The sequence below is a fragment of the Mesorhizobium sp. P3_A8 genome (assembly GCF_056402995.1).
On record NZ_JBFUGI010000016.1, the window covers coordinates 1 to 113,706 of the forward strand.

Consider the following 113,706-nt stretch of genomic DNA (forward strand, 5'->3'; position numbering starts at 1 on the left):
CCCTACCCTATCTCGACACCGTTGCGACCGACCCGGCCGCGCAGCAGCCCGCCGAAGTCAGCTATGTCGAAGGCGGCGCCGCGCCCCTGGTTGCGGCAGCGGACCTTTCGGACGACCACGTCCAATCCTGCTTCAACCGCTATCGCTCCTACCGTCCCGAGGACAACAGCTACCAGCCCTATTCCGGCGGGCCGAGGCGCCAGTGCGAATAGGCTGCTGCTTGCCATCTCCGCCTCTCTGAAATCGCGGCGGTGCGACATCAGGAGATGGCGCTGCCTGCGGTAGAGACCAATTGCCGGTGAGGCCGCCGTGGGGACACCCGGACAGGATCTACCCCACCATGTGAAGGCACGGAACCTTTCGCCCGCACCAGAAGCCAATAGGACTAAGGAGCCTGGAATGAAAACTCTGGCCGATATTTTTGAGCACACCCTCCAGGACATGTATTTCGCGGAGAACGCGATTACCAGGGCCCTGACCAAGGTAGCTGCAGCCGTGAAGGACGCCAAGCTGAAGAAGGCGGCCGAGGACCATCTTGAGGAAACAAGGGGACAGATCAAGAAGCTCGAGCTGGTGTTCAAGTCGATAGGCAAGAAGGCGTCTGGCGAGAAATGCGACGCGATAGAGGGGCTCATCAAGGAAGCCAGCGGATTGATGGAGGAAGCGTCAGGGGCCGCCCTGGATTGCGGTCTGCTGGCAGCCTGTCAAGCAGTCGAGCACTATGAGATATCCCGGTACGGCTCGCTGCGGGAATGGGCAAAGGACCTCGGGCATGATCAGGCTCACAAGTTGCTGAGCGAGATCCTCGACCAGGAAAAAGCCACCAACAACAAGCTAACGAACCTTGCGGTTACGTCGATCAACAGGACAAATTGATCCCGGCATGTCCCGCTGCGAGCACCGATTTCTGGCTAAACGGGGCTCGGGAACGTCCGCCAGCGCCTCGTCCTGGTTCGATCTCCGCCGCGCTGTCCTGTGGGGCAAGCGCGAAGGCGAATGTAAATATGCACATGGGTGGCAACCAACCGCGCTGCCGCAAGTTGACCTACGCTGGTTGATCCCAGCACCACTCCAGACCTTGGCCCGCTGCTCTCCGTTCAGAGTGGCGGGCTTTTTGCCGTAATGGACCTCATACCACGCACTATACGCATCGCTGGCGGCGTCCCACTGCTGGCCCGAGGACCGCAATGCTCCGGCTGGCCCGCTTATCGCAGGCGGACTCACCGGGCCGCAGACCCACACACAGCCCGTTAAAGTGCGATCGCTCGGGGAAACTTTTTCCGACGAACGAAGTTGATGGAACAAGCTGCTATTTGAGCAGCCTTTAGCAGGAGGAATTATCCATGAATTTAAAGATGCTCACTATGGGTGCGATGCTCGCAATGAACACCGGTTGGGCGCTCGCAGGCGGCAGCACCGGGACGTCCGCGCTCGATGATTCGGCGAAAATGTCCCCATTCTTCACCGATGCCGGCATGAAGACCATGAAGTCCGAGGCGGAATTCAAGGCTGCCTGGATGGCCATGAAGGAAGAAGACCGTACAGCCATGATGAAGGAATGCGGCGACGAGGCTATCGCGAAGGCGCATGACAATTTCTGCAAGATGACCAAGCAGCTCGGCGGCGCAAACTAATAATTCGCTGCTTCAGTCGTAAACAAGGGCTCGCTGCCTCGCGCCAGCGGGCCCTTTTTCGTTCAGCCGGGACTGTGCCTGAAGCCGCAAAAGGTGACTTGCACTCGCTCCTCTGATGTTGCGGATGTTGGCAGGCCCGCACATCCCCCAGATTTTCCGCGCCACCCCCTGAAGGTGAGGCACATGACTAAAATCAGAGTAGGTACCTGCGCTTGGGATGCTGCCAGGAGGCTGCTCGCTGCGGACGGCTGGGGAACCGTTACGCCGCATGACGACGACGACATGACGCCGCGTCCGCCGGCGCCGCTATTGTCAAACAGTTGTCTAACGGGCTAACGGGACCGCACTGCGCCATTCAGTGCGTGTTCCAACCCCAACCATACCCGCTGAACAATGGCGGGCTTTGGTTGAAGATTGGGTAAAATTGACTCCGCTTAGGTGAGAGCTTGCAAGCCATCTTCACGAGAATGCTTTTATAAGGTGGGTCTAAAATGCTGCTCACAAGTTGCGCTTCTACAGTCATTATCGACTGTTAGGCAACGAAGGAGGCTCGCATGTATTCCCTCAATGAGAGCCCGGCTAAGACTTTGGCCGGCAGCGTTTTGATGATAGTATTGTGCTTCCCTGCTCACTCCGCAGGCGTCGGGGCCGGTGCGTCGGTCGGGGGTGGGGGCGGCATCAATGCCGGTGCAGGTGCCTCGATCGGTGGCGGCGGCGGCGTCAATGCTGGCGCCGGCGCTTCTATCGGCGGCGGCGGAGGCGTGAACGCCGGAGCCGGGGCAAGCGTCGGTGGCTCGAACGGCGTCAATGCAGGATTAGGTGCTTCTGTCGGCGGGGCCAACGGAGTCAATGCCGGCGCCGGAGCCAGCGTAGGTGGCACCAACGGCGTGAATGCGGGACTAGGCGCGACGGTTGGGGGAGCGAGTGGCGTTGGAGTTGGGGTCGGCGTCGATTCCGTGGATCCGTCCAAACCCTCATCTGCGGTGAGCTCAAGCAAGTCGCGCTTGCCAGGCGTCATCGCCCAGATGTCTGAAAGTCAAGTTGCGCGGATGAAGAAGCGCTGCGCCGATGTGCTCGCAAGTTCGGGCACATACGACCGTGACCTGCGCCAGCTTTGTCTGCTCATAGCTCGTCGTTAAGGCGCCTGAGCGCAAGCCCGCTGCCGAAAGGTGGCGGGCAGTTTTCGTCGTTCAGTGCGCGGATTAGGACAACCGGCTGTGATGCGACATGAGCGCCGGAGAAGCCCACCCAGTATACGTGGTCTATTACCCACCCGGCCTTCCGGTCCTGGCCGTTTGCGGCAATGGGACGAACACCGCAATGCCCTTTGACACCGCAAATCAAGCAGCCGCCTACAACAAGATGGCGGGTTAGAGGACCCCGGAGCGCTTCGCCACTACTTTCAGTAGGGCAAGTCTGCGTATTGGAAGGCGAACACTCGCCCGCTGGTCTCGTCGGTCACTTCAAGGAAGTAGTTTCCCGTCCGGTGGAGCGTCACCGGGCGTTTCGTTGCCTGCTCGGCAGCGCGGTAGGATGTCGGTGCCTCAGCGCGGTATTCGGCGATCATCCGCCCCGCGAGATATTCTCTGATTTGATATGGCATGGCGGATCACCACCGCGAATCATCTTTATATTAGTTATATCTAACATTTGCGTTTTTTGAAGCGGCCTCTAATTTAATCGGGAAGGGTCGATAACGCTAAACTGCCATGGTCGAAAAGCCTCCCGAAGGCGTCGACCGGATTCACGAGGTTAAGTTCTACGGCTATCGTTCGCAGCTCATCATCGACGAGGACGGCACCCGGATTTACACGCGCAACGGCCACGACTGGACAGCCAAGTATCGCGACCTGGTGAAAGAGGCGGCGAGCCTTAGCGCCGCGAGTGCGATCGTCGGCGGCGAAATCATTGTCCTGAACGCCGCCGGCCTGTCCGACTTCGGCGAACTGCGCAAGGCGATCACCCGCAGGCAGCATGACCTGTACTTTGTTGCGTTCGATCTGCCCCACCTCAATGGCCGCGACCTGCGCGATATGCCGCTGGAGGAGCGTCCCGAGATTCTGGCCAGCATGATCGAGCCCGGCGGCCGGATTCAGTACAGCGAGCCTCTGCGAAGGGGATCTATCATCTGCTCGACCAAGCCGGACTGGAGGGGGCGGTGTTGAAGCGGCGTGACAGCAAACACCGCAGCGGCACGTCGACCAGTTGGCTAAAGGCAAAATGCTACACTACTGACGAATTTAATTTGCGCGGCGTCGAGCGCGTGGCAGGCAAGCCAGCCTTTGCCTTAATGGCTGAGCGCGGTACCGGGCGCTATGTCGGGTCTGCCTTTCTCACCTTGAATAGGGAAATGCGGGAGCGGCTCTGGCAGCGTGTCCAGGACTACGCGGGGACGGCCCCAAATTGGATGATGCGACCGGCGACGCAATGGGTAAAGCCCGGGCTGATCGGGCGTGTCAAACACATGCGGGGCGAAGAGGATTTGCGGCACGCTTCACTGCGGGACTTCCGGGAAGAATGAGCAAGCGTGGCAGTGACTTTCTCTATCATTGGATATCGGACCATCTGGCGGACGAGCCGATCGTCGACCCGGTCCTGATGGTGATTGAGATGGTCGTGGACGCAAAACGGGCGGCTGAAGCGCAAGGCATTCCTGGCCGGGAGATTGATGAAGAGATTTGCCAAACCTACCAGTTCATCATGCAGGATTTGCGCTGACCACCTCTTGCGAGGAGGCAGGCGAGGAATATAATCCTCCTGTTGTGGCGATGGGTAGCGACCTTCGTTGAACGGATTGGTCAATACGGAAGGGTCAGATTATTCGCTGACGAATCCGACAAGCCGAGCGCGATAAACGGTGCGACGTCCTGCGACTTTTGAGAGAAGCAGGCATCCCCCAGGATCAAAGCCGCGGGCTAACCGCCGTCCTTGGCAAGCTCACAATTGGTCATCGCTTATACGGGAAGCTAGAATTCTGGCCGTTAAACCTTACGGATCTGTCGAGCCTGCCCATCCCTAGCGCCGTTAGCTAGAGTGTGACTTTCCGTCCCAACCGACTACAATTCCCGTGGTGGCTGCCGCGAAGGACGAGGGAAAATGGCATTTACTGTCATCTGGTATGGAAGACAGGGCATCGTCGACAAGGGATTGTTCGACGCGGAGAAACCGGCAAGGGATCATGCAATCTCGATGTTTCAGACCCGGAAGGGCGACGATGGGATCGTGTCCGTTGAAGTTCGTAAGGAAAACGGCACTGTCGTTTTTAGCCACGCGGAGAACTAGAGAAATTGCCGCCGTCGGCAAGGTGCTTTGAACGAAAGTAGCGATTGCTGGAACATTAGTCGCCTCTAAAGGTTTGTGACTGGCGGCAGGCGGTGCCCTCCATTGCCTGCCGAAGACCGGGCCTCCGACCGGCCCTCTATCCGCCACAAAGCGCGGGCTTTTCTAGGAGAATAGCAAGACATGTCCCAGTCTGTCGAACCACCGATCTTGCCAGAGGGAAGCCCCGATCGCGAGGCCAACTGTGAGGTCGCGTTGGAAGCCGCGTTCGCGGCCTTGGTTCTGGGATCAGTAGCTCAGGGGTGGACGCCCCAAGAAACGGCTACAGGTCTGCTTAAAATCGCAACGGAACATGCACAACAGGTCGCGGCCACTGCCGCAGATGCCGATCGGTCGGGGCCTTCTGATCAGGTGAAGAAATGACCGACAAGCCGGCCACAACCTACATCACAGCGTTTTCGAGAACTCGCAACCGCGCGGTCTTCGAAGGACAGGCAAAGGTTTTCGATACGACTAAGTAGATCGGCGACAAGGTTAGGGGTCGAGGAGATCACGCCGCGGCCGAAGAATCGCTAGAGGGCTCGGCGGATTCGACGACATATCCGGTGATAAAGGGGGTTGCGAGCAACGTCGCCGGCGTCGGCAGGTTCCCTACGGGGAAAATCGCCGACGCCAGCTGTGCGGCGCCGGCCAAGCGGACACTCAGGTCCGCGCGCACACATGGTCGATTCTGCAAAGACGGAGTGCGCGATCGCGCAAGGCGCTGCCGAAGATGTCCGGATAAACGTAAAAATAATTATCGGGTATTGTTAGATTGTATACTAGACCGAACGTAGAGTGATTTGATCTCGGATAGTTCACCGGGTCCCATACACCTGCAATCTTTGACCGGGGGCTGCGTGCTACATCTACAGAACACGATCCTCGAAATGATCGCCAGAGGCGAAACTCTCGAAGCGACGACCGACCGACTTTGCGCGCAGATTGAAAAAATGCTGCCCGGCATATGTTGCTCGGTCTTGCGTGTGGATCGCAGCGGCCTGTTGCATCCGATCGGCGGTTCCTTCCTGCTCAACGAGTATTCGGCCCAGTTGGACGGCCTCCTGACAGGCCCGCTTGTGGGCGCATGCGGTAGCGCTGCTTATCTGGGAAGAGCCGTTGCCACGGTCGATATCGCCACCGATCCGCGCTGGGCCGGATTCAGGGACCCTGTTCTCGCTTTGGGGCTCAAGGCCTGCTGGTCAAGTCCGATCTGCGACGCCGCTGGCATAGTGCTCGGGACTTTTGCGCTTTATTTTTACGAGTCGCGAGGGCCTAGCGTGCGAGAAGAGGAGGTCGTCGCTTCATGTACATCCCTCTGCGCAATAGCGCTTGAACGTTACCAGCGCGTGCTCGAAAGGGAGCGTGGAGCCTATATTGATGCCCTTACGGGTTTGCCAAACCGCGCGAGCCTGGACACAGCCATCGAGCGGTTGTCCTGTGCCCAGCCAGGTGCCTGGGCGGTGCTTCTCGTCGACCTCGACAATCTAAAGACCATCAATGATACCTTCGGCCACGCCGCTGGTGACGCCTTGCTGCAAGTCGTCGCCGCGCGTCTCGGCGCAAGCGTCGCGCCTGACCGTGTGTTCCGCATGGGTGGCGATGAGTTCTCGGTGATCCTCCAGAAGACCGGTGCCTCCGCCACCATTGAAAGCGCGGCGCAGAGTATTCTCGATACCTTGGCCATGCCCGCCGCCTGCGATGGACACATGATCCTGCCACGGGCAACCGTCGGCGGGGCGGTGCTTAGTGCGGATGACGTCGATGCAAAAACGGTGCACCAGCATGCCGATTTTGCGCTATACCATGCCAAAGAGACGTCGCCCGGCGGCTTCGTGCGGTACTGGCCGGGGATCGGCAGCGCCATCAAGACCCGTATCGAGGTGACCCGCGACGTCGACGCGGCCTTGCGCGAAGGCCGGATCGACGCTTTCTACCAACCGATCCTGCGTCTCGATACCCGTGCGATCGTCGGCATGGAGGCACTGTGCCGCCTTCGCAAACCCGACGGGGAGATTGTTTCGGCCGCTGCTTTCCACCATGCGACCTCCGATGTCAGCGTCGCCTCGCATCTTACCGAACGCATGATGGCCCTTGTTGCGGCCGACGCGCGCTCTTGGCTGGAGCAAGGCATTCCCCTGCAACATATCGGCATCAACATTTCTTCCGCTGACTTTCACAGCGGTACCCTTTACGGACGTCTTGAAGCCGCGTTCGGCCGAGAAAACGTGCCACTGAAGCATATCATCCTTGAAGTCACCGAGTCGGTTTATCTCGGCCAGCGTGATCCTATCGTGGCCCGGGAGATCAAGGCACTACGCGCTCATGGACTGCGCGTAGCGCTCGATGACTTCGGAACAGGATTTGCCTCGCTCACGCATTTGCTTACGATGCCTGTCGACGTCATCAAGATCGACAAATCCTTCATCGACCGCCTGGGGCAGGGGGACCCGAGCCTTGCAATCGTCGAGGGGTTAATTGATATCGCGCGCAAGCTCAACATCCGGGTCGTTGCCGAAGGCATCGAAAGCGAGCTGCAGGCCAGTTCGCTCTTGGACATCGGCTGCGTGCTTGGTCAGGGCTATCTATTTTCACAAGCGGTTTCGCGCCAGATCGCAACGGGACTTCTTGTGCGTTTCGGACAGACTCTCGGCGAACGGGCGGGGTCGCAGGTCCCGTTTTCGAGAGCAATCTAAAGCTCTGAGATGGGGAGCCGTAAATCTCGCGCCTCGGCCAAAGCGAAACGCTGCGCGTTAGTTTGCTAACGCGCCAGCTATGCCGGACAAGCGAACGGCGACCACCCAAACCGTTGGCGTAAATCCGACGAGAGCTTCGCAGCCTCCATCAATCTCGTCGCCGCCATAAACTCACATTGAAGCTCCACAATCCTTATGGGATCTCTGCTCACGCACAGGCTCACCAATAGCTAGCCCGAATAGCGCTAAGGCGGCTGACGCGGCAGCAGGGTTGTTGGGGCGCGACCTCTGTACAATCAGTGTGACCCGCCGTGCCACCATATGGCATTGGCGGGTCCGCCCAAACGGATCATTCTCGGTCGACTAGCAACTACTCGATTACCTGCACGATCTTGCGTGTATCAGGATCCACGAGCACCGCGTGATCGCCGACAACCGTGTACCTGTACCTGACGTTAGGGACGTCAATTGTGTGCAGCTCGACGGTATCGGGAAGGGCGGTGCCGACGTTAAGTTCGACGCCGAGCAGGCTGACTGAAGCGAGTTTTTGCTTGTGAATGTACTCACGCACAACGGTCTGCTGTTCAGGCTTTAGAACAAGCACGTCTTCCGCGAAGGAAGTGCCGGTTCCAGCGATAAGCAGCAAGGCGCCAGCTGCGCCGACGAGGTAATTTTTCATGAGGCGTCAGTTGGCGGGAGCAGGTGCCGCAGGCGCGGCCGGTGCTTCCACCTTCGGTGCTTCCACCTTCGGCGCTTCGACATTCGGCGCTTCGACCTTGACGTTGATGTCCTTGCCGCCGCTGCCACCATGGATGTTGATGACGCCGGTGAAAATCAGCAAGACAACGATTGCGACAAGTCCGAGAACAATAGCGACCGCAGTGCCGCCGCCACCTCCAGAGTTAACAACAGTTGGGCCGTCAGTCATAATTTCCTCTCCTAGTTTCAATTACTTACAAACGAGGAAACGATGACCGAAGCTTACCGTTCCAGGAGTGAGGCTTTGGTCTGGGGGTTGTCCGACTAAGGTCTTATGAGGGCAACGCAATCGCGGCAGCCGCGTTAAAGCCGCGCCCCGACCTCGTCGGATGGATACTCTGCGGAGCGTGAAACGAGTGACACTAATCCAGCGTCAAAAGGTCATCGAAGGCGCAGACCAGCCTGCGAATGACAACCGCAATCGGATTCTTGGTTCGACTCCGTTATCGGACGTCGACAACGAGGATGCGATCACGGCGCTTGTGAGGCGAACCGAGCGCACAGCTATTTTGGTAGTTTTAGGGATGGGCGGCTGGTTGATGTTAATCCCGGTTATCTACCTTGTAATGACCCACGGAATGTGAACAAAACAGCGGCGACCGCCTCATGGTATTGCTCCACCTCAGGACATTTCTGGTTTTGAAACTTGCGAGATGGATTCGCTTCACTGAGACATTGGTTTGAAGCGACGTCCTCATATGTTCTTCGAGGTTCGGGCCTACGACCACACGCGGAAAAAACTTCTTGGATCTGTGGCTCGCCAACAATGTTTCCCGAGACAACGAAGGCCGATGTCATATTGGTTGGCGAGCTGACCCACAAGTTTGCCGATACCCATAGGCATGAAACGGGAAGAGATCGACAAGGGGTTGTGACAGATGCTGTAACGGCAAAACGATCTCGTCGTCCTTGGCCGGCAGTAGGCCTGTTCGCCCTGGTAGGTGATATAGCAAGCCCTCGGCGATCAGGGCATCGGCCTGCGCGTTCGGGGACACTTGGTTATCTTCCGTCGTGCGGACTTTCTCGGACTTGTAGCCATCCACCTGCCCGACATTGAACCCACAGGTCAGACGGGCGCATGGGATTTGGCAGCCGTCTTCATTGGTGCCAGTTTCGTCGGCGTCTTGCGCTCGATCATCTTGAACCAGATGACCGGGAGTGGCCTTTCTAGCCCTTGCGGACGCTAGCGACCTTCGCCTTCCACTGCCTGTGAATGGGTGGCAATGCGGCTGGGATCGTCATCAGACGCTCCCGTGATCAGGCCGGGTCACAAGATGCCAAGAAGCCGGGGCTTAGATCGGACGACATCCGGATCATTCTCTTTCAACTTGACAGGCTCCCTGCGCTGCGAGCGAGGTAACTCGCGCCACCAAAGCTCCGTCATGCCAGAACTTTTACCGCGCTTTCCTTCCGGCGAGGACATTGGTCGCTGCCTCGCGGCCGGCTCACAAGGGGGCATGCAATTTCTTGCGTGTCCACAACCGCTGGGAACGAAACCATAACTCCGCCGTTCGCTTGAGCGTCGGGGGCGGAAAATATGCACGATCCTTTCTTTGAACAGCCAGTAGTCATCGAGACGAAAAAGCCAGGGGTCTATCGCGCTTTGGTGAGCGTCTCCGAGGCCGCTATTTTTATGATGGACAGCTGGCCCGAGGAACACGGCCCGCTCTACGCGGCGGCACTCCAGGCATGCACCGCTCGCCTCACCAAATCGCAGCAGGTCGAAGCCGCCCGCCAAGCTTTTCTCGCCGCCGCGGAGGAGGCCGGTTTGGTTATTCTGGATGCCGCGTCTGCGGTGAAGGCGACACCTCGCCCGGTAGGAGATGCAAAGCGCAAGAAACGGGCGCGGATGGAGGAAGAGCAAGAGTTTTTGGTCCGCTTCCTGGCACGCGAAACGGGCATCACCGAAACGCAGGCCCGCAACCTGATTATTATGCTGGGAACCGACCGGTCATCGTTGCTGCGTGAGGCCAGGATTCTGAAAGCCAACACTAGCCCCGACCTTTGCCCGCCCGATCGAACGCACACTTGAGGTTGGCCGGGCTATCCATCGCTGCCCTCAATGCCCAGGCCGGTTTAGACCACAAAGGGCACGCCCAAGCAGCTATTTCGCCGCCTCATTGCACTCGCTGTACGTTAGCCTGAATCCAAGATCGCAGCGGCAGTCGCGTGATCGTTGAGAATCAGGTTCACCTCGGAAGAAGACCTCGCCACCGCCACTGAGAACCCTGCTTCGCAAAGCGCTCACTCCAGGTCCAAGGCAATCGAGGCTTCGTGGTCAGCGACCAAGACCAATGGGTTTTGCACGCCGGTATATCCGCCCGCTTAGGGGTGGTAAAGACGAGCGGCGGCCGTGTGGACTGGCCGGGTGGGGAAGCCACCCCATACTACCGCGAAAGCCCGGACCGGTGTTCCGCACCTGAACTGAATCGCCTGCGTGTCCATTCTGCCGCGATCTCGGCGTCGGGCCAATGACGTTGGGGAAGAAAATTGGAACGGATTGCGAACGAGTCAACCGCTAACTGTCTAGCGAGTTCGCTGATGGCAATGGGATCTTCCCGGCACGATGGGCAAATGCTCGCATCCAATTGTTGAAAACTTCACGCCGCGAGGGCTCGTTCTGGCAAGCCCGGATCTGGTGCATGATGGCATCGACGATCTTCTAATAGAGGCCGTCCGGCACGTCGATCAGCAGTGCCACTGAGGCCTGACAGGGAGTCCTGCTTCCCGAGTCGATCCATTGGACGGCGTCGCGACTGCAACGCTAATTCGGCAAGCGCTTCGGCGACGTTGCGTACGCGACCGAAAAACTCCGAACTCGGACCCGCGTTCCTCTGACCGAAGCTGGTATCGAGGCCGACCCCGCGTTGACCACGCCACATACTTGGCTAGCTGGATCAAGCTCCTGAAGCATGACCGCAGGGCGTTCACTACGGCCGCCGGCAAGGCGTTAGAAGCCAGCGACTATTTGCTTGGGCTTTCCGCGCAACGACGAGGCGAACTGAGGCAATTCATCTCTCGCTGGCGGTGCCATGTGGGGGCTTACAGTGCCTTCCAAAATTTTTTCTAGCCGAGTCTTGAACCGATTTTGAGCCCGCCCTAACTCATCTGCCGTCGAGGCCGTATGGCTCGGCGAGACTGGCGGCGCCGCATGGGCGGCGTCCCTTGTACCCATGTTGCTTCAAGGAGAATGTGGCTATGAGAACCTTTGACTCACTGTATCGCACCACCGTTGGTTTCGACCGTCTGTTTGATATGCTCGACAGCGGCACGCGGACTGACTGGCCACCCTACAACATCGAGAAGGTAGGTGAGAACGACTATCGCATCGCCATGGCGATCGCGGGGTTCAGCCCGGACGAGGTTGAACTGACCCAGCATGGCCCGGAGCTGGTTGTCGTGGGCCAGAAGGCCGATGACCAGAGCGGACGCCAGTTGCTCCACCAGGGCTTGGCCTATCGCAGCTTCCGGCAGTCGTTCAGGCTGGCCGACCATATGAAGATCAAGGCAGCCAACCTCGAGAACGGCCTCCTCACCGTCGACATTGTCCGCGAAATTCCCGAGGAGCTGAAGCCGCGCCGCATCAGCATCGGGTCCGGCGATGCTGATGCGAGCAAGCAAATCTCGCAGGACACGGAACGCGCACGCCAAGCCGCCTGATCTTCTAAACTCATGAAGCTGCGGTCCGCCTCCCGGTCTCGACCGGGAGGCCCAATTGCGGAGAATGGAGATGCACACTCGCTATCAAATACCGGCACATTCCTCGCCAAGATCCGGCAAGCTCGAAGCCTTTCTGTGCCTGTTCGATGATCCGGCCAAGGTGGTCAACCATCCAGGTCTCAGCCGTGCCGAGAAACGGGCTCTGCTTGCCTCGTGGGCATCCGACAGTTATGCGGTGGAAAACGAGCCGACGATACGCCGGCTGGACGATGGGACGCTTGTCCCTGTCGAGCGCATTCTGAGCGCTTTGAACGCATTGGACGCGATGCCCGAGGCGGGAGAGGGAATTGCGGCCCGAGTGCTGCCTTGGCGGTCCTCTTCACGTCGTGGCGCGCCCTGGCGACGGAGCGGCAGGTTCTTCGGCCGCGATGACGACAATGACCCGCCACCGTGCCCGGCATCAATCGCGCCGCGCCCGCGCGCGCCAGGTGGAATGGGCGCAACGGCCAGCGTTAAACTCGCCCATGCCTGACTTTTTCCGCATACTCATTCATTCGGCTGCCTCGAAAGGGGCAGCCGATCTCAGTGCGCTCGCTGGAGAAGCAACGAAGTCACAGAAGCCGGAAAAACGGCAAAACGAGAGCTGATGACAATTCCCAAGCGTACCTACCGTCTCCAGATCATGCTGAATGCGGAAGAACTCGCAGTTCTCGACGCATGGCGCTACGACAGACGAATGCCGACCCGTTCTGACGCCGTGCGGGAGTTGCTTCGACTTGGCCAAATTGCACCTGGCAAGGGCGGGGATCGGCTTGCAAAGTCCGTGGATTTTGGGGTCATTGAGCCGCCGGTGGACTGAGCTGCACGCGGCTTGGTGGCGCTTACCGCACGCGCTGGCCGTATATCATTCGTTATTCGCGGAGCAGTGAGTTGCGCCCCATGCACGCGCCTGGCCTTGACGTGTCAACAATCAGGGTAGCGCCAAAAAAGCATCGTTCATGAGCAGTCTCGTCCGGATGGGCAAGGCGCACGAAGGAGGGTGGGTTTTGTTCCATGCCGGCGAGGTAGGCTGTCGAGAGCCCCTCGACGTTTTGCGCATTCCAAGCTTGGATAGGTAATTGAACAAAACGATGCTATAGAGCGACCGACCCTCCTATCTGAAAGGTGTGAAACCGGGCAAAGCGCCAAGGCGCAGTCTCACACTGCCGCATTCCCCCGAGCTCATCAATCGCCCCCACGCCACACGTCCAAGGCGTGCCTGAAAGCGAAGAAGGTATTCACATGGACGAAACCTACGCCGACGCGCGAGATCATTTTTTCGCGGCGATACGCACCCTTGCGGCATCGCCGGACAGCATCCAGACCCGCCTGATCGAGGCCACCCGAAGCATCCTGCAGGTCACCATCTCCGAATTCGAGGAGAACCGCGAACTCAGGATCAGGTTCGCCCGTATCCTCGACCTTCTGGCAGTCGATCAAGATGACTTGGAGACGACTGCGGTGGAAACCGCCGCGCATATGACGGATTTCGAGGCAGTTAAAGTTGCGGACTTGATCTGCGACTTCTTCACTGATCTCGAATGAATCGGGCGATATTGAACATCGAAGCCCGTTTCCTCCGTCGACGCCCATGCGAGTTTGAATGACAACCACCGCTGAACATCTCAAACCCCTTCTTTGGGAGCCCAAGAACTTGATCCGAGCTGTCGAAGCCGCGGGCGTGACCCTTTGGTCTTGGAACGTGGACAGCGATGCGTTGGCCATGGATGACCGCGCTTATGACCTTTGGGGCATCCCGCGAAGTGCAGAGGTCAAGTTTGAAGACCTGTCCGCGCACATCCATCCTGCCGACCGAGACCGGGTGCGGGCAGCCTTCACCGCCACGCGAGCGATTGTTGGCCCCTATGAGATCGACTTCCGGATCATGATCGGCGACGAACTCAAATGGATTTCCGCGCGTGGTCAAGGCGACGACGAAGGGATCGTTCAGCGCCTGATGTTCGGCATCTTCATTGATGTGACCGGCAGAAAGCAGGCCGAGGAGAGCCGTGAGCTTCTCGCCGGCGAAATGAGCCACCGCGTCAAGAACCTGCTGACCATAGCCTCCGGCCTTACGGCCATCAGCTCGCGTTCGACGACCACCACTGGTGACATGGCGCGCGAGCTTACCCAGCGGCTGACGGCCCTGGGGCGCGCCCATGATCTGGTGCGGCCGGTGCCCGGCCAGACCGAGGCCGCCTCGGCGCTGCTTGGCGACCTGATCACGGTCCTGCTTGCACCCTATGACGACCTGGGGGCGTTCAGCGGCCGCATCCGGGTGTCGGTACCAAGGATGAGCGTCGGTGAATCCTCGGCAACTATCCTGGCGCTGATCATCCATGAACTTGCCACCAATTCCCTCAAATATGGTGCCCTGTCGGCCGAGGCCGGGACGCTGGATGTTTCATGCTCGGCGCAGGACGAAGCAGTGACCATCGTCTGGACAGAAAGTGGGGGCCCTTTGGTTGAACCACCCACAGCTGCCCTAGGCTACGGGAGCAGGCTGGTTGAGCGCAGCGTCACAGGACATCTGCGTGGTTCGATCGACTATGATTGGTCAAAACAAGGCCTCATCGTCACGCTGAAAGTCCAACCAGAGCGCCTCGCGCAATAGCCAGTCACTCGCCGTACACGCTTGGGGCATCCCTGCGATTTTGGCTTGCGCAAACGACGGTGGCGGGCTCCCAATGTCTCGTTTAGAATAATATGTAGGACAATAGCCGGATCCACCGTGGTTATGCCGGTGAGGTGCCTGATCGGCCTGGCGCTCTGTCGCCAGCGTTTGATAGGGACGGGCGGCAAACAACCTATCTCAAACGGTATTCGACCAAAGAAATACGGTATCCGTTCCGGTCGACGGAGGTGCCCGGCCTAGTGTCCTCCGGTGAATTTACTGGACCGTAGGCGTTGCGGGCGGTAAAGCGGCCTGATAGGAGGCCCAGGCCCAATGGACCCCAAGAGGCTGGACCACAAGCTCGACTGTAAGGCATGCGGGACAGTCCAGTTGGACATCCCCGATCACGCCACTGACAGTACTCCCATCCATTGCAGCAACTGCGGCCGCTACCTTGGCGACTGGGGGGAACTGCAGGACGACTTCCACAGGCAAGCTGGCGATGCCCAAGCGTTCGACCTGAACCATGGGAACATCATCAAAAAGTAGCGCGAGAACGCACAGCCTCGGCGATCAATGCTGGTTCTCAGCGGCGGTGACCCGCGCCAATTCGAGGAGAGCGGCGAAGGGGCGGGTCATTGCGCGCACCAGCTCCACGGAGCTCCTACTCAGCCGCTATCCTCAATGGCATTGTTGCTCGGCAATACCGGATAGGCGCCCAGTTAGGCGATGGTCCGTGTGTCGCGGGGATTTCCTTTCAGTGCGATCACTCCTTCCTCCAGATTGCGGTGGTTGCTGATTTACCCCAACTACGCTGCCCTGCTTGGATAGTGTGAAGCATCTGGGGCTTGAGATGGGTATAACGCTCCAACATCTTCCAATCCGTGTGACCAGTTACAAGCGCTACCTTTTCAATCGTGAACCCAGCATCCAAGAGGCGACCTGTTCCTTTATGCCGCGAATCATGAAAATGAAGTAGTGAATGCTCAGGTCAGCGCACCCTCGACGAAAGGCGGTGCCGACTGACCTATGATTGAATGGGAAAATTCGGTCATCGTCACTGCTGGCGCGCTGCTCCTCAACAGTGGTCCACGCATCGTATCCGGTTGCTGCGAATCGCGGGATCGTGATCTGTGCAGCGCTCCTTGAGCGATGCGCCGGTGTGAGGACGAGAAGTGACGACAAATCAAGCCCGCCGAAATGCAGATCGGTGGACCGACTTACGGCTTAATGTGCAGCGGGTTGTGACGGCTGCACCCCTTGCTGGTCACCCCCTGTGCTGGCGTTGGATTCTTGTCCACCTTGGGATTTTGATCGATCGGCTGGCTGTCAGACTGAGATTGAACGGGATCAGTCGACGCCGGGTTTGGGCTGGTGACCGCAGGTGCCTGGCGGTCTTGCTGGTCTGTCGACGATCCTTTGATGACTACGCCATAGATTTCGGCGACACCCCAGGCGGCAATGGCCAGCAGCAGCGCGGCTATGAGCAACAACAAGGACGGGCCTGCCAAGAGGGCCTTGTCGAGCTTGGTTTTCGGGAATGTTGTTCGTCATAGGACACCTTGGATAGAGGGCTGGCCCGCGCCTAGGTCAAGGCCGCAGGGGCTGACCAAGAAGAGACATCTTGGTCAGCGGATCGTTTAGAACGTGATGGCTCGGCTTAACCTTGAACGGTCCCAAAGGTTCCGGCCGTCGAGGGAGAGTAGATCTCAAACGAGCAATGAAGCATTATTTCTGCGTTGCCACAGTTGCCTGGATCAGTGGAGGATGAAGCGCTTATAAACGAGCAAACTATGCCTACACTTTGGCAAGAGCCAAGTCTCGGCCTGCGCTGATCCTCAACTCTCTCAGCCGGACGGTCTTGGCATCTCTGGCCTGGCGTTCGGCATCGATCAGCTTGCGCACCTCGCGATCGGCTCGTTCAAATTTTTTGTTGTCGATTCGACGTTTCCCAAGGCAGCCTCCTGTTGTGCCGGCGTGTTGGAAACTTCGTCGTCTAGATCAATGCCGGACCTTTTTCCCATCGGCTCATCGAGCCCATTACCCTCGTAAAATCTGCGACTGCCAACCGCCGCCGTTGAGCGGCACCGTCGTTCTCGTCATGCCGTTTGACGCAGTGCTTGGCGAGTCAAATTTCGGATCAGCATGACTGGCCTTATCAGGACTGTCGGTAGTCATACCGAGCCTTGAACACCGCAACGAACCATGTCCACCTCCTTCGCTTGGGAGGCTAAAGATGACCCACACTTTTCATGCACTCACGGTTGAGAAGGCAGTTGAAGCTTTCGTAATGTCCAGGAGCAAGGGCCGGGTCATGTCGATGGCGCAGGCGATCCGCACCATCAGAACGCTAATGCCGTACTGTGTGGCAGCCAATCATGAGTTGGAACGACTGCTGGCGCAAAATGCGATGTGCACGGCGTGCCAATCTCGTTTGATGTAGCAAGGGCCTCGGGTTCAAGAGCCCTGCGCGATTAGAGCAGGAGGGTGCATTCGTGCCGGAGCAAAAGCCAAATACATCGCGGATCCGCCGGGCGATTGTGAGCTTTCTAATTGGCAATGTGGATTGTCCCTGTATTTCCATAGCCAACGTCTTCGACAGCCTAAGGAAGACGTCGCCGCTTGACCAACATACAGATCGGGAGCTTGAGGATCTCATCGCGCTGATTGCTGTCGATGCTGGATTTGCGATCGAATTCGATGGCTCGGCTCGCGCGTTAAAAGCCCTCCATCTGGATGTTCCGGAAACTGGATCCCGCTCGGCATCGAGCCGACCCGCCAGCGTCAGCGCCGTCAACCAAACTCCCGCAGGTCTTTCGCTTCTCGTTCGAGGATTGCCGCTACCTCCTCACGACCGAGGTGGGTAAGCATCACCGCGATGCAACATTCCAAATATGTGAGCGACGAGCGACGGAGAAAGTCGGCAGTGGCGCTTTCTGCCAACTGGTCGATCCGCTCAACCTCACAGCGACGAACCTCTTTCATCGCCTTACCTCTCAGCATTTCTCGATCCAGCCAATTCCTGGAACAGCAGGACAACTTCCGACGTGCCAAGAAGTGGCATTGCCGTTGGAATTGTTCTTTCAAAGGTGTGCCTTGCGGATCGCTCGTGCGCGCGGTCGGAAAAAATTCGACATTGAACCTTTTCCAATCCCGCAAATTAGACGGCTATGGCGAGATATTTCTTCGACGTACCGGATGCCGATATCGCTGATCCAAACGATCTTGTCGACGTGCATGACGCGCGTGAGGCAGGACTTCGGGCCCTCGCAGGGATCATGAGGGAATCACATCCGGACGGCACCAAACGCGCCTTCGAATTCAACGTTTGTGATGGAGCAGGCCGACACTATCTGCACCTCACCATCACGCTTGAATGGAGGGATGCACCGGGCCATCCTTCCATGGCAAGCCATTAACCCGGCGACCGCAAGGAAGTCATCTTGTCAGGCTGGTCGCGGCTTGATGCGTACACAGCATTGCTCGACGATCTTCTTTGCGGCCCTCCATGTGACCTGGAGCCCGGAAATGTTTCGCTTGACCCGTCGTGCGAGTGAGTGGTGGAGACTGATGCGGAATTTGCGGATGCCATATAGCATTGCGCACACGTTCAGATTGGGGCTTTCTGCTCATCGATCTCGATCCAGGCGGGCGCGTGATCGCTTGGTTTCTCCCATCCGCGTGTCTCCACATCAACGCCGGCACTGCACAAATGGGGAGAGAGGGAAGGGCTCACCAGGAGATGGTCCATTCGAAGTCCTGAACTCCGGTCGTATCCGCCTCGATAGGAGAAGTTCCAGTAGGTATAGATGGCGCTCTCTGGATGAGTGTGACGAACGGCATCGATCCATCCTTCAGCAAGCATCCGACTGTAGGCGTCCCTGCTTTCGGGGAAGTACACCGCGTCGCCGATCCATCGCCTCGGCAGGACCGCATCGAGTGCGGTCGGAACCACATTGTAATCGCCGCAGAGCACGGTTGGCCTGCCGGCTTCAAGCAAAGACTGACCGTAGCTGACAAGCCTTTCAAACCAGCCGAGCTTATAATCGAACTTGGGACCTGGCGCTGGATTGCCATTAGGCAGGTAGAGACAGCCGATCACAAGTCCATTTACGTCGGCCTCGATGTAGCGGCTGTGCGTATCGTCGGGATCGCCAGGCAAACCGCGTCGGCGTTCTACGGGATCCGTCCCGCGGGCAAGGATTGCAACGCCGTTATAGGACTTCTGGCCGTGCCAGATAGCGCCGTATCCAGCGTTGCTGATCGCATCCAACGGAAACTTTTCGTCAGATGTTTTGAGTTCCTGAAGGCAAACGATGTCGCACTTGGCTTCATCCAGCCATCTGAGTAGTACTGGCAGCCGACCGTTGACGCCGTTTACATTGAAAGTTGCAATACGGGTCATGCGGACCTCTTATTGCCCTGTTGCGTTCTGGATGGCGCGTTAATGATAAAGGCTGACAGCAAAAGGCAGACGCCGTTGGTTATGATTATGGGCCATTCCAGCTTCATCATGCCAAAAGCCAACCACAGGGCAAAACCCAAAACCGTGATTCCATACATCGGTGCGGAGATCCCGCCTGTGTCTCGGGTTTTGATGATCTTCCAAGCCTGCGGTGTAAAGCTGGTCATGGAGCAGACAGTTGCGAGGTAACCTATAAGCGTGACCGCGTTCATGCGTGCCGCCCTAATGAAGCTGGGTCTTCGGACATCCGTGCCAGCTGTGGCGCAAGCAGGCTACCGAGCTTCCCGCCTGGTGCAGACCATTCCGGGACTGCGGTCCGGTTACTTTTCCGCCTGTTCAATAACGTGAAACACGCTGGTTTTTCCCCCCGCAGCAGGTCTCACCCTAATCCACGGTTTTCCGGTTGTTTTCCCGGGCATCATTTGCTTAGGGATGGTCTTTACCACCGCATGCACATGGCTTTGAGCGGCGACTGAAAGGCTTCGCACGACCTTTTTTCCGTTCATCAATTCGACCCGAAAGCTTTCCATCAACTTGCCCCCCGCCCCGAGAGTGTAGCGAAAGTCCCAATAGAAAAAATTAACAAAAGGAAGGCCGCGAGGCGAGGATCCCTCACAAAGCCAATTTCGGGATCGCGATGCCAGACACGCGCCGCAACCAGCCGCTTGGGTTGCCAGAACAGGGACTGGCCAGTTCAAACACCTACCTCAGGCTCGGCCTCTCAGCGCCTGTGCTTCCCTTTCCAGTGTCTCACGGCTGTTGCCGTGCTTTGCAATGAGTTCCCTCACTTGCTGAGGGGTGATGCCTGTCTTGCTGGCGAAATATTCGACCTCGTAGTCCTCGTCAGCCGATACACGATCGCGGTCGCGAAAGTCTCGTTTGCTCTTATCATCAGTCATTTCGTTCCTCCACACAAAGCGATCGACCGAAACGTCATTCGAGACGATTTGTTTCAACTGATCTCATTGGTGGGCTGGCAAATTTTCTGACGTTGACTTGCATCCCGAATTCGTGAGGCCGGTATGGTATGAAATTCGCCGGGTCCTTGGGGCCACCATTTGTCGAGACGTGGAAGTGCGACGTACATCTGCAAAACCTCGTCGAGCCTGACAGACATATCCAGACGCTACAACGGGGCGAGGCGAAGGCGATTTTCCATCTTATCGACGGGGTTGGACTGACGCGGTTGCAACACGTTAAATCTCGTCAATCTTCGGGTTCAATGCTTCAGCTTCCCGCTTGAGTTGGGCCAGTCGTCGCCGTCCTTTTGAAGAAGCCTGCGTGCCTGGCTCGGTGTTATCGATCCGACCTGTATAGGATGGTCGATCTCAAACTCTTGGCATTACGACACGACTTGAATCGTTCGACTTGTTTATGCTCATTGAATTGAACCCGCCCAGCCACCGAACAGCAACGAACGTTAAGAAGCGCGGTTTCGATTGTCTGGGCGCCTGTCTTCAAAATCTGCCGAGATGGCCCGGCGGCGTGTTTGCAGCCGCTTTCGGCGCGTAAATTCCCGCTCCTGCTGATGAGCGGTCTGAGAGGAGCAAGGCGGCCTTGGCCGCCTTGCGAGTGTCGCATCAAAGATCGCGTCCACGTCTATCCCGCTGTAGGTCTTCTGCGCTGTAGTCGTCGGCGTCCGGGTCGAAACCGGTCCAGCCGCCAGCCTCGTATTCATTGCGTCTGCCAGCGACGTCGACCGAATTATATTGCTTGAGGATTTGTTCGGCATTCGGCGCAAGATTATCGTCGACCTTGGCCGTGACCATTGTCCCACCGCGACGAACGCCTTCGGCATAGACATGGGCGTCGTTTTCAGGGACGCCAGCGTTTGTCATGGCGCCGATGATGCCCCCGGCTGCACCACCGACCACAGCTCCGCCAACAGCGCCGACAGCAGTGGCCGCCAGCCACCCGGCTGCAACCACAGGTCCCACCCCAGGAATGGCCATCAGGCCGAGGCCTGTTGCCAGGCCGCCGGCGCCGCCAATGACGGCGCCCACGCCAGCGCCTGTGGCCGCATCCTCGCTGGCTTCGGTCTCCTCGTCCTTGTGCCAGCCGGCCGCATTGTTGGCCACAATGCTGATGTCATCGCGCGGGACGCCGGTGGCCACGAGTTCGCCTACGGCATCATTGGCATCGTCATAATTGTCGAACAGTCCGGTTACGGTTTTCATCTGAATCTCCTCGCTTTCTGATCACTTGGTGCCGGCAACAACGTTGCCTTGGTAATCGAGCGCGATCGGCGTCGACTTGCCGTCCTTGCTCGCCGTTCCGCGCCAGATGCCGTTGTCATCCTTTGTCAGGCCAGAGACGTCGGCATAACCAGCCTTTTCGATCGCGCTCTTGGCCTGGGCTTCGGTAAAACTGTTGGCGCCGGGAACTGGAGCTGCCGGATTGCTGGCGCCGCTGGTGACAGCCGGTGTGCTGCCGTCAGAAGCAGGCGCCGTGGTTGCAACCTTCTGAATCATGTCCTGATGCATCTTGAGTGTGGGCAGCGTGTCAGCCGCAAAGGATTTAAGGGCGGCGTTGTCGCCGTCCTTGGCGTAAGCCTCGAACAGGCCGACCGCGTCGGCATGAGCCGCTTTCTGCATTTCCGCATACGATGCGTCTACTGGCGCCGTACCCGCCTGCAGCTTGTCGACATCGCTCTTGTGTGCAGCATCGAGGTCGGCAGGCACCTTCAGCTTCTGTTCACCGGCGATGCTCTCAAGCTTAGCATTGGCGGCGCCATGATCGGAGATCATCTTCTGGGCAAAGTCTTTGAGCCCTTGGTCCTGCAGCTTGTCTTGGGCGGCCTTGCTTGACTGGACTTCGAACATTCCGCCGATCGTGGCCTTGGTGACGAACTCCTGGGCGGTCTCGACAGCGAGCGCTGGCCAAGCAAATATCATCGACGTTGCCAGCGATAGCGACGCCAGGCGAAGACTGTTTCTCATGATGTTATTCCTCAGTTGAGAGTGATGAACCCAAACCTGCTTGCGGCGGGTTTGTTCCCAGACGATGCGAACGCGATCACATGATTTGGCGCTGTCGGCGTTCACACGCACTGGAGCAGGCGACATCAATTCGGCGCCCGAATTGACGAGGAAGAACCCGATGGTCGCGATGGAGCGTATGAGGCCTTCTCGGTGTCGAATCAGCCCCCTCACAGGCTGACTTGGGGACTGGTCGCGTCTGTAGCGGACGCTTTCACCGGTTGCGGTGTGGATATTCGAACCGAGTGAAGGATGGCGCTGGATCAGGAACATTTTGTCGAGCGGCAGGTTAGCGAAGGCACAACCGACGGAGAATGACGATGAAGGCGCTCACCTGGCACGGCAAAAGTGACATACGTTGCGAGCAGGTGGATGACCCGATCATTGAGGACGACCGCGATATTATCATCAAGGTTACGGCGTGTGCGATCTGCGGGTCAGACCTTCATCTGATGGGAGGATTTGTCCCAGAAATGCACGCCCATGACGTGCTTGGGCACGAGACAATGGGCGAGGTCGTTGAAGTCGGGAAGGGTCACTCCAAGTTCAGGATGGGCGAGCGCGTCGTGGTGCCGTTCACGATCGCCTGTGGCGAGTGCCGGATGTGCAAGTGGCAGCTGTTTTCGCTCTGCGAGAGGTCGAATCCAGCCGGCGCCAAGCAAGCCGAGCAGATGGGGTATCCAACTGCTGGGCTGTTCGGTTATTCGCACATGTATGGCGGCTTCGCGGGTGGCCAGGCAGAATTCTTGCGCGTACCCTATGCCGACGTTGGCCCTATCAAGGTGCCAGATGGCCTGACAGACGAGCAGGTACTGTTTCTCTCCGATATTTTTCCCACCGGGTATCAGGCGGCGGAAAACTGCAACATTCAACCCGGTGATACAGTGCTGGTCTTCGGCTGCGGGCCAGTTGGCCAGTTCGCAATCAAGTCAGCCTTTCTCCTAGGCGCGGGCCGGGTCATCGCGCTGGACATCGTCCCCGAACGGCTGGCGCTTGCGCAAGCGTCGGGAGCGGAAACGCTGAGATATGACGACGAAGATCTGCAAAAGCAGATCCTAGGTATGACGGGCGGTAAAGGGCCGGATTCTGTCATCGAAGCGGTCGGCATGGAGAGCCACGGCCCCGGTGGCGTCATGGAGACCTTGCAAACGGACCTTACGGCGATGGAGAGGCCTTATGCGCTGCAACAGGCGCTGATGGCCTGCCGACCGGGCGGCACTGTCTCGTTGCCGGGGGTGTTCGTTGGAAGCGTTACTGTGCCCATGGGAATGTTCGTCGGCAAAGGGCTGACAATGAAAACGGGCCAAACACATGTCCAGCGCTATTTGGAGCCGTTGATGAAGCTCATTGAGGACGGAAAAATCGACCCGTCCTTTCTGATTACCCACCGTATTGGGCTCGAAGAAGGACCGGAGGCTTACAAGACCTTCCGCGACAAGAAGGATGGCTGCATCAAGGTCGTCATCAAACCGTAGGCTCAATCACCCGCCCGGCAATCGCCTTCATCGATGGAAACTTACTTTGATTGCGCAACGTTGAGGGCTGCGGCGGGGAATTCCATCTTGCATGGGTGCGAACCGCCCGAGGTGAAGCTTCCTGCCATGTTACGACATGCAGAAACTTTGTGTGTTCCTTTGCGCAGTAGACCGAACCGAACTGATGCCACGCCAGCTGATGTCAACCTTTGCGGCTTTGTCGCGTTCCGAGGCCGACGCAACTATTGGGCGGGAGATGACTTCTGCTGCGCGGCGACTGTTTTTCTAACCAGACTCTCAGCGGAACAAAGGGTTTCTCCTCGCGTTGCGGCAAGGTCAACGAGGATATGGAGGCTTCACGGTGAATGATCGTGCATTACTTCGGGATCCGCGTCAGGAGTATCCGGCGCCGCCTTTTCCAAAACAGCCGCAGCCCACTCCTGGCCTTGCCGGAAATATGGATCCGGTGCCGGATCACGGCGAGGAAAGCTATCGGGGCTCTGGTAAGCTAGCTGGGCGCAAGGCGCTCGTGACAGGGGGCGATTCCGGGATAGGGAGGGCCGTCGCTATAGCCTTTGCGCGGGAAGGAGCGGATGTAGCCATTTCTTACCTCGCGGAAGAGGAGGCGGATGCCAAGGAGGTCATCGACCTTATCGAAGCCGCGGGCAGCAAGGCGCTGGCGCTGCCTGGCGACATCAAAGACGAGGCTTGGTGTCGGGGTTTGGTAGACAAAGCTGTCTCCGCCCTCGGTGGCCTCGATCTGCTTGTGATCAATGCCGGGAGGCAGCAATATCGCGAGAGCATTGATGAGTTGACGACAGACGACTTCGACAAGACTATGAAAACGAATCTGTACGCTCTTCATTGGATCGCTCAAGCAGCCGCGCCGCATCTCCCTGCCGGCGCCTCCATCATCACCACGGCATCGATCCAGGCCTACGAGCCTTCGGCGATCCTGCTCGACTATGCCACCACCAAAGCCGGCATTGTCGCTTATACCAAGGCGCTCGCCAAGCAATTGATCAAGCGGGGCATTCGGGCCAATGTCGTGGCTCCCGGGCCGGTCTGGACAGTGCTGCAGCCAAGCGGCGGTCAGCCAGATGAAAAGGTCAAGCATTTCGGTGAGGACAGCGATTTCGGCCGCCCTGGACAGCCGGTCGAGCTAGCGCCCGTCTATGTGCTGCTGGCCTCGCGGGAAGCCAGTTTCATAAATGGCGAAGTTTATGGCGTCACTGGCGGCAAGGGTGTCGCGTGACCCTATATTTGCGTGATTCCATATAGAGACATTGAGCTTTAAGGACGCCATGGGGCGCATTGCATACAAAGTTGCTGTCGCCATTCTCCTGCCTGCAGCGGCTGCTGCGATCGCCGCGTTCTTGGTGACCTCGGCTCACCCGCCGTTCTCGCCAGACGATCCGCGATTCGAAGTGAAAGGGGATGTGGGCCGCGGCAAGCTGGTCTTCGCGGCGGGGGACTGCGCCTCCTGCCACGCTACCCCCGGACAGTCAGATCGACTACAACTGGGAGGTGGCATGGCGCTTGGGTCGCCGTTCGGCACTTTCAGGCCGCCCAACATTTCCCCTGATCCTGTTGACGGTATCGGCAGATGGCGCGCCGCCGATCTGGCAAATGCGCTGATCGGTGGAGTGTCTCCCAGGCGCGAACACTATTACCCGTCCTTCCCCTACACCAGCTTCACCGGCATGACCGTCGCCGACATCAACGATGTCTACGCCTATCTCATGACGCTGCCAAAAGTGTCCGGACGTGTGCCCCCGCACGATCCCGCAATCCTGTTCAGCATTCGCCGGTCCGTCGGATTTTGGAAGCTGATGTTTTTCCGCCAGGGCCGGTCGGCTGCGAACGCAGAAGGCAAGACGATGCCTGATCGCGGCGCATACCTCGTCGAAACCGTTTCTCATTGCGCGGAATGCCACTCCAGCCGAAATGCGTTTGGAGCAATCCGGTCCGATACGCTGTTTGCCGGCGGCATCGACCCGCAAGGCACCGGGTTCGTGCCCAACATTACTCAGGAACGATTGGGCGCTTGGACCGAGACCGATATTGCCACGATGCTTAGAACCGGAGAGACGCCCAACCACGGCCGGGTGGGATCGTCCATGGCCGACGTGGTGACGAATACCGCCATGCTGCCTGAAGGCGACCGCGAGGCGATCGCGCACTACATCAAAGCGCTTCCGCCGGTCGCAACCCCACACCCATAGGTTCATTGGGCATAAAGATACGCTGCAAGATCCCGCGCTTCCTGTTCAGAAATCCCCGATTGCGGCATGGCCGTCTGCGGGAAGAAGCGCTGCGGCGAAACGATCCAGGCGACCAGATTGTCTGGACGGTTTTCCAGGGCACCCGCGATATAGACGCGCTTCGACAGTTCCGTCAGCGGCGCCCCAGCCTGGCCGTCCGCCCCAGGAATCCCGGAGATCGTGTGACATCCGGCGCAGCCATAGCGACGAAAGATCGCCGGCGCTCGACCGGGATCGCCCCCGGTCATCACCCTGGCAATGGCAGCTCTGGTATGGTTGTCACGCACGACACTGGTCGTGACAAACGCGGCGGAAGCCACGACGATAAACACCGTGGCCATGGCGACCCCGCCGGGGGCTGATGCGAGCGGACTAGACATTTTGCGCCTTTCTCTCGCTCGAGCCTCTGATCCAAAGCGCCAGCATCGTCAGTGCCGCACCTGCATAGACGGTGCCGGCGGGGATCCACATGATCATGCCTGCCAGTTGTTGGTCTTCAAGCGGCGTCAAGCCCCATGCGATCGCGGCTTGCGTCTGCGCGGCGTACAAGACGCGGGGAGCGAGAGCCATCAATGCGCCCAGAACGCTTGTGTGGATCATAGTGAAAAACAGATGCCAGGCCGCCGAGCCGTAATCGCTTCGCCAAACAAGCGCCCACCAAAACAAGATCGCCGTGGCGAAGAAAGTGAGGTGCTGAAAGCGATGCACTGTGGGGTTTGTAACGGCGGCGTCGAAGACTATCGGAACGTGCCAGGCCCAGATTGCAACGCCATGCAAGATGGTTGCGCTGGTCGCGCCTGTGCTCCTGTCCCACAGCACGCGCAATAGAGGCGCCCGCATCAGCATTCCCGCCGCCATACGGGCCCTGGCGGGCAATCCCCACAGCAGGATTCCAATCGGCCGCGCCAACACGATCAAAGGGGCCGATACAGCCATGACGATCTCGTGCTCGATCATGTGAAAGGTAAAGAGGTGTTCGCCAAGCCAGTGAAGAGGGGACAGCAGCGCACCAGCCAGAGTGAGCATTCCAGCGCTGTAAAGGCAGATGCGGTGGTACATACCCCCGGGCCGCCTTGTGCGTCGGGCCAGTCTTGCCGCTCCCACGCAATACAGAACTGCCAGCGTCCCGAGTGGCACCACCATCCACGGATCGAAAGTCCAGGCAGGCTCCAATCCATGCGCATCGTCGCCATGCGCCATGGCCGGCCAGGCCATCATACCGCAGATCAGGGCGCAGATCAGCGTTGGCATGCGTCCAGCAGCATCGTGGCTGCCTCCTGCAACAACAGGGCAAAGACAAATGCCAGCGCGATCAGAAATCCCGCGTCAACAATAAAGCGCCTGGTCTGGACCGTCCCGTGTGAAGCCGTACGCGCTGCAGTTAGGCCAGCGATCGAAACAACCAGAAGAACCCCGCAGAGGACGGCGCTCCACGGACTATTCTGTCGGCAGTCAATGTAGGGCATGATCTGGCCAAGCTGGGTGCTGAGCGCCCAGGCTAGCGGCGCGACACCAAGTCCGGTCCATTGCAACCATGTTTTTCTCAAAGCCGAGGTATCCAATAAAGGCAGGCGTACATGGGCAACCACGTCGCAACCACGAAGTTCCAGTACATCGCGTTGTCGCTGACATCTCCGAACCGGCGCGGCGTGTCGCCATGCCGGGAAAACATCAGGCAGGCGAGTACCAGCGTCTCGATCACATCCGTCAGGATGTGGGTGGTGTGGAGGCCAAGCATAACCCATACAATCGAACCGTATGCGTTTTGATCCCACTTGATATGCATCGCCGGAAACTCGAAGACACGCAGGACCAGAGGCACTATTCCCAGTATGGCCATGACGATCAATCCGAGGCGAACCTTTCGCAGATCCTGATCGCGCGCCCAGCGTGCGAGGAGGATGTTGGGAACAAGGCTTGCCAGCAGAAGGGCTGTCAGCGCCGTGCCGGCGAACAGATCCGGCGGCGGGGCGCCCAATGGCCATCGCGGCGCCAGGCTCATCAGGTAGAGATAGATCACGATCGAGAGCGCAAAGCCGGTCCCTTCGATGAGCATGAAAGCGAGCGTTCCCCACCATGACGGGCTTGCGGTGCCAAGGCCATGCGCTGGGAGCTCGGTCAGATCGAGCACGATGTTTTCTTTCATGACTCGTCCTCCGGCACGCCCTTGGGCCAGAACCAGCCTATCAGTGAGACCGCGACCGGGATGGAACCCCAGACAACCGCCCATGGGCTGAATATGGACCAGACCAGCGTTAAGGTGGTCGCAAGCGCTGCCCAAAGCGGCCAGATGGAATTGCCGACCGATGATTCCCGCGCTTCCGGAATGCCCTCAACGACGCTGGTGATCAAAAGCTCACGACGGTCGACCCGCAAGCCGGCGGCGACGGGCGGGGCGGCCTCCTCCGCCCACAGGGGTTCACTGCTGCCGACCACGGGTAGCCTGGCAAAATTGTAAGGTTGCGGCGGCGACGCCGTCGCCCATTCAAGCGTAGAGGCTCCCCAGGGGTTAGCACTCGCGACGGCGCCTGACCTGGCACTGCGGATGGCATCGATGAAAAACAGAAGGAAGCCAGCGGCCAGGACGATTGCGCTAAGGCTAATGAACATGTTGAGGCCGGCCCAAGGCATCTCGGGCTGATAGGTGTAGATGCGACGCGGCATGCCTTGAAGACCCAGGATGTGCATGGGAAAAAACGTCAGGTTGAAGCCGACAAAGATCAGGCCGAAGACCCAGCGGCCAAGGGTCTCGCTCATCATTTTGCCCGTCAGCTTCGGGAACCAGTAATAAATCGCGCCGAGCAGCGGAAAAACCGCGCCGCCGACCAGGACATAATGGAAATGGGCGACAACGAAATAGGTGTCATGGACCTGGGTATCGAACGGAACCGAGGCCACCATGACGCCGGTGAGGCCGCCAATCACGAAGATCACCATGAAGCCGATGACGAACAGGAACGGCGTTTTGAAGATCGGCTTTCCCGCCCAGATGGTGGCAAGCCAGCAGAAAATCTGCAATCCGGCCGGGACTGCAATCGCCATGCTGGAGGCGGTGAAAAAGCTCTCTCCCAGTCGTGGAAGACCAGCAACGAACATATGATGGACCCAAAGGCCGAAGGCGAGGACCCCCGTCGCCACCAAGGCCATAACCATCGCCAGGTAGCCAAACACTGGCCGACGCGTAAACGTCGCTACAATGGTCGACACCATGCCCACTGCCGGCAGGAAGATTATGTAGACCTCGGGATGACCGAAGAACCAGAACAGATGCTGCCACAGCAACACATCGCCGCCTTCGGCAGGGTTGAAGAAGTGCGTGCCGACAAGGCGATCGAGGATAAGGCTTGTGCTTGCGATCATGATCGCCGGCATGGCCAGAATGATAAGAAACGACGTCACCAGCATCGACCAGACAAATAACGGAATCCTGTCGAGCGACATCCCCGGCGCGCGCTGCTTGAACACGGTCACAACGATCTCGACGGCGATGGCGAGGGCGGAAACCTCGGTGAAGGTGATCATCTGTGCCCAGATATCGGCGCGTTTCCCCACGCCATATTGCGGCCCCGACAAGGGCACGTAAGCGAACCATCCGACGTCCGGGCCGGTGTCGACGATGAAGGCAATCCACAAGAGCAGGCCGCCCGCGACATAGATCCAGTAGGAAAATGCGTTGAGGCGCGGGAAGGCGATGTTGCGTGTCCCCACCATCAAAGGCACGAGGTAGACGGCCATCGCCTGCATGACGGGGACGGCGAACAGGAACATCATGTTCGAACCGTGCATGGTGAAAATCTGGTTGTAGCGATCGGGTCCGATGAACCTGGCTTCAGGCTGCGACAGTTGCAGCCGCATCAGCAGCGACAGCACCCCTCCAAGCGCCAGGAAAACAAAAGCTGTCGCGATATAGCGTCGGCCGATCACCTTGTGATCCACTGTCGACAGGGCGCCCCACAGCCCCGGCTGCGCTGACCAGGTCGAGGCGAGGGCCTGCGTGAGCTCCTTATCGCTTAATGCCGTGTCCCTGAGCCCATCATCCTTCGAGCGGGTCATTTCAGGCTCTCCATATAGGCCGAGATATCCTGGAGCTCGATACTGGTCAGCGGCACCATCGGCATGTTGTTTCCGGGCTTCAGCGTCTGCGGATCGGCGATCCATGCGGCCAGTGAACCGCGCGTGGTCTCGACGAGGCCGGCCGCGATTGTTTGACGACTGCCGACATGGGTAAGGTCAGGTCCGGTGGTGCCGTTGGCGGCTGTGCCCCGAATGGTGTGGCAGGCGGCGCACGGCTTTGCCAGAAAAGCCGCGCGTCCGGCGGCGACGTCAGGACCCGTCGTCGGATTTGCATCAGCACTCTGTGACGCGATCCAGCGTGCGTAGTCGGCTGGCGCCTCGGCGATGACCATCACCGCCATATGGCTGTGCTGCAGTCCGCAGAATTCGGCGCACTGACCGCGATAGACACCGGGCTTCTCGGCCCGCAGCAGCAGGCTGTTGGAGCGCCCCGGGACAAGATCCTGCTTGCCGGCAAGACTGGGGATCCAAAAAGAGTGGATGACATCAGCGCTTTCAAGCCGAACATGAACATCCTGACCAACAGGGATGTGAATTTCGTTGGCGGTCTGAAAGCCAGGTGTTTCGGAGGAACCGGCGTAGATTACCTGCCACCACCATTGCTGCCCTCTTACAGTGATCGTTATAGAGGCTTTTTCCGGAAGGCCGATGCCGCGGGTGGTGTAGAAGCTGGCAACCGTCATGCCGGCAATCATAATGGCGGTCGCGGCCACTGCCGCAGTTACGACCACAGTCAGCCGCCGTTGCCGGATTTCCGTTTCGTCCCGCTGGCGTCTGCGCCACAGTGCGCCACCAAGCACGAGCATCACAGCAAGCCAGATTACCGAGCACAGGGCCACGATGCCGATAATCAGGTGTTCGATATGGAGCGCGGGCGCGCCAGCGGGGTCGAGCGCGGACTGGTTTCCGCTGCAGCCGCACGCGATCGTAGCGGCCCACAACGCGATGACGCGCGCGGCTCTCAAGGCGATGGCCCCTGGTCAGGGTGAACCCCCGCCGGCCCCTGGTCGAAGAGGATTTTTGCCGGACCACGATTTTCGGCAGGGCGGGTGTGTTTGTCATCGTTGCGACTGGGCGCCGCAACTTTGGGCTTATAAGCGCCAATCGTTTGAACATAGCCGGCGAGCTGCCATATCTGCTCGGTCGTCATCCGGTCGCGAAAGGCCGGCATCCCATGCGGCCGGCCGTCCCTGACGGACGCAACAATGGACACGATCTCGGGCCCGTACAGCCACCAGCCGTCCAGGAACGACGGACCAGCGCCGCCGCGACCATCACCATGGCATGCCGGGCAGCCGAACCAGGCGTAAAGACGCTTGCCCTGGCTTAAATTGTAGGCGTCCGTTTCGTATGGCTTGCCCGACGCAAAATAACTCGCGGGCGGCGTTCCGCTGATGCCATTTGGCATCAGCCGAAATCCATCAAGATCAGACGCGACAGGCGGATCCAGCCGAAGCTCTCGCGGCTCGCGACGCCATCCCAAGGCGGCGCTGGCGATGCCGAGCGCTATCGCCGCAGCCGCAAAGGCGCCATTCGAGTAGCTCATCTCCCTCTTCATCATTCGCCTACAAGGGACTCAACCATCCTGGGACAGGGTTGATCGGCTCAAACGCACTGGCAAAAGTTTGTACGAAGGGGTCTTGGACTTTGGATCGTGATGCGCCAAGGGAAACAGCGGATTTGTCTCAGGATAGTAAGCCGCACAACAGCCCTTGGGAATGTTGTACCGGACGATCCTGAGGCCACCGACGCTGCGAACGCTGTTGCCATCGATTGCTGTCGTCATGTCGACGATGTCACCGTCGACGAAGCCCAGGCGAGCGATGTCTTGTGCATTCATGAATACAATCCGGCGCGTGCCTTCAACGCCACGGAAGCGGTCACTGTAGCCGTAGATGGTTGTGTTGAACTGGTCGTTGGAGCGCAGCGTGGCGAGATGCAAAACATCTGCTCTGTCGGCGGCTGAAAAGTCGGGGAAAAGCTTGTCCGGCGTGATAAAGTTCGCCTTCCCCGTTTTCGTCACCCATTTGCGCTCGCGCGCCGGCAGCGGTCTCGCGAATCCGCCGGGCTTGAAAAGCCGTTCGTTGAAATCCTTGAAAGTTTCGGGGTAAGTCCGCTCAATGGCATTGCGGATCTCGGCGTAGTCGCCAACCCAGGCGTCCCATGGAACCTTGTTTTGCCCAAGCGTAGCCTTGGCAATGCCGGCAATAATGGCCGGTTCGGAGAGAAGTTCAGAGCTCGCCGGTTTGGTCTTGCCCCGCGAGCCATGGAAATGAGCGATCGAGCTTTCCATGGACACCGCTTGCGGTCCACTCGCCTGCTGGTCGAGTTCGATGCGGCCAAGGCACGGCAGCAGATATGCGACCTCTCCATGCAGGACATGGCTGCGGTTGAGTTTGGTGGCTATCTGAACGCTCAAACGAAGTTTGCGCCATCCCTCTTCCATGGCGGCGGTGTCTGGCACCGCTCTGAGGAAATTGCCGCCAAGGCTGATAAACGCACGGGACTGACCCGTCATAATCGCTTCGCACGTTTCCACCGTCGAGCGACCGGTCCATTGCGGCGGCTCAAAGCCATAGAGCTCGGAAAGTTTGTCGAGGGGCGCCAGGCCTGGCTTCTCCGTAATCCCGACGGTGCGCTGGCCCTGCACGTTGGAGTGACCACGAACGGCGCAAATATTCGCCCCGGGCTTGCCGATGTTGCCGCGCAGCAGCGCGAGGTTGCAGACCATGTGAACGTTCTCGACGCCCATGAGCTGTTGTGTCAGGCCCATGCCGTAGACCATCATGACTGCGTTTGAGTTGGCATAGGTGACGGCGGCCTTCTTCATTTCGGCGCGTGTCAGCCCCGATACGCGCTCAAGCTCGTCCCATTGGTGGGCGCGCGCAGCTGCTGCGAATTCCTCGAAGCCGGTCGTGTGTTCCTTGATGAAATCGTGATCGAGAACGTGCTTCTTGGCAGCGGATGCCATCGATGCCGCAAAGGCAATCATGGCTGCGTTGTCCGGATCTTTTGGCGTCGCATCGCGTCCGGCGACAGGGTTTTGACCGGAGGCCTTCAGGGCGTCGTCTGCTTCGATAAGAGCCTTGCAGACGCCGAACAACGCTGCGATATCGCCGCCGTTGTTGACCTGATAATATTGCGACGAAATCGGTGTCTCTTTCCCGGTCAGCATCTGGACGGGTGATTGCGGATTGACGAAGCGCTCCAGCCCGCGCTCCCGCAGCAGGTTGAAAGTAACAATCTTCACGCCTCGGTTGACTGCGTCTTGCAGATCATGAAGCAGGCGTGGCGAGGATGTCCCGACATTCTGGCCAATGTAGAATATACAGTCCGTGTTCTCGAAATCGGACAAAATGGCGGTGCCGACCGATGCGCCGATGCTCTCGGGAAGCGCAACGGAGGAGCTTTCATGGCACATGTTCGAGCTGTCGGGCATGTTGTTGGAGCCGTACATCCGCGCAAACAGCTGGTACATGTAGCTCGCCTCGAGTGACGCCCGGCCGGATGTGTAAAGATCGGTCTGATGCGGGTCCAGAGCGCGCAACTCCCTGCCGATCTCTTCGAATGCAGCGGGCCATTCGACCGGCACATATTTGTCGCTGGCAGCGTCCCAGCGCATGGGGTGCGTCAGCCGACCCTCCTCTTCGAGATCGTGATCCGACCATCGCTCGAGTTCGCTCAGCGTGTGCTTGTCGAAGAACGCCGGGCCCGCACGTCGCGACGTGGTTTCCCAAGCTGTCGCCTTGGCGCCGTTCTCACAGAATTCGAGCGGATGCGGCTGCGCCGGCTTTGCCCAGGCGCAGCTCACGCACATATAGCCTTCGGGCTTGTTCTGCGTCGACAGCAATCGGCTCCCTTTCAAGGGAACATGTTCTTTTAGGAGAACACCAGCCACGGATTTCGCTGAGCCCCACCCACCGGCGGGCCCTTTATACGGCTTGATAGTGGCTGTTCTCGTGTTCGACGCCATTTCCTACCTCGTTTGCCACAGCGAGATTTCCGTCGGTCTCGCTCTCATTTGCCGTGGACGCCCAAGCAACGCCACCTCGCCCACGGCGTCCTCCCTTCGCCGGCACGGGATGACTTGCTGGCTGCGACATGCGCGACAATGCGAAAGGCAGGCCCAATCGACGTTTCCCGGCAATATGAAACTTGGGATCTGCCTGACGGTTCCACGCATGGGACCGACTTCGTTTTCCTCAACTTTTGCCACCGATTCCTGGCGTCGGAGAAGCGTTGCGTCGGCCGCTTCGGGATGCATGGCGGCTCTGGAACCTCGTCTCGTGTGGAAAGTTGTCGAACGTCCCGAAGGAGATTCCGCGATGGCGCGTCCAGCTAGCAGACCCGTTGTCCCGCCCACCATCGGACGTATGTGATGGAGAAAAATCCATGAACGTGGCCAACCTACAGCTGGAGGGGCTGCTGATGGCGGTCGCAGCGGTCAACAATGCCCTGGTACGGAAGGGACTCCTCTCGATCGATGATATCGATAGGGCCTTGAAAACCGCGGAAGCCTCGTTCACCGGCGACGAGCGCCTGTTCGAGGACATGTCACCGGCAAACCGTGATGCCGTCTGCTTCCCTTTGCGCCTTCTGCAACTCGCGAACACCAGCCAGTTCGAAGCCGGCGTGCCACCGTTTTCAGAGTTGGCCAAGCAGGTTGGGATCACCAAACAGCCTTACAACGACCAGATGTGAAGGGAGCATAGGTATGGAGGTTCTGGAAATCATCGTTGCCAACAACGTGGTGGAATTCCGCGGCGAGGGTGGTGACAATATACTCGTCACTGTCGCGCAACCGGCGGTTTTATCCCCTAAAGAGCTGATCGAAAAATCCAAGATCATGCTTTTGCATGCCGCCAAATTTGGTGTCGAGGAAGAGAATTCTGGCGAACAGCGGATAGCCGATGCGGGGGATGAGTATCGGCTTGAGTATCATGACAATGGGGAGATCCGTGACGTGAGTGGCCTGGTCTTTCCCGATCTGGACGCGGTGCGCGACGAATGCAGGCGCTCGGCGGAGGATTTGTGGAAAGACGCCCTGTCTCGGGGTGAAGCACCGGTGGGCTGGGCCGTCAGGGCGCGTGACCGTCGCGGTGACATCGTCGCCACGGTCGATTTTTCCGACTTGCAACGCGCCGCCGCCGAGCTGGATCAACGACCTCAGTCCGAAATTTGAGCCCGTCATTCTCAAGCATTTCAAAGGAGAGCACTATGCCGCGTAAGCCAGCAGCCGAAGCCAACGCATCGTCCGCCACCGTCCACGACTTGACCTTGGTCAGAGGCCAGGGAGGAGAATTGCATCAAGTTGCGGAGGGCGAGACTGACGTCCTGACAACAGCCCAGGGCGGGCCGGTCTCAGATGACCAGAACACGCTCAAGATCGGCGCACGTGGTCCCACGCTGATCGAGGATTTTCATTTCCGCGAGAAGATTTTCCACTTTGACCATGAGCGCATTCCTGAGAGGGTAGTGCATGCGCGTGGCTATGGCGCCCACGGCTTTTTCGAAACCTACGAGTCGCTCGCAAAATATACGCGCGCCGACATCTTCCAGCGAGCTGGAGAAAAAACGCCGGCATTCGTGCGGTTCTCGACGGTGGCCGGCAGCAAGGGGTCATTCGACCTTGCCCGCGACGTCCGTGGATTTGCCGTGAAGCTTTATACCAAAGAGGGCAACTGGGATATCGTGGGAAACAATATCCCGGTGTTCTTCATTCAGGACGCGATCAAGTTTCCCGATGTCATCCATTCGGTCAAGCCGGAGCCCGACCGTGACTTCCCGCAAGCGCAGTCGGCGCACGACACGTTCTGGGACTTTATCAGCCTGACGCCGGAATCGATGCACATGATGATGTGGGTGATGTCGGACCGCGCCATCCCGCGCTCTTTCCGCTTCATGCAAGGGTTCGGCGTACACACCTTCCGGCTCGTCAATGCGGCCGATGAATCGACTTTCGTGAAATTCATCTGGAAGCCCAAGCTTGGCATGCAATCAGTCGTGTGGAACGAAGCGGTCAAGATCAACGGCGCCGATCCCGACTTTCATCGCAGGGACCTCTGGAACGCCATCCAATCAGGCGATTTCCCCGAATGGGAGTTATGCCTGCAATTGTTCGACCAGGAGTTTGCCGACAATTTCGACTTCGACATCCTTGATCCGACCAAGATGATTCCGGAGGAGATCTTGCCGCCGATACCTGTCGGGCGTCTTGTTCTCGACCGGATGCCGGACAATTTCTTTGCCGAGACCGAACAGGTCGCGTTCATGACCCAGAATGTTCCGCCTGGTATCGACTTCAGCAACGATCCGCTGCTGCAGGGCCGCAACTTCTCCTACCTCGACACACAGCTGAAACGCCTGGGCAGCCCCAATTTCACGCATCTGCCGATCAACGCGCCGAAATGCCCATTCCATCATTTCCAGCAGGACGGCCATATGGCGATGCGCAATCCGGTTGGACGAGCCAACTACCAGCCGAATTCATTCGGCGTCGGCCCGCGCGAATCCCCTGACCGTGGGTTCCGTTCCTTCGCTGACGGGGAGGATGGCCAGAAGGTCCGGCTGCGGCCCGAAAGTTTCGCCGACCACTACAGCCAGGCTGCCCAGTTCTTCAACAGCCAGACCCCACCCGAGCAACGCCACATCGCTCAGGCCTTGACCTTTGAACTGAGCAAGGTTGAAACCCCAGCCATCCGCGAGCGGATGATCGCGCACTTGCTGAACATCGATGAGGGACTGGCTGTCACGGTCGCCGACAAGCTCGGCATCACCGAGATGCCGAAGCCGGCCGACGCCGCTGTATCGCCGCGCACGGATCTCGAGCCCTCGCCAGCGCTGAGCATCATTGCCAATGGCCCGGAGAGCTTTGCTGGCCGCAAGGTTGGCGTCCTGATCGGCACCGGCACGGACGCCGGTCTCTTCAAAGCCTTGCAGGCTGCCATTGAGAATGAAGGGGCCGCCATGGAAGTTATCGCGGCAAAGGTCGGCGGCGCGGTGGCCAGCGATGGCACCAAGATTGTGGCCAAGCATATGATCGATGGCGGCCCATCGGTATTGTTTGACGCGGTCGCCATCCTGCTCACCGAAGAGAGTGCCAATCTGCTGGCCGGCGAAGCAGCGGCTCGCGATTTCGTGGCGGATGCCTTTTCTCATTGCAAGTTCATCGGCTTCACGCCCGGCGCCGTGCCGCTTCTGGCCAAAGCGGGCGTCGAGCCCGGGGCTGACGAGGGAATGCTGCCGCTGGCTGACAAGGCGAGTGCCACGGATTTCATTGAAAGTTGCAGGGGTCTGAGGCTGTGGGCGCGGGAAGCCGCAGTCAAGCTGTGAAGCCGCGTCTTCAGGCTTGCAAAAGAAGGGCCCGCAAAGTGGGCCCTTCATTTTGCTGAATTTCTGACAGAGCACAGCTTCGAATGGTGTGCACATCGTGTCGGCGCTGACCGACGCAGCTTTTGCCGCTACGACTGCTCGCTCATGTGCGGTGAACGGTTGCTACGTTTCGCTGGTGACGTTAGGCACCTCGACGACGATTCGAACGCCGCGATCTAACCATTCGCGCTCGGTAGATCCTTGAAGCTGCCGCCGTATCGTAGCTTCGGCGATCACAGTGCCAAAGCCTGCCTTTCGGATGCCCGCAGGCGGCGGGCCTCCCGTTTCTTCCCAAACGAGCGCGAGCCCTTTGGTTTGCGGGATTTCGTTCCAACTGATTGCGACCTGGCCGGTGTCGTGCGAGAGCGAGCCATGCGACGCCGCGTTTACGGCGAGCTCATGAATGAACAACGCAAGCGGTTGGACCGCATGAGCTGCAAGCATGATCTCTGGGCCGCTCAAAACTGCCCGTGACGCCCCGTAGGGCTCTATCTGAGTGCGAATGGCCTCCCGTAGCGGAATCTGATGCCAGCCGCGCCGGGAAAGCAAGGTGTGGGCTCGGGCCAGAGATTGCACACGCTGCTGTACGGAGGCCGCATACAAGGCAGCGTCGTCCGATCGAGTAAGCCGAACGATGCTGTCGACAAGCGCAAGCACATTGTTGGCGCGATGGTCTACCTCTAGAAGAAGCCGGTGCTCGGAGTCTTCCAGAGACTGGATCCTGCGATAGTCTGTGCGGTCGATTTGAGAGCCGAAGTGATACACAACACGGCCGCTGTCATCGTGAATTGGGCTGAAATGGAGCTGGTTCCAGAAGGCAGATCCATCCTTGCGGTAGTTGAGGAGTTCGACACTGGCCGCGCGCTCCTCTCTTATCGCGGCTCGTATCTCGGAAAGGGCGATTTTGGATGTTGCCGGACCCTGCAGGAACCGGCAGTTTTTGCCGAGAACCTCTCCTGCATCGTATCCTGTTAATTTCAGAAAAGCTTCGTTTGCCAGGACTATAGGGTAATCCTGCTGGGTGGCATCGGTGACCACCATCGGCATGCGTGTCCGCTGAAACGCTGTGGCCGCCAACTCCTTGCGGTCTGGCAGCGCATCCGCCGTGACTGCGGCCGGCTGATCACCGTGAATATGGGACAGGTCTTTTTCGTCCATTAAGGCTTCCTTGGTACCGACTAAAACCTTGAACGTGAGAGGCGTTAAAGCGTTGCCGATCGTTGGCGAATTCGCTGCGGACGCCAATCTGGTCGCGACAATCGTTGACGAAGTTGACGCCTTCGGCCCGAGCGGTGGAACAAGGATCGGGGCCGCAAATTAACAGCAATCGAAATCCCGCGGGTGCCACAAGGGCACCGCCGGTCGCGGTTGATCTGGGTGGAGTATCAAGATGTCACACGAGGTAGAGGAGCGCCGCCTCAAGATGCTTATCGAGCAGTACGTCGAGGTGCGGAAGAAGCGGCACGATGTTGTGTCGGTGAGGCAGGCAGCATCGGCTGTCCTGACTGTCATGAAAGCCTGTCCGGTTTCCAGAAGCCAACTGAACGACATGATCGCCGCAAGCGCCGTGGCTCATGGCCTGGGTGTTGCGTTCGATGCGCAACAATCCTCTCCGCAATTTTCGATCTCGCGCTGACCCTACGGTGCGCGAGGAACCCATTGGCAGCAACGCAGTGCACATCTGCGTCGACATGCAGGCGATGTTCCGCGAGCCGTCGCAATGGTCGTTGCCATGGATGGACCGTGTGCTTCCCAGGATCGTAGATCTTTGCAGCACACAGCCGTCGAGATTGGTCTTCACGCGGTTTATACCGGCTAGGCGGCCCGGCGCCGGGCAGGGGACTTGGAAACGCTACTATGAACGATGGGCAGACTTGACGCTTGAGCGCCTTGGCCCGGGAAAGGTGGACTTGGTCCCGGAGCTTCGAGCGTTTACGCCGCCGGCGCCAGTTGTAGACAAGCCGGTGTATTCGCCTTGGCTTGGCTCGAACCTTCGCACTCTACTGGCGCAGCGGGCGCCGCGACACCGTTATCGTCACCGGCGGAGAAAGAGATATGTGCGTCCTTTCAACGGTGTTGGGCGCGGCAGACTATGGCTTACGTACCATCGTGGTCCAGGATGCGGTCTACAGCGCCTCGGATGAGGCCCATGATGCCATGATCGGGCTGTTCAGCAATCGCTACGGCCAGCATATCGAGACCGCCACCACTGAGCAGCTTGTAAACTGTTCGATTGGTGGGTGACCGACGCACACTGTAAGGGCCACGACGATGTCGCCGTGGCCCTTATTTAAGTGCGTGGGATCAAGCCGCTTTTTGCTGCTCGGCCGCCCTGTCATTCACACCTGATTCACCGAGGGAGGTGAGGGCTTCGTCAGTGGCCTTCTCCTCTTCCAGTGTGGCGTTGAGGAGTTCGACGATGTCATCCTTGCCCAGCGATGTCGCCCAGGCGATCAGCGTGCCATAGCGCGCGATCTCATAATGTTCGACGGCCTGCGCGGCGGCGACAAGGCCCGCGTCGATAGAGGTCGAACCCTTGTATTCCTCCAGAATCTCGGATCCTTCCTCGATGATGCCGTCGATGGCAGGGCAGGTCTTGCCGCGCGCAGCAATGCCAAGGATATCAAACACCTGCTCAAGTCGCTCGACCTGGCCCTCCGTCTCGACAAGATGTTTCTCGAAAGCGGCGGACACCTGGGCGTCCTCCGCGCCCTTGGCCATCTTCGGCAGGGCTTTAAGAATTTTCTTTTCGGCGTAGTATATGTCCTTGAGGCCGTCGAGGAACAGATCCTGGAGGCCCTTGGTGCCGGCACTGGCTTTCTTGGTAGCTGCCATCTGAGAATCTCCTTTGGTTGAAATAACCCCTTCGGGTGCTATTCAAACTCGGATGATCGCGGCGGGTTCCTGCGGAAATCGGGTGTGATCAATTTTCTTTTTAGCCTCGAAAAGCTCTTCAAAAGCGACGCGAAACATGGCCGGGCTTTGGTGCTCGGGGCACCTGCTTGGTGCTATTGTTTCTTGTTTGCTGCTGGGCGTTTCAACGGGTGGCCGCCGTGATGCACGGCGAAGGGTGCCACACGGGGGCTTCACCTACATTACACGGGAACGAACTGCGTCGGCGCGTTTACGCATCGTCATGTCATTCGAGTCTCGGGAAGGCTGCCGACTGGCATGCCGAGCGACCCGAGACATCAAGCAAACAATTCACCGGCCATGGGAGAACAGGGTGACTGAATTTGTGGTGACCACGATTGATGGGAGGCAATTTCGCGCCAGCAGCGTGAACGCTCGATTGTCGAGCCTCGTAGGCCAGTGCAGCACGAAACTGGCTGTCAGGCCAAGCGAGCCTGAGCATTCCGGCCGGGAGACAAACACCGTCTTTTTCAAGCACGGGATCATATCGATCAGTGAAGGAAGCCAAGTACAATCGGATTTGCCAGCGGACAAGCCAGTATCGGCCTAGGCGCTCGCCGTGACAGGCCCGTCCCCTCAATGGGACGAGGCACCGTCCGTGGACCTACCCAGCCAGTGTGAAGCTTCGATCACGCCGGATGAGCCGGTTACAAAGCGTCTAGCACCAGTTCATGAACAGCGGCCAACCGCTCCGGCCCCGGCTGCGTGGCGATCTTAAAAATGAGCCGCCCTTGACGTCGAACGCAGTCGGGGCGCTGGACCAAGCGGTCATAAGAATTGGAACCGGGCGTCGTAAATTCGATTGCTATGGCAATGGGGCCAGCGCCGATCTTGGAGATGCCGGCCTTCACCGCCGCAAGCTTAAGGCGTGCGAAATCGATTAGCATGGTCGTCTCAGATGGCGGCTTTCCAAACCGATCTTCAAGCTCCTCGGCAAAAGCATCGATTTCAGCGAGGGTCTCACAGCGTTGCAAACGCGAATAGAGATTGAGGCGCACCACCGCCTCGGGGACATAGTCGAACGGAAGAGAGCCCGAGAATTGCAGTTCGATCTCGGCTTCAAAGGTCGAGCTGGCATTATTACCCCGCACCTCATCGACCGCCCGTGCCAACAGCCGCTGATAGAGGCTCAACCCGATCAACTTCATGTGGCCGGCTTGTTCCTCGCCAACCAGATCGCCCGCGCCGCGCAGGTCGAGATCGCGGGCACTGATGGCAAGCCCTGAACCGAGCCGGTCAAAAGCAAGCAGTGTCGAGAGGCGCGAGCGCGTTTCCGGCGCGATGTCCTTTCCGGCCTCCGTCAACAAGTATGCCAAACCTTGCAGCCGCCCCCTGCCGACACGGCCGCGCAACTGGTGCAGTTGAGCCATCCCGAACCTGTCCGCTCGAAACACGACGATGGTGTTGGCGCGTGGCACATCCAGGCCATTCTCGATGATGTTTGTCGAAAGAAGGATGTCGCTATCCCCGTTGGCAAAGGTCACGATAGCCTCGTCCATCTCATAGGCGTTCATGTGGCCATGGGCCACTAACACGGACAAATCGGGTACCAATTTGCGCAGTTCAGCAAGCGTGGGTTCAATGTCCTCAATGCGGGGGACCACGCAAAAACTTTGGCCAGCCCGTCGATGCTCGCGCGTAAGTGCTGTCTTGACCGACGCTCTATCGAATGGGGCCAGTTCTGTGCGCACCGGACGCCGCCTTGCCGGTGGCGTGGAGAGCAGGCTGGCTTCCTGCACACCAACCATGGCTGCCGCAAGCGTACGCGGTATGGGAGTGGCACTCATCGACAAAACGTGCAGCTTCTGGCCGAGGCCGCGAAGCGTTTGCTTGAGTTTGACGCCGAAACGGTGCTCCTCGTCGATAACGAGCAGACCGAGATCGGCAAAGGTGACGCCCTTGGCCGCGATCGCCTGCGTCCCAACGACGATCCGAAACGATCCGTCGGCGAGCCCCGCCCTGATCTGTCTTGACTCAGCATCGCCAACAACGCGCGAAAGAAGGGCCACACTCACCTCGGTGCCCTCAAACCTGCGGGAGAATGTTTCGAAATGCTGGCGCGCCAGTACTGTAGTCGGTGCGACGACGGCGACTTGACAACCATTCAAGGCGACAACGGCAGCGGCGCGCAACGCAACTTCCGTCTTGCCGAAACCGACATCGCCGCAGATCAGCCTGTTCATCGCCTTGCCAGAGGACAGGTCTGCGATGACGGCGGCAATCGCATCGGCCTGATCCGCGGTTTCGGGATAAGGGAACCTTGCCGCGAAACGGGCATAAGCAGGTCGTGGTGGACTAATCGCGCGGGCACCGGCTTTCTCACGCTCAGCAGCGAGTCTGACAAGCTGTTCCGCAGCCTCAGCAATCTCGATGTCGAGCTGTGCCCGGCGCTTGGCCCAGCCATCCCCTTTCAACCTGTCGAGTGTCACTGCCTCTTCATCGGCCCCGTAACGCCAGATGCGGCCGAATTCCTCTACGGGCGCCAGAAGCGTGGCTCCTCCATTATATTCAAGCCGTACGGTATCGGTGACCATCCCCTCGACCTCGACGGTCTCAAGGTCTCGCAGAACGGCGATGCCGTGATCTTCATGCAAAACGACGTCGCCGATTCGCAACTCTGGCTCCTGAGCGAGCGAGGGGGCTCCATGATCTCCCGGGTTTAATCGTGTACCGAAGACGTCGGGGGCCGTTACGACCGCAAGCGCTGCTTTGTCATCGACAAAGCCATCGTCGATATCGACATTGAGGCTGACCAAGGTTGCGGGCTCGACGCCCAGTGCCGATGCCCAGCTTTCGGCGTGGCCGACATCAAGCGTCAGATGACGCTGCAGCGTCTTGACCATTCGATCGAGGTCCACAGTAGGGCCGGCGAGGGCGACACGCCGGCCGGTCTGGATCTGTTCGGCAATAAATTTCGCCATGGCCTTTGAAGGGTTGATCTCGACGATAAAGTCGGGCGTTGGCGACAAGCCCTGCAAATCAAGCTTCATCCGACGGTTCGCCAGTTGCTTATCAAGGGTCGGGCGATCCAGGTAGAAGCGTTCTGCGGTCGGCTTGCGGCCTTGCTGCCTGTCGCGCATGCGCCGAGCGTCATCGATCAACGCGATCGCGGCGTCGAAGCGTTCGTCCACAGCCGGCTCCACTGCGATGCGGGCGTGCGGCAAGAGTTCGAAGATGGTGTTGAGCTTGTACCCGGCCCCGACAATCTGCATTTCCATGCATTGTGCTTCCGTAGGTCCAGCCGGCGCTGAGCTGCATTCCAGCAACTCCGTCGAAGGCGCGAGCATGATGTTCTCGAAACTCTCATCTGTGCGTTGCGACACCGGGTTGTATGAACGAATGCTGTCGACGACCCCACGCTCGATTAGAACCCGAAAGGGATGTGGCGCTCCGGATGGAAACACTTCGATGCCCTGACCAAGCAAGGCGAATTCCCCAGGCTCGTCGACCCGATCGTCCATCAGGTAGCCATAAGTCTGCAGGCGATCGCAAAATGCCTCAACATCAACGTGGTCGCCGGTGGCCAGGGATGTGAAGGCCTTTGCAATGGCATCGGCAGGAAGAAAGCGCTGCAGCGCCGCCTCGGGTGACATGACGACCAGGCGAGCACGACTGTTGGCTGGCTTGGCCAAAGCGAGAAGCGCGGTTGCACGTCGTCCCATGCTTTCACGCGATGGCTGGATACGGTCGTACGGCAGGCAGTCCCACGGCGGCAATAAAATCACCTGCGTTTCCGGCATAAACTGCTTGAAAGAAATTGAGACTTCTTCTGCCTGGTTCTCGCTCCTCCCAATGAATATCAGGTCGTCCGCGCCGATTTCCCCTACAGCTTGGATCAGCCGCGCGGCAATCGCGGCAGCTGGCATTCGGCGCGGTCGTGGTGCGTGTTCTTCACTCGGCGCACCCGATTCCGAAAGCGTGTTCGATCCCACCACGTCGATAGACGTTTTTAAATTTTTTCGTCGTTCCATGAAATTGGCCCGAGGTTGCCTTTGCTAACGAGCTTGCGAACAGTGTGTTCCTTTCGCGCAGGCGCGTTGCAAGGGGCGTCGGCCGATCGACTCCTGCTATTGCTGTTCGCTGACGCAAGCCAAGGGAGTCATGCGCGTCAGCATGGGCAAGCATCCCGACTTGGGATCGGGTCTTCCGGACGACGCTCGGTGGCAAAAGCCAACAACGGAATCGCGACGGCCGGCAACATAATCCGCTAGATTGTTGACCCGACCATTCCGAACAGGGTAACGGAAATTCCTGAGCCAATCGCTTGCGGAACCTTTTCGACCGGAACGCTTTACGCATCCGATGTCACGTAGCGTCGTAGCGTTGGCYAATACCACCATGTGTCGCTTGCTGGCGGCAGTGTTGCTCGCCGGCCTAGCTGCCTGCTCTTCATCCAATGCCGAAGACAAGCGGGCGAAAAACGCCAAGTCCACCGCCAGTTCAGCGATCATGGTCATCGACAGTTGGACCGCCGGCGCCGCACCTTCCCACTATGCGGGGGCCACGTTGCGGTCTTTGGCCGAAGCGTTAGCTGACTACGATCGGCAACTACAAACGGCGGACGGTTCGGACTCCTCCAAGCGACTGGCGCGACAACTCACAGCCGCTGCCGAGCGGGCCGAAAATGCCGTCACGAACGGCGACCGAGCACAGGCGGGGCAAGCCGGTCAGGAGTTTCGAACTGTCATTGCCAAGTTCGTTGTGGCAGATCCCGCAGATCGAGCGACAAATCCATGAAAAAATTGCTGGAAATCTCGCTCGGCGTGGTGACCAGCGTTGGGGGCTTCCTTGAGGTCGGATCGTTGGCGACAGCAGCCCAGGCCGGTGCATTGTTCCACTTTCAGCTGGTCTGGGCGATTCTCCTCGGGACTATCTGCATCATTTTCCTGGTGGAGATGGCCGGCCGTTTCGCAGCCGTCAGCAAGCACACAATAGCCGACGGCATTCGCGAGCGCTTCGGCATCAATGCGTTCCTTTGGCCTCTGGTAAGTACATTGCTGGTCAATTTCCTGGTGCTGTCTGCTGAGATCGGCGGGGTCTCCATTGCTGCCGAACTCGCCACTGGGATCGGCTTCAAATGGTGGGCGCTGCCGGTAGCTTTCATTGCGTGGCTCTTGCTGTGGAAAGGCACTTTCGGCCTGATTGAGAAAGGCGTTTCGCTGTTGGGGCTGGTAACGCTCTGCTTCGTCGTAGCAGCGGTCATCCTCAAGCCTGACTGGACGCGGGTCGCCGTCAGTTCGGTGCCCTCCTTGCCGCATCACGACACCGCTACCTACTGGTTCATGGCTGTCAGCATTCTGGGTGCGTCCATCTCGCCATATCTCTTCATGTTCTATTCCGCGGGAGCGATCGAGGACAAATGGGACAGGAGTTATCTCGGTATCAATCGCGCCATTGCCGGGCTCGGCATGAGTTTCGGCGGCACCATCTCCATAGCCGTGCTTATCGTCTCGGCGTTGGTGCTTGGAACGAACGGCATCACCCAGGTGGACGATTACCACCAATTGCCATTGATGCTGACTCCGGTGTTCGGCTTCTGGGGCTTTGTGCTGTTCGTTGCATCGCTTGGCATCGCCTGCTTCGGCGCTACGGTCGAGATCGCCCTGCAGCAGGCATACCTCGTCGCGCAGGGGTTCGGATGGAATTGGGGCGAGGACCGCAAGCCTCGCGAGGATCCAGGCTTCACGATTGTCTATACCGTCACAATCTTCGCGGCCGCCATTCCGATTGCGCTCGGCCTTGATCCGCTGAAGCTTACCATCTTTTCAATGGCCCTTACGGCAGCAAGCCTGCCTCTGGCGGTGGTGCCATTTCTCTTCTTGCTCAATGACCGGTCCTATATGGGTGAACATCGCAACGGCGTGATCTCCAACGCGGCAGTGCTCTTTGTTATCGCTCTTGGCTTCATCCTCGCGGTCGTCACCCTGCCTCTGCAAATATTTGGAGGCAGTTGATGCTCATCATACGCGACGTTTTGGACAAGCAGGTTGTCGACCGCAATCAGGTCAAGATCGGCAAGGTGGACGGGATAGTAGCCCAGTTGAGACAAGGTAAGCCCCCAAGGATCATCGCCGTCGAGATCGGCTCGATTGCGCTGGCGCGCCGCTTGGGACCGCTCCCCGAACGCTGGATGGTCATTCTGGCCGCCAAGCTGGGCGGCCAACGCCATGCCAAGCCTCATCGGGTGGCATGGAGCAAGGTTCGCGAGATCGGCCTAGACATCGAGTTCGATATCGATGTGCGCAAGACTGCGATTTTTGGCTGGCAGGACTGGTTGCGCGACCACATCGTCGGAAGGATTCCGGGAGCTTGACGATGGCAACCGCAAATCTCGACCGATTGGCTGGCCGGCGGGTCTTCTCAAAAGAGGGTCATTGCATAGGCCATCTGGAAGAGATCGTCGCCGAGGCAGACGGCGACGAACTTGTCGTCAAGGAGTATCATATCGGTATTTTCGCGGCGTTCGAGCGTCTGTCCGCCTCGTCAATTGGCACGGCCCTCCTCGACCTGGTTCGGCTGCGCCATCGCAAAGGGATCTATCGGATTCGGTGGGACAAGCTCGACATTTCCGACCCCGTGCGGCCGATCCTTCGCTGTTCGGAGCAGGAACTCGCAACAATGCAAGCCAGCTTTCGGGTCAAACGCTGAGGCTCGGTCACTGGTCAGTCGAGCTGCAGAAGATCAGATAACCGGCACGCGTCGGGCATCGATCAACTGATTTCATTTTGAAGAAAGGCCTTGAACGCTGCTGCGAGAGCAGCTGGATTTTCTTCGGCGACGTGGTGCCCACTCTTGATCCCAAAGCCGCAAACGTCGTCGGCCCAGTGCTTCCAGATTGCGACCGGATCCCCATAGATCTGCTCCAAGTCATCGTCGATCGACCAGAGGCAGAGCATCGGACAGCGCACTTTTCGGCCGGCGCTTCGATCATCACGGTCATGGCGATGATCGATCCTGATACCTGCGCGATAGTCTTCGACCATCCCATGCACGATAGCAGGATCGCGGATGAACGATGCCAACTCGTCATAGGCGTCTCGTCCCATCTCATCTGGCCGCAGGGCGCTGTACCATGCCAGTGGGTCTGCCAGGATGGCCCGCTCCGGCTTCTCGGGTTGAGCGAAGAAGAACCAGTGGTACCAATCGCGGGCGAATTTCCAGTCGGCACGTTCCAGATGCTCAATAATCGGCAACCCATCCACGGTAATCAGCTTTCGCACCAGACCGGTATGGTCCATTGCCATTCTGAAAGCGACCAGACTGCCACGATCGTGACCGGCGACGGAAAAGGTGTCGTGCCCCAACCTTTTCATAACCTCCACCAGCGCCGCGGCCTTTGCCCGCTTGGATGAGAACTTGCTTTCCGGGTCGTCCGGCGGCATGTAGGAGCGCCCGAAGCCTGGAAGGTCGGGGCATACGATCCTGAAATCTGCTGACAGCAGGTCTGCGACTTGGCCCCAAGTCATATGCGTGCGGGGATGGCCATGGATCAGAAGCACAGGCGGCCCAGATCCCCCGTGCCGAAGTCGTATCGGCCCGCACCCGGTTTCCACCATTTCGAGCGCGAAATTTTCGAACATATACCATCCTCAACCAGCTATGAGCTTACAAACCCTCTCCGCGTGAATTGGTTCATGACGATCGGAAACGCGACTGTCCGCGACGTTGGGAGGGAGTCTGTCGCGTCAGAACTATCGGAAAGCACGGAGCCTGCAACACTTCCTGGAGACGATGGAGGGTTGTAAGCCACGGCAAAGCCGTCCACCGGTAGCATCAAGGGATGGACAAGCTGGCCGGGTGTCGATGGCGCTCTCAGACGGATAACCGCTACGGCATGTGAATTACCGAACGAGCACCCCGAACTAGCCCTTGTTGTTCCGCTCCTTGCCTTTGTGGTTTGCCCATCACGGAGAGGAGTGCCGTTGCCTCGTCGATCGGCTTGGTCTTATCGCGTTGGCCGATTTGCCTGTCTGGTATCTACTGCACCTCTCCTGGCCGAGCGGCTGAACAAAGCCGCTTTGAACAAGATGCCTTGCAGCCGACACCACAGGTGTCCTTGGTGATCGAGGCCGAGCTGGTCAATGCAGTCGATCGTCGATGGGTTGTCGAAATCAGAACTCTTGGCCAGGGCGATCTGGGCGTTTTCACGACGTGGAACAATCGCGATAGCAGACCGTTCCCAAGCGAACTTGCCAGGTTAGGATTCCTCTTGTTGCAGCGATCAAATGAAAACCACAGAGAGCATCCGCAAACGGCTGGCAGTTCCAGCGGGAGTGAGACTTTACGGGGCGCGGAAAAGCACCCAGACGACAATGCCGAACCCCGTCGGTTGGTTGTTGTCTCGAATAGGCTCGGGAACATTCGCGACCTGTCGCAAGCCGGAGGCCTCGCGGTTGGGGTCGCGGATGCGTTGGCCGAGCGTGGAGGTCTCTGGTTGGGGGCAAGCGACGAGCATCGAGATACGGCTCCGGGCGACGAACCCCTCATTCACCTTGAACGCCTGGGAAGGATCGAGACAGCCGCACTCAGCCTGCCGCGCGAGGCATACTCCCTCTACTACAACGGCTACGCCAACAGTACGCTGTGGCCACTTTTCCATTACCGCCTCGACCTGGTGGATCATCGCAGCGAATTTCTTCACGCCTACAGGCAGATCAATGCGCGCTTCGCCCAGGCGCTTGCACGATTGCTGACGGGCAACGACGACCTGGTCTGGATCCACGACTATCATCTTATCCCGCTTGCTGCCGAGCTGCGGCGGCTCGGATTTGGGAATCGGATCGGCTTTTTCCTCCACATCCCGTTCCCGCCTCCTGACCTGTTTGTCGCCACATCGGACCATGAAGAACTAATCGCTGACCTGCTTCAGTACGATGTTCTGGGTTTCCAAACCGAGACCGACGTGACGAATTTCCGCCGCTCCGTGTGGGCGACAAATTCGATCACCTTCGACAACAATGACGCGGCGGAGGCCAATGGCCGGACCGTTGTGTCGCGGAGCTTTCCGATAGGCATCGATGTCGGCGCGTTCGCACGCATGGCTAACGAGGCGTCGCAGGATGTGCAGATTGATTCCATGCGTCGCCAGATTCTGGGTCTTAAACAGATCATCGGCGTCGACCGGCTGGATTACTCCAAAGGATGCCCGGCCGCATGCAAGCCTTCGCGCGGCTTCTGGAAAGATATCCCGAACATCAGCGGGCGGCTACATATTTGCAAATTGCGTCGCCCACGCGAGAAGAGGTCGGTGCTTACGCCGAAATAAGGGCACAGCTCGAGGCGACCGCCGGCTCTGTGAACGGTAAGTACGCGGATCTGGCTTGGACACCGATCCGCTACATTCACCGAGCCGTACCACGCTCGCGGCTGGCTGGCCTGTTACGCGCCAGCCAGGTCGGGCTGGTGACGCCCTTGCGTGATGGAATGAACCTCGTCGCAAAGGAATTCATAGCCGCCCAGGACCCGGCCGATCCCGGAGTGCTTGTATTGTCGCGTTTTGCGGGCGCCGCTGAAGAGCTTGAGGAAGCGCTGATCGTAAATCCCTATTCGATCGACGACGTTGCTGACGCTATCGCCAAGGCGCTCGCGATGCCCCTTGAGGAAAGAATTGAGAGGCACGGTGCACTGCTCACGCGCATCAGCCGCAATGACGCAGCAGAATGGCGCCGATCATTTCTCGCTGCGCTCGCGGACGAGAGCTAGCGCCCGTTTCTACCGACTTGTCTCCGGCAAGGTGGGCACTGGCTGCCCGGGTCTGACACCCGGGCACACGCAGCAGGGATCAGTTCGGAAAGCCTAGGGCAAGGCGTCTAAACGATTGGGAGGGAACATCAGGAGTCGTAAGTTCAGGATCAAAGCATCCACGACGGACACATGGTCATGACTGACATATTGCTAGAGTTGCTCGAGGAGGTGGCTGCACTGCTCCCGGTTTTTGCACCCGCGTACGCGATACCCGAAAGGCCCCCAACTTCCCCAACAACCTCGAGCCAGTGATACGGGCTGAACCATCCGAGCCCGGAGCGCAAGACAAACTTGTGAGGCCGAGGCGATGACAAGATATGAGCCTTGGCGGAGCTTATTGGAAACGCTGGGCGCGCCAGAGATTGTCATCATTTTCGAGCAGTTGGATGAAACCGTGCCCTTACCCAAGGCGGCCCATATAGATCCACAGTGGTGGTCAAGCGGCCGGACTGGCAAGCGAACGGTCCAAGCCGAAGCCTGGCATCAGGCTGGGTTCGAGGTCCAGGCTGATTTACAGGGCAAAGTGGCTACATTCAGGAAAATGAAGCACAAGTAATGCGGCTCAAATTGCGCCCGTCCGCGATTGCTGAAACTTCGCCAAGGGCTGGGGGCGGTGACCTACCGCTCATCGCCCTGGCTGGTGACTGCAAAGGGCAGCTCAGATTGGCGTTTTTCGCTGCTCACGAACTTGTCCTGTTTCAGGTTCAACCGCCGCCGTTGGAGAGACACGAGTTTGAACAGCCGACGACGAGCATGTCGCTCCTGAACTGTTTGAAGGAACCTAATTCTTCCGGCGTTGTTACGCGATCGGACATACGAAAGGAGCCGCCGAAATCATCTCGTGATATGCCTGGACCAACGCCTCGCAAGGACACCGGTAAGGATACCCGGGAGGCCGTACTCAAAACGCCTGACAAAACGATCGACTGGGATCACGACGATGTGCATGGCGATGGCGACACCATTGGGATGGAGCCTGAGCAGGGGATTGATTCAAAATAGCAATCGCGGTCGGCAGTTTTTCGCCTTGTCTAGGATGTCGGACTGAGCCGCTTGGCAGCTAAATACATCAATGCGGAAGCGGCGCGCGTTCGGTTCCAACCGGCCTGCTCTGCTCGGTTAACTAGCTCGTCAACATGTGGCGCCAAGGCGTCCTGGCACTCAGCGTCGTACCGGGTCGCGGTTACCTCTCGGACAGGTGGTGTAATTGGCGTTTCGTTTGTCATGAATGTGCTCGTGGAAAGCTGGGAATGTTGGCTTCGGGTTGGACGTAGGGCAAGAGGCGGCCACCTCACAAGGTAGCCGCCATCTTCGATGCAGTTTCATACGTAGCTGGGTGTCGGCTTAGGGTGAGGTGAGGGCACGTTGCCTTCTTCCAGCAGAATGTCCTTCTTGCGAGCGAACGCGACGAAAATGCCTCGGGCAGTCTCTAGGTCAACATCCCCAACTAGTGCGGCCTTGCAGGCTCGCACGGCCGCTTTCTGTTCAGGGCTGTTGCCGCACCATTCCATAGCAAACTGATAGGCATCGGCGACTGTGTTGAGTTGGCGAGGAAAGCCTAATCCAACCCACACGCGGATCGGCGTATCAAACGGTTTCGAAAGCATCTCGAACTGCCTCCTTCGCACCCTTCAAGCGACCAACCCGCCGCCTCGACCCCGGTTGTCCGGGATCGCCCAAGGCAGGGCCGCAGTCACGTCCTGGTAAATCCTGGCCGACTTAGCGAAGCCGCAAAACGCTTGCCGGGCGGCGGAGAGCGGATAGCCGTTATCAAATGCTCTTTGGCACGCGCGAAGGGCGGTGTCGTAAATCACCCCACGTCTTTCTGTGGGCCATTCGTAGAGAAACTCCAGGGCATCTTCGATGCCGGCAATTTCCTGAATAAGGCTCTTCCCGCTCTTCACGAAGACAGGGCTGTCGAATATCCGATCGTTCATGGGATCCTCCAAGTCGAATGAACAATTGAGGTTTCGATTCAGGCGAGGCCGTAAACGGCCAGCGCCCGACCGGGATATGGGTTTGTTGTTTTTGGTCGTCAAGACCCTGGAACAAGGCGAAAATTGACACCGATTGACAAGGATCTTGCTTCCAACCGTTGATCGATGCTGGTTGGTCCCAGCACTGCGTGCTTGCGCACGGCACCATTGCTCAGCGGAAACGTCGACTGTCAGTGTCGGTTCCCGCGACCGCCTCAGGAACGAGTCCCATGAGATGACGTTTCGTTTTTTTGATCGCGGTGGAAAGACCAATGAGAAGACAACACTGGTCGGGGAGGTTCTGATGTCGATGCCCGGTCTGGCATACGGTCCCCTGGGCGACCGGTGCATGCATATCTGCGTTGATATGCAACGCCTATTTGCCGAACCATCACAATGGGCGACGCCCTGGATCACCCGCGTCCTCCCGCACATCGAGAGGTTGGTCGAGCGGCGGGCGCCGGAGACGGTCTTCACGCGCTTCTTGCCCGCGCAGAAGCCAGGGCAGGGCGTGGGAACATGGAAGCGCTACTATGAGCGATGGGCGTCGATGACGGCCGACAATGTCGGTCCCGACATGATCGAACTGTTGCCGGCGTTGGCTGGCTATTGTCCGCCAGCTGCGGTCATAGACAAGTATATCTACTCGCCTTGGTTCGAAGGGCGCCTCAGATCTTTTCTAACGGAGCGTAAAATCGACACGTTGGTCATTACCGGCGGTGAGACCGATGTCTGCGTCCTAGCCACAGTGCTTGGAGCCATTGATTTCGGCTATCGCGTGGTTCTGGTCACAGACGCTCTGTGCAGTTCTTCGGATGCGACGCATGACGCGCTGCTCACCGTTTATCACCAAAGATTCGCGCAGCAGGTCGAGACGGTCGAGATGGAGACAGTACTTTCGAACTGGGTTTGAAGCGCCACCGATCCGAAACGCGGATTCATCAGGCGTTCAGGTCGATCAACACGGCTCCGATTTCGGAACGCTGGCGGCGGCGCAGCTGGCCGGGACTTCCTCGAACGTTACTTCCAGAGTCGATCGAACGATGCCTTCAGGCAAATGCCCGCCTCCGTATCGCCCAGCCCAACATCGCCAATCGCGCTCAGCACCTCGCACTTCATTGATCAAATTTCCGTTCGTTTTTCGGTTCTAGCTCGAAAAGCGCCGATGGCTGCCAATAAAGCTCGTCAACCTTCTGATCGGCCGCGAGCGGTCAACGGGCCGAATGCCTCTTCGCCGGGATCGAGCACGATGACGAACGTCCGTTGCTCCCCCGCTCTCGTTGAGCGCCAAGCTTTCATTGTTGTTTTCCAAGCGACAAGCGTCTCAATGGGCACGGTGCTCGGCATTCCGCTTACGCGTCGCCGCCGCTTTCTTGGCCGCCTCCGAACGGCTCGCGGCAGGGCGCGAGGCCGATGCCTTGCCGCCCTTCTCGCCACCCTTGTGGGCTGCCGGGTGGCCGGTGTCCTTGCCGCGCCCGGAGCCGCCAGCTTTCTTGCCGCCGCCATCATCCTTGTTGACAGTCGCCCATGCGCGCCGCTCGGCCTCCTTGTCGGAAACTCCACGCTTTTCGTAGCCTTCGGCGATGTGGTCGGCTTTGCGTTCCTGCTTGTCAGTGTATTTGGATTTGTCGCCTCGTGGCATGGCGCTTTCTCCTCTTTAGCAGGATTTGAACGTCATTGCTGGCGCTCAGGTTCCAGTGATGATCGCGGCTAATGCTTTGGCGAGCTAGCAGCAGGGCGATTTGGGCTAAATTGCCCCTCCTTGCAGGCTATTCATCGGGAGCCGTCGCGGGCGCCGTGTAGCGGCGCCGTACGGCATCGATAACGAGCTTGCGGCTCTCGACGGCTGAGAGTTTCTTATCCTTTTCCGTCTCTGCGGTTTCGCGAGCGAGATCCTTGTCGCGGATCTGATGACGGAACCATTGGGAGTAGTCGCTGGCGCGCAAATGAAACTCCCATGTCTTGTCGTCTATGCCTTCCGCGATCTGGGCGAAAATCATCAGATTGTGGGCTCTGAGGTTCATCGCATTGTCGGGGCCGTGGAAGTAGAAGCTGCCCGCCTCGTCGAGTTGCCCCTCGGCGTATTTGCGGCTGTGCCGTTTGAGGGATTGGCGCGGTTCGATCACCTTGACGGTGGTGATTTTCTTGCGTGCGTGCGGTCGCCAGAACAGCACCCGCGCTCCTTTCGGCGTTGGGATGTCTTTCGGTTGGTCGATGCCCGTCTCGTGGCAAAACGACTTCACCACATCCTTAGCCTGGGGACCGAGCGCGATAATGGCGGTCACCAGCCGCAGGGCATCGGTTGAGAGGGCCTCAGGGTGAACAGTGATCAGGATCGTGCCCGGCAACTCCAGTGACAGGACCGCGCGGGTGTCATCGCGTCGCTTGGGCAGAAGGTGGTGCGCTTCGTCAATGACGAGCCAATGCGGCCTGGCCGTGCGGCGGCGGAAATTGCTAAGACCGGGCAGCAGATCGGCAAAGAAATCCGGCCGCTCATCGACGCGCAATGCCAGTCCATTGATGGCGACATTGCTGTCCGCTTTCGGGATCAAATCCAGCACTTGCGCTTTCGTCGGCGGAGTCGAGCCATCTCCGAGCCGCACGGCGCCTAAGAGACCGTCATAATCACCTTCCGGATCGAAGATGCAGAACTGGAAACCGCTCTCGACGAAGCGTTCCGTCAGCGCGGTGGCCAAGGTGGATTTGCCGATGCCGGAACTGCCAGCGATGAGGATGGTGTCGGTTGGCGACAGATAGATGTCATCGCCGCCCGCCGATCCTAGAACGACGCCGTCGTGGCGCCTCGGCACGATGTCATGATCGCGCTTGATCAGCTTGTCGATCAATTGCTCCACACCTTTCCCCCGGGCGCCCCGCATGACCAGGTCCGCGGTGGTCTTGACGGCAGGAATTGCATTGTCGACAGCCACGCTGCAGCCGCAGGCCTGCAGGAAGGCATGGTCATTTTCAGCGTCGCCGACCCCGGCCACATTGTGCGATGAAAGCCGGAGGTCCTGGAGCGCAGCAGCAAGTCCGGTGGCCTTGTTGATGCCGCTCGGCAGGATCATCACCGCACCCTTGTTGAAGATGATTTCCAGCCCCAGTCCCATCTCCTTGATGACGTCTAGCGCCGTAGCTTGGTGAGGCTCCCAGGTCGCGACGATCGAGCGTCCGATCGAAAGCGGCTTTACGCCGTGTTTCTTCAGCTTGGCGACGAATTTGGGATCTGGTGCAGCCGAGATCGTGCGCTCTTCCTCGCTGGCCGGCGTATAGATCAGCGCGCCATTCTCCGCGATGACCTTGTCGAACAAACCGACCTCGGGAAAGACACGCTTGAGGTCGGGCAGTTCACGTCCGGTGACGAGGATCAGCTTGCGGCCGGTTTTCTTGAACCGCTCCAGCGCGGCGAGGGTCTTCTTCGAGACGATCCCGTCATGGGGCCAGTGTGCCGTCATAATCCGTCGCTAATGCCATAAAATACATTTGCCAGCCTTCCTGGTCCCAGCCCGCGCATAACAAGAACGAATGATGAAGACAAAGGCTCCCATGGAACACGCGCAGCACGCTAACGAGGGCCCCAGAAAGTTAGGAACCTCACCGGTAACGGCACGTTGAGCAGCCAAGCCGGGACCAGTCTGGCCATCATCGGGTCGCGGATACATCCGCCGCCGAATTCAACCGAATGTAGTGAAAGGAAAAGGCGATGGGCTTCTTCTCGAAGAACATCAAGACACTTGACGACCTCTTCGTGCACACACTGCGCGATATCTATTACGCCGAAAAGCAGATCGAGAAGGCGCTGCCGAAGATGATCGACAAGCAACCGATCCGCAGTTGAAGGCCGGCTTTGAAAAACACCTCGACCAGACCAGGGTCCATATAGAGCGTGTCGAGGAGGTATTCGAGCGTCATGGCGTTAAGGCAAAGCAAATCAACTGCCCGGCAATCGACGGCATACTTGAAGAAGCCGACGACGTGAGCGGCGACGTTGATGACAAGGACGTCCTCGATGCCGCGCTGATTGCCTCGGCACAGGCGGTCGAGCACTACGAGATGACCCGCTATGGAACGCTCATCGCCTGGGCCAAGCAGCTCGGCCGCAGCGATTGCGCCAACGTTCTGGCCAAGAACCTGAAGGAAGAACAGGCGACCGATCGCAAGCTAAGCGAGATTGCAGAAAGCAAGATCAATCTGCACGCAGCCGAGTAATCTGCTCACGAAAGCCGGTCAGTGTCTTAACTGGCCGGCCTTCCGCTGGGCAGATCTGTACAAATCCCATTGACGCCTTTTGGTTAGCCGCCACAAAGGCGGGAGGAACGACGGTGTCGCAAGCGCCAACCATATGTCTGGTGAGGAGGGCGGCGATGCCACAATTTCTCTCAAGCGGAAAACGCAGCGGCGGGGTCATCGTAGCGTTCACCGAACCAAACCTCGCTCACTGCGTTGAGTCGCGCGTTGCGTCATCAGCCGGGGCATTTCCATGACAAAGGGCGAGCTTTCCACCTATCGGGCCAAACGGGATTTCACGAAGACGAAAGAGCCCAGCGGCGAACGCTCGATCGCGAAATCGACCCGGCTTCGGTTTGTGATCCAGAAACATGATGCGACGCGGCTTCACTATGACCTGCGCCTAGAGTTGGAGGGTGTCTTCAAGTCGTGGGCCGTCACCAAAGGTCCGTCCCTTGATCCGCAGGATAAACGGCTGGCAGTTGAAGTTGAGGACCATCCGCTGGAGTACGGCGACTTCGAGGGCACGATCCCCAAGGGACAGTATGGCGGCGGCACCGTGCAGCTGTGGGATCGCGGCTATTGGGAGCCGGAAGGCGCCATGTCGCCCGAAGAGGCCTTGGCAAAGGGCGATCTGAAGTTCACGCTCGACGGCAAGCGCCTGCGCGGAAGTTTTGTTCTTGTGCGTATGAAGCATGACCGCAATGGCGGGAAGCGGACCAACTGGCTGCTGATCAAACATCGCGACAAATATGCCACGGACGGTAACGGCGACGCGGTGCTGGCACAGGACCGCTCCGTAGCTTCGGGCCGGAGCATGGAAAAGATTGCTGCCGGAAAGGGAGCCGGCCCGAAGCCGTTTATGCTGCAAGGCTCAGCGACGGCCGATGCCGGCGCGGTGTGGCACAGCAATTGCGGCCACGCTGCCGAAGAGCGCGCCAAGTCGTTGAAGGCATCGCCAAAGCCCTCGCCCACTTCGAAACGAGCTGCTCGTGGCTCGACGGCGAAGATGCCCGATTTCATCTCACCGCAGCTCTGCGCGACACTTTCGCGTCCGCCGGCGGGAACCAGTTGGGTTCACGAAATCAAGTTCGATGGCTATCGCGTCCAGCTACGCGTCGAAGAAGGCGCCGCTACGCTGAGGACCCGAAAGGGCCTCGACTGGACCGAGAAGTTTGGCTCGATCGCGAAAGAGGCGGCGCGCCTTCCCAACGTCATCGTCGACGGCGAGATCGTCGCCCTCGGCAAAAATGGCGCGCCGGACTTTGCCGCGTTGCAGGCCGCACTGTCGGAGCGCCGGACAAAGGATTTGATCTTCTTTGCGTTCGATCTGTTGTTTGCCGACGGTGTCGATCTGCGAAAGTTGGCACTCTCGGAGCGTAAGGAGCGGCTGAACCAGATGCTCGGAGGGGTCGATCGTGGTGAGGAGAACCTCATCCGCTATGTCGAGCACTTCAACAATGGCGGCGACGCGGTGCTGCGTTCCGCCTGCCGCCTGTCCCTCGAAGGCATCATCTCCAAAAAAGCCGACGCCGCCTATGTCTCAGGCAGAACCGACACCTGGGCAAAATCAAAATGCCGCGCTGGACATGAAGTTGTGATCGGCGGCTGGTCGACCACCAACGGAAAGTTCCGCTCTTTGCTCGTCGGCGTCAATCGTGGCGAACACTTCGCCTATATCGGCCGTGTTGGAACCGGATACAGCGAAGCAAAGGTCAAACAGTTGCTACCGCGGCTGAAGGAAATGAAGGCCGCCAAGTCCCCGTTTACCGGCGATGGCGCACCGAAAAAGGATGAGACCGTCTTTTGGACGAAGCCGGAACTGGTGGCAGAAATCGAATTCGCGGGCTGGACGGGTGGCGGCAATGTCAGGCAGGCCGCTTTCAAGGGCTTGCGCGACGACAAGCCGGCAAAGGAGGTAGAGGCCGAGCGTCCCGCTGATCCTCAGGACACGCAGATCGCCCAACCTGCCATGGCATCTGGCCGGACGGGGAAAACCCCGATCGTCATGGGCGTTATCATCTCAAAACCTGACAAGCCGCTGTGGCCGAATGCCGGCGATGGTGGCCAGACGGTCACCAAGCTCGACCTCGCCGAATATTTTGAGGCCGTTGGTCCCTGGATGATCAAACATCTCAAGGGCCGCCCGTGTTCGCTGGTGCGCGCGCCGGACGGTTACGCCGGCGAGCAGTTCTTCCAGCGCCACGCCATGCCAGGCACGTCCAACCTGCTGGAACTGGTGAAAGTCTTCGGGGACCACAAACCGTATCTTCAGATCGATCGCGTCGAAGGCCTTGCTGCGATCGCGCAGATCGGCGGCCTGGAGTTGCACCCTTGGAACTGCCAGGCGGATCACCCAGAAGTACCCGGCCGACTTGTCTTCGATCTTGACCCTGGCCCGGAAGTTCGCTTTGCCGAGGTGGTCGCGGCCGCCAAGGAGATGCGCGATCGCCTCGAGGATTTGGGCTTGGTCAGCTTTTGCAAGACGACCGGCGGAAAGGGACTGCACGTCGTCACGCCGCTGGCCGGCCAGCGCAGCAAGACGACATGGCCCGAGGCAAAGGCCTTCGCCAAGGCTGTCTGCATGCAGATGGCTGCCGACCGTCCAGACCTATACCTCGTCAACATGGCCAAGAAGCTGCGGACATCCCGGATCTTTCTCGACTATCTCCGCAATGATCGCATGGCGACGGCCGTCGCTCCGCTGTCACCGCGCGCCAGGGAAGGAGCGACTGTTTCGATGCCGCTGACATGGGGCCAAGTGAAGGCGGATCTCGACCCGAAAAAATACACAGTCCGAACTGTACCAGGGTTGCTAAAGAACACAGTGGCCTGGTCCGACTACGACGATGGCGAAAGGCCGATCAGCACCGCGATCAAACGGCTCGGTTCTGCAAAGCTAGCGGCATGACAACGAAAGCTGCAAAACCGTCTTTTGGCGTTCCATTGGACACCGAGCCAATGGAGGCGAAGTCGGCCGACACGTTGCCGGATAACGCTGGCCAATGGCAGTACGAAACCAAATGGGACGGCTTTCGCTGCCTGGCGTTCAAAGCCGGCGATGCGGTGGACTTGCGAGCAAAGTCTGGCAAACCGCTCGGCCGTTATTTTCCGGAAGTCGTCGCGATGTTGCGTGACCTCAAGGCCAAAGACTTCGTGGTCGATGGCGAGATCGTCATCGACATTGACGGCTCTTTCTCTTTCGATGCGCTGCAAATGCGGTTGCATCCAGCCGAAAGCAGAATTCGGAAACTGTCTGTCGAAACACCGGCCAAGCTGATCCTGTTCGATATGCTGGCAAGTCCGCATGCCATCCTGATGCATCAACCGCTGTCTGCGCGGCGCGCGGCGTTGGATGCGTTCGTCAAGGCAGCGGGACATGCCGATCTCGAATTGTCGCCTTGTACTCGGGATTTGACGACGGCAACCGAATGGCTTGGCGAATCCGGTCACGGATCGACAGACGGCGTCGTCGCTAAGCTTGTCGAAGGCGAATATCGGCCCGGCGAGCGCGCCATGGTCAAGGTCAAGCGGCTGCGCACAGCCGATTGCGTGGTCGGTGGCTTTCGCTACTTGGCGGGAGCGCGCGAGGTCGGTTCGTTGTTGCTTGGGCTCTACAACGACCGAGGCAAGCTCGACCATGTGGGATTTACGTCGACCCTCGCGCGGGAGGATCGATCAGCGCTAACCCGACAGCTCGAAGCCTTGCGATCTCCTCCAGGCTTTACAGGCAAAGCGCCGGGCGGACCGAGCCGTTGGAGTACTGAGAGGAGCGGGGAGTGGGAGCCGTTGAAGCCCGAACTGGTGGTGGAAGTCCGGTTCGATCACGTCACCGGCGATCGCTTTCGACATGGCACGAAACTGCTTAGATGGCGTCCTGACAAGAACCCAAACCAGTGCACGTTCTACCAGATATTGAAACCATGAGTTTGGCGCGTGGCCTGCAACTAGTGTTGACCGTCTAATTCTAACCTTTTGCGCTCGGCGGCCTCGAACGCGGCTTGTCCACCCTTTCGTGGTGTCGATGGGCCTTGGCCTGGTTTCCCGCATGCCAGAAGATTGGAGTAGGTTCAGACTCGAAGGAGTTGCCGCCGCACTGACGAACGAAGGGCTGTTGGGGACTGCGCCGTCAACCGCTATGACGCTGCGGGTATTCTGATTGTCGTAAAGTGAATGCATCGCAGGACAACGTCTCCGATTGACGACTTTGCATATGGTCGAGTCCGGGCGACTAAGACAATAGAGAGCACGAGCTTGCAAAGCGGCGAGTCGGAGGAATTCTTCGAAGTAGCGAGCGGTTGAATCCGTCGTTCATCGTTGGCGCCGCGATTTCGGGCGCGACGCGGAAAGCACCTGCACAAGACGGCCGTCAAAATCCGCCTTCATATCGCCAGTCTGCTCTTTGTTGCCCGTCCCTCTGCCGGCAAGACCTGAGAATAACTTGCCAAACCTGCCCATCTCATCCCACCTCTAGTCGGCTCCATGCCGTTCTGGCAGGAAGCTCCATCGGAGCCTTTGGTTCAGTCGCTGCCCTGGGATCGACTGATGCCAGCCTAACCGCGATGTCCGCCTAGTGCCGTTCAGACCTCCGGTGTCGGTTTAGGATTGCTTCAGGGCCTCGCAGGTGACCTGTAACCTGCGGGCTGCCCGTCAATATCATTTGAGGCCGATCCGAGCTTTTTTTGTTGGGAACTTTTCGTCCGGTTCGCACTTTCCCCGGTCGTCAGAGAGAGGAGGCTGCGTTGAAAACACGACGCATCGACAGAGAAAAGATCGAGAGGGCCGATCGTGAATGTAAGCTGGTGCTGGAAGCCGAGCGGCGCGCGAGGGAAGCCAAGACAGCGCGTCTTAGAGAACAGAGGCAGCTGCTGGAGGCATCGACTGTTCGTACTCGGCCCGCAGCCGTGGCGGTAGCGAAGTCGCCGCGTCTGCAAAAGCTGGCCCGCAAGGTTATTGAGGTGGACTGACGATTTTGTTCATCGCGCCGCCATTAGGGTCCTTGCGCCGAAAACATCAAGGGATCGACTTTCGCTGAGACGTCGGCGTGCTGTCGCACGCGTAAAAGCGCCAGCTTCTGCGGGCGAGCTGCGGTACAAAGCCGCCGTACCAGGCTTCGGGCTGGCATAAGTGCGAGCTGGCACCTCCGATGAAGCGGCATCGGGCCTATGCACAGGCCGGCGCAGACCGGGTTTGCGCTAACAGCGCCCGCTGGCGGAGCGGGATCGCCGGCACCGTTCGCGTTTTGCCCCGATTGCTCCTGCGATCGTCGCGCCGCTCACCCTCGGCGGCGTCATTACATCGGCGCCGCGCGCCGTGGTTGATGCCATGAAGGTTATCAAGCCCTTCGACCTTCCAGCGGATTTGCCTGCAACTGGCCAATGGAACAAAATTGAAAATTCGACGTTTGGGGTTTGCGGCGGGATGTAACGTTTGGCCGCAGGGGCAATTTTATCCAACATCAAGATTGGGAGGGGGCGCTGTGACCGTACAGGCATCCAAAAGACAGTTGGACCGTCGAAGCATCCTGAATGCCCTCAAAGCCTTTCGGCGCGGTGATTTTTCTATCCGCATCGACAACGTTTACGAAGGTCTCGATTCCGAAATCGCAGAAACCTTCAATGAAATCGTCGACCTGAACGATCAGGTGGCGCGCGAGTTTGAGCGGCTCAGCAGGGTCGTTGGCAAGGATGGGCGGATAGGCGAACGCGGTCGCGTTCGAAACGCCACCGGCAGTTGGCAATCCAGTGTCCGGTCTGTCAACGATCTGATCGAGGACATGGTGCAGCCAACGGCTGAGGTTGCTCGTGTCATTGGCGCCGTGGCCAAGGGAGACCTGTCGCAGACCATGATGGTCGAGATCGATGGCCGGCCGCTGCGCGGCGAATTCCTGCGTATCGGTAAGATCGTCAACACCATGGTCGGCCAGTTGGCTTCATTTGCGTCGGAAGTGACACGCGTGGCGCGCGAGGTTGGCACTGAAGGCAAGCTCGGTGGTCAGGCGCGCGTGAAAGGCGTGGCCGGCACGTGGAAGGATCTGACCGACAACGTCAACGCCATGGCGACGAACTTGACCGGCCAGGTGCGCAACATCGCAGAGGTGACGACGGCCGTTGCCTCGGGCGATCTGTCGAAGAAGATTACGGTCGATGTGAAAGGCGAAATTCTCGAACTGAAAAACACCATCAACACGATGGTCGACCAGCTCAACTCTTTCGCTTCGGAAGTGACGCGCGTGGCGCGCGAAGTCGGCACCGAAGGCAAGCTCGGYGGCCAGGCGCGGGTCGAAGGCGTAGGCGGCACGTGGAAGGATCTGACCGACAATGTGAATTCCATGGCAGAGAACCTTACCGGCCAGGTGCGCAACATCGCCGAGGTGACGACGGCGGTGGCCCTGGGCGACCTGTCGAAGAAGATCACAGTCGATGTGAAGGGCGAGATCCTCGAGCTGAAATCCACAATCAACACGATGGTCGATCAGCTCAATTCGTTCGCCGGCGAGGTGACGCGCGTGGCGCGCGAGGTTGGTACGGAAGGCAAGCTCGGCGGCCAGGCACAGGTCCGCGGGGTCGCCGGCACGTGGAAGGATCTCACCGACAACGTTAACTCGATGGCAGAGAATCTTACGGGCCAGGTGCGCAACATTGCCGAAGTGACGACAGCGGTCGCATCGGGCGACCTGTCGAAGAAAATCACGGTTGCGGTGCAAGGTGAAATCCTGGAGCTGAAAGACACCATCAACACGATGGTTGATCAATTGAATTCGTTCGCCTCGGAGGTGACGCGCGTGGCGCGCGAGGTAGGCACCGAAGGCAAGCTCGGCGGACAGGCCGAGGTAAAGGGCGTCGGCGGCACCTGGAAGGATCTGACCGACAACGTCAATCTGATGGCTGCCAATCTGACTGGGCAGGTGCGCAACATCGCCGAGGTGACGACCGCCGTGGCTCGTGGCGACCTGTCGAAGAAAATCACCGTCGACGTCAAAGGCGAAATCCTGGAGCTCAAGGACACCGTCAACACGATGGTCGATCAGCTGAATTCGTTCGCCTCGGAAGTCACGCGTGTGGCCCGCGAAGTGGGCTCGGAAGGCAAGCTTGGTGGACAGGCTCACGTCGAAGGCGTTGGCGGCACTTGGAAGGATTTGACCGACAACGTCAACGCCATGGCCGGCAATTTGACCGTGCAGTTGCGCGACGTGTCCAAGGTAGCGACGGCTATCGCGACCGGCGACTTGACGCAGAAGATCACGGTCGATGCTCTGGGCGAGATCTTGCAGATCAAGGACGTCATCAACACGATGGTGGACCAGCTCAATTCGTTCGCCTCGGAGGTGACGCGCGTGGCGCGCGAGGTCGGCTCCGACGGCAAGTTGGGCGGCCAGGCGCAGGTGCGCGGCGTCGCCGGCACCTGGAAGGATTTGACCGACAACGTCAATGCCATGGCCGCAAATCTGACCGGGCAGGTGCGCAACATCGCGGAGGTAACCACCGCCGTGGCGCTCGGCGATCTGTCGAAGAAGATTACCGTCGATGTTCGTGGCGAGATTCTGGAGTTGAAGGACACGATCAACACAATGGTCGACCAGCTCAATTCCTTCGCTTCGGAGGTGACGCGTGTGGCGCGTGAGGTCGGCACCGAAGGTAAGCTCGGCGGGCAGGCGCAGGTGCGCGGCGTTGCCGGCACGTGGAAGGACTTGACCGACAACGTGAACTCCATGGCCGAGAACCTGACCGGCCAGGTGCGCAACATCGCCGAAGTGACGACCGCCGTGGCGCGCGGCGATCTGTCCAAGAAAATCACTGTCGACGTGAAGGGCGAGATCCTAGAGCTCAAGTCTACCATCAACACCATGGTGGACCAGCTCAACTCCTTCGCTGGCGAGGTGACGCGCGTGGCGCGCGAGGTTGGCACCGAGGGCAAGCTTGGCGGCCAGGCGCGTGTGGAAGGCGTCGCCGGCACCTGGAAGGACCTGACCGACAACGTCAACCTGATGGCGACGAACCTAACCAATCAGGTGCGTGGCATCGCCGACGTCGTGACGGCCGTCGCGCAAGGCAATCTCAAGCGCAAACTGACGGTCGACGCCAAGGGCGAGATCGCCTCGCTGGCCGACACCATCAACGGTATGATCGAGACGCTCGCCACCTTTGCCGACCAGGTGACCAATGTCGCGCGTGAAGTCGGCATCGAGGGCAAGCTCGGTGGTCAGGCGCGTGTGCCCGGCGCCGCCGGCCTTTGGCGCGACCTGACCGACAACGTCAATCAGCTCGCCGCCAACCTGACCACCCAGGTGCGCGCCATTGCCGAGGTTTCGACAGCTGTGACCAAGGGCGACCTGACCCGGTCGATTAGTGTCGAGGCCTCCGGCGAAGTCGCCGCACTCAAAGACAACATCAACGAAATGATCCGCAACCTGAAGGACCAGACGCTGAAAAATGCCGAGCAGGATTGGTTGAAGACCAATCTCGCCCGCTTTTCACGCATGCTGCAGGGTGAGCGCGACCTTGCCACGGTGTCACGGCTGATCATGTCCGAGCTCGCTCCTCTGGTGAACGCGCAATATGGGGTCTTCTACGTCACCAATCGCGACGAAGAGGAATCCTATCTCGAGCTCGCGGCGTCCTACGGCGCCGAGAGCAAGGCCGCAATCAAGCAGCGCCTGGACCTGCGCGAGGGCCTGGTTGGGCAAAGTGCCGCCGACAAGCGCGCCATCATGCTCGACAATGTGCCGCCGGAATTTCTGCGCGTCACGTCAGGTCTCGGCAGCGCCTCGCCAGCCAATGTCATCATCCTTCCCGCCTTGTTCGAGGATGAGGTCAAGGCGGTCATCGAACTGGCTTCGTTCGGCGAGTTCCGTGACACGCACCAGTCGTTTCTCAACCAACTGATGGAATCCGTTGGCATCGTTCTCAACACTATTGCGGCAACGATGCGAACCGAAGGCCTGCTCAAGCAATCCCAATTGCTGACCTCGGAATTGCAGGCGCGTCAGACCGAACTGACCAAGAAGCAGGAAGAGCTACATGCGACGAACGAGGAGTTGCAGGAGAAGGCGCAGTTGCTCGAAAACGAAAAGAAGCAGGTCGAAAACAAGAACCTCGAAATCGAGATGGCACGGCGTGCCCTGGAGGAGAAAGCCGAGCAGCTGGCGCTTACGTCGAAGTACAAGTCCGAGTTCCTGGCCAATATGAGCCACGAATTGCGCACACCGCTCAACTCGCTGCTCATTCTCTCAAACCTGCTTGCCACGAACCAGCAGGGCAATCTCAATGAAAAGCAGGTCGAGTTCGCGCGCACCATCAACTCCGCCGGAACCGACCTTCTCAGCCTGATCAACGATATCCTCGACCTGTCGAAGATCGAATCCGGAACCGTCTCCATTGACATCAACGATATGCCGGTGACGCATCTGCGCCAGCATATGGAGCGCACATTCCGCCAACTGGCCGCCGACAAGGGCCTCGGCTTCACCATCAAGGTCGATCCTGCCCTTCCCGAGACGGTGCGAACGGACGAGAAGCGGTTGCAGCAGATTGTCCTCAATTTGCTTTCGAATGCATTCAAGTTTACCTCGGAGGGCGAGGTCAGCTTGAATTTCCGAGTCGAAAAGGCCAGCCGCCGCAACGGCTCCGGGCACGCCATGAAGGCCTTGGCGATCGCGGTAACCGACACGGGCATCGGCATTCCAGAAGACAAGCAGAAACTGATCTTCGAAGCTTTCCAGCAGGCCGACGGCACCACCAGCCGAAAATATGGCGGCACCGGGCTTGGCCTCTCGATCAGCCGGGAGATAGCGCGCTTGCTTGGCGGCGAGCTGCGCGTCGAAAGCACGCCGGGCAAGGGCTCGACATTTACGCTAGTGATCCCGTTCGCCGGCCCCCGTGTGGCGGCCGCACAGTCCACCTTGCCTGCGCCGACGGAGGCTGCACCAGCATCTCTTGGCAATCCGCCTTCGGCAGAGCTGATCGACGACCGCGATACCATCGCGCCGACCGACCGGGTCGTGCTGATCGTCGAGGACGACCCGACGTTTGGCGGGCTGCTGCTTGGCCTCGCGCGCTCGGCGGGTCTTAAAGGCGTCCTGTCTAATGCGGGATCCGGCACCTTGGCCTTGGCTCGCAAACTCGTTCCCGACGCCATTACGCTCGATCTCGGGCTTTCCGATATCGATGGATGGGTGCTTTTCGATCTGTTGCGCCATGATCAGAAAACGAAGGGAATTCCCGTCCACGTCATCTCGGGTGCTGAAGATATTGACAGTCTCGCCCGCAAGGGGGCGTCCAGTGTTTCCACCAAGCCTGTTTCCTCTGACGAACTGATGAAGGTGTTTCAGGATATCCATTCAAAGAAGCTGCGCGTTCAGCGGCGCGTTCTGGTCGCCGACCCGGATCCGGAGCGCCGGCTATCGCTCGTCGAAGCGATCCGCGACGGTGTGACCTCGGTCACTGCGGTCGGCCGTTTCGCGGCAAACGCCGACGACATCGGCATGGCTTCTTATGATGCCGTCGTGCTCGGTTTCGGGCGCTCGGCCAAGGACAACGCACAAGCACTAGACGAGGTCAATGCACAGTTCGGCGAAGCCTTGCCGCAGCTGTTGTTCTTTGCCCCACATCCAGATGCGCTTGATCAGGTGCTGGCGTTGAACCCGGCGCTCGCGAATGCGCCGCGGGCTGAAAATTTTGCACAGCTGGCGCTTCATATCTCGGCGGCGCTGCCGGGAGAAGGACGCGAGGAGGTTGGAACAGGAACCGCACCGACCGGCAAGTTCGATCTGGCGGGGGCGAAGGTTCTCATCGTCGATGACGACATCCGCAACATCTACTCGCTCACCAGTGTCCTGGAGACATACGATATCCAGGTTCTGCATGCCGAGCGCGGCCGCGACGGTATCGCGCTGCTGGAACAGACGCCCAATGTCGACGCCGCTTTGATCGACATCATGATGCCGGAGATGGACGGATACGAGACGATGCGGCGCATTCGCGGCACGCCGGCGATCGCTCACATCCCGCTGATTTCGGTCACTGCCAAGGCGATGAAGGGCGATCGGCAGAAATGTCTGGACGCCGGGGCTTCCGATTACATCGCCAAGCCGGTCGATCTTGATCTGTTGCTGGCATTGCTTCGGGTCTGGATTGGTCGTTCCCGGTCTCGCGTCGAGATACCGGAGAAAATGCTCGTGGCAGTGAACTGACGGGCGGTCCATGCAAAAGCTTTTGCGAAACAAAGTCAGAAAACCTGAGGTCGTGCAATTGCCCGAAGGACCGGCCAGAGCGCGGATCTTGGCCGTGGACGATGATGAGCGCAACCTGCTGGCGATCAGCGAAGTGCTTGCCTCGACCGGTGACGTCATTTGCGCCCAATCAGGGGAAAAGGCTCTGCGTTTTCTGCTGAAAGAGGACTTTGCCGTCATCCTGCTGGATGTCCTTATGCCCGGAATAGACGGCTATGAGACCGCTGCGCTTATCCGCCAGCGCGAGCAATCCAAGCGCACGCCGATCATCTTCCTCTCCGCCATCAACAAGGAAGAGGCCCACATGCTGCGCGGCTACGATGCCGGCGCGGTCGACTATGTGTTCAAGCCATTCGATCCGGTTATGCTGCGTTCGAAAGTCGCGGTTTTCGTCGAGCTCCACGAAAAGACGCTGGAAATCCAGCGAAAGGCGGCGACCGAGCAGGGGCTGCTGGCGCAGGCACTCCAGGCGCAGAACGAAAAACTGGTGGCAGAACGGGCGCTTCGCAACGCAGAGGAACGCCAGGATGCCATCCTGAGTTCGCTTCCGGTCTGTTTCCATGCGCGGGCAGCGACGCCGCCCTTCGCGGCGCGCTTTGTTACCAAGGGTGTCGAGGGCCTGACCGGTTTTTCCCCTGAAGACTTGACCTCGAATCCGGCTTTCGGCCTGAGCCGGGTTCACCCTGAAGATCGCCCACGGTTGGAGCAGGCACTGCTGGAGGCAAAAACCAAGGGCTCCTATACCTGCGAATTCCGCTGGCTGTGCGCCAATGGCGAGTACCGCATCTTTCTTGACCAAGGCGTGATGTCGAACGGTTCTGACGGAGGCGAACCGGAGATATTGGGCACGTTGCTTGACGTGACCGAGCGGCGCGGCCTTGAGGACCAGTTGCTGCAATCACAGCGCCTCGACGCAATCGGCAAGCTGACGGGTGGCCTGGCCCATGATTTCAACAATCTGCTCGCCGCTATTCTAAGCGGATTGGGATTGCTTGAACGCCGCGGGATACTGGATGATCAGGCGCGCCAGGTTGTCGACCTTCTGCGGCGTTCTGCCAAACAGGGTACCGATCTCGTGACGCGAATGCTCGCCTTTTCGCGCCGACAAACGCTGAAACCAGAAGCCGTGAGGCTCGCGGCCCTTGGCGACACCATGAACGGTTTGGTCGCCCCCGTTTTAGGGGGGCTGATCCGCTTCGATTGGCAAATTGACGACACGGTATGGTCGGTGCATGTCGACGCCGGACAGCTTGAACTCGCCTTGATGAATCTTGTCTTTAATGCGCGCGACGCCATGCCTTCCGGGGGTACGATAACGATTAATGCGCAAAACCGTTCAGTTTTAAACCGATCGGAAGACGTTCCGGCGGGTGACTATGTTGTTGTGACAGTCAGAGATACGGGCTCCGGCATCGCACCGGATATTCTCGCCAAGGTCATCGAGCCTTTTTTCACCACAAAGCCCGTAGGAAAAGGAACCGGGCTCGGTCTCAGCACCGTCTACGGCTTTATGAAGCAGTCCGGTGGTACGCTGCGCATCGAAAGCGTCGTTGATCGTGGAACAGCCATGCAACTGTGGCTCCCACGCTCGGTCGAAGAACCAGCCACTCGCTTGATGGAAGCCGACCTCGGGCAGGTGCTTCTAGACGCCCGCACGGATCGACCGTCGATTCTTTTGATCGATGACAGCAACATCTTGCGGCAACTTACGGCCGAGTCGCTACGCCAACGCGGTTTCGAGGTGACTTGCGCGGGGGGAGGGGCGGAGGCGCTGGCGATGATCGAACGCGCTCCCGACAATTTCGACGTGATCGTTACCGACTTTGCCATGCCACTTGTATCAGGGGTGGACGTCATCCGTTTCGCGCGCACGCTGCGTTCCGATTGGCCTGCGGTTATGATCACGGGCTATGCCGATGCGGAAGAGATCGCCGATCGGCCAACGGACGTGCCGCTGCTCGCCAAGCCGTTCCGCGACAAGGATCTGCTCGACAGCATTTTCCTCGCTCTTGCCAATGCAGAGCCTCAAAAGATCAGGATAGGTTAGCGGATAGGAATCCCGGTTGGCAGCGAGCGGCGCGGATTTCCTACTTGCTGATATTCAAGTTCCCGACTACTCCGCGCTGTTAATTCGATCGCGGCGCGGTCGTTGCCCAGTCGATCAATCAGATCCGGAGCCGTCTGCCCGGGGCTATCCCTGTAGGCATCGCGAGTGCCTCCACGGTCAGGACGCCGGAAAGCGCAACCTCGTGCGTTCCCGAAATGCGCCGTCTGATGTGTCGGAAGGGCAGCCTCGCAATCAATCTCTTCTTGGGCGACATGCCAGTGCCGTTCGTGGTCGCCATCCGGGCAACCTGCCCGCTGCCTAGACTAGCCTGAAGGCTGAGTGTCTTCACTGAAGAGTTCCGACCCGGCTCGCAAATCAGCAGAGGGGCGCCACTCGGCTGGAACATCGGAAGTTATGGCGCATTTCAATTGAACTTGATCGGAGGCGACTGACTTAAAATGCGATCCTTGATCACAAATATATGGGAGTTGGTCAAAGAGAGCGCAGTCGGGTTTGTCAACGACAATGCTCTTAGCCATGGCGCGGCGATGGCTTTTTACGCCACCACCTCCCTGGCTCCAATTTTGCTGATCGTGGTCGCCATTGCTGGTCTCGTTTTCGGTCGGGATGCTGCACAATTGGCCTTGTCTGCTCAGATTTCCGGACTGATGGGGCCAGAAAGTGCCGATCTCCTACAGACCGCCCTGCAGAGTGCCTCGAGTAAATTATCCGGAACCTGGGCCGCAGTTATCGGAGTAATCACTTTGTTGGTGGCCGCGTCGGGGGTTTTTGGCGAAATGCAGCAATCGCTGAACACGATATGGAAGGTCGAACCTCAGGGAAGTTCGTTGTCGCGTCTGGTGCGGGCGCGTGCCGCAAGTCTGGGTTTGGTCGCTGCCCTCGGTTTCATGTTGCTCGTGTCTCTGGTCGCTAGCGCAGCGATTTCGGCGTTGGGAAACATCATCAACGCTCAGCTGCCGTTTGGCACAATCGTCCTCGGAGCGATCAACGCAGTCGTTTCGTTTGTCCTGATCTCAGTGATGTTCGCGGCAATCTACAAGATTTTACCCGATCGAACACTCGAATGGCGCGATGTGGGGATCGGGGCTGTTATGACCGCTGCACTGTTTACGCTCGGGAAGTCGCTTATCGGCTGGTATATAGGCACCAGCGCGATCGCCTCCTCATATGGGGCTGCCGGTGGGCTGCTCGTCATCCTCCTATGGGTTTACTACTCATCGGAAATTTTTCTCCTCGGCGCCGAGTTCACCCGCGCCTATTCCATTCGACACGGCAGCAGGTCGGATTTGGAAGCGCTGGCTGATAGTCCTTTGCCTGCAGAACATTTTTCAATTCCATCAGAGCAAATTTCCCCCTCCGCAGGCGTGATCACGCTTTTGGCGGTGGCGTGCGCGAGCGCAACGATGACCGCTCTGCTGCTCGGTCTTCGGCGTTTCCAAGCCGAAAGGGATAACTGACATCTACTGATCTGGGACGACCGACGCCTGCGAAACCGTATCGTGCCAGCGTCGATGGACAGCGTCGACCGTCTTGCCAACCGCGTCCAGCTTACGATGGACCGCTATTCCCCCCTCAAAGCGGTCGAAAAAGTATTTGGAGTCGTCATCGACTTGCCATGGGCCGGAGGGCAAGAAAACCTCGCCAGAGCGCTGCGGCTTGCCTTGCGCACTCGCGGGTCAAGACGCGGATTGAAAGATAATCACGATCCGATGCAGGTCAGCGCGCCTCATATCGGGCACCCGCCCTTGCCTCCGCGCCGTGCTCGCGGCGACTTCACAAGTCGCGACCATCCTTACCAATTATCGCGAAGACCCCGAGGGGCGCTGGTGGGAGGGAGCGATGATGGCGAGCTACCGCGACGATGAAGAGGCTTGAACGTCTGGAGATTGCCTGACGCGTGATCGCCGTATCCTACCGATCATCCCGGTGGAACATTAGGAGGTTCTAAGTGTTCATTACAGCGCGAGGGTTACCGGAATTGCTGCGGCGCCAAATACTCGAGAGCTGCAATGTGCTTTGACCGCAAATTCGGATGGACATGAACAGCATTATTTACATTGTCGGACTCGTCGTTGTCGTCCTTGCGGTCTTGAGTTTTTTTGGCGTCAGACGATAGGCGATAAAGGGCGTGGTATAGGACCAATCCGACGGGATTACACCCGTCGGTTTATTGGTCTGCACGTCCCTAACCGTCGTACCACCAATATTGCCAGGCGGGCGGTCAATCGTGAAGTCGCATTCGAGGCAGTTGTCGCCGTGCAGGTGACCAGTTCGGTAGCATGCCCTGCCTATGCACGCGCTAGGCGGACACAAAACCATCCGATGCTAGAGCGGCGTAGACTCCCAGTAGCGCATGGTCATCGCGCTTGTCCTTCGAAGGCCGGCTCGCGTGCCGATTATTTCGTTGGGGTGTTGAATTCACGGTTTGCCGCATAGTCGATTGTGAAGGTGCCCGCGGGAGCCCGAACGCCCTGCTTGACGTTGGATATGGTGACCGTCGTGGTAAGGCCTCTCTCGTCGGTGATGCTCCATCTGCGCAGATCTAGAGATTTCCTGTCAAACACCATGGTGATGTTGGAATTGCCGAAGGCCGACTTGTCAGCCAGCTTGATGATTACCTGTGCACCATCGTCCCTGATGCTTTTGAGGCGACGGCCAGAGAAGTCGACCTGGTTGTCGAGCAGCAGCTTGAGCGGCGTCTTCGAAAGGGCATAGAGCCGCGAAGTCTTGAGCTTCTTGTTATAGAGCACCACGGATGTTCCGTCTGCGATGACACTGATCCCCGATTGGCCAGCATAGATGAACCGGATTTTGCCCGGCCGTTGGAGGAAAAATCTGCCGCTGGTCGTTTCCGCTCTTGGACCCGACTGGACGAAGTCCCCGGACATGGACTTCATCGATGAGAAGTGATCAGCAACCGTCTTTGCTTCCACCGGCGCGGCCGAGACCGCAGTTCTAAGTTCGACGTTTATCGCGGCAGCGATGACAACGGCAAACCAGAAACCCATTGTCTTGATCTTATGTGGCATTCACTTGTCCTACCCCGAGAAGGCGCGTGATCTGACAAGACCACGCGCCTTGAGATCAGTAGCCGTCCGGGCACTGCGCAATATAAACTCGACCGTGCCGATCTTGATATCTGCACTGGCCGGCTTCGCTGGCGTGCCCGATGACCGCTCCGGCTAGTGCTCCAACCGCGCCGCCAACGACCGCCCCCTTCACCGGGTCGCCGGCCACTGCCGCGCCTACAGCTGCGCCACCCAAGCCACCGACAGCAGCGCCTTGTTCGGTGCGAGAGCATGCCGCGAGCGGAATGAGCAGAGTCAAAATGAGCAGCGTCTTCTTCATTGGTTCTCTCCTGAGGCCATTATTAGCCGAAGCTTAAATGCGCCACAGAGGTTTTCGATCCATCGATCCGGGCTTAAGAACCCTCAGCCATCGCACCCCGCATGGCGCTGCGCTCGTTCTCGGATGCTTTACAGAGAGGGGAGAGCATCAAGAACAGGGGAGCGTGGGGAGGGCAACCCAAATCTTCTGGCACTGGCGAAGGCCCGGATAGGCGGTCAGAGGACGGCAATAACCAGTCCGGCCGGACCGACCTAGAGGCGCGGGCCACGCTGTCCCGGACAGCGATAGCGGGCCGCGCGACGTCCCGAGGATTTGGGCTCGTTGGTTGGGGTTAATTTACGCAATTGCACGACCACATTTCCGTGCCCGCAAGGGGATTGTCGGGACGAAGTTCCCGTCTCGCCCGTGCGCTATAGACGCCGCGCCGGGCGCGAGATGCGCGCTCATGTTTGGCGGGCACCCGGTGCAACTATTGCGCTTCTCAAGCGTCATGGGTGGAGGTCATTTTCGTTGCGGGCCTTTCCAAACGCCGTGCATCGCCCCAGAGACGAAGTCAGGATAGGCTGAATGAAACAGCGCCGGCCAAAAACTCAAGGGAAGCGTAAGTCTTGCGCGGCGCAAGCGCTGGCGCGAGCCAGCGCCAGCTTGATCGGCATCGCATGTCGGCAAGGCCGCGCCGGTCGGCGATCAGATGGACGCGGACGTCGATGAAGCTGGGTCAGCAAACCGTAGCCTGCAGCCTAAACCGGCTTGCTGGCGCGTATCATGGCACGCGCGATCGCGAGCTAGGACTCAGTCTTGGCATTCTCGCTCTGTGTCATATTATCGGCCGCAATGAGCGGCTTCAGCGCCCGCAATGTCCCACCCGGGTCCCCTACCTCCAGCATGCCATCGATGATTGCCTGAAAGCTAGGCTCCATGGCTGGTTGACGCCGCAAGGAAGGCCCCCGGCGCCGGGGGGCCGGGGGCCTTGTTCGTTGCGTTCCTACCAACCTTGCCTGCTATACCAGTCATCGATATCGCGGCGTGCGCGGTCTTTTTCGATGCCGTAACGCTCCTGAATTCTGCCTTCGAGCTGATCGCGCTTACCGGCGATGCGATCAAGATCATCGTCAGTGAGTTTCCCCCACTGTTCCTTGACCTTACCCTTCACCTGCTTCCAGTTTCCTTCGACGCGGTTCCAGTCCATGACGACCTCCTTTGTTCGAAAAAGGCGCAACGTCGTCCGCCCTCCGAGGTTCCAAGACATTTTCAGGTGGGCTAGGATTGAGCGCTGGAGCTTCGGGATGGGCGGGCCAAGCCTCGGCCGGTGCGCCTTTTTCAGTACGCTTGGAACCGCGCGATCAGCAGCAAGTTCTGGACGATTGCAGCGTCCCTTCCCTGGGTAGCGCTGCATGACCGGGACCAGAGCCCGGTCGGCCCGTCGCTGCCGTGAATGGAGCGGCGGGCTCTGCCTTTCGGCGGAACTTGATGATCGTCGCGCCAGCGTCTCACTCCAGCGGTTCATGGTTGCGGCTTTTCGTGCCACCTCAGCTGCGGAAATTGCGCATGTCTACTTTCTGACAGCAGGTTGCACATGTGTAGAAATCGTGCCCGTCTGCCTTTGCACCCGCGCTCATACCACATCACTGGTTGATGGAGCCGAGGAGCGCCTCGCAGACATCCCTGATGAGCCGTGGCAGAACATCAAAGGCATAGCCTGTGTGCAAACGTTCCAGCGGCGTGTGGTAATCTCGACCCCATGGGCCAATGTTGATGGTCGGTACATTCGCAAGCCCGTGCGCCTTCGGCCAACGGACGCCTTCCTTCCACATTGGCGTGTTCCTGCCGACCACCTCGAACCCGGACGCGGCGGCCTCGCCAAAGAAACTCATGTCCGAAATCCCGGCGAAGTACTCCGTGCAGCTGACTGCGCTGCCGTAACGGACACTCGATCCGGCTGCTATGTCGGAGGCGATTGCCCTCAGTCTCGCTGCTATTGGCGTATCTGAAAGGTTCGTTGCCAGATACGGGATCGAGCCAAACCCCGTGATGATTGCCGGGCCTGCGAACTGGCTCAATTTCCAGGCTTCCTCAGTCACGATCCGGCACTGTTCGGGCAAGGGCAGATTGCCGGCGGCGATGGAAGCGCAGAGCGCCTCAAGCTTCGACRTCGCTTCCGCATCGAGACGGCTCAGCACGACATCGTAACGATACAAGCGGATTGTCCCGGCGATGAGATTGCTGCGCCTCGAACCGAGGCGCCGGGTGAGCTGCGCCTGATAGTCGCTCGCCGCACCGAGGCATAGCCTCTCGAAACGCTCCAGCACCTCGTCTGGCGCTCGGCGGTAGCTCAGCACATTGAACGTGGCAAAGGCTGTCGCCGGCGTCGTCACGTCATAGCCGACCTTGCCATCACGGATGCTGAGAAGGCTTGGCGGTGTTCCCGGCAGCGCCTGGGAACCGTCGGTAAGCTCCGGCGCCCATTCAATGCGCGCAGCGATCGCGGCCGCAAGCGCGCCCGCATTGAGCCCATTCAAGGGAAAGCCGCTATGGGCGGGAAAGCCCGCCACGAAAGCAGTCGGCAGTAATTTGCCGACTGTTCCCAACGCGATGACTCGACCCTTGCTGCCATCGCCATCGTCAGCGATGGCGTCAAGGTTGATTGCGGCCGCCATATCGAGGTCGTGCTCTCTTGCTATTTCCGGCAGTATCTGGACAGCCCTGCGTGCCCCTGCGGAGTTGTTTTCTTCGTCGGGCACGGCGATGAAGAGCAAATTGCCGACAGGCCCATCACTTTCGGCGAACTCCGCGCAGACGGCCAATCCAGCGGCAAGGCCAGCCTTCATGTCGAGCAGGCCGCGGCCGGCAAGAAATTCTCCTGAGGCAAGATCCGTTTTCGCCAGTTGGGCGGCGGATGTCTCGGCCATGCTCAACATCTTGGCCAGGGCAGGGGTGAGGTGTTCCGGTTCGGTTGCCAGGTCCTCCAATTCCCCATAGTCACGGGTCGAGACGGTGTCGTAGTGCCCCGTCAGCACAATGGTGTCCCGCCCCGCACCCCGGATCAGCATTGCCACGCAATGGCGGCCGTCCCCAGGTTCGATCTCGATCGTCCAGATTTGTGCGTCTCGAAACACAGTCTCCGCGCCAAGCGCGTCGGCGAACCATAACCCGAACGACGCCTCGCCATCGGTTCCGGTGACGCTTTTTTGCTGCGTCAAGGCCATAGCCCAACGCCTGGCGCGTTCAAACAGATTGCTTGCTGTCGCGTTGCCCATCATGTCCCCGGTCAAATGGCAAAATTCGATAGTAGAGTTTGGGGACGGGGCCTCAAGTGCATGCGTAGCCGTGTGTGATGGGCCACCACCCATCGCTCATCGATCGCTGTCGACCTGGATGGTTGACGGGCAGGACACGCCTGGTTGCAGTCAACTATCGGGCTGCTGAGGTGGGGCTGGGATTTCAGGCTCAAGTGATGGCGCGTCTATCGCACGCGGCTCTCGGTCATGCTCACACTGCTCAGCCCACTGCAGATCCATCAGCCAAGGTTCGCGACGGCCGATCCAAAGTTCATAGCCGGGTATGGATATCGCTGGGGCAATGTCGAGGGTACCGAGCATGATCTCAGCCTCTTCCTCCGGCAGCGACGCCCATGCGCGCTCCGCATTCAGGGCAAAAGCTCCGTCCCTCGAAAGCCCGCAGGTTCCCAGCGCCTTGATAGGTATGTCGCGGCCAAACGCCGTAGAAGGTGAAAGCACTGCCGCTTGTGCGCCGACAATCCTGGCAATGGCAAAGTCCAACGCGCAGAGGTGCGCCTTTCACCAAAAAGCGAATTGCACCGCAAAGGCAGCCACCGCTGCGCACCTCATCATCGATGCTCATTGCAGAGCTCGCTTTGGGGGATCACGGTTCTCGTCGGGATTGGGGAGAGGAAGTTCGTCCGGCAGAAGATCCGGGTCAGGCTCTCGCACGTCGGGAGTCCAGGCGGGGGCATCTACCGGCGGTTCTTCATTTGGCTCTGGTTTGGGCGGCATGATTATTCTCCCGGTCTGTCGGTCGGACGAGGGGTTTTGCCGGCCACCGGCCGCGCATCGATTTGTCTGGCAGGGAGCGGTTCTGCCAGCCGGCTTTTGTTTTTAGGAGAAGCACCTGCCGTCTTAGGGGTGGGTGACCCTTGATCCTCGTCGCTGCCGTTCAGGCCTTTACGCTCTATCTCGGCGCCGGCTCTCTCCGGCTCCCTGACAATAGCCGCGCCGAGGTTCTTGATCTTGGCCATTTCCGTGTCTCCTTTGCTGGCCAACGACCGGCCGTAGGGAATGTTCCATCTGGAGCGGAACTAGCACTGCCGGGGGTGGTTATCGTTGATCACACGGAGAACCAACACATGTCTAACAACGAAAACCATCGCGAAACCGGGGCAACAAAATATCCGGCAAAGACCGGCGCCGATCCTTCGGATGCGTTCTCTCAGGACGCGGCCGGAAACAAGAAACCCAAGAATGGCGTTGGACTGACGCGCCCGGTCAATGAGGTGGACGACAAGACTCACCAGTCAGACGGGCAGAACCCATCCGACCAGGTAAAGAGTTCCAGGCCATGAACGTCGCCAATCTTCAGCTTGAAGGTCTGATGATGGCGGTCGCGTCGATCAACAACTTGCCGGTCCACAAAGGCCTGCTTTCAGTCGACGACATTGATATCGCATTTCGGAAGTCCTAAGCCAATGTCACGGGCGATGAGCGCACCTAATCAGAGTTAAACGACGGCGATACCTCTACTTAGTTGACCGCTACATCTCGTTGCTTTGAGTAATGCCCGCTTGGCCATCCCGCGCATGCGCGTGCGACACCGTCGATCTGAGTCGGACGCCCGGGCCGCCATGGATCGTCTCGCCATCACTTAGAAAGGCAACTCCCGCCAGTTCGAGCGCCGATCGCATGGCAACTAGCATGTCGCCGGCCGGAATGCGTTTTGCCGGCGACCAAGATGCCCCGAATCACGGTCGGCCCGCGCTGCCTTGACGCAACCTGCGGGCCACCTTCCCAAAGGGGCACTTGGCCAAAGGTATCACACCGGTGCGGGATGCTCGGAGTCTCGGAAGCGGCGCCAGCTAAGCCGACGACCGCACCGTCCGCTATTTGCTTGCGAACGTCGGAACCTGCCCGTCCGCATCGGCCCCGTTCCAGCGGTCAAGAGGCCCGCCGGTAAGAGCGCCCGCTAAACTTGGTCGTCAAAGCCGCGTTTGCCGATCTGCTCTCCGCATTAAGCGAGCTCCGATTGCCGCGACGTTCGTAACTCGTCTTACCGTGCCCGCTCTATACCCTCGACTTGCCGGGGGGCTCTGGTGCCGGAGCCGAGCCGGAGCACTCTCCGGCGGATAGGGACGCCAGGGGCGGTCACAGCCCCAGTGCCGCAGCGACCCGTTCCTGAAAATACTGCACTCCCCGCTTGGCAGGCGTTCTGCAGTCGGCTTTGTGCAGCGTCGAGGAACGAACTTCGACACCAGGACTTTCCTCTCGGTGCGTCTTACGCCACTGGCCCATCCTTTGGAGGACGAGATGTTGATTAAAAATTTGGTTGCGTCGTCGCTTATCGTGGCGGCGCTGACTGGAGGCTGCCTTGCCCAGGCGGCCGACGACCCGGCGATTGCTGCTTGCAAATCCACCGGACTGTTGGCGCTTCAGGAAGGGTCCAAAGACATCAGCGATCTCGTCATCGACATGGAGAGTGTCGCGATGAGCAAGGCGGACACCACTGTTGGGGACGTGCCCATCAAAACGGTCGTTCTGGGAGAAGCCTATATCGCTCGAAGCGGCAAAACCGGTGCGCCAGACCGTTTTGTCTGCCTGCTGGGCGACGAAGGCAAAGTCCTGTTGACGTTTTTCACGGCCAAATAAGGATCACTAAGACTGATGGATGCCGACACGTGCTGCGGGTGCGTGAAGCAACCTAACCCCGGTCTTCTTTTATAATCGACATTACAGCAGGGACGCACCTCATGGCTCCGAAATCATCGCGCGATATGCCTGGCCCAAAGCCTCGCAAAGATACAGACAGAGATGCCCGCGAGGCCGTTGTCAAAACGCCTGACAAAACAAACGACTGGGATCGCAACCAGGTGCACGGCGACGGCGACACCATCGGCATTGAGCCTGAGCAGGGCGTTGATTCGAAATAGCCGCCAGCTGGAATTGTCTACGAGGATGAACTCAGCCGTTCGGCCGCCGAATACATCAACGTCGAAGCCGCGCAAGGACGGGACGTTTGTTGCGTGGAATTCGACGGGGTACAGGGCAAAGATGGGAGCCTTGTATGCGCAGGTATAAGGTCGAAGTCATTTCGGGAGAGCTTGTCGTCTCAACTGCTACGGTGAAGGCAGGTCTACCGTTCAACGCCGCCGAAGAGCATGTGCGGAAGCCGGTCGCATTTCGTCATGAGGAGGGAGAGTGGATCAGGGTGTCCGAGCTCACCCATGAGATGCGGATTTTTGCTTATACCCTTCGGCGCCAGGCCTAAGGTTGACAGCCAATGCCCACGCAAGGCAATTTGCCGGCGAGGGAAAAGCGAGGAGCTACAAATGAAGAAGACATACGAAAAGCCGGTTCTTACCAAGAAGGATCGTCTTTCCAGGGTGGTTGCTGGTCCATCGGCTCCGCCCGTCTTAGTTGAGTGAAACCGACTTCTACCAATCAATCTGCCCGCTGGCTCTGGCCGGCGGGCTTTTTCATTTCCGTCGTGGGAAATCGATGATCGTCGCCTGCCGTTCCGGCTCAAGCGGCTCATGTCCCAGCTCGTCGTGCCAGAAGACTTGGCGCAAATCGCGCTGGTCCACTTTCTGCCCGCAGTTGGGGCAGTTGTAGAAATGCTGCTCTTCGCGGATCTGGTCGTCCCCGTGCAGCGCGCCCGGTATTGGCGGACCGAGGTCGGATAGCCTGGTCATTTCGCAAAGCCTCTGTCTTCCCCGGCTTCAGGCACGCTAAACTCGCATATCGCCCCTGTGCGCAAGTCGACGACCCGGTACCAGTACTGCTGCAAGGCTCGATCCGAGACGGATCGGCCCGGCGATTTTTTCGGCGGCTTTCAAGGGATTATCGTCCTCCACACTGTCAGAAGATAGCACTTCGTCTGCGAACAGTTTTTCGACCTTAGAGACCGGCATTGGCTAGTTGCCTTTGAGTCCCTTGGCCTCGCGTTCCAGCGTGTCGCGGTCGTTGCCGTGCTTTGCGATCAGTTCCCGGACTTGCGGGATGGACAGGCCGAATTTGCTCGCGAAATAGCCGACCTCATACTCCTCATCGCCGCTCACGCGGCCGCGGTCCTGATAGCCAAGCTTGTTCTTGTCGTCAGTCATCGTGGTTTCTCCCAGCTGCGATCGATCGCAACGTGCGTCTCGCTTTTTTGTTTCGCTGGGCATTTTCAAGTTCGGAACTGTTTTAGCACATGCTGATTGAATCGCGGTTTCGTGTTTGAGTCCCTGCATGCGGCACGGGCTCAAATGCTGTAACGTCAGCCAGGTTCGCAGCGATGAACTAGATCAGCCCTTCGCTAGGGAACGGTTCCGACAGGGCCCCAAGACCGCCGGAACAAATGCCCTATCGGCTTAAAATTTTATGGCGATGCCGACGCGGAAGTCGTGCGTCTGAACCGTGTGTTCAAGCGTGCACCCGCCGCCGCAATAGTCCAGCGACTTCTTTCCGAAGAAGGAGAAATCGTACTCACCACGTAAGAAGACGTTGTGAGTAAGTGCCACATCGACACCGGCACCCACTATGCCACCGGCAATTGTCGCATCGCGCTCTGCAGGGCCGCCAGGATAGAAAGTCTTCAGCTTCGCTGCTGTGACACCTGCCGTGATGAACGGTAGATATGATCCCATATCCACGCCAACTCGGCCCTTTAAGGAACCGAACAGCCCGGTTGATGCATCGAGGACGCCCGGCCCGGGAATGTCGTCGAAAGTGTTCTTCTTGAAGCGGTAGCCAAGTTCACCTTCAAGACCGTAGACGACCTTGCCTGCTTCGAAGTTGTAGCCGGCGAAACCTCCAACGGTGGCCGATCCGACACTGTGTGTGGCACTAGCATCGATATTAGGCTCGTGAATCTTGTAGTGCTCAAGCGTGCCCGCGCCGAAGACGCCAGCGTAAGGCCCTTGCCAAGTCCACTCTGGGGTTTCTACAGGCGAAACCATATCGGCAGCCATCACCGGGGCGCACAGTGCGAGGGCGAAAACAGATGCGAGCAAAAAGCTTTTCATTAGAATCCCCGGCGGCCAAAGCTACGGCACCCAACGTTAGGGGGCGCTAACGATCTTGTCTGTAACCAGAAAGTCACACGGCTGCCTCAACCGCCCGTGATCCCATTCCAGGCGGGCTCTTTTCGCCACGAGGCGGGCCACTTAAGCTACCCACATCGAACGGTTAGGCATTCGCCATCGCAGGCGAAACTTTTTATGAGGCACGGAGTTGTTGGAACAAGCTGCTACCGGAGTAGCTTTAACAGGAGGAGTATTCCATGAACTTCAAGATGCTCGCCATGGGCGCTATGGCGCTTGCAATGATGACTGGCTCGGCTCTCGCAGGCGGCAGCACCGGGACATCCGCGCTCGATGATCCGGCGAAAATGTCGCCGTTCTTCACCGATGCCGGCATGAAGACCATGAAGTCCGAGGCGGAGTTCAAAGCTGCCTGGATGGCCATGAAAGAAGAAGACCGCGCCGGCATGATGAAGGAGTGTGGTGATGAGGCAATCGCCAAACAGCACGACAACTTTTGTAAGATGACAAAACAGCTCGGCGGCGCCAACTAACGGCCAGTTCAAAGCTTATATAAACCCGCTGACACCGTCAGCGGGTTTGTTGTTCTAAGGCATGAGCCATGGAACATCTGAGCAGAGCCAAAGTTCGAGTAGTGGCGGCGACATTCCTTCCCGGGTAAAAGCCGCTGGCCAAGTCACTCCTTGGTCGGCCCGCGCTTCTGCCGAGGGGTGCGGGCCATCTTGAGAAAATCGCGCGGCGTAAGGCTTGCCGTGCGAGATAGGGCCTTTGACCGCTTTTCTGGAACCATTACAGGTTCAGCTAATTGAATCCCGGCCGCCGTGTTCATGGCTGCTGATTGCCTTGGGAGTCCCGCGTCCGGAGATCTGGCGCGGGCCATGGTGCAGTGTAGAGTTCCGCGTAGCAAATAATGACCAATCCTGTGACCAGCCAGAATGGAAAGCGTGCCGCAGTACGCAAAGCGCTCGACCGCCACAAGGTCTACATCACTGCGCAGAGCTTTAACGAAGGCGCTTATCGCGCACGGGTGCTGGTGGATGGCCAGGCCTATTGGGTCGATGGTTTACGGCTGGCCCAGCTGCAAACAGGCATATCGCCCGCCGACCTCGAATTGACGCCGGTCGCCGACGATTTAGATTGAGCGTCATGCCTTGATGCTCGGCGCTGGCGGCTTCAACGTCGTCGCAACATGGAGCTTCGCGACGGTCGCTAAGATGGCGGCGGCGAGGGCTTCTCATCACTGCAACCAACCTCTCCGCGGACCGTTAACCAATGCTGGTTGATCCCAGCACACTCCAGACCCTAGCCCGCTGTTCTCCCCTCAGAGCAGCGGGCTTTTTTCATTGCACATGCTGAATTGGTACCGGAACCGCCAAACCGCTGCGAAGTTTCGGTGATACCAACCTCAGCCTTCCCAAGGAGTGTCGGGAAATGCGGCTAACCCTGAAACCTGATCAAGTCCCTGACGTAGTGGATGCGTTGTTGAGCGAGTGCGGCCCTGAAGATCGATCGGTGCCTCGGCTGATTGCGTTGATTAGGGAAAAGACGCGAACCGACCGATCAGATGCCGACCTGGAGGCACTCGTTGCCAAGAAGGCAGCGGTGCGCGGTATCGCAATGCGTGGGGACACGTCGCCAAATCAGTGACGAGCGCGACTGGGAGGGTCGAATGCGCACGTATAGAGTCGAAGTTATGTCGGGAGCGCTAGTCGTCTCATCTGCCACGGTGAAAGCAGCTCTACCGTTTAAAGCCGCCGAAGAGCAGGTTCGCCAGCCGGTCACATTTCGTCATCAGGAAGATGAGTGGATTAGGGTGTCCGAACTGACCCATGAGAACAGGACCTTTGCTTACACCGTTCGGCGCCAACGCGCAGTCCAACAGCCGCTGTGAATTGACGAGCTCTGGGAATTCCTTTTTTGCGTATAAGCGGAACATGATACTCAACGGGTTGTTCCTGTGACGGCAGCCTCCTCGCTGCCGGCCAAGGCTGCAACATCTTGGCCGGGCCCGCTTCGCCGCCCGCGAGGCGGGCCCATCAGCGCAGTGCCCAAGTTCGGATTTGGTCCAGTCTCCAGATCGCGCCGAGCCACATGGAACCGCAGTCCGCACCGAGTGTTCTTTTGGCGCGCTGTCCTCCAACAGCGTTCCCCAGACTGGCCCGCTGCCTCCTCCAAGGCGCGGGCTTTTTTGTTGGAACTGACGGGCGCGAGCAAGTTGAGATTTTGCTCGGATATCCGTCAACCGGTCAGACAAACAAGGGCCCGTCGCTGCTCAGTCAGTGCCGAGGTTTTTTGTTACACATGTATGGATGGCCGCGAACGTCATAGAGGACACGGAACATTAGATGTCGCTAATTGTTAGAGGTCGGAAAATAACTGGCAAACCCTCGGCAAACATGTGAATGAACACCGCCCAGCGCATCAACGCATGGATCACAAATCAAAAACCAACTGCTATCTGCGACAGCTGTATAGTAGATGAGTGTAACGTAACCCCAGCTCAAGTTGGTCAAATCACGGGCGCACTTGGAACCACATCCGACTTTGACCGTGACCAAGGAACTTGTGGTCGCTGCAATCGAGACAGGACCGTTATCCGCGCGACATAGAACCCGGGCTCATCCAAGCCGAGCAGGCTGCGCCATTCCATCCATTCCGCTGGCTGCAGCACTGCCAACACAGGAAATCCGCTCTTGCCGGGCAAAGACGGCGAGCATCCTATTTCCTTCGTCGGAATTCTATAATCGTCGCCTCGGGCTCGGGCTCCAGAGGCTGGTGCCCTGGCTCTTCGTGCCAGAATACCTGTCGCAAGTCGCGCTGGTCGACCCTCTGACCGCAGTTCGGACAGTTGTAAAAATGGCCTTCTTCGCGGATCAGGTCGCCGCCATGCAGGTTGCCCGGAATCGGTGGACCAAGGTCTGATAGTTTCGTCATAGGCTGAAACTGTATTCGAAGACGTGACCGCGTTTCTCGTCAGTGACGCGTATCCATATATGCTCGCTCGTACGCAAGGTGACGTCCCGCTCGGTTGCCTCGCGGGCGGCCCGCAAAGGCGTAGTGGCGTTCACAACGTGAGTCGCCGTGACGGTATCGCAGTCAATCTCCTCGACATGGTATGTCGGCAATGGCGCGCTCCTGAGGCGTTATAACCGACGCGCAACGTTCAGACCAAGACTTTGTTGCACCTTGCCATCGTTTCCAGTTTTGGAACCATTTTAGGTAATGCTGATTGAATCGCGGCTTGTGCGGGTCAGTGTATGCGTTTGAAGTTCATCAAGCCGATGGAGCCAGAGCTTTTCGAAACCCCGCCCGAGGGTGACGACTGGAGCCACGAAATCAAATTCGACGGCTACCGCACCCAGGTCATCAAGGATGAAGATGGCATTCGGATGCTGACCAAGAACGGCTTCGACTGGACGGCTCGATATCGCTACCTCGCCGCAGAAGCCGCCGCGATCGAGGCCAAAACCTTCATCTTCGAAGGCGAAACCATCATGATCAACGAAGCGGGGCTGTCCGACTTCCACGCGCTGCAAGGCATCATTGGGCGGCGCCAGCCATCGCCAGATCTTTATCTGGTGGCATTTGACCTGATGCTGCTCAACGGCCACGATCTGCGGACCATGCCGTTGGATGATCGACGCGACATCCTGCAAGGTATGATCCCCGACGGCGGCAGGATACAGTTCAGCGAGGCGCTGCCAGGCACCGGCGATGCGGTCTATCATCTCGTCGACAAGGCCAGTCTTGAGGGCATGGTATCTAAGCGAAAGGACAGCGGCTATCGAGGCGGTCCTACCAGGGCTTGGCGTAAGATCAAGTGCTTCGAAGAAAAGCAAATGGACATCATTGGCGTGCAGCGGGAGCACGGCAAAGCTGCCCAGGTGATCATGGCTGAAAAGGGCCACTACAAGGGTGGGGCATTCGTCTCGTTCAGGGCCGACAAGCGGCAAGCCCTTTGGGACCGGGTGCAAGGCAGGGTCGGCGGTCCCGTTCCGAGGGGGCATAAGAAGGACAAAGCCGAATGGCTAAAGCCTGGCCTCGTCGGCCGCGTGAAAACCCTGAAGGGCGAAGAGAAGCTGCGGCATGCGAGGCTGCTGGACTACTGGGAGAATGAATGAATGGCCGTAGCCAAGAAGGATCAGGAACGCGCCGGCTATGCCTGGATGTATGGCGCGCAGGCACGCAAGGATGGCAAAGAACGTGCCGTTCCGGACTATTGGCAGGAACAAGCCGACGCATGGCTGCAGGGCTTCGACGGCACGCCAGCCGGCGTCCAGGCAAAGCCGGTCAGCGATCGGTTGGAGACGGAACTCGATGAGGCTGCCGTGAGCGCACGTCCATCAGAGTGAGCCTTTCTCGGCAGGATGATCTTGGACGTCGCGCTGTAATAGATCGCCGAGCACCGAGGCGGTTTCCCGCAGCAGCGCGGCAACCTCCTCATGCTTCATTTTCTCGACATGATCGGCGGCGGTGACGAGTTCATAAACGAGCTCAACACCGCGTTGATGGAGTTGCGGCATCTGGATTTCCTCCTCTTCCAAAGCTCGAATGTGAAGGTCCCATCTTCCCCTCAATAACAAATGAGGGTCGCGCCAAAAAATATCTTCGGGAACCATTTCATACCTCAGCCCTTTTTGGCCCGTCAGACCAAGGAGGCTGTCATGAAACGCCGGAGAGTATACCGCGAGAAGATTGAGAGAGCGGATCGGGAAAGCAGGCTAGTGCTTGATGCGGAGCGACAGGCTCGGGAGGCAAAGACTGCGCGATTGCGGGAGCAGCGGCTGAAGGCGGCGTCTAAACAGAGTGGAACTCAAGCTGCTGATCGAGCTTGAAGATAAATGAGCACACGCGGGATCAATTTTCTCGATCGATGGATGGCAGATGAGTTGCCTGAACCCTCGACCGACGATCCAATTATAATCAGCGACCTTGCGGACCAAGTGATGAAAGCTGCCGATCAGGCGGGCATCGCTACCAGAGAAATCAGCGAAGAAGTGCCTAGCGTGTTCGAGGTGATAGCGGAAGCCTTGGACCATCGCGAAGGCGGTACCCCGTAATGAACCGCTTCCTGTTCGTCACAGCCGATTTTCTGTCTCGCCCGCCCGGCTTCTACGTAATGGCCCTGGCCATGGTGGTGTGCACGGCCCTCGTGCCGTTCGGCCTCACCAATGTCGTAACCTACGGTCTGTCAGTCGCGGCCATTGTCATCACTGGTGTCGTTTTGATTCAGGGATATCGCGACACCGCAGCAATCCACGCCAAGCTTGATGAGATCATCGTAGCACTTAACGAGACTAGGAACGACGTGGTCGGTTTGGAGCATGAAGACCCAGAAAAGATCAAAGCTGAACTGAACAGGCTGGAAGCGGAGGCATCCGAGCGATCCGCCGAGGAGATCGACAACGCTTGACTCGTTCCCGACTTGTTCCCATTTTGGTCTTCCGCGACGACAGGCTGGTGATCTCATGTGTGGACGTGTTTTCGTCAAAACGACAATTCCCGACATGGTGCGGCGTTTCGAGTTCGCCCATCCTGGCGACGTCGAGCGCATGGGTAATGGCTTCCCGATCTGGAACGGTGCACCGAGTTTGAGCTATCCGATTATCATCCGAGAAGAATTGTCCACTTCGATGGCCGGTTTCGTGTCGGCCCGGTGGGGTCTTGTTCCCGGATGGGCTCGTGATGGGGGCGGCCGCCCGCCGCCCGTGAACGCACGCTGCGAGACCATCGCCACCAATGGCATGTTCCGTAAGGCCTATGCCTCACGGCGCTGCCTGGTGCCGGTGGATGGGTATTTCGAATGGCAGAAGCTGGATGCCACGGGCAAGAGGAAGCAGCCCTATGCGATCGCTATGAAGGATGACGAGCCCTTCGCCATGGCTGGGATCTGGGAAGAATATGCCGACAAAATCACGGGCGAACTGATCCGCACCTTCGCCATCGCCACCTGCGAGCCGAATGAGCTGATGGCAACCATTCATGACCGGATGCCGGTGATCCTGGCGCCGGCCGACTACATGCGCTGGCTCGGACCGCAGCCAGATCCTCGCGACCTGATGAAGCCGTTCCCGTCCGACCTAATGAAGATGTGGCCTATCGGCAGCAAGGTAGGCAGTCCCCGGAACAACACACCTGACATCATCCACGAGATCGATCGACCCGACATCATCGATGTGAAGGGCCACGGTCCCGACGATCTTTTCGACGTCTGACCGAGCTTGGCCTGATGAGTGCACGCGGGACGAATTTCCGCTTCGAATGGATTTCAAACAATATCCACGAGACCGACGATGTCTCCGTCGCCGAGCTGACGGAGATGCTCGTTGCCGACGCGAAGACGCTGGGCTTCAGCAGAGTGGAAATTGAGGAAGATACAGGCAGCGCCTCTGAGGCGATCGATAAGGCGCTTCGTTACCAGGATGCGGGCTTAGTCGACTGACAGGCCGTACAAGGGATGATCGCATGCCGGCTGATAGGTTGAAGGTCCGCGATGCTGCGGAGGATGGTTATGAGGTCCTCGAGGACGGCGAGCCGATCTGGTCGTTTGAGACCTTAGTTGAGGCCGTCCAGTTTGTCCGGGATCGTGACGCGCGGCTCTGGCTCGATTGGGCGCGAACTGTGATTGGAGGCCAGACCGTTCGTCCCCAAGATTTCGAGCCGTCGTTCCTCGGCTCCGGCGTCGACCGCGTGCTTGGCGAGCAGCACGGGCCGAGCAAGGACAAATGGTTCTGGTCGATCAGCACGAACGACAAGCGCTGGCGCGTCCATGGCGGTCAGCGCGAGAGGGAGGACACCAAAGACGCTGCGGTGGCTGCCCTTGAGCGCGAGTTCTCCAACTACCTGGCCGGCACGCCTGTGAAGCCGTCGCCTTATCCGCAGGCGAAGGGTTTCTAGCGAAAATCGCCTGCTTCGCCTGACTTCGCGGCGTCATTCGCTGCCTTCGAACCGGCCAGCCACGCGCGCCGCCGTCAATAGCCAGGCACCAGCCTGGTCTCACGCACAGGCAAAGCCATTGCGAAGTGGAAACCGTCGCGGTGGTAGTTCAATTCGAGCTTGGCATCGCACTGCACCGCCACAACCTTCTCAAGCAGCGTCGTGCCGAAACCGCGCCTTTTGGGCTGCTCTACCGCAGGACCGCCCTTTTCCAGCCAATTAAGATTGACGACCCTAGCGTCGCCTGAGCTGCCGACCGACCACCTGATTTCAAGGCGGCCTTGAGGTCGAGATAATGCACCATACTTCGATGAATTGGATGCAAGCTCATGGAACGCCATACCGACCGGTATCGCAATGTCAGCGACTAGCGACACATCCGGTCCCTCGAGCAATACGCGGGACTTGTCGCTGGTATCGTAATGTCGCAGCTCCGATTCAAGCAGCTTATGTAAGGAAGCCATCTGCCAGTAGTCGTCGGTCAGCATCGAGTGCGTGTCAGCCAGAGAAACAATTCTGGCCGAGAAATCTCGCGTGAAGTCCTCCACGCTGCCACTCGACCTAGCGGTCGCACTCATCATTGCACGGACATTGGCCAACGTGTTTTTGACACGGTGATGGAGTTCTCGGATCAACAACTTCTGCCGATCGGCTATTTCCTGCCTCTGTTCAATATAGGACTTCACCTCAAGTTGGCGGGCACGGGCGCGCAGTGCGGAGCGCACAGAATTTGCCAGGCTGGAGGCCAGGAACGGTCGCTCCAGGACAATAAGGTAACCATCCAGAAACGACAGCCGCTTGTCGATTTCTGTTCCCCGCATGCTCAAGAGCACGATCGGGAAATCCGACCACGTTGGTTGGTGCTCCAACCAGGATGCAAATTGATTTCGGTCGGAGCTGATCAGGGCCTCCTCGGCAACCACCAGACACTGGGCCTCGTCCAGATGCGAAAGGGTTTCATCCAGGCTTGGGCAGATGTGCGAGCGGATTTCATTCGTGGCGAGTATCGACGCCGCAATCTTTGCGTCACGTCCCACTGGCGCAAGTATGAGCACACCGCAGTCAGATGGCATCACGATGCCTTGTCGTTGAGGAGATCGCCCTGCTTGCCCTCATAGGTAGGCACACCAGTCAAAATCCCCCGGAACTCTTCCAACGGCTCCCCAACGGCGAGGCCCGCCGCACTGATCTTGAATTCGCGGATGGTATCCTCATGAGGGCCAACGCGCTTTTTGACGACCGATATAGCCCGTCTCAGCCGGCCGCCGCTTTCAAAGAACCGCAGCAGCATGACCGAATCGCAGAGGTAGGTCATGTCGACAGGAGAGGCCATTTGCCCGATCAGTCCATGATTGGCCAAAAGCAGGATCGTCACAACACCCTTCTGGTTAAGGTAGGTGAGGATCTCGTGCATCTGCAACACGAGATGCTGCTCCTCCGACATTGCGTTGAGGTAGCCAGTCAAACTATCGATCACCACAATTCTCGCATTCGATTGCTCGACAGCCGACTGGACGCGTGACGACAACTCGCCCGGCGACAATTCTGCAGGATCAACCTGTTCCAGCAACAGGCTCCCATCGTTGGCAAACGGCTGCAGGTCCATGCCCAGCCCTGAGGCACGCGCCAAGAAGATGCGCTTGGTCTCATCGAACAACAGGACAAGCACGTGTTCACCGCGCTTCAGAGCGGCATAGCAATAAGTACAGGCAATGGTTGATTTCCCAACACCAGATGGGCCCATGAGCAGGGTGCTGGTGCCGCGTTCAAGGCCGCCGCCAACCAGCGTATCGACAGAACTGTCGCTGACGGCCACAGTCCCGTGCTCGGCCACGTCGTGTTCGGCGGCAACTAGACGGGGAAAGACGGTAACCCCACCGGGGCGAATGACGAAATCGTGGAAGCCGCCGCGGATCTGGACACCGCGCATCTTGATCACACGAAGCCGTCGACGTTCCCCTCCATAGATTGGCGAAAGCTGCTCCATGCGGATCACGCCGTGGCTGATCGAATGCAAGTTGAGATCATCATGCTCGGCAGTGAGGTCATCCAGTAGAAGCACAGTGACGTTGTTTAGGAGAAAGAAGCTCTTCAACGCCAAGACCTGCCGCCGGTAGCGCAACGATCCTTGTGACAGAAGGCGGATCTCCGACAAGGAGTCGAACACGACCCGATCCGGTTTGATACGCTCGATTTCGGCAAGCGCGGACTGCACCGTCTCACCCAATTCCAGATCGGAGGAGTGCACCAAGGTCTGAAGCTGCGACGGGTCGAGACTTAGCTCTGGCGGCACCAGTTCGAGTATTTCGATACCCTCGAGTGAAAAGCCGTGCCGGTCAGCTACGGATCGCAGTTCTCGCTTACTTTCGGAGAGGGTTATATAAAGACATTTCTCGCCGGTCTCCGCGCCATGGATCAGGAACTGGAGACCGAGGGTTGTTTTGCCTGAACCCGGCCTGCCCTCGACGAGATGTGAACGGAATTTCGCGTACCCGCCGCGCAGGACATAATCGAGGCCGCTAACGCCGGATGGTATAGGTGAAGCGTCATCCTGGTCCACGTTGCCTCGCTCATGCATTTCGTGAACAGCCTAACGGATGGCGATTTCAATGGTTCCGCTTCGCACGGCAAAACGAGGCCGTGTTTCAAGCGCTGTCCAAAGCAGGCTTGCGCTGATTGCCGGACGCGGTGGCGATCGATGGAGCCACCCCCGCCTTGCTTCCCCTGCCAGACGCGAGTCCTGCAGACCTTCGTCAAGAATGAAAAGCAGTATGAGGGGCTGCCCGCGTCGACTGCGGACGAAAGTGTCCGATTGTTCAAAATGCGTAGGTCGTTGCGGTACAGGACGATGATGGGTCGGCCGTCATTCGCGTCTGTCGCTTGTCGGAGCGCCAATCAGCGTTGTACCGTCGCAAATGCTTATTAAGGAATCCGTTGCCGTTACATCATAGTTTAATGACGGCCGATAGCGACGCTGCCAAAATGATCAGGTTGGCGGAGCCCTCTTTGGGCTTCGCTGCTTGGGAGCGACCATCGCACCCTCTCGTCTTTGGAGGCGTCTGATGCATAACCGACCAGTGCGCTCTTACGGCGAAGCATTTTATCCCAACGACCTCGACGCACTAAAAGCCGTTTTTGACTGCCTGTGTGTTGAATTTCATGTGCTTCCCGACACCTCACACGCGCAAGAAATCGCTGCGGAACTCATTAGGCTTTTCCAGACCGGCATGGCTGATGACGATATGTTGAAGATTGCGATGCGCGCCCGCTGGAATAATTACTGCAAGGTAGCTGGTTAGGACCTTTGGCTCCTATCTCTGTCACAATCTGGCGGCGGTACGGATTTTAGCGCAACATTCGCAAGCATTTTGGCATCAGGTCGCTATGTCCGCTTTTTGCGTTGCCCACATTTTTAGCGGACGATCTGCTGTCGGCCCCATTTCGGTAGTTCACTACCAAGGAGTTCCTGACGACCTGCGGCTACATCGGCGATATCTTGACGCCTGTAATTAGTCGCGTTCATCGTCCTTAGGTTCGCCAGACCATACGAGAGAATACGAAGGAAACGGCTTGGCGAACCATCCGCTAACGTATTGATTTTGTGTAGAAAATGCTGACCCTCCGGGCCCACCAACTTATTACAAATCAGTAGCTTACGCATAATTCTTTGAGTTTGAATTGAGCGTTGTCGGGTAAGCCTGTGCCTTTTGGGTGAAATGGTTTTGGGCCCGTTCGTCAATTTCCTCCGTCTCGTTGATGGCACCCGTCACACGTAGCCCAACAACTCCGGCTTCGAAAGACCTTCCAGCGATGCATGCGGTGATCGGCGGCTTGAGCGTGCAAATTGGACGGGTTCTGATAAGAAAAGACCAGCTAGATCAATGACGTAGCTGGATTGAAAACAATCGAGTGGGAGTAGGGGAAGCGGCGCGATAGCATCGATTGTCAGGCATCTTTTTTCAGTGCACGTCCAGGCCCACCATTTGATCCGCTGTCCGGCCCGCAGACATGGCTAATAGAACCTTTGAGGCGCGCGGCGCACGACGGGGATTGCCGAGACCCGCGCGGCAATCCCATGGTGGCTCAGGAGCGGCTGTTCATCCGCTCGAACAAGGCTTCGCCCAGCTGGCGTGTTTGGGCAGAGATACCGACAAGCACCTCGTCCTTGTCCGCTTCGAGCTGCGCAAGCGCTTCCGTGGCGAATTCTTCCGAACTGACCATCATACGGTTGGCTGTCCCTTCACTGCGCGTGTTGCCACCAAGACCGGTATCGACAATCGGTGGGGCTATCTCCACCACCCGGATTCCTGTCGATTTCAACTGATGGCGCAGGCTCAGCGTGAAGGAGTGAATCGCGGCCTTGGTGGCGCAATAAACCGGCACATCCGCCATCGGCGAGAAGGCCAGCCCCGAGCTGACGTTGATGATATGAGCGTGCTCCTGCTGCCTGAGGGTGGACAGCAGGTCGGCGATCAGGTGGATAGGCGCTGTGAGGTTGATAGCCACTTCCTGATCGAGAGTGGCGATCTCCGGATCATGGTTGAAGTCGCGCCGGTGCTGAACGCCGGCATTGTTGATGACGACATTGAGGGTTGGATGGCTCGCTTTCAGCCAATCGGCCATCGACCGGCGACTTGCGGTATCGGCGATATCGCAGATGCGGGTGACTAGCGCCGGCGCTTCTTCTTTCGCTTTGCGAAGAGCGGCTTCGTTCCTACCGCAGATTATAACCTGATTGCCTTTTTCGGAAAAGCGTCGCGCGAGCGCAAAACCGATACCGGTTGCGCCGCCGGTGATAAGAATTGTATTTCCTGTGAGCTTCAATGTCGTGGGTCCTTCTAATGAATTGAGGAGGTGCACCGACGATGACTTAGGCCTATCAGCGGACAAACCTTTACGACCGGCGAGCCGGTGTAGGTGTTGCTATCCGTTGAGGCTGGGACCCGGCTGCGCCGGGTTCTTAGCCAGAACTCCTGGTCAAATGCTCCCAGTTTTCGTGGGCAAGCTTCGCCTTGTCGGCGTTGTCGAGCGTCAGATCTTCCACGAATCTCCGTGCGTCGCTTCCTGGGCGATACTGGTAGGGATAGTCCGTCGAAAACAGGATGCGGTCGGGGCCGACGGCGCCGATCGCCTGCTGCAGATATGCCGGACTGAACATTCCGCTGGCGGTCAGATAGAGATTGTTGCGGACATACTCGACAAACGGCCGCTGCAACCCCGACACCCGATCGAGCATTGCGAGCCGCTCGAGATAAAAGATCACCATTTCGCCCCAGTGGCCAAGGATCATCTGAAGGTTGGGATGGCGGTCGAATACCCCGGCCAGGACGACGCGGACGAACTGAATGCCGGCCTCGTAGTGCCATCCAAGACCAAAGGTCGAGAGGGCAAGGTCAACCGGTGCGCCGAACCCCGCATAATAGGCGTCGCGAATGCTCGTCTGCGGAATCTGGGGATGGATCAGCAGCGGGACACCCAGCTCCGCCGCGCGGGCGAATGTCGGCTCGAAGATCGCATGGTCCAGATTTTTCTCACCGATGCGGCCGTAGAGAATGGCGCCCTTGCAGCCGAGCTCGAGGACACAGCGCTCGAGTTCCTGCGCGGCTGCGTCAGGGCTTGCGGATGGCAGCACTGCCAATGCCTGGAAGCGGGATGGCTTCGAGGCCACGGTTTCAGCCAGGAGATCGTTGACCCGGCGAGCCAGATCGGCGGCGTGATTCCCAAGGTTGTTGAGGCCGGGCGTCGTCAGGGAGAGGACCTGCACGTCGACACCTGTTTCGTCCATCAGCGCGAGGCGCTGCTCGCCAAGATCAGCGAGGCGATTGCCGAGGATCCCGGGATTGAGCCCGAGTGTTCCGTCATCGGCGCCGGCAATGGTGTTCCACGCATGCTGCACCTCTTCGGGAAGTACATGCTCTTCGATCGCGATGATCTTCATCTCTGCTCCTTCCTCCTGCTGCACTCCGGCGCCTCAGATCGACAGCTATTCGTCGCGCCCAAGATCAATGGCCCGGATATTGTCGCTCAGGACTTTGCGGTCAGCTGACCGACGACTGCCTCGCCGACGCCGTGCGCGGACGCCGGGTTCTGGCCGGTGATCAGGCGGCCGTCGACCACAACCTTCTCCGTCCAGTTCGGGGCCGGCTGGTGCAGCGCACCCCGCTCCTTGAGAGTGGTCGCGAGCAGATAAGGCACGACTTTCGTGTACTTGACCTCCGCCTCCTCCTCGTCGGTAAAGGCGGCGACCTTCTTGCCGGCTACGAGATAGCTGCCGTCCGAAAGCGTCGCGTTCACCAGGGCTGCCGGGCCATGGCAAACTGCGGACACGATGCCGCCTGCTTCGTAGATCTCGCGGATGACGCGCTGGACAGCCGCATTGTCAGCAAAGTCCCACATCGTCCCGTGGCCGCCGGCGAAGAAAACCGCCGAATAGCGTGACGGGTCGAGTTCGCCAAGGATCAGCGAGTGGGCGAGCGCGTCACGGAATTCCTGGTCGTGCCAGAAGCGGTCGTTGACCGGATCCTTGAGGTCGAAGAAGTCGATCGGTGGATGCCCGCCCCGGATCGAGGCGATCTCGGCCGGGATGCCGGCTTCGCGGAACACCGCAAGCGGATGCGTGAGCTCGACCATGGCGAAGCCTGTCGGCTCGCCGCTGTCGCCGCGGATCGGGTGACTGGTGACGACGCAAAGAATGGGCTTGATATTGTCTGGCATTGTCATGTTCCTCGTGATTTGAGTGAGGCCATGTCGATGACGAAGCGATACTTTACGTCGCTCTTCAACATGCGCTCATAGGCTTCATTGATCTGTTGGATCGCAATGATCTCGACATCCGAGACGATGCCGTGCTGACCGCAGAAATCGAGCATCTGCTGGGTCTCGGCGATGCCGCCGATGAACGATCCCGAGATCGCCCTGCGGCCGCGCACAACGCCGCCGGCGTTCACCGGCGTGCCAAGCGGCCCCATATAGCCAATCAGGACAAGCACGCCTTCCAGCGCAAGCGTCGGCATGTATGGGTTGACGTCGTGGTCGTAGGGGACTGTGTCGATGATCACGTCGAATTGGCCGGCGACGGCCGCCATCTGGGCCGGATCGCTCGACAGCACCACATGATCGGCGCCGAGGCGGAAAGCGTCCTCATCCTTGCCGGTTGACCGGGTGAACAGCGTGACGTCGGCGCCGAGCGCCTTGGCGAGCTTCAGCGCCATGTGGCCGAGGCCGCCAAGACCGATCACGGCGACCTTGCTGCCTTCATGGACATTCCAGCGGTGGAGCGGCGACCAGGTGGTAATGCCGGCGCATAGGAGCGGCGCGGCCCCGGCCGGATCGAGTCCATCGGGCAGAGCGAGAACAAACCTCTCCGACACCAAGATCATGTCGGAATAGCCGCCATAGGTTGGGCTGCCATCGTGCCTGTCGATGCTGGCATAGGTAAAGGTCGCGCCTTCGGCGCAGTCCTGCTCCCATCCATTGAGGCAGGGTTTGCAGTGCTGGCAGGAGTCGACCATGCAGCCGACGCCGACCATGTCACCCGCCTTGAAGCGGCTGACTTTCTCGCCGACCTGTCGAACCCTTCCGATGATCTCGTGGCCGGGAACGATGGGATAACTCGTGAAGCCAAAGTGATTGCGGACCAAATGCAGGTCCGTATGGCAGACCCCACAATAGACGATGTCGATCACGACATCGTCGGGCCGCGCAGCGCGCCGCTCGAAGGCGAAAGGCTCAAGAGCCCCGGTGGCCGATGGTGCGGAATAGCCCAGCACATTCATTGTCCGTATTCCTTGTCGATCCAGACGGGATTGAAGCGCTTGACGAAAGCTGCTGCGCCCGCCGATCGCGGCGGGCGCGAAGTGCTCCGTGATTTTGCGCAGTCTCAGGCATTTCCGGATGCGAACAGCGTTTCCCAATTGAGGAAAGGGCCAAGCGGGATAACATCCCAGTCGATGAGCCCGGCCTTGGCCAGCGGGAACTCGCTCAGAGCCTCTTTGGCGGCATCGATCGAGTCGCATTCGGCGATGATGGCCACGCCCGGACGGTCCTGGCGGAAATAGATGTCGCGCACGATACCGCTCTTGTAAGCCTGCCAGGTATGGCGGACTTCGTCCGTCATATGCGGTTGATACCGTTCCATGGTGGCGCCGGGTTGGGGAATGTCGAGGCAAAGCAGTTTCATGATGAGGCTCCTGGGTTGAGAAAAATGCGGATCAAGCAGGCTGAAGTCGGCGCACGGTCTGGGCAACGCGCCGACCCAAATAGGCTTCCAGCTCCAGATGGCTGTTGCCGGCCGCAATAATGCGGTGCATGACCGCGACCGTTCAAAATCGTTGGCGTGTTTTTGTACTTAGCGTAGAATGAACGTTGGCGGTGGCGACAGTTCTTCCCGTTTTTGGTTCCCGCCGTTCTACAATGCTCATACCCTTCCTGGGACCAGTCGCTAGATGCGTAATCGATTTGACGGCGTGCCGGTATTCGTCGAGGTGGTTGAAGCTGGTGGGTTTGCCAAGGCTGCCGAACGGCTTGCACTCACTCGCTCTGCTGTCGGAAAGTCCATCGCACGGTTGGAAGAACGGCTCGGTGTTCGCCTTTTTCACCGGACCACCCGCACGCAAAATCTGACGGAGGACGGCCAGCAATATTACGAGCGGTGCCTGCGTGCGATGGAGGAACTGCGGGCTGGCGAGTCCCTTCTCGAATCGGGAAGACGCGACGTCGTGGGAAGGCTGCGCGTTTCCATGCCGGTGTTGTTTGGCCGCTATTGTGTAGCGCCTGTTCTTCTCGCTTTCGCCCGCGAGCACCCTCGGCTCGAACTCGATCTGAGCTTCAGCGACAGGCAGGTCGATCTGATTGCCGATGGCGTGGACCTCGCGGTTCGCAACGGTGTCTTGGGCAACGGTGCTGGATTGCAAGCGCGGCGCATCACCAGCCAACGCAAGGTCCTCTGTGCCGCTCCCGCGTATCTGGCCGCCAAGGGTGCTCCCGATGAAATTACGGATCTGGCAGCCCATGACACGTTGCTCTATTGGCGCGCCGATCACGGACAAGCCTGGCAACTCCCAGACGCTAGCGGCAAACTAATCGACATCTCGGTCACGTCGCGGCTTCGGTTCGATGACCTCGAGGCCATCGCTAACGCCGCCGTCGACGGTATGGGTCTGGCCTGGGTTCCCCACTGGCTCATCCGCGATGAATTGCTTGCCGGCTCTCTCGTTGCATTGTGGGCCAATCGTCCAAGCGCATCGATGGAGTGCTACGCTGTCTGGCCGGCCACTCAATATTTGCCGCTGCGCTCACGACTGGCAATCGATGCCCTCGTCTCCGAGTTGCCGAAACGCGTGGAGGCTTGAGGCCGTAGCTTGCCGTCTGTCCGATCACGCTCTGAGCCAGAATTACAAAAGCGGCATCGCGGTCGCCGCCGCGATGCTCTGCGCGAACCTGCCCGACATTCCCTCGTAGGCAGTGTTCGTCATCGAGACGACGCTTCTCTTCCTGGCGAAATCGATACCCCACCAATTGCCATATGTTCCGCCCCAGGAAACCGATCCTTTGCTCCATTTGCTACCGGTGGACGCGGGGTCGATCAGGGCAGCGCCCAGCCAGGAAAAGCCCCACCCCGGGCCCATCGCCTGAGCCTCCGCGCCGACTCTGGGGGTCCTCGCCGCTTCACGCAGATCATCGCCCAGGAAAGCGCCGGTGCGGTAAGCCTCAAGCAGGGTCAGCACGTCGCGCGCGCGGCCAGCCATGCCCGCGCCGCCCGAGGGCCAGGCGGACGCGTCGCGAATGCGCTCCGGATCGAAGCGAACGCCGGGACCTTCAATGTAACGCTGCGGCACCTCGACACCGGTGGTCATCCGCACGGGCGCCGATGCGCCATTGTGGTAGGGGACCGCAATATCCTCTTGGGGCCAATGAAACGCCGCACCCAATTGTAACGGCTTGGCGACCAGGGCGCTGATTGCGCCGTCAAGGGTCGTGCCGGTGACGGCCTCAATCACGCCGCCCAGAACGTCCGTCGCAATGGAGTAGCGCCAGCCCTCGCCGGGAATGCGATCCAACGGCACGCTAGCGATACGGGCGAGATTTGCTTCGAGTGAGCCCCGGCTCTCCTCAAGACCATCCGACACCCCGGCACGGGCATAGGGTCCATCGGCGGGTTGCTGGTTGCGGTAGTCCAGCCCGGCCGTATGCGCCATCAACTGACCGATCCTGATGTCGGCTATCGAGCCATCGGCGAGACGAGGCGTAAACTCCGGCAGATACTTCGTCACCCTGTCTTCGGGCGACAGACGTCCGGCCTCCATCAATTTCAACGCAGCCATGGTCGTGAAGGCTTTCGTGACGGAAGCGAAGCGGAAAGGCGTCTCGATCTGCATCTGTCTGCCTGTCTCACGGTCAGCAAAGCCTGCCGCCCGCTCGTAAACGATCTTGCCATCTTGGGCGACGAGCACGACGCCACCAGCGATGCGGCCCTCTGCCAGTGCGTCCTCGATCGCAACATCGATCGCGTTTGCGAGGCTGTCCGGCCATGCCCTTAGGGCCAAATCTTCGGTCATATTTTTAACTCCAGGTTTGAAAGATGCTCCCTAGATGGCTCCGCTTGATTGTGAAGTCGAGTTGGGTCATGCTTCAAGAGCCTTGAAGCAGGACTTAATGATGGCGCTCGATCTTTTCTCGCTGCTGCCGATCTTCCGGATGGTCGCCACGACCAATGGCTTCACAGCCGCTTCCGGCCCGTTGGGGATAACGCCGTCAGCGGTGTCGCAGAAGATTCGCCAGATCGAGTCCCTTGTGGGGGTCCGGCTTTTCGAGCGCACAAGCCGTAGTGTCCGGCTGACCGAGGCGGGCCGCCTCCTGCTTGAAAACACGGACCGAGCGTTCAGCGACATCGCGGACGCACTCGACCGGGTTCGGACGGTTGGGAAGCGGCCGGCAGGAAATTTGCGGATCAACCTGTCGCGGCTGGCGGCTCAGGTCTGCATCTTGCCGCGACTGGTCGCCTTCGTCCGGCACTACCCGGACATCACAATCGAACTCGCAACCGACGATCGATTGTCCGATATCGTAGCTGGTGGCTTCGACGCCGGAATCCGTTTTCAAGATACACTGGAGATGGATATGATCGCTCGATCCATTGGTCCACCTCTTCGCCGCTCAGTGCTGGCCTCGCGCTCCTACCTGGAAGCTTTTGGCACCCCGCAGCATCCTAATGATCTGGGAAGCCACGAGGTTATCCGTTACAGGTTTCCTGGGAGCCAGCGACTGGAGCCGTTGACCTTCAACGTCAACGATCAGGTTTTTCGTCTCGATCCGCCACCGCGACTGGTGTTCGACGACAATCACCATTTCGATTTTGCCGTTCGCTCGGGCCTGGGTCTCGCCCAACTCTACAGAGCGACGGAAATACCTGCCATCGAGGCAGGTGAACTGGTTGAGCTTTTGACAGGATTCGAGCCAGGTCCTGTCCAGTTCAAGCTTTATTATCCCACACGCAATCAGCCGCCAAAACTCCGAGCATTCATCGATTGGTTTTGCGGTTAGGTCCATTCATTGCACAAGCCGCCGCTGCGGTCACGACTGGCAATCGATGCTCTGGTCTCCGAGTTGCCGAAACGCGTTGAGGCTTAAGGCCGCAAACCTTATGATCGCGATAATCACGCGCAGAGGCGCACCTGGCTTTGCGACGCTGGCCGGTAGGCGCCGCCACACAAGGAAGGAATGGAATGATAAAGGGCACAGGAGGCGCTCCACTCCCGTCCCGTGGGGAAATGCAAAATCTCTATGTGCAGATAGCGGAGCTCGAAATCGATCCTGCCCGGTTCGAGGACTATAAAGCTGCGGTCGAGGAGCAGATTGCGACGGCGGTCAGCGAAGAGGCGGGAGTCCTTGTGTTGTATGCCGTGGCCGAAAGCGAAAATCCCTCCCACGTGAGAGTTTTCGAAATCTATCGCGATACAGATGCATACCGGTCGCATTTGGAATCCGCTCATTTCAAGAAGTACAAGGCCGCGACGGTGAAGATGGTCAAGTCGCTCAAGCTCATCCAAGCAACGCCTGTCGTGCTCGGTGCAAAAAATTTGAATGCACTCGACATGGAACGACCGCTGGCGGAGCGGTGACGGTACTTTTCGAGACGGCTAGGGAGCGTTGTCGAACGCAGTGAAGGCGTTCCTTCAACTTTAAGGCAGTCTCGGAGCCATACGGAACGATACGGGAAGATTTCTGATTTTGGCCCACGAAAAACTCAACAAAATCAACGATTTTAATATGCCCTCCGGGCCCACCATGACCATTGAATTTATTGATGGACGCCCATAGCCATCGCAAGCCGGGACGCAATTCCGACCAAGACTTCGGAAGCTTCACCCGGTCCCCTCTGGGTTCGTCGTACTTCTTCATCCGCTCGGTCCTCCTGGCGCCGACCATAGCCAATCATCAGAAAGGAACATCCATGGAACCGCGACTTTGCGCGGGCGCTTGCGCTCGTCAACGAGATGACTAGCCGACTGGTCGTGGTAGCCCTATAGCGGGATCGACGTACTTATCCTGCGGGGCGCTGTAATTGGACGTGGGTGTCCGATATTTTGTCATATTTTGTGATTTGCACGACATCGCCGACGGGGCTCTGATATGTGCAGGCCTTTCTGGCTTCAGGCACGTGGCGAAAAGGGCGAGGGGTGTGAAAGGTGGCCAAGCATGGCCAATACGAACACCATTGTCTTGAGCGGCGACTATGGCTACCGCCAATATAAAATATCCGGTCTGCCCGCCGACACCATAATCGATGCCACCAGCGCCTCGTGGATCGTCGCCAATCAGGGAAGCCCCACCAACCTCTATCCCTTCGCGGTCGTCAACCCCGGCGACAACCTCGTGGCTTTGGGCGGCACGATCAACGGCACGGTCTCCCAAACCGGCGACTGGGAGAATATTTACGTCAACTCCGCCGCAGTCCGTGTGAATTCAGCCCACAGCTTTGTGATCGACGAATGGACAATCACCCAGCCTTGGGATGGCATCCGTGTCGGCGGCACTGGCACCTTCCTCATCGAAGATAGCTATGTCGGCTACTCACGAGACGACGCGGTCGAGGACGACGACGTTATCGGCGGCACGATCCGGGATTCCTTATTCGACCATGTGTTTTCCGGAGTGAGCCTTGGCGACGGTGACGTGGATGGGTCTGACAACACGGTCGTCATGGATGGCATGCTTCTGGGCATGGGAGAGTACCTTCGCAAAGGCGAGATGACCCACGGTTCGCCATTCAAACTCGACAAGGGCACAGGCCCTGACGATATCGTGCCCAGCCTGCACTTTATCGACTGCGTCGTGGCGATCACAGACGTTCACCACAACGGCTTGGAGCGGTTGCAGCGGGCCTGGGACAAGACGGTCGAGTCGCACGGCAATTACTATCTCAACCTCTCTGACACGCCGCTGCCGTCGACTTATCCAATGCCGCCCGCCGGCTGGACGGTCCTTCAAGGCCAGGTGGCCCGCGATTACTGGGCCAACGCCAAGGCGGTCTGGCACGCAACCCATGACGGGACCGACCCGTCACCTCCGCCACCGCCGACCGACCCGACCCACGGAACGACCGGGAACGATACGTTTGTCGGCACTGGCGCGGCCGATAGCTATGATGCCCTGGCTGGCAACGATACACTGCGGGGCCTGGGTGGCAACGACGTGCTGACCGGTGGCGCCGGCAAGGACACCTTCGTGTTTGACACGGCCTATGGGCCTGGCAATGTCGATAGACTAACCGACTTCCATGCGGCCGATGACTCGCTTTATCTCGACAACGCCGTCTTCACCAAGCTCGGCACCGGTTCCTTGTCCAGCCCGACGCAGGTGAACTCGTCGTATTTCGAGTTGCGCGAACACGCCACCAGCCACAACGATTACCTGCTCTACAACCGGACCACGGGCATTCTGTATTATGACCCCGATGGCTCGAAATCGATCCCCCAAGTGGAAATCGCCCACCTAGAGCCCGGGGCGGCCCTGACCTTCCACGACGTGTTCGTCGTTTGATCGCTCATGCGATCGCACATGGCACAACGAAGCGCGAGCGCGTCACCGACAGCGATCAGAAATGGCGGCGGATGGCGCCCATCTAGTTGCCGGTGGCGGGTTTCGCTATGTGGGCTTGTTTGCGCTCAAACGGTTCCCAGGTCGCAACGGTGCATAAGTAGTTCGGACCGTGAGTATCGAGGGAGGCGCTGATGCGGCGCGCGAGGAGCCCTGCCTGCGAATAGATTCGTGGAAGCCGTGCATTGGCGTGAAGCGGCAGTTGCACGGATCCTCGGCCAATTGGGACCTTGTCAGACCCTTTTAGACCATTCGTTTATCTGCCGCTCTGCTTCTTCTTTGGCAATCCCATACCCCTCCTGAATCCGTCCCAGGAGTTGGTCTCGATCATCGTCGGTGACATCGCCCATTGCTCCTTGGCTTTGCTTTTGAACTGCATCCATTTCCCCTTGATTTGATCCCAACTCATCGTTGCCTCCTTCGGTTGGAACAGGCGTAGGAGGAAAACCGGATTGATGACGAATTGTTCCGGCGCTCTAGCTAGACGAATTGCCTCTCCATGATGACGCCAGTGGCAGGAAAGAACCCGCCCTTTTTGGGGTGGGACGTGGGTCTGTTCGAGTGTCGGCGGCGGCGGAGCAATGGGCAGTACTAGTCAAAATTTGGCAATCGCGATTGTCCGTCGAGCAGCCGCCTACCCGGCCTTGTCAGCGCGTCCTGGTGCGAAGGGACCTTCGATCAAGAGGAGCCGACCATGAAACACCAAACCCTAAGCCAACTGCGGACAATCGCAGAAGTGGAACCCTTGTCGACATACCCGATCATGACCCGGCAACAGCGCATCGAGCGCTGGGCAAAGTTGCTAGACGAACATCCCGAGCGACGCCTGGGAGCGCGGACTGGCACTGAGCATCTGAAAGGGCAAGCCCGCGACCCAGCACGCAGTGAGGGCTCGCCAATTACAGTGGCCTTCGAGGATCCGGTACTGCGTGCGGTCGGCCTGAAGGATGCCACCTATGTGGAAGCAAAGCGCTTCTTCGAACTGTCGGACTGGGAATTGCACGACATCGTCTGCAGTTGCCATGTCGGGACCACGATAAGAGGACAATGGGCTGCCGCTAGAGTCCGCCGGACAATCGCTGGGAACAGGTTTTTCAGATGACTCAGGGAGAGAATGTGGCATTGAGGTTGCCTAGAACGGCCACAACGATTGCATCAGTAAGAGCCCTGACACCCGGCTTCTCCCGCGGTCGACCGCACAGCCGGCGTGGAACACTCGCATCACCTCGCGTCCGGCCGCCAGAGCCAGCGGCTCGAAGATTTCGAGCATCGGCCTGTCGTCAGACGCCGCCGCCGCTGTCGTGTTGGTCTTCGGCAATGTCGCGCTCGTTCAGCCAGTGTTCCAGGGCGTCTACCATCTCTTCGGCCGATTTGCCGAGTGTCTTGAGATGGATTTCCGGGTTTTCCGGCGCTTCGTAGGGAGAATCGACGCCGGTGAAGTTCTTGATCTCGCCATTCAGTGCGCGCGCATAGAGGCCCTTCGGATCGCGCCTGGCGCATTCCTGGAAGGGCGTATCGACGAACACCTCGATGAATTCGCCGTCGGCCATCAATTCGCGCGCCATGCGCCGCTCGGCGCTGAACGGCGAAATGAACGAAACAATGACGATCAACCCGGCATCGGCCATCAAGCGCGCCACTTCGGCGACGCGGCGGATGTTCTCGACGCGATCGGCGTCGGTGAAACCGAGATCGCGGTTGAGGCCGTGACGGACGTTGTCGCCGTCCAGGATATAAGTATGGTGGCCGGTGGCGAACAGCTTCTTTTCGAACAGGTTGGCGATGGTCGACTTGCCGGAGCCCGACAGCCCGGTGAGCCAGAATATGGCGGGCCGCTGGTTCTTCATGTCGGCGCGGACGCGCTTGCCGACATCGAGCGATTGCCAGTGGATGTTTTCGGCGCGGCGCAGCGAGTGCACGATCATGCCGGCGCCGACCGTGGCGTTTGAGATGCGGTCGATCAGGATGAAGGCGCCGGTGGTGCGGTTTTCGGCGAAGGGATCGAAGGCGATCGGCGCCCGCGTCGAGATGTTGCAGATGCCGACTTCGTTCATTTCAAGCGACTTGGCCGCTTCATGGGCAAAGTTGTTGACATTGATCCGGTATTTCAGGTCGGTGACAGTGGCGCTGGTCTGGTCGGTCTCGGTGCGCAGGATGTAGGAGCGGCCGGGCAGCAGCGCATGTTCGTCGAACCAGACGATGTTGGCGGCGAACTGGTCTGCGACCTGCGGCCGTGCGGCCGGCGAAACCAGCATGTTGCCGCGTGAGATCTCGACCTCGTCATCAAGAACGAGTGTAACAGCCTGGCCCGCGGCCGCCTGCGTGAGGTCGCCGCCATACGAGACGATCCGCTTGACGCGCGAGGATTTGCCGGACTTGGCGACAACGACCTCGTCGCCAGGCGCAACCGAGCCGGACGCGATCGTGCCGGCAAAGCCGCGAAAGTCGAGATTGGGGCGATTGACATACTGGACCGGGAAACGGAACGGCAGTTCAACCATCGCTTCGTCGACCGACACGGTTTCGAGATGCTCGATCAGCGTCGGGCCGGAATACCATTCCATGCTTTCCGATCGGCGGCTGACATTGTCGCCATAACGGGCCGACATCGGGATCGGCACGATGGTCTGGAAGCCGAGATCGCGCGAGAATTGCCCGTAGTCTTCGACGATCCGATCGAAAACCGCCTGGTCGAAATCGACGAGATCGATCTTGTTGACGGCCAGCACGACATGGCGGATGCCGAGCAGCGAGGCGATGATCGAATGGCGCCGGGTCTGGCGCAGCACCCCTTGCCGCGCATCGATCAGCACGATCGCCAGGTCGGCGGTCGAGGCGCCGGTTGCCATGTTGCGCGTATACTGCTCGTGGCCGGGCGTGTCCGCAACGATGAACTTGCGCTTCGGCGTGGCAAAGAAGCGGTAGGCGACATCGATGGTGATGCCTTGTTCACGCTCGGCCTCGAGACCGTCGACCAGCAGCGCGAAATCGATGTCGTCGCCGGTCGTGCCATGCTTGCGCGAATCGCCTTCGAGCGCGGCGAGCTGGTCCTCGAAAATCTGCTTGGTGTCGGACAGCAGGCGCCCGATCAGCGTCGACTTGCCGTCATCGACCGCACCACAGGACAGGAAGCGCAGCAGCGACTTTTTTTCCTGCGCCGCCAGGTACTCGCGGACGCCGTCGGTGGGTGCAAGGCTCTTTGCCATGTGGCGCACTGTTAAAAGTATCCCTCGCGCTTCTCGTCGAGGCGCAATTTCATGCGTTCGTCATCTCTGGGGATTAGCATGCCGTCGCGTTCCACCACCGGCCGTACCTCGGTGAATAGCGCTTACTGCGGCGGAACAAGGACAGGTTAAGGATCGGCGTCCGGCGGCTCTCATCCACGGCAGTCCGCCGCGCGATGCAATCCGAAAGGCGGCCCTGCAATATACCAGGCGATCCGATCTGGTCGTTGATGGACATGGTCATCTCCAAGCCTATCATTGGCTCTTCATAACCTCGTGCTCGCCGCTATCTTCTCCCGATCCGCGCTTCCCGAAGATCAGGTAAGAAGACTATCGGATCAATATATCGCATTGGGCGCGTCCGTGAAATGGTCCAATCGATGGGTCAGGTCCGCCTGTGGTGGGGCGCCATCCGCGACTGGAACGCGACTTACGACGAAGGGAAGAAGCCAGAATCGGCTTGATGGAACCTTTCACGGGTTGTGCTTGCGGCAGGGTATGCCTTCCATCACCTGCTGAAGATCGGGGCAATGACCCCTGATCCGCCCGCGCTCTCCGCCAGAGGCGCGGGCTTTTCCTTGGCGGGCGTCGCGACACAATGCATGTGAAGCCTATCCGCCGTTGGGCCGACTGTGACCCGTTACGGGTCAGTAGCCTTGGCACCGCAATTGCGTTGATAGGTGTGTGGGCTGGGGCGAGGGCCCGTCGCCTCGCAAATGGGGCGGCGGGCCTTTAGTCAACCAGGATTTGGATGGAGCGGCCCGGCACCCCTTGTTGGGATGGGGCTAGGACACCGGGCCTAACCGACGGGCAGTTTGTGAGAAACGGCGCCGGGGCTGGGGGACTATATGCGATCACGCTAGATATGTGCAAAGCATACGAACGAAGTACGAGAGCAACAATTCGGCGGTCCACCGGAGGCCGATAAACCGGTGACGCCGACGCGTCGTGAGCATATTCGAGAAGCTGCGCTAGGTTCGAGCATGCAGCGCCCAAGGGAGGGTGGACCGGCAGCAGTCAGTACGGTTTTCTAAAATCGCGGCCCGATTCCTCTAATCGCAAGTTTGCACCTCTCAGGTCGAGACAATTCCGCATACACTTTTTTAGTGTGATTTCAGACCTGCACAATTCTAGGCTGCATAAGCTTCGGTATATTAGCTAGCTAAGATATAATTACAAATTGTTAACCAAGATTAATGCGTCTTTTCCACAGCATCGTAGTATGCCTTCCAGGTTGGGTTACCTCTAACGAGCAGGAAAGCCATACGCCCGTGCGTTGGGGCGGCGTATGCCCTACTCCTTAAATCCATTCCTAAGACCTAAGCAGCCTGACACACGATTAACGAGCGTATCAGTTCACGCTGACAAGTTTTTGCGAGGGAGCCAAACCAAAAGGAGTAAAGGCAGGTCAGCGGCGGAGAGGAGCAGGTGAGTCGATGGGACACCCCCAAACTTCCGATTTTTCGAATGAAGCGACAAGACCGCTACACAACGGGCATGTGCCGGACGCAAATGGCCTTAGCAAGTCCGATCTCGAAGAAGGATATCGAGGCGAAGGTCTTGTCATGATTGTCGACAAGCGAGCACTTGAGCGTGAATGCCTTGCCCGCGGCCTTATCGAGCACAATCCGACTTTGCGCGTTGGCGCGGTAGGATCGCTTGACGAAATCCAGCACATTGCCGGGGAAGCGGAGCCGTCCGCGATCCTCGTCATCCTTGGTTCCAGAAAGGTCTCTGACCAGAGTGTTCGGGCGGAACTTGCGCACTTCATTGCTGAGATTGGCGCCGTACCCGTAATCGTCGTGGTGGATTCCGACGAGCCGGCGGAGGTTCTCGCCGCACTCGAATGCGGCGCCCGTGGCTACATTCCCACAAGCGTCACGGTGAAGGTCGCTGCCGAGGCCATTGGTCTCGCTCGCGCCGGAGGAATCTTTGTACCCGCCAGTTGCGTGCTGGCGCTCCGCGAGATCATCCACTCGTCCGCAAACGGTGCCCGTCCGCTCACCGGTATGTTCACCATTCGCGAGGCGGCGGTCGTGGAGGCACTCAAGAGAGGCAAGGCGAACAAGATAATTGCCTACGAACTCAACCTCTGTGAGAGCACCGTCAAGGTCCACATCCGTAATATCATGAAAAAACTGAAGGCTACGAACCGCACGGAGGTAGCGTACAAACTTAGACAGATGTTGCTTTGAAGGCTGCCTCGATCGGTCTTTGCCTGGACGGCTCTAGCAATACAACTGCTGGATGCGTAAACGGCTGACCACAGGTTCGCTGGTCTGATCTAGCGTTCCGAAGGTCGATCGTCTCGTCCGAGCCTTTTCGCGAGACAGGCACTCTCGGCGGGTGTTTAGGTATGTTCCCGGCCAACCGTCGCGGACCCTGCCTTCACCAGAAATCCGACGCTGTCCCCTTCGAGTTCCGCGCCCCGATATGCGGCTTCGGCGGCCTTCAGCCCTCCCGTCAATCTGCGGATCAGTGGAGCCGATCCGACTACATCAGGTGGAAGGCTCAACTGACCGCTGGTGGGTCGCTTTGGTGGCCAGACCCTGAGGCCGAAATAGGTGGCGGCCGAGCGATCGATCCCGCCGCTGAACTGCACCAGCAACGCTTGGCGCGAGTTCCGGGCAATACGGCCTAGGCTGTTGATGTCCATTGATGGTTTGTCGGAGGGCCTCATCGCGACCACGATCACATCCCATGCATCGCCGGTCAGGAGCTCGGGGTGCGAAAAAACGCTTACACTGGCCCCACCCTCGCGCAGTGTATGCTGAAGGGATGGTGCACAGGGTGTGTCGCAGACGATGGCGATCCTCGCGGCACGGTGATCGACACCGGCATCGCCGAGCAAGATGCAGCATAACCGCGCGAATTCCGACAGCAAGTCTATAGCTGGGTGACTGAGATTGGGAGCCGCAACCTTAATGCCGGCCTCGTCGCAGGCGTCGAAGTCCACAACGCCCGGCCGAAGCTCCCATGGTTCAGCCATCAGCGAGACAACCGCATGCGAGGGCAAGAGTTCGATGATCGATCTCGAAATCGGCCCGACCTGGAGACAGTAGGTAACGATGTCGACGTCCTGCCATTTGCGGCTGTCGATACGGTTCGTCACTTCAACGCGTTCGGCGACCTCGGCGTGTTTGGCAAATGCCAAGGTCGCGTCCGCAGTTGCCGCGAAGCTCGGATGTCTGGAGGAGACGCGGGTGAGCGCAACGACACGGCTGGCATTCGCGAGCGCCGCCACTGTGGCGGTCACCGCTTGGTATCCTGTCGTAGCGCCAACGACCACGGTGAGGCCAGAGAGATCTAGATCAAGCACGGCTATTTGCTTGCGGACGGTAGCAAGTACTCCGGCGAGGTCGATCTTTGGGACGCCACGAGCAAACGAGCTTGCGGGAAAATCACGTGATAGAGGTGTCAAGCTGGCTACCACGTTGCGCGCTCCCACTATCAGATAGGCCGGCAATGCCCTTTAAGCAGCTCAACTGCCTGCCGGGTCTCGTCTCACGGCGACGCACGTGCATTTCCTGCATTGCGTTGACGGACACCTTTGCGGCCTTGCCCATTTGGCAAACGTGGTCCCTGTATTTTCTACCCTCGCCAGGGAGCGTGACGGCCCGAATTTGGTTGGCACTTTGACCTTATGGTCGCCGAACCAATTCCGCTGCAGGTTCCGGCAATACAGCCGAACCTGCCTGATCTGCTACCGCAGCAAACGGATGCAGGTGATACGCCGTTTGATCACAAGGCTTACCGACGCTACACCAGCGACGCGCCTATCGGGCTAAGGGGGTAACGAGCGCAGGGTATGGCGCTACCTCCTTTGCTTCTCTTGCCGAGAATGACAAGCCGCTGTGAAGTTGGGCAGCAAAACCATCAGCTTTTCTTGGTGAAACCCGTGACAATAAGCGCATTTGACATAAAGCGCCGCAGGCGCGGCATCCGCATCGGCCAAGAAGTCCATCCGCTTGGAGGCCGGCCCAAGAGGATGATGGATATGACCGTCGCATTGGTCGCACTTGTGTTCGCTGCTCCGGTCATGCTGGTGGTTGCCCTGTTGATATTGGTAACTGACGGGGGACCGGCGGTATTCTCCCACACCCGGGTCGGATTCAACGGCAAGCGCTTCGCCTGCTACAAGTTCAGGACCATGGTGGCCAACTCGGAGCGGGTCCTGGCCAACCATCTTGCGAACAATCCCGAAGCCGCCAAAGAGTGGCAGCAGAATTGGAAATTCAAGAAGGACCCGCGCATCACATTCCTGGGACATATTCTCAGGAAGTCGAGCCTGGATGAGCTGCCGCAACTCATTAACGTGCTGCGCGGCGAGATGAGTTGCGTCGGCCCTCGTCCGGTCGTTCCGGACGAATTGAAACGTTACGGCTCCTGTGCGATCGATTATCTAAAAACCCGGCCGGGGCTGACCGGCCTGTGGCAGGTGACGGGCAGAGACGCAATGGATTATCCCAGCCGTGTCTCTATCGACAGCCGCTATGTGCGGGAATGGTCCCTATGGGCCGATGTCGTTATTCTCGTCCGGACTGTTTTCGCCGTGATGAAATTCGACCGTGCGTCTTGATGAAAGCGCATCGCAAATTCTTGCCTCATGCAGTCGTCGTCCAAAAACCGCAACGTGGTTTCGCAACCGCAATGGGCGAACAGGTGCGGCGCCGGGCGCTGCGAAATGGCAGCCGCGGATCGTCACTGCTCACGTGACATGCCTCGGCGCCAGATGACGCCAAGGAAGAGGCCGAGCAAATAGGCGCACTGCAGAACGACAACGAGAAGCAGGATTGAAAGCAGGCGGTGCCAATCACTGCCGATGCCACCTGCAACGACACCGCCGATGACAGTCATCGCGGTCATGATGATGAGCGCAGCTGCTCGAAAACGAAATCCCAGCAAAATGCCGATCACACCGACGGCGGCGACAAGGCACCAAAGCACGGCGATCTCCTATAGGTGGAAGACACAGTGTGCCATGCCTAAGCTTCTCACATCTGCAAATCCGTACCAACACTCAATCCGGCTGCACTGTCTTGTCGGCGCTCGATCGAGTGGCGGGAATTACTCCACCTCCGCCGCATTGCACAAAAGGCGTAGAGCACCCTGTCCAAATGCCCCCTTTTCGCTCATTTCCTTGTCCACCCGCCGAGCCTACGCTGCTTGCAATTAGGTATGCGGAGATTTCACCCGCCATGCGGCAGCATGCAATGAAATATGATCCGCCCAGGGGACGTTGAGCCTGTGTTTATCGGTGCTGCTATTCAGGACAACAAGGCCTTGGACGCTTCGCGTCGGGGCAGGGCTGCGTCGGCGCGAAGTTCTTGCATAGTGCTTTCAGTGTGACATCTCATCTATGTTGCAGGCATCCGTTCTTTTGCTGATCGTGTCCATCTGGTTCCCTGGCGCAACGCGGATTGCCGGAACGGATGGCTCGCTTTCCTTCGTGCTGGCTCTGTTCTGCGCCATCGCAAGCATTGTTGCCTATGCCGAAACGGCACGACGGCTCCACCGGACCGAAGCGGCCCTGGCGACCGCGGTGCTGACGATATCTGCTTTCATCATCATTCTGTCCCTATTGTCGATGCTCTACGCGGACAATCCGATCAGGACGATGCGCGCGGTTTTCGCACAGGTGTTTGGTTTCGCGATTATTCCAGCAGTCGCAGCGATCTCCACGAGACCCAAGGGTCTCGTTGCAATCGACAGGGTTGTGGTGACGATAATCATCATGAGTGTTGCAACATCCTGTATTGTCGCAATCGGACTGGGCGATGCCAGGTTCGCCGATCGGGCGGAAGGCTATTTCAAACACTCGAACCAACTTGGGATTGCCTTGTCGGCTGGTCTGCCGCTTGTCGCCGCGAAGTTGGTCTCATCTCGGAGGCACCGAGTTCTCCTCTTGGGCTGCCTCGTAGCGGTACTCTTGGGTTTGGTGAAATCGGGTTCAAAGACAAACTTCGTTCTCGGCGTAGCCGGCCTCGCAACTTTCTTTGGATTGTACAGTATCTACCTGATTCGAAGAAAGCAGAGTCCCGTAAAAGTTATCGTGGGGACCATTGCTGCTCCAATATTGCTCGAAGCGAGTCTAGTGGTATTGCAGTCACTAAATCCACGGGCCTACAACCTGCTGGCTCTTCAACTCTCGGGGGGCGAGGCGCATTCGGTGGTATCGCGGCAGCGACTGTGGTCTATATCGATGGATCTCGGCCTGTCGCATCCGTTCATGGGAGTGGGGGCAGGGCAGCCGGTGGGCGATATCGCTCCCCATAGCCACAATCTGTTTATCGACTTCTTTAGGACACTGGGAGTGCCTGGCGTCGCATTGGTATCGATCATGGTTCTCGTCGTCTTGGCATATCTGGTCAGCGCCGTCCTCTGCACATTGCTCGGCAATGACAGGGGGGGTGACCACGCGACGGAAGTGAATGTGATGGTGCTCGGAACGTCGGTTTCCCTGTGGAACTACATCGTCGCAAACCAGATGAGCGATTCCTTCGGCCCATCAACGGCGGCTTTCTTCTGGCTGCCGTTGGCTTTGCTCATCTTCTACCGCGGCACGCAACGATCATTGCAGACCGGTCTCGAGCGTCCAAAGTTATACGCGGCGACCGGGTCGCAACTATTTCAGCATTGAGCTGTTTTTCAACCTTCCGAAAAATCAACTTTCACCTGAATCCAATGATTGCGCCCACAGTTCGTGACCTGGCGGCAGGCTTGCCGCCAAGCGTCGAACCATGCGCGCTTCAAACAGACATTCGATTTGTGGAATTCTTTGGCCTTCCCGGGATTGGAAAGACAACCGCATCCACCCTGTTGGCGAGCGGCTTGCGCCGGCGCGGCCCGTTGGCAGCTGATGTGCGAATAGCGTGGGAGACAAGAAATTTCGTCGGCCGCCAAATTTATAGGATCGGTATTGTTGCACCGAGATTTAAGGATCGTGAGTTTCGCTCCCTGCTCGCGCGAATTGCGCGCTTTGTTGCAGAAAGCGGACAATCATCATTTGTCGATGCAGCCAGAGTCATATGGAACCTCTCGTTTCTGGTTGCCTATGTCCAAAGCGAGAGATCAGAAAAAAATACTATTACTATAATGGATCAGGGTCTGTTGCAGGGGTTCTTGTCCATTTTGCTTAAGAGCAGGCGCCGGGCGACATCCGAGAATTGGCTTGATATCCTGCTCGCCATTGGCGTGCACGACATGGCTTTTGTCCATCTGCACGGCGAAATCGGCGTCGCACGAGATCGACTTCAAAAAAGGGGAGATCGGTCCTCGCGGATGCAAAGGGCATCACCTGACCGCGAACTTGATCTCTGGTCGACGGCGGAACGTGCTTGCGGACAGATTGCAATCGATCTCGAGGGGGCGATGGCAACGGAAGACCACGCCGGCGTACTGGCGGCGGTCGACGTGGAAAAGTTTGCGTCGCCCGAAGACGTCGCCGAAAGGGTTCGCGAGGCGGTGCTACTGGCCTGCCTCGAACGGCATCGGCTGTGCGATTTGGTAGCTCAATGAGCACAAGAATGGACCGCCGTTCTTTCATGGGCGCCGGCTTGTACCCTGTGATCGCGTTGTTGCCGAGCTCGTTCCAAGCGCAAGGCGGACAGACGCCGGAAGGCAAGGAGTTCGTTCTGGCGGGTGAGTACGGCTTCGAACAGCAATTGATTCGGGATCTTCAGCCTGGAGCAACCATCGACGCTCGCAATGCTGCCTTCACGGTTGCCAACAGCAGAAACAGAGATCCCAGCGCGACGATGGGCTGCGACGAGGGGCCGTTGCCTCTCAATCGATATCCCGTCGTCATCCGCAACTCTCCCGGCGTTCACTTTATCGGCGGCCGCTTCGATGGCCAGGTGCCGCTAACGTCTGATTGGCAGGACACCTACTGCAACAGCGCGGCTCTGCTCATCAGGGACGGAACCGCCAATGCGACGATAGAGGGTGTCCGTGCGCGTCGCTGCTGGGATGGCATTCGTTTCGCCGAGCACGCCGACGGCTTTCGGCTAAAAGGGTGCTGGCTCAGCGAAATCAGGGATGATGCGGTGGAGAACGACTATCTCCTCAGCGGTATCATCGAAGATTGCCTGTTCGACGGATGTTTCTCGGGGATCAGCCTGGATCCCGCGTCAAACGAACGGGACGGATCAGGGGAAACCGTTCGGATCGATGGATCCCTAATCCGTATGCACGCCTTTCTCTCCAAGGGCGAAATCACACATCAGGCGCCGATCAAGGCTGTCGATCAGTCACCCAGGTTGAGGATCAAGGAATCGGTCTTTGCATTGGCCGCGGCCAACATGCGTGGATTCCGTCGCCTGGAAAGAACATGGCGGCTGACGATT

106 protein-coding genes and 8 pseudogenes (1 of these 114 only partly in view) are annotated in these 113,706 nt (G+C 58.8%); 64 read left to right on the forward strand and 50 right to left on the reverse strand.

All coding sequences use genetic code 11. The features are described 5' to 3' along the window. The 4 genes from AC1DX4_RS29945 to AC1DX4_RS29960 all read left to right on the forward strand — a co-directional run. A partial coding sequence (locus tag AC1DX4_RS29945; RefSeq protein ID WP_477223751.1) for a BA14K family protein occupies window positions 1-212 on the forward strand: 212 nt, incomplete at its 5' end. A gap of 187 nt (window positions 213-399) precedes the next feature. Beyond that, window positions 400-876 carry a YciE/YciF ferroxidase family protein gene (locus AC1DX4_RS29950; protein ID WP_477223752.1) on the forward strand — a complete coding sequence of 159 codons (477 nt, stop codon included), beginning with the start codon at window positions 400-402 and terminating at the stop codon, window positions 874-876. A gap of 467 nt (window positions 877-1,343) precedes the next feature. Continuing rightward, window positions 1,344-1,634, forward strand: a complete 291-nt coding sequence (locus tag AC1DX4_RS29955; RefSeq protein WP_477223753.1) for a hypothetical protein — start codon at window positions 1,344-1,346, stop codon at window positions 1,632-1,634. A 554-nt stretch (window positions 1,635-2,188) separates the two neighbouring features. After that, entirely contained in the window at window positions 2,189-2,773 is a 585-nt protein-coding gene (locus AC1DX4_RS29960) for a hypothetical protein (RefSeq protein WP_477223754.1), read from the forward strand. A gap of 263 nt (window positions 2,774-3,036) precedes the next feature. Here AC1DX4_RS29960 and AC1DX4_RS29965 read toward each other — a convergent pair whose 3' ends face one another. Further along, on the reverse strand, window positions 3,037-3,237 hold the full coding sequence (locus AC1DX4_RS29965; protein WP_477223755.1) for a hypothetical protein: 201 nt from the start codon (window positions 3,235-3,237) through the stop codon (window positions 3,037-3,039). A gap of 106 nt (window positions 3,238-3,343) precedes the next feature. On the opposite strand from AC1DX4_RS29965, the pseudogene AC1DX4_RS29970 reads away from it, so the two are divergent. The 4 genes and pseudogenes from AC1DX4_RS29970 (at window position 3,344) to AC1DX4_RS29985 (ending at window position 7,648) form a co-directional block, all read left to right on the forward strand. Continuing rightward, window positions 3,344-4,155 (forward strand): annotated as a pseudogene (locus AC1DX4_RS29970) (ATP-dependent DNA ligase). Further along, a complete protein-coding gene (locus tag AC1DX4_RS29975; RefSeq protein WP_477223756.1) occupies window positions 4,152-4,352 on the forward strand; it encodes a hypothetical protein in 201 nt (66 codons plus the stop codon). The pseudogene AC1DX4_RS29970 and the gene AC1DX4_RS29975 overlap by 4 nt, the downstream one beginning before the upstream one ends. A 378-nt stretch (window positions 4,353-4,730) precedes the next feature. Further along, window positions 4,731-4,916, forward strand: coding sequence for a hypothetical protein (locus AC1DX4_RS29980; RefSeq protein ID WP_477223757.1), 186 nt, complete (start codon window positions 4,731-4,733; stop codon window positions 4,914-4,916). Window positions 4,917-5,842: 926 nt separating this feature from the next. Next, on the forward strand, window positions 5,843-7,648 hold the full coding sequence (locus tag AC1DX4_RS29985; protein ID WP_477223758.1) for a bifunctional diguanylate cyclase/phosphodiesterase: 1,806 nt from the start codon (window positions 5,843-5,845) through the stop codon (window positions 7,646-7,648). Window positions 7,649-8,018: 370 nt separating this feature from the next. Here AC1DX4_RS29985 and AC1DX4_RS29990 read toward each other — a convergent pair whose 3' ends face one another. Further along, a complete protein-coding gene (locus AC1DX4_RS29990; RefSeq protein WP_477223759.1) occupies window positions 8,019-8,327 on the reverse strand; it encodes a DUF1236 domain-containing protein in 309 nt (102 codons plus the stop codon). A 6-nt stretch (window positions 8,328-8,333) separates the two neighbouring features. Further along, the gene (locus AC1DX4_RS29995; protein ID WP_477223760.1) at window positions 8,334-8,576 is read right to left on the reverse strand and encodes a hypothetical protein; all 243 of its coding nucleotides are present in this window, start codon (window positions 8,574-8,576) and stop codon (window positions 8,334-8,336) included. A gap of 178 nt (window positions 8,577-8,754) precedes the next feature. Here AC1DX4_RS29995 and AC1DX4_RS30000 point away from each other — a divergent pair, with 178 nt between their 5' ends. The 6 genes from AC1DX4_RS30000 (at window position 8,755) to AC1DX4_RS30025 (ending at window position 14,720) form a co-directional block, all read left to right on the forward strand. Beyond that, window positions 8,755-8,991, forward strand: coding sequence for a hypothetical protein (locus AC1DX4_RS30000; RefSeq protein ID WP_477223761.1), 237 nt, complete (start codon window positions 8,755-8,757; stop codon window positions 8,989-8,991). A gap of 953 nt (window positions 8,992-9,944) precedes the next feature. Further along, window positions 9,945-10,439, forward strand: a complete 495-nt coding sequence (locus tag AC1DX4_RS30005) for a DUF982 domain-containing protein (RefSeq protein WP_477223762.1) — start codon at window positions 9,945-9,947, stop codon at window positions 10,437-10,439. 1,166 nt (window positions 10,440-11,605) lie between these two features. Then, a complete protein-coding gene (locus AC1DX4_RS30010) occupies window positions 11,606-12,067 on the forward strand; it encodes an Hsp20 family protein (RefSeq protein ID WP_477223763.1) in 462 nt (153 codons plus the stop codon). Window positions 12,068-12,713: 646 nt separating this feature from the next. Continuing rightward, window positions 12,714-12,926, forward strand: a complete 213-nt coding sequence (locus tag AC1DX4_RS30015) for a hypothetical protein (protein WP_477223764.1) — start codon at window positions 12,714-12,716, stop codon at window positions 12,924-12,926. Window positions 12,927-13,348: 422 nt separating this feature from the next. Beyond that, entirely contained in the window at window positions 13,349-13,651 is a 303-nt protein-coding gene (locus tag AC1DX4_RS30020; RefSeq protein ID WP_477223765.1) for a hypothetical protein, read from the forward strand. Between the two features lie 58 nt (window positions 13,652-13,709). Then, the gene (locus AC1DX4_RS30025; protein WP_477223766.1) at window positions 13,710-14,720 is read left to right on the forward strand and encodes a sensor histidine kinase; all 1,011 of its coding nucleotides are present in this window, start codon (window positions 13,710-13,712) and stop codon (window positions 14,718-14,720) included. A gap of 766 nt (window positions 14,721-15,486) precedes the next feature. Here the strand turns inward: AC1DX4_RS30025 and AC1DX4_RS30030 are convergent. Further along, a complete protein-coding gene (locus AC1DX4_RS30030; protein ID WP_477223767.1) occupies window positions 15,487-15,654 on the reverse strand; it encodes a hypothetical protein in 168 nt (55 codons plus the stop codon). Window positions 15,655-15,940: 286 nt separating this feature from the next. Continuing rightward, window positions 15,941-16,216: a hypothetical protein gene (locus AC1DX4_RS30035; protein ID WP_477223768.1), complete on the reverse strand. Its 276-nt coding sequence runs from the start codon at window positions 16,214-16,216 to the stop codon at window positions 15,941-15,943. A gap of 740 nt (window positions 16,217-16,956) precedes the next feature. On the opposite strand from AC1DX4_RS30035, the gene AC1DX4_RS30040 reads away from it, so the two are divergent. The 3 genes from AC1DX4_RS30040 to AC1DX4_RS30050 all read left to right on the forward strand — a co-directional run bounded on the left by AC1DX4_RS30040 (window position 16,957) and on the right by AC1DX4_RS30050 (window position 18,139). Continuing rightward, window positions 16,957-17,163 (forward strand): hypothetical protein, encoded by a 207-nt coding sequence (locus AC1DX4_RS30040; protein WP_477223769.1) that lies wholly within the window; start codon window positions 16,957-16,959, stop codon window positions 17,161-17,163. A 52-nt stretch (window positions 17,164-17,215) separates the two neighbouring features. Beyond that, complete coding sequence (locus tag AC1DX4_RS30045; protein ID WP_477223770.1) at window positions 17,216-17,587, forward strand: hypothetical protein; 372 nt, start codon at window positions 17,216-17,218, stop codon at window positions 17,585-17,587. Between the two features lie 303 nt (window positions 17,588-17,890). Then, a complete protein-coding gene (locus AC1DX4_RS30050) occupies window positions 17,891-18,139 on the forward strand; it encodes a DUF6894 family protein (protein ID WP_477223771.1) in 249 nt (82 codons plus the stop codon). A 191-nt stretch (window positions 18,140-18,330) separates the two neighbouring features. On the opposite strand, the gene xth is transcribed toward AC1DX4_RS30050, so the two are convergent. From xth to AC1DX4_RS30080, 6 genes are all read right to left on the reverse strand, one after another. Then, complete coding sequence (gene xth, locus AC1DX4_RS30055; protein WP_477223772.1) at window positions 18,331-19,125, reverse strand: exodeoxyribonuclease III; 795 nt, start codon at window positions 19,123-19,125, stop codon at window positions 18,331-18,333. After that, entirely contained in the window at window positions 19,122-19,397 is a 276-nt protein-coding gene (locus AC1DX4_RS30060; protein WP_477223773.1) for a SemiSWEET family sugar transporter, read from the reverse strand. Before AC1DX4_RS30060 ends, xth begins: the two co-directional genes overlap by 4 nt. A 108-nt stretch (window positions 19,398-19,505) precedes the next feature. Next, window positions 19,506-19,715, reverse strand: a complete 210-nt coding sequence (locus AC1DX4_RS30065) for a hypothetical protein (protein WP_477223774.1) — start codon at window positions 19,713-19,715, stop codon at window positions 19,506-19,508. 177 nt (window positions 19,716-19,892) lie between these two features. After that, complete coding sequence (locus AC1DX4_RS30070) at window positions 19,893-20,141, reverse strand: DUF3606 domain-containing protein (RefSeq protein ID WP_477223775.1); 249 nt, start codon at window positions 20,139-20,141, stop codon at window positions 19,893-19,895. Window positions 20,142-20,765: 624 nt separating this feature from the next. Continuing rightward, a complete protein-coding gene (locus AC1DX4_RS30075) occupies window positions 20,766-21,362 on the reverse strand; it encodes a hypothetical protein (RefSeq protein ID WP_477223776.1) in 597 nt (198 codons plus the stop codon). Between the two features lie 21 nt (window positions 21,363-21,383). Next, entirely contained in the window at window positions 21,384-22,436 is a 1,053-nt protein-coding gene (locus tag AC1DX4_RS30080) for a DUF4142 domain-containing protein (RefSeq protein WP_477223777.1), read from the reverse strand. A 47-nt stretch (window positions 22,437-22,483) separates the two neighbouring features. Between AC1DX4_RS30080 and AC1DX4_RS30085 the strand changes: the two genes are divergently transcribed. The 3 genes from AC1DX4_RS30085 (at window position 22,484) to AC1DX4_RS30095 (ending at window position 25,863) form a co-directional block, all read left to right on the forward strand. After that, on the forward strand, window positions 22,484-23,638 hold the full coding sequence (locus AC1DX4_RS30085) for a zinc-dependent alcohol dehydrogenase (RefSeq protein ID WP_477223778.1): 1,155 nt from the start codon (window positions 22,484-22,486) through the stop codon (window positions 23,636-23,638). Between the two features lie 361 nt (window positions 23,639-23,999). Next, a complete protein-coding gene (locus tag AC1DX4_RS30090; protein ID WP_477223779.1) occupies window positions 24,000-24,893 on the forward strand; it encodes an SDR family oxidoreductase in 894 nt (297 codons plus the stop codon). Between the two features lie 49 nt (window positions 24,894-24,942). Then, on the forward strand, window positions 24,943-25,863 hold the full coding sequence (locus AC1DX4_RS30095) for a c-type cytochrome (RefSeq protein WP_477223857.1): 921 nt from the start codon (window positions 24,943-24,945) through the stop codon (window positions 25,861-25,863). A 2-nt stretch (window positions 25,864-25,865) separates the two neighbouring features. Here AC1DX4_RS30095 and AC1DX4_RS30100 read toward each other — a convergent pair whose 3' ends face one another. The 7 genes from AC1DX4_RS30100 to AC1DX4_RS30130 form a co-directional block, all read right to left on the reverse strand. Further along, the gene (locus AC1DX4_RS30100) at window positions 25,866-26,243 is read right to left on the reverse strand and encodes a c-type cytochrome (RefSeq protein WP_477223780.1); all 378 of its coding nucleotides are present in this window, start codon (window positions 26,241-26,243) and stop codon (window positions 25,866-25,868) included. 31 nt (window positions 26,244-26,274) lie between these two features. Further along, window positions 26,275-27,153, reverse strand: a complete 879-nt coding sequence (locus AC1DX4_RS30105) for a cytochrome c oxidase assembly protein (RefSeq protein ID WP_477223781.1) — start codon at window positions 27,151-27,153, stop codon at window positions 26,275-26,277. Window positions 27,154-27,445: 292 nt separating this feature from the next. Further along, window positions 27,446-28,048: a cytochrome c oxidase subunit 3 gene (locus tag AC1DX4_RS30110; RefSeq protein WP_477223782.1), complete on the reverse strand. Its 603-nt coding sequence runs from the start codon at window positions 28,046-28,048 to the stop codon at window positions 27,446-27,448. Next, window positions 28,045-29,955: a cytochrome c oxidase subunit I gene (gene ctaD / locus AC1DX4_RS30115; RefSeq protein ID WP_477223783.1), complete on the reverse strand. Its 1,911-nt coding sequence runs from the start codon at window positions 29,953-29,955 to the stop codon at window positions 28,045-28,047. Before ctaD ends, AC1DX4_RS30110 begins: the two co-directional genes overlap by 4 nt. Beyond that, the gene (gene coxB / locus AC1DX4_RS30120) at window positions 29,952-30,941 is read right to left on the reverse strand and encodes a cytochrome c oxidase subunit II (protein WP_477223784.1); all 990 of its coding nucleotides are present in this window, start codon (window positions 30,939-30,941) and stop codon (window positions 29,952-29,954) included. The genes ctaD and coxB overlap by 4 nt, the downstream gene beginning before the upstream one ends. Continuing rightward, window positions 30,938-31,522 carry a c-type cytochrome gene (locus tag AC1DX4_RS30125; RefSeq protein ID WP_477223785.1) on the reverse strand — a complete coding sequence of 195 codons (585 nt, stop codon included), beginning with the start codon at window positions 31,520-31,522 and terminating at the stop codon, window positions 30,938-30,940. The genes coxB and AC1DX4_RS30125 overlap by 4 nt, the downstream gene beginning before the upstream one ends. Window positions 31,523-31,552: 30 nt before the next feature. Continuing rightward, complete coding sequence (locus AC1DX4_RS30130; protein WP_477223786.1) at window positions 31,553-33,949, reverse strand: FdhF/YdeP family oxidoreductase; 2,397 nt, start codon at window positions 33,947-33,949, stop codon at window positions 31,553-31,555. A 419-nt stretch (window positions 33,950-34,368) separates the two neighbouring features. Between AC1DX4_RS30130 and AC1DX4_RS30135 the strand changes: the two genes are divergently transcribed. The 3 genes from AC1DX4_RS30135 to katE are packed head-to-tail and all read left to right on the forward strand — an operon-like array spanning window position 34,369 to window position 37,308. Beyond that, window positions 34,369-34,677, forward strand: coding sequence for a hypothetical protein (locus AC1DX4_RS30135; protein WP_441935437.1), 309 nt, complete (start codon window positions 34,369-34,371; stop codon window positions 34,675-34,677). A 13-nt stretch (window positions 34,678-34,690) separates the two neighbouring features. Further along, window positions 34,691-35,158, forward strand: coding sequence for a DUF6894 family protein (locus AC1DX4_RS30140; RefSeq protein ID WP_477223787.1), 468 nt, complete (start codon window positions 34,691-34,693; stop codon window positions 35,156-35,158). Window positions 35,159-35,193: 35 nt separating this feature from the next. Then, complete coding sequence (gene katE, locus AC1DX4_RS30145; protein ID WP_477223788.1) at window positions 35,194-37,308, forward strand: catalase; 2,115 nt, start codon at window positions 35,194-35,196, stop codon at window positions 37,306-37,308. Window positions 37,309-37,470: 162 nt separating this feature from the next. On the opposite strand, the gene lov is transcribed toward katE, so the two are convergent. Beyond that, entirely contained in the window at window positions 37,471-38,505 is a 1,035-nt protein-coding gene (lov, locus tag AC1DX4_RS30150) for a blue-light-activated histidine kinase (protein WP_477223789.1), read from the reverse strand. A 232-nt stretch (window positions 38,506-38,737) separates the two neighbouring features. Here lov and AC1DX4_RS30155 point away from each other — a divergent pair, with 232 nt between their 5' ends. The 3 genes and pseudogenes from AC1DX4_RS30155 to AC1DX4_RS30165 all read left to right on the forward strand — a co-directional run bounded on the left by AC1DX4_RS30155 (window position 38,738) and on the right by AC1DX4_RS30165 (window position 39,591). Beyond that, window positions 38,738-38,983 (forward strand): hypothetical protein, encoded by a 246-nt coding sequence (locus tag AC1DX4_RS30155; RefSeq protein WP_477223790.1) that lies wholly within the window; start codon window positions 38,738-38,740, stop codon window positions 38,981-38,983. Between the two features lie 64 nt (window positions 38,984-39,047). Beyond that, a pseudogene (locus AC1DX4_RS30160) lies at window positions 39,048-39,278 on the forward strand (cysteine hydrolase); the annotation flags it as partial. 49 nt (window positions 39,279-39,327) lie between these two features. Next, window positions 39,328-39,591, forward strand: a complete 264-nt coding sequence (locus AC1DX4_RS30165; RefSeq protein ID WP_477223791.1) for a cysteine hydrolase family protein — start codon at window positions 39,328-39,330, stop codon at window positions 39,589-39,591. Window positions 39,592-39,651: 60 nt separating this feature from the next. Here the strand turns inward: AC1DX4_RS30165 and AC1DX4_RS30170 are convergent, their stop codons facing one another. Then, window positions 39,652-40,182 carry a YciE/YciF ferroxidase family protein gene (locus tag AC1DX4_RS30170; protein WP_477223792.1) on the reverse strand — a complete coding sequence of 177 codons (531 nt, stop codon included), beginning with the start codon at window positions 40,180-40,182 and terminating at the stop codon, window positions 39,652-39,654. Window positions 40,183-40,907: 725 nt separating this feature from the next. After that, window positions 40,908-44,231, reverse strand: coding sequence for a DEAD/DEAH box helicase (locus AC1DX4_RS30175; protein ID WP_477223793.1), 3,324 nt, complete (start codon window positions 44,229-44,231; stop codon window positions 40,908-40,910). Window positions 44,232-44,598: 367 nt separating this feature from the next. Between AC1DX4_RS30175 and AC1DX4_RS30180 the strand changes: the two genes are divergently transcribed. From AC1DX4_RS30180 to AC1DX4_RS30195, 4 genes are read left to right on the forward strand one after another with little or no spacing between them, the layout of a single operon-like run. Then, entirely contained in the window at window positions 44,599-44,997 is a 399-nt protein-coding gene (locus AC1DX4_RS30180) for a hypothetical protein (protein ID WP_477223794.1), read from the forward strand. Then, entirely contained in the window at window positions 44,994-46,214 is a 1,221-nt protein-coding gene (locus AC1DX4_RS30185; protein ID WP_477223795.1) for an NRAMP family divalent metal transporter, read from the forward strand. Before AC1DX4_RS30180 ends, AC1DX4_RS30185 begins: the two co-directional genes overlap by 4 nt. A gap of 20 nt (window positions 46,215-46,234) precedes the next feature. Then, entirely contained in the window at window positions 46,235-46,573 is a 339-nt protein-coding gene (locus tag AC1DX4_RS30190; protein ID WP_477223796.1) for a hypothetical protein, read from the forward strand. Between the two features lie 2 nt (window positions 46,574-46,575). Continuing rightward, on the forward strand, window positions 46,576-46,908 hold the full coding sequence (locus AC1DX4_RS30195) for a hypothetical protein (protein WP_477223797.1): 333 nt from the start codon (window positions 46,576-46,578) through the stop codon (window positions 46,906-46,908). 62 nt (window positions 46,909-46,970) lie between these two features. Here AC1DX4_RS30195 and AC1DX4_RS30200 read toward each other — a convergent pair whose 3' ends face one another. Then, the gene (locus AC1DX4_RS30200) at window positions 46,971-47,840 is read right to left on the reverse strand and encodes an alpha/beta fold hydrolase (protein ID WP_477223798.1); all 870 of its coding nucleotides are present in this window, start codon (window positions 47,838-47,840) and stop codon (window positions 46,971-46,973) included. Window positions 47,841-48,319: 479 nt separating this feature from the next. Between AC1DX4_RS30200 and AC1DX4_RS30205 the strand changes: the two are divergent. The 3 genes and pseudogenes from AC1DX4_RS30205 to AC1DX4_RS30215 all read left to right on the forward strand — a co-directional run bounded on the left by AC1DX4_RS30205 (window position 48,320) and on the right by AC1DX4_RS30215 (window position 51,006). Continuing rightward, a pseudogene (locus AC1DX4_RS30205) lies at window positions 48,320-49,962 on the forward strand (alpha,alpha-trehalose-phosphate synthase (UDP-forming)). A gap of 349 nt (window positions 49,963-50,311) precedes the next feature. Next, complete coding sequence (locus AC1DX4_RS30210) at window positions 50,312-50,560, forward strand: DUF7662 domain-containing protein (protein WP_477223799.1); 249 nt, start codon at window positions 50,312-50,314, stop codon at window positions 50,558-50,560. Further along, on the forward strand, window positions 50,560-51,006 hold the full coding sequence (locus tag AC1DX4_RS30215; protein ID WP_477223800.1) for a hypothetical protein: 447 nt from the start codon (window positions 50,560-50,562) through the stop codon (window positions 51,004-51,006). The genes AC1DX4_RS30210 and AC1DX4_RS30215 overlap by 1 nt, the downstream gene beginning before the upstream one ends. A 320-nt stretch (window positions 51,007-51,326) precedes the next feature. Here the strand turns inward: AC1DX4_RS30215 and AC1DX4_RS30220 are convergent, their stop codons facing one another. Then, window positions 51,327-51,611 carry a DUF982 domain-containing protein gene (locus AC1DX4_RS30220; RefSeq protein WP_477223801.1) on the reverse strand — a complete coding sequence of 95 codons (285 nt, stop codon included), beginning with the start codon at window positions 51,609-51,611 and terminating at the stop codon, window positions 51,327-51,329. A 24-nt stretch (window positions 51,612-51,635) separates the two neighbouring features. Then, window positions 51,636-51,941, reverse strand: coding sequence for a DUF982 domain-containing protein (locus AC1DX4_RS30225; protein WP_477223802.1), 306 nt, complete (start codon window positions 51,939-51,941; stop codon window positions 51,636-51,638). Window positions 51,942-52,284: 343 nt separating this feature from the next. On the opposite strand from AC1DX4_RS30225, the gene AC1DX4_RS30230 reads away from it, so the two are divergent. Further along, on the forward strand, window positions 52,285-52,893 hold the full coding sequence (locus tag AC1DX4_RS30230; protein ID WP_477223858.1) for a cysteine hydrolase family protein: 609 nt from the start codon (window positions 52,285-52,287) through the stop codon (window positions 52,891-52,893). A gap of 411 nt (window positions 52,894-53,304) precedes the next feature. Here the strand turns inward: AC1DX4_RS30230 and AC1DX4_RS30235 are convergent, their stop codons facing one another. Then, window positions 53,305-53,622 (reverse strand): plasmid stabilization protein, encoded by a 318-nt coding sequence (locus tag AC1DX4_RS30235; RefSeq protein ID WP_477223803.1) that lies wholly within the window; start codon window positions 53,620-53,622, stop codon window positions 53,305-53,307. Window positions 53,623-53,749: 127 nt separating this feature from the next. Further along, a pseudogene (locus AC1DX4_RS30240) lies at window positions 53,750-55,463 on the reverse strand (HAD family hydrolase). Between the two features lie 220 nt (window positions 55,464-55,683). Between AC1DX4_RS30240 and AC1DX4_RS30245 the strand changes: the two are divergent. The 4 genes and pseudogenes from AC1DX4_RS30245 to AC1DX4_RS30260 all read left to right on the forward strand — a co-directional run bounded on the left by AC1DX4_RS30245 (window position 55,684) and on the right by AC1DX4_RS30260 (window position 61,174). Continuing rightward, window positions 55,684-56,189, forward strand: a pseudogene (locus AC1DX4_RS30245) (YciE/YciF ferroxidase family protein). A gap of 271 nt (window positions 56,190-56,460) precedes the next feature. After that, window positions 56,461-59,118 (forward strand): DNA ligase D, encoded by a 2,658-nt coding sequence (gene ligD / locus AC1DX4_RS30250; RefSeq protein ID WP_477223804.1) that lies wholly within the window; start codon window positions 56,461-56,463, stop codon window positions 59,116-59,118. After that, window positions 59,115-60,134 (forward strand): ATP-dependent DNA ligase, encoded by a 1,020-nt coding sequence (locus tag AC1DX4_RS30255; protein WP_477223805.1) that lies wholly within the window; start codon window positions 59,115-59,117, stop codon window positions 60,132-60,134. Before ligD ends, AC1DX4_RS30255 begins: the two co-directional genes overlap by 4 nt. Window positions 60,135-60,949: 815 nt before the next feature. After that, window positions 60,950-61,174 carry a hypothetical protein gene (locus tag AC1DX4_RS30260; protein ID WP_477223806.1) on the forward strand — a complete coding sequence of 75 codons (225 nt, stop codon included), beginning with the start codon at window positions 60,950-60,952 and terminating at the stop codon, window positions 61,172-61,174. Window positions 61,175-61,665: 491 nt separating this feature from the next. Here AC1DX4_RS30260 and AC1DX4_RS30265 read toward each other — a convergent pair whose 3' ends face one another. Next, the gene (locus tag AC1DX4_RS30265; protein ID WP_477223807.1) at window positions 61,666-61,947 is read right to left on the reverse strand and encodes a hypothetical protein; all 282 of its coding nucleotides are present in this window, start codon (window positions 61,945-61,947) and stop codon (window positions 61,666-61,668) included. Window positions 61,948-61,983: 36 nt separating this feature from the next. On the opposite strand from AC1DX4_RS30265, the gene AC1DX4_RS30270 reads away from it, so the two are divergent. The 3 genes from AC1DX4_RS30270 to AC1DX4_RS30280 all read left to right on the forward strand — a co-directional run bounded on the left by AC1DX4_RS30270 (window position 61,984) and on the right by AC1DX4_RS30280 (window position 70,962). Further along, complete coding sequence (locus AC1DX4_RS30270; RefSeq protein ID WP_477223808.1) at window positions 61,984-67,398, forward strand: HAMP domain-containing protein; 5,415 nt, start codon at window positions 61,984-61,986, stop codon at window positions 67,396-67,398. 10 nt (window positions 67,399-67,408) lie between these two features. Next, complete coding sequence (locus AC1DX4_RS30275; RefSeq protein ID WP_477223809.1) at window positions 67,409-69,484, forward strand: response regulator; 2,076 nt, start codon at window positions 67,409-67,411, stop codon at window positions 69,482-69,484. Window positions 69,485-69,942: 458 nt separating this feature from the next. After that, window positions 69,943-70,962, forward strand: a complete 1,020-nt coding sequence (locus AC1DX4_RS30280; protein WP_477223810.1) for a YihY/virulence factor BrkB family protein — start codon at window positions 69,943-69,945, stop codon at window positions 70,960-70,962. Window positions 70,963-71,901: 939 nt separating this feature from the next. Here AC1DX4_RS30280 and AC1DX4_RS30285 read toward each other — a convergent pair. From AC1DX4_RS30285 to AC1DX4_RS30310, 6 genes and pseudogenes are all read right to left on the reverse strand, one after another. Beyond that, window positions 71,902-72,534 carry a LolA family protein gene (locus AC1DX4_RS30285; RefSeq protein WP_477223811.1) on the reverse strand — a complete coding sequence of 211 codons (633 nt, stop codon included), beginning with the start codon at window positions 72,532-72,534 and terminating at the stop codon, window positions 71,902-71,904. A 55-nt stretch (window positions 72,535-72,589) separates the two neighbouring features. Beyond that, window positions 72,590-72,853 carry a YMGG-like glycine zipper-containing protein gene (locus AC1DX4_RS30290; RefSeq protein ID WP_477223812.1) on the reverse strand — a complete coding sequence of 88 codons (264 nt, stop codon included), beginning with the start codon at window positions 72,851-72,853 and terminating at the stop codon, window positions 72,590-72,592. 985 nt (window positions 72,854-73,838) lie between these two features. Continuing rightward, complete coding sequence (locus AC1DX4_RS30295) at window positions 73,839-74,042, reverse strand: CsbD family protein (protein WP_477223813.1); 204 nt, start codon at window positions 74,040-74,042, stop codon at window positions 73,839-73,841. A gap of 436 nt (window positions 74,043-74,478) precedes the next feature. Then, window positions 74,479-76,113, reverse strand: a complete 1,635-nt coding sequence (locus tag AC1DX4_RS30300; RefSeq protein ID WP_477223814.1) for a M20/M25/M40 family metallo-hydrolase — start codon at window positions 76,111-76,113, stop codon at window positions 74,479-74,481. A 147-nt stretch (window positions 76,114-76,260) separates the two neighbouring features. Further along, window positions 76,261-76,714, reverse strand: a pseudogene (locus tag AC1DX4_RS30305) (GFA family protein). 154 nt (window positions 76,715-76,868) lie between these two features. Next, window positions 76,869-77,108 carry a hypothetical protein gene (locus AC1DX4_RS30310; RefSeq protein ID WP_477223815.1) on the reverse strand — a complete coding sequence of 80 codons (240 nt, stop codon included), beginning with the start codon at window positions 77,106-77,108 and terminating at the stop codon, window positions 76,869-76,871. A 108-nt stretch (window positions 77,109-77,216) separates the two neighbouring features. Between AC1DX4_RS30310 and AC1DX4_RS30315 the strand changes: the two genes are divergently transcribed. The 3 genes from AC1DX4_RS30315 to AC1DX4_RS30325 all read left to right on the forward strand — a co-directional run bounded on the left by AC1DX4_RS30315 (window position 77,217) and on the right by AC1DX4_RS30325 (window position 79,010). Continuing rightward, window positions 77,217-77,432 carry a hypothetical protein gene (locus AC1DX4_RS30315; protein WP_477223816.1) on the forward strand — a complete coding sequence of 72 codons (216 nt, stop codon included), beginning with the start codon at window positions 77,217-77,219 and terminating at the stop codon, window positions 77,430-77,432. A 958-nt stretch (window positions 77,433-78,390) separates the two neighbouring features. Then, window positions 78,391-78,729 carry a hypothetical protein gene (locus AC1DX4_RS30320; protein WP_477223817.1) on the forward strand — a complete coding sequence of 113 codons (339 nt, stop codon included), beginning with the start codon at window positions 78,391-78,393 and terminating at the stop codon, window positions 78,727-78,729. A gap of 101 nt (window positions 78,730-78,830) precedes the next feature. Beyond that, the gene (locus AC1DX4_RS30325; RefSeq protein ID WP_477223818.1) at window positions 78,831-79,010 is read left to right on the forward strand and encodes a hypothetical protein; all 180 of its coding nucleotides are present in this window, start codon (window positions 78,831-78,833) and stop codon (window positions 79,008-79,010) included. A gap of 546 nt (window positions 79,011-79,556) precedes the next feature. Here AC1DX4_RS30325 and AC1DX4_RS30330 read toward each other — a convergent pair. The 3 genes from AC1DX4_RS30330 to AC1DX4_RS30340 all read right to left on the reverse strand — a co-directional run bounded on the left by AC1DX4_RS30330 (window position 79,557) and on the right by AC1DX4_RS30340 (window position 81,086). Continuing rightward, window positions 79,557-79,772, reverse strand: a complete 216-nt coding sequence (locus AC1DX4_RS30330) for a hypothetical protein (RefSeq protein ID WP_477223819.1) — start codon at window positions 79,770-79,772, stop codon at window positions 79,557-79,559. 222 nt (window positions 79,773-79,994) lie between these two features. Then, window positions 79,995-80,183, reverse strand: a complete 189-nt coding sequence (locus AC1DX4_RS30335; RefSeq protein WP_477223820.1) for a DUF3606 domain-containing protein — start codon at window positions 80,181-80,183, stop codon at window positions 79,995-79,997. A gap of 249 nt (window positions 80,184-80,432) precedes the next feature. Next, window positions 80,433-81,086 (reverse strand): outer membrane protein, encoded by a 654-nt coding sequence (locus AC1DX4_RS30340; protein ID WP_477223821.1) that lies wholly within the window; start codon window positions 81,084-81,086, stop codon window positions 80,433-80,435. A gap of 257 nt (window positions 81,087-81,343) precedes the next feature. Between AC1DX4_RS30340 and AC1DX4_RS30345 the strand changes: the two genes are divergently transcribed. The 4 genes from AC1DX4_RS30345 to AC1DX4_RS30360 all read left to right on the forward strand — a co-directional run bounded on the left by AC1DX4_RS30345 (window position 81,344) and on the right by AC1DX4_RS30360 (window position 85,456). Then, window positions 81,344-81,637 carry a hypothetical protein gene (locus AC1DX4_RS30345; protein ID WP_477223822.1) on the forward strand — a complete coding sequence of 98 codons (294 nt, stop codon included), beginning with the start codon at window positions 81,344-81,346 and terminating at the stop codon, window positions 81,635-81,637. A 377-nt stretch (window positions 81,638-82,014) separates the two neighbouring features. Next, window positions 82,015-82,245, forward strand: a complete 231-nt coding sequence (locus AC1DX4_RS30350; RefSeq protein ID WP_477223823.1) for a hypothetical protein — start codon at window positions 82,015-82,017, stop codon at window positions 82,243-82,245. A gap of 2,116 nt (window positions 82,246-84,361) precedes the next feature. After that, window positions 84,362-85,225, forward strand: a complete 864-nt coding sequence (locus AC1DX4_RS30355) for an ATP-dependent DNA ligase (protein ID WP_477223824.1) — start codon at window positions 84,362-84,364, stop codon at window positions 85,223-85,225. Next, window positions 85,226-85,456, forward strand: coding sequence for a hypothetical protein (locus tag AC1DX4_RS30360; protein ID WP_477223825.1), 231 nt, complete (start codon window positions 85,226-85,228; stop codon window positions 85,454-85,456). Here the strand turns inward: AC1DX4_RS30360 and AC1DX4_RS30365 are convergent. Continuing rightward, window positions 85,448-85,723, reverse strand: a complete 276-nt coding sequence (locus AC1DX4_RS30365) for a hypothetical protein (protein WP_477223826.1) — start codon at window positions 85,721-85,723, stop codon at window positions 85,448-85,450. The two genes, AC1DX4_RS30360 and AC1DX4_RS30365, sit on opposite strands and share 9 nt — an antisense overlap. 222 nt (window positions 85,724-85,945) lie before the next feature. On the opposite strand from AC1DX4_RS30365, the gene AC1DX4_RS30370 reads away from it, so the two are divergent. The 5 genes from AC1DX4_RS30370 to AC1DX4_RS30390 are packed head-to-tail and all read left to right on the forward strand — an operon-like array spanning window position 85,946 to window position 88,001. After that, complete coding sequence (locus AC1DX4_RS30370; protein ID WP_477223827.1) at window positions 85,946-86,164, forward strand: hypothetical protein; 219 nt, start codon at window positions 85,946-85,948, stop codon at window positions 86,162-86,164. Continuing rightward, on the forward strand, window positions 86,164-86,517 hold the full coding sequence (locus AC1DX4_RS30375) for a low affinity iron permease family protein (RefSeq protein ID WP_477223828.1): 354 nt from the start codon (window positions 86,164-86,166) through the stop codon (window positions 86,515-86,517). The genes AC1DX4_RS30370 and AC1DX4_RS30375 overlap by 1 nt, the downstream gene beginning before the upstream one ends. Window positions 86,518-86,572: 55 nt before the next feature. After that, window positions 86,573-87,319, forward strand: a complete 747-nt coding sequence (locus AC1DX4_RS30380; RefSeq protein WP_477223829.1) for an SOS response-associated peptidase — start codon at window positions 86,573-86,575, stop codon at window positions 87,317-87,319. Window positions 87,320-87,333: 14 nt separating this feature from the next. Continuing rightward, entirely contained in the window at window positions 87,334-87,546 is a 213-nt protein-coding gene (locus AC1DX4_RS30385) for a DUF768 domain-containing protein (protein ID WP_477223830.1), read from the forward strand. Between the two features lie 23 nt (window positions 87,547-87,569). After that, on the forward strand, window positions 87,570-88,001 hold the full coding sequence (locus AC1DX4_RS30390; protein ID WP_477223831.1) for a hypothetical protein: 432 nt from the start codon (window positions 87,570-87,572) through the stop codon (window positions 87,999-88,001). Between the two features lie 74 nt (window positions 88,002-88,075). On the opposite strand, the gene AC1DX4_RS30395 is transcribed toward AC1DX4_RS30390, so the two are convergent. Continuing rightward, window positions 88,076-89,113 (reverse strand): sensor histidine kinase, encoded by a 1,038-nt coding sequence (locus AC1DX4_RS30395; protein WP_477223832.1) that lies wholly within the window; start codon window positions 89,111-89,113, stop codon window positions 88,076-88,078. Further along, window positions 89,113-90,618: an ATPase domain-containing protein gene (locus tag AC1DX4_RS30400; RefSeq protein ID WP_477223833.1), complete on the reverse strand. Its 1,506-nt coding sequence runs from the start codon at window positions 90,616-90,618 to the stop codon at window positions 89,113-89,115. Before AC1DX4_RS30400 ends, AC1DX4_RS30395 begins: the two co-directional genes overlap by 1 nt. Before the next feature lie 484 nt (window positions 90,619-91,102). Here AC1DX4_RS30400 and AC1DX4_RS30405 point away from each other — a divergent pair, with 484 nt between their 5' ends. Next, window positions 91,103-91,339, forward strand: a complete 237-nt coding sequence (locus AC1DX4_RS30405) for a hypothetical protein (protein WP_477223834.1) — start codon at window positions 91,103-91,105, stop codon at window positions 91,337-91,339. A 784-nt stretch (window positions 91,340-92,123) separates the two neighbouring features. Here AC1DX4_RS30405 and AC1DX4_RS30410 read toward each other — a convergent pair. From AC1DX4_RS30410 to AC1DX4_RS30430, 5 genes are all read right to left on the reverse strand, one after another. After that, window positions 92,124-92,864, reverse strand: coding sequence for an SDR family oxidoreductase (locus tag AC1DX4_RS30410; protein WP_477223835.1), 741 nt, complete (start codon window positions 92,862-92,864; stop codon window positions 92,124-92,126). A 136-nt stretch (window positions 92,865-93,000) separates the two neighbouring features. Then, the gene (locus tag AC1DX4_RS30415) at window positions 93,001-93,978 is read right to left on the reverse strand and encodes an amidohydrolase family protein (RefSeq protein ID WP_477223836.1); all 978 of its coding nucleotides are present in this window, start codon (window positions 93,976-93,978) and stop codon (window positions 93,001-93,003) included. Window positions 93,979-94,064: 86 nt separating this feature from the next. Beyond that, entirely contained in the window at window positions 94,065-94,754 is a 690-nt protein-coding gene (locus tag AC1DX4_RS30420; RefSeq protein ID WP_477223837.1) for a type 1 glutamine amidotransferase domain-containing protein, read from the reverse strand. A gap of 2 nt (window positions 94,755-94,756) precedes the next feature. Continuing rightward, window positions 94,757-95,815 carry an NAD(P)-dependent alcohol dehydrogenase gene (locus AC1DX4_RS30425; protein ID WP_477223838.1) on the reverse strand — a complete coding sequence of 353 codons (1,059 nt, stop codon included), beginning with the start codon at window positions 95,813-95,815 and terminating at the stop codon, window positions 94,757-94,759. Window positions 95,816-95,919: 104 nt separating this feature from the next. Further along, on the reverse strand, window positions 95,920-96,219 hold the full coding sequence (locus AC1DX4_RS30430) for a superoxide dismutase (protein WP_477223839.1): 300 nt from the start codon (window positions 96,217-96,219) through the stop codon (window positions 95,920-95,922). Between the two features lie 265 nt (window positions 96,220-96,484). On the opposite strand from AC1DX4_RS30430, the gene AC1DX4_RS30435 reads away from it, so the two are divergent. Next, window positions 96,485-97,390, forward strand: coding sequence for a LysR family transcriptional regulator (locus tag AC1DX4_RS30435; protein WP_477223840.1), 906 nt, complete (start codon window positions 96,485-96,487; stop codon window positions 97,388-97,390). Between the two features lie 42 nt (window positions 97,391-97,432). Here the strand turns inward: AC1DX4_RS30435 and AC1DX4_RS30440 are convergent, their stop codons facing one another. Beyond that, window positions 97,433-98,596 (reverse strand): serine hydrolase domain-containing protein, encoded by a 1,164-nt coding sequence (locus tag AC1DX4_RS30440; RefSeq protein ID WP_477223841.1) that lies wholly within the window; start codon window positions 98,594-98,596, stop codon window positions 97,433-97,435. Between the two features lie 100 nt (window positions 98,597-98,696). Between AC1DX4_RS30440 and AC1DX4_RS30445 the strand changes: the two genes are divergently transcribed. The 4 genes from AC1DX4_RS30445 (at window position 98,697) to AC1DX4_RS30460 (ending at window position 103,239) form a co-directional block, all read left to right on the forward strand. After that, complete coding sequence (locus tag AC1DX4_RS30445; RefSeq protein ID WP_477223842.1) at window positions 98,697-99,581, forward strand: LysR substrate-binding domain-containing protein; 885 nt, start codon at window positions 98,697-98,699, stop codon at window positions 99,579-99,581. Window positions 99,582-99,808: 227 nt separating this feature from the next. Beyond that, window positions 99,809-100,159, forward strand: a complete 351-nt coding sequence (locus tag AC1DX4_RS30450) for a putative quinol monooxygenase (protein ID WP_477223843.1) — start codon at window positions 99,809-99,811, stop codon at window positions 100,157-100,159. Between the two features lie 577 nt (window positions 100,160-100,736). After that, a complete protein-coding gene (locus AC1DX4_RS30455; RefSeq protein ID WP_477223844.1) occupies window positions 100,737-102,080 on the forward strand; it encodes a hypothetical protein in 1,344 nt (447 codons plus the stop codon). A 751-nt stretch (window positions 102,081-102,831) separates the two neighbouring features. After that, on the forward strand, window positions 102,832-103,239 hold the full coding sequence (locus tag AC1DX4_RS30460) for a hypothetical protein (protein WP_477223845.1): 408 nt from the start codon (window positions 102,832-102,834) through the stop codon (window positions 103,237-103,239). An 84-nt stretch (window positions 103,240-103,323) separates the two neighbouring features. On the opposite strand, the pseudogene AC1DX4_RS30465 reads toward AC1DX4_RS30460, so the two are convergent. The 3 genes and pseudogenes from AC1DX4_RS30465 to AC1DX4_RS30475 all read right to left on the reverse strand — a co-directional run. After that, window positions 103,324-103,455, reverse strand: a pseudogene (locus tag AC1DX4_RS30465) (3'(2'),5'-bisphosphate nucleotidase CysQ); the annotation flags it as partial. Next, window positions 103,418-105,352, reverse strand: coding sequence for a sulfate adenylyltransferase subunit CysN (gene cysN, locus AC1DX4_RS30470; RefSeq protein WP_477223846.1), 1,935 nt, complete (start codon window positions 105,350-105,352; stop codon window positions 103,418-103,420). The gene cysN and the pseudogene AC1DX4_RS30465, both read right to left, overlap by 38 nt. 14 nt (window positions 105,353-105,366) lie before the next feature. Beyond that, window positions 105,367-105,459: pseudogene (locus tag AC1DX4_RS30475) on the reverse strand (sulfate adenylyltransferase subunit CysD); the annotation flags it as partial. A gap of 1,338 nt (window positions 105,460-106,797) precedes the next feature. Between AC1DX4_RS30475 and AC1DX4_RS30480 the strand changes: the two are divergent. Further along, on the forward strand, window positions 106,798-107,556 hold the full coding sequence (locus AC1DX4_RS30480) for a LuxR C-terminal-related transcriptional regulator (protein ID WP_477223847.1): 759 nt from the start codon (window positions 106,798-106,800) through the stop codon (window positions 107,554-107,556). A gap of 155 nt (window positions 107,557-107,711) precedes the next feature. On the opposite strand, the gene AC1DX4_RS30485 is transcribed toward AC1DX4_RS30480, so the two are convergent. Continuing rightward, complete coding sequence (locus tag AC1DX4_RS30485; protein WP_477223848.1) at window positions 107,712-108,617, reverse strand: hypothetical protein; 906 nt, start codon at window positions 108,615-108,617, stop codon at window positions 107,712-107,714. A 585-nt stretch (window positions 108,618-109,202) separates the two neighbouring features. Between AC1DX4_RS30485 and AC1DX4_RS30490 the strand changes: the two genes are divergently transcribed. Then, window positions 109,203-109,940: a sugar transferase gene (locus AC1DX4_RS30490; RefSeq protein WP_477223859.1), complete on the forward strand. Its 738-nt coding sequence runs from the start codon at window positions 109,203-109,205 to the stop codon at window positions 109,938-109,940. Between the two features lie 122 nt (window positions 109,941-110,062). On the opposite strand, the gene AC1DX4_RS30495 is transcribed toward AC1DX4_RS30490, so the two are convergent. Beyond that, window positions 110,063-110,308, reverse strand: a complete 246-nt coding sequence (locus AC1DX4_RS30495; RefSeq protein WP_477223849.1) for a hypothetical protein — start codon at window positions 110,306-110,308, stop codon at window positions 110,063-110,065. 412 nt (window positions 110,309-110,720) lie between these two features. Between AC1DX4_RS30495 and AC1DX4_RS30500 the strand changes: the two genes are divergently transcribed. The 3 genes in view from AC1DX4_RS30500 to AC1DX4_RS30510 are tightly spaced (at most 44 nt apart) and all read left to right on the forward strand, a layout consistent with a single transcriptional unit that may run on beyond the window. Beyond that, window positions 110,721-112,001: an O-antigen ligase family protein gene (locus AC1DX4_RS30500; RefSeq protein WP_477223850.1), complete on the forward strand. Its 1,281-nt coding sequence runs from the start codon at window positions 110,721-110,723 to the stop codon at window positions 111,999-112,001. Between the two features lie 44 nt (window positions 112,002-112,045). After that, window positions 112,046-112,879 carry a hypothetical protein gene (locus tag AC1DX4_RS30505; RefSeq protein ID WP_477223851.1) on the forward strand — a complete coding sequence of 278 codons (834 nt, stop codon included), beginning with the start codon at window positions 112,046-112,048 and terminating at the stop codon, window positions 112,877-112,879. Window positions 112,880-112,887: 8 nt separating this feature from the next. After that, window positions 112,888-113,706, forward strand: the 5' portion of a protein-coding gene (locus tag AC1DX4_RS30510) for a hypothetical protein (protein WP_477223852.1). 183 nt of this gene lie beyond the right edge of the window; 819 of the gene's 1,002 nt are visible here — the first part of the coding sequence; its start codon is at window positions 112,888-112,890; the stop codon falls past the right edge of the window.

Coding starts and splice junctions, on each gene's coding strand:
- AC1DX4_RS29950 (WP_477223752.1), top strand. CDS start 400: ATGAAAACTCTGGCCGATATTTTTGAGCACACCCTCCAGGACATGTAT.
- AC1DX4_RS29955 (WP_477223753.1), top strand. CDS start 1,344: ATGAATTTAAAGATGCTCACTATGGGTGCGATGCTCGCAATGAACACC.
- AC1DX4_RS29960 (WP_477223754.1), top strand. CDS start 2,189: ATGTATTCCCTCAATGAGAGCCCGGCTAAGACTTTGGCCGGCAGCGTT.
- AC1DX4_RS29965 (WP_477223755.1), bottom strand. CDS start 3,237: ATGCCATATCAAATCAGAGAATATCTCGCGGGGCGGATGATCGCCGAA.
- AC1DX4_RS29975 (WP_477223756.1), top strand. CDS start 4,152: ATGAGCAAGCGTGGCAGTGACTTTCTCTATCATTGGATATCGGACCAT.
- AC1DX4_RS29980 (WP_477223757.1), top strand. CDS start 4,731: ATGGCATTTACTGTCATCTGGTATGGAAGACAGGGCATCGTCGACAAG.
- AC1DX4_RS29985 (WP_477223758.1), top strand. CDS start 5,843: ATGATCGCCAGAGGCGAAACTCTCGAAGCGACGACCGACCGACTTTGC.
- AC1DX4_RS29990 (WP_477223759.1), bottom strand. CDS start 8,327: ATGAAAAATTACCTCGTCGGCGCAGCTGGCGCCTTGCTGCTTATCGCT.
- AC1DX4_RS29995 (WP_477223760.1), bottom strand. CDS start 8,576: ATGACTGACGGCCCAACTGTTGTTAACTCTGGAGGTGGCGGCGGCACT.
- AC1DX4_RS30005 (WP_477223762.1), top strand. CDS start 9,945: ATGCACGATCCTTTCTTTGAACAGCCAGTAGTCATCGAGACGAAAAAG.
- AC1DX4_RS30010 (WP_477223763.1), top strand. CDS start 11,606: ATGAGAACCTTTGACTCACTGTATCGCACCACCGTTGGTTTCGACCGT.
- AC1DX4_RS30015 (WP_477223764.1), top strand. CDS start 12,714: ATGACAATTCCCAAGCGTACCTACCGTCTCCAGATCATGCTGAATGCG.
- AC1DX4_RS30020 (WP_477223765.1), top strand. CDS start 13,349: ATGGACGAAACCTACGCCGACGCGCGAGATCATTTTTTCGCGGCGATA.
- AC1DX4_RS30025 (WP_477223766.1), top strand. CDS start 13,710: ATGACAACCACCGCTGAACATCTCAAACCCCTTCTTTGGGAGCCCAAG.
- AC1DX4_RS30040 (WP_477223769.1), top strand. CDS start 16,957: ATGACCCACACTTTTCATGCACTCACGGTTGAGAAGGCAGTTGAAGCT.
- AC1DX4_RS30050 (WP_477223771.1), top strand. CDS start 17,891: ATGGCGAGATATTTCTTCGACGTACCGGATGCCGATATCGCTGATCCA.
- xth (WP_477223772.1), bottom strand. CDS start 19,125: ATGACCCGTATTGCAACTTTCAATGTAAACGGCGTCAACGGTCGGCTG.
- AC1DX4_RS30060 (WP_477223773.1), bottom strand. CDS start 19,397: ATGAACGCGGTCACGCTTATAGGTTACCTCGCAACTGTCTGCTCCATG.
- AC1DX4_RS30065 (WP_477223774.1), bottom strand. CDS start 19,715: ATGGAAAGCTTTCGGGTCGAATTGATGAACGGAAAAAAGGTCGTGCGA.
- AC1DX4_RS30075 (WP_477223776.1), bottom strand. CDS start 21,362: ATGAAAACCGTAACCGGACTGTTCGACAATTATGACGATGCCAATGAT.
- AC1DX4_RS30080 (WP_477223777.1), bottom strand. CDS start 22,436: ATGTTCCTGATCCAGCGCCATCCTTCACTCGGTTCGAATATCCACACC.
- AC1DX4_RS30085 (WP_477223778.1), top strand. CDS start 22,484: ATGAAGGCGCTCACCTGGCACGGCAAAAGTGACATACGTTGCGAGCAG.
- AC1DX4_RS30095 (WP_477223857.1), top strand. CDS start 24,943: ATGGGGCGCATTGCATACAAAGTTGCTGTCGCCATTCTCCTGCCTGCA.
- AC1DX4_RS30100 (WP_477223780.1), bottom strand. CDS start 26,243: ATGGCCACGGTGTTTATCGTCGTGGCTTCCGCCGCGTTTGTCACGACC.
- AC1DX4_RS30105 (WP_477223781.1), bottom strand. CDS start 27,153: ATGCCAACGCTGATCTGCGCCCTGATCTGCGGTATGATGGCCTGGCCG.
- AC1DX4_RS30110 (WP_477223782.1), bottom strand. CDS start 28,048: ATGAAAGAAAACATCGTGCTCGATCTGACCGAGCTCCCAGCGCATGGC.
- ctaD (WP_477223783.1), bottom strand. CDS start 29,955: ATGACCCGCTCGAAGGATGATGGGCTCAGGGACACGGCATTAAGCGAT.
- AC1DX4_RS30125 (WP_477223785.1), bottom strand. CDS start 31,522: ATGAGCTACTCGAATGGCGCCTTTGCGGCTGCGGCGATAGCGCTCGGC.
- AC1DX4_RS30130 (WP_477223786.1), bottom strand. CDS start 33,949: ATGGCGTCGAACACGAGAACAGCCACTATCAAGCCGTATAAAGGGCCC.
- AC1DX4_RS30135 (WP_441935437.1), top strand. CDS start 34,369: ATGAACGTGGCCAACCTACAGCTGGAGGGGCTGCTGATGGCGGTCGCA.
- AC1DX4_RS30140 (WP_477223787.1), top strand. CDS start 34,691: ATGGAGGTTCTGGAAATCATCGTTGCCAACAACGTGGTGGAATTCCGC.
- katE (WP_477223788.1), top strand. CDS start 35,194: ATGCCGCGTAAGCCAGCAGCCGAAGCCAACGCATCGTCCGCCACCGTC.
- lov (WP_477223789.1), bottom strand. CDS start 38,505: ATGGACGAAAAAGACCTGTCCCATATTCACGGTGATCAGCCGGCCGCA.
- AC1DX4_RS30155 (WP_477223790.1), top strand. CDS start 38,738: ATGTCACACGAGGTAGAGGAGCGCCGCCTCAAGATGCTTATCGAGCAG.
- AC1DX4_RS30170 (WP_477223792.1), bottom strand. CDS start 40,182: ATGGCAGCTACCAAGAAAGCCAGTGCCGGCACCAAGGGCCTCCAGGAT.
- AC1DX4_RS30175 (WP_477223793.1), bottom strand. CDS start 44,231: ATGGAACGACGAAAAAATTTAAAAACGTCTATCGACGTGGTGGGATCG.
- AC1DX4_RS30180 (WP_477223794.1), top strand. CDS start 44,599: ATGTGTCGCTTGCTGGCGGCAGTGTTGCTCGCCGGCCTAGCTGCCTGC.
- AC1DX4_RS30185 (WP_477223795.1), top strand. CDS start 44,994: ATGAAAAAATTGCTGGAAATCTCGCTCGGCGTGGTGACCAGCGTTGGG.
- AC1DX4_RS30195 (WP_477223797.1), top strand. CDS start 46,576: ATGGCAACCGCAAATCTCGACCGATTGGCTGGCCGGCGGGTCTTCTCA.
- AC1DX4_RS30200 (WP_477223798.1), bottom strand. CDS start 47,840: ATGTTCGAAAATTTCGCGCTCGAAATGGTGGAAACCGGGTGCGGGCCG.
- AC1DX4_RS30210 (WP_477223799.1), top strand. CDS start 50,312: ATGACAAGATATGAGCCTTGGCGGAGCTTATTGGAAACGCTGGGCGCG.
- AC1DX4_RS30215 (WP_477223800.1), top strand. CDS start 50,560: ATGCGGCTCAAATTGCGCCCGTCCGCGATTGCTGAAACTTCGCCAAGG.
- AC1DX4_RS30220 (WP_477223801.1), bottom strand. CDS start 51,611: ATGCTTTCGAAACCGTTTGATACGCCGATCCGCGTGTGGGTTGGATTA.
- AC1DX4_RS30225 (WP_477223802.1), bottom strand. CDS start 51,941: ATGAACGATCGGATATTCGACAGCCCTGTCTTCGTGAAGAGCGGGAAG.
- AC1DX4_RS30230 (WP_477223858.1), top strand. CDS start 52,285: ATGTCGATGCCCGGTCTGGCATACGGTCCCCTGGGCGACCGGTGCATG.
- AC1DX4_RS30235 (WP_477223803.1), bottom strand. CDS start 53,622: ATGCCACGAGGCGACAAATCCAAATACACTGACAAGCAGGAACGCAAA.
- ligD (WP_477223804.1), top strand. CDS start 56,461: ATGACAAAGGGCGAGCTTTCCACCTATCGGGCCAAACGGGATTTCACG.
- AC1DX4_RS30255 (WP_477223805.1), top strand. CDS start 59,115: ATGACAACGAAAGCTGCAAAACCGTCTTTTGGCGTTCCATTGGACACC.
- AC1DX4_RS30275 (WP_477223809.1), top strand. CDS start 67,409: ATGCAAAAGCTTTTGCGAAACAAAGTCAGAAAACCTGAGGTCGTGCAA.
- AC1DX4_RS30280 (WP_477223810.1), top strand. CDS start 69,943: ATGCGATCCTTGATCACAAATATATGGGAGTTGGTCAAAGAGAGCGCA.
- AC1DX4_RS30285 (WP_477223811.1), bottom strand. CDS start 72,534: ATGCCACATAAGATCAAGACAATGGGTTTCTGGTTTGCCGTTGTCATC.
- AC1DX4_RS30290 (WP_477223812.1), bottom strand. CDS start 72,853: ATGAAGAAGACGCTGCTCATTTTGACTCTGCTCATTCCGCTCGCGGCA.
- AC1DX4_RS30295 (WP_477223813.1), bottom strand. CDS start 74,042: ATGGACTGGAACCGCGTCGAAGGAAACTGGAAGCAGGTGAAGGGTAAG.
- AC1DX4_RS30310 (WP_477223815.1), bottom strand. CDS start 77,108: ATGGCCAAGATCAAGAACCTCGGCGCGGCTATTGTCAGGGAGCCGGAG.
- AC1DX4_RS30315 (WP_477223816.1), top strand. CDS start 77,217: ATGTCTAACAACGAAAACCATCGCGAAACCGGGGCAACAAAATATCCG.
- AC1DX4_RS30320 (WP_477223817.1), top strand. CDS start 78,391: ATGTTGATTAAAAATTTGGTTGCGTCGTCGCTTATCGTGGCGGCGCTG.
- AC1DX4_RS30325 (WP_477223818.1), top strand. CDS start 78,831: ATGGCTCCGAAATCATCGCGCGATATGCCTGGCCCAAAGCCTCGCAAA.
- AC1DX4_RS30330 (WP_477223819.1), bottom strand. CDS start 79,772: ATGACCAGGCTATCCGACCTCGGTCCGCCAATACCGGGCGCGCTGCAC.
- AC1DX4_RS30335 (WP_477223820.1), bottom strand. CDS start 80,183: ATGACTGACGACAAGAACAAGCTTGGCTATCAGGACCGCGGCCGCGTG.
- AC1DX4_RS30340 (WP_477223821.1), bottom strand. CDS start 81,086: ATGAAAAGCTTTTTGCTCGCATCTGTTTTCGCCCTCGCACTGTGCGCC.
- AC1DX4_RS30345 (WP_477223822.1), top strand. CDS start 81,344: ATGAACTTCAAGATGCTCGCCATGGGCGCTATGGCGCTTGCAATGATG.
- AC1DX4_RS30350 (WP_477223823.1), top strand. CDS start 82,015: ATGACCAATCCTGTGACCAGCCAGAATGGAAAGCGTGCCGCAGTACGC.
- AC1DX4_RS30355 (WP_477223824.1), top strand. CDS start 84,362: ATGCGTTTGAAGTTCATCAAGCCGATGGAGCCAGAGCTTTTCGAAACC.
- AC1DX4_RS30360 (WP_477223825.1), top strand. CDS start 85,226: ATGGCCGTAGCCAAGAAGGATCAGGAACGCGCCGGCTATGCCTGGATG.
- AC1DX4_RS30365 (WP_477223826.1), bottom strand. CDS start 85,723: ATGGTTCCCGAAGATATTTTTTGGCGCGACCCTCATTTGTTATTGAGG.
- AC1DX4_RS30370 (WP_477223827.1), top strand. CDS start 85,946: ATGAGCACACGCGGGATCAATTTTCTCGATCGATGGATGGCAGATGAG.
- AC1DX4_RS30375 (WP_477223828.1), top strand. CDS start 86,164: ATGAACCGCTTCCTGTTCGTCACAGCCGATTTTCTGTCTCGCCCGCCC.
- AC1DX4_RS30380 (WP_477223829.1), top strand. CDS start 86,573: ATGTGTGGACGTGTTTTCGTCAAAACGACAATTCCCGACATGGTGCGG.
- AC1DX4_RS30385 (WP_477223830.1), top strand. CDS start 87,334: ATGAGTGCACGCGGGACGAATTTCCGCTTCGAATGGATTTCAAACAAT.
- AC1DX4_RS30390 (WP_477223831.1), top strand. CDS start 87,570: ATGCCGGCTGATAGGTTGAAGGTCCGCGATGCTGCGGAGGATGGTTAT.
- AC1DX4_RS30395 (WP_477223832.1), bottom strand. CDS start 89,113: ATGCCATCTGACTGCGGTGTGCTCATACTTGCGCCAGTGGGACGTGAC.
- AC1DX4_RS30400 (WP_477223833.1), bottom strand. CDS start 90,618: ATGCATGAGCGAGGCAACGTGGACCAGGATGACGCTTCACCTATACCA.
- AC1DX4_RS30405 (WP_477223834.1), top strand. CDS start 91,103: ATGCATAACCGACCAGTGCGCTCTTACGGCGAAGCATTTTATCCCAAC.
- AC1DX4_RS30415 (WP_477223836.1), bottom strand. CDS start 93,978: ATGAAGATCATCGCGATCGAAGAGCATGTACTTCCCGAAGAGGTGCAG.
- AC1DX4_RS30420 (WP_477223837.1), bottom strand. CDS start 94,754: ATGCCAGACAATATCAAGCCCATTCTTTGCGTCGTCACCAGTCACCCG.
- AC1DX4_RS30425 (WP_477223838.1), bottom strand. CDS start 95,815: ATGAATGTGCTGGGCTATTCCGCACCATCGGCCACCGGGGCTCTTGAG.
- AC1DX4_RS30430 (WP_477223839.1), bottom strand. CDS start 96,219: ATGAAACTGCTTTGCCTCGACATTCCCCAACCCGGCGCCACCATGGAA.
- AC1DX4_RS30435 (WP_477223840.1), top strand. CDS start 96,485: ATGCGTAATCGATTTGACGGCGTGCCGGTATTCGTCGAGGTGGTTGAA.
- AC1DX4_RS30440 (WP_477223841.1), bottom strand. CDS start 98,596: ATGACCGAAGATTTGGCCCTAAGGGCATGGCCGGACAGCCTCGCAAAC.
- AC1DX4_RS30445 (WP_477223842.1), top strand. CDS start 98,697: ATGGCGCTCGATCTTTTCTCGCTGCTGCCGATCTTCCGGATGGTCGCC.
- AC1DX4_RS30450 (WP_477223843.1), top strand. CDS start 99,809: ATGCAAAATCTCTATGTGCAGATAGCGGAGCTCGAAATCGATCCTGCC.
- AC1DX4_RS30455 (WP_477223844.1), top strand. CDS start 100,737: ATGGCCAATACGAACACCATTGTCTTGAGCGGCGACTATGGCTACCGC.
- AC1DX4_RS30460 (WP_477223845.1), top strand. CDS start 102,832: ATGAAACACCAAACCCTAAGCCAACTGCGGACAATCGCAGAAGTGGAA.
- AC1DX4_RS30480 (WP_477223847.1), top strand. CDS start 106,798: ATGGGACACCCCCAAACTTCCGATTTTTCGAATGAAGCGACAAGACCG.
- AC1DX4_RS30490 (WP_477223859.1), top strand. CDS start 109,203: ATGACAAGCCGCTGTGAAGTTGGGCAGCAAAACCATCAGCTTTTCTTG.
- AC1DX4_RS30500 (WP_477223850.1), top strand. CDS start 110,721: ATGTTGCAGGCATCCGTTCTTTTGCTGATCGTGTCCATCTGGTTCCCT.
- AC1DX4_RS30505 (WP_477223851.1), top strand. CDS start 112,046: ATGATTGCGCCCACAGTTCGTGACCTGGCGGCAGGCTTGCCGCCAAGC.